Annotated in this window: 117 protein-coding genes, 1 pseudogene, 2 riboswitches and 2 other annotated features (2 of these 122 only partly in view); of the genes and pseudogenes, 86 read left to right on the plus strand and 32 right to left on the minus strand. The window is 39.2% G+C overall.

The features are described from left to right. From PQ578_RS07600 to PQ578_RS07640, 9 genes are all read left to right on the plus strand, one after another. On the plus strand, positions 1 to 85 hold the final stretch of the coding sequence (locus PQ578_RS07600) for a thiamine pyrophosphate-dependent dehydrogenase E1 component subunit alpha (RefSeq protein WP_098444149.1). The gene continues 908 nt to the left of window position 1, outside the view; 85 of the gene's 993 nt are visible here — the last part of the coding sequence; the start codon falls outside the window, past its left edge; the stop codon is at positions 83 to 85. 12 nt (positions 86 to 97) lie between these two features. Beyond that, entirely contained in the window at positions 98 to 1,081 is a 984-nt protein-coding gene (locus PQ578_RS07605) for an alpha-ketoacid dehydrogenase subunit beta (RefSeq protein WP_160918842.1), read from the plus strand. Positions 1,082 to 1,108: 27 nt separating this feature from the next. Further along, a complete protein-coding gene (locus tag PQ578_RS07610) occupies positions 1,109 to 2,407 on the plus strand; it encodes a dihydrolipoamide acetyltransferase family protein (protein ID WP_273832975.1) in 1,299 nt (432 codons plus the stop codon). 125 nt (positions 2,408 to 2,532) lie between these two features. Then, the gene (locus tag PQ578_RS07615) at positions 2,533 to 2,961 is read left to right on the plus strand and encodes a BrxA/BrxB family bacilliredoxin (RefSeq protein WP_159783030.1); all 429 of its coding nucleotides are present in this window, start codon (positions 2,533 to 2,535) and stop codon (positions 2,959 to 2,961) included. A gap of 245 nt (positions 2,962 to 3,206) precedes the next feature. After that, positions 3,207 to 4,004 carry a transporter substrate-binding domain-containing protein gene (locus tag PQ578_RS07620; protein ID WP_273832979.1) on the plus strand — a complete coding sequence of 266 codons (798 nt, stop codon included), beginning with the start codon at positions 3,207 to 3,209 and terminating at the stop codon, positions 4,002 to 4,004. A 26-nt stretch (positions 4,005 to 4,030) separates the two neighbouring features. Next, positions 4,031 to 4,690, plus strand: coding sequence for an amino acid ABC transporter permease (locus PQ578_RS07625; RefSeq protein ID WP_098444144.1), 660 nt, complete (start codon positions 4,031 to 4,033; stop codon positions 4,688 to 4,690). Continuing rightward, on the plus strand, positions 4,683 to 5,405 hold the full coding sequence (locus PQ578_RS07630) for an amino acid ABC transporter ATP-binding protein (protein ID WP_273832983.1): 723 nt from the start codon (positions 4,683 to 4,685) through the stop codon (positions 5,403 to 5,405). The genes PQ578_RS07625 and PQ578_RS07630 overlap by 8 nt, the downstream gene beginning before the upstream one ends. 180 nt (positions 5,406 to 5,585) lie before the next feature. Beyond that, positions 5,586 to 6,554 (plus strand): aromatic acid exporter family protein, encoded by a 969-nt coding sequence (locus PQ578_RS07635; RefSeq protein WP_273832985.1) that lies wholly within the window; start codon positions 5,586 to 5,588, stop codon positions 6,552 to 6,554. 39 nt (positions 6,555 to 6,593) lie between these two features. Further along, entirely contained in the window at positions 6,594 to 7,124 is a 531-nt protein-coding gene (locus PQ578_RS07640) for a L,D-transpeptidase (protein WP_420541537.1), read from the plus strand. A 92-nt stretch (positions 7,125 to 7,216) separates the two neighbouring features. Here PQ578_RS07640 and prli42 read toward each other — a convergent pair whose 3' ends face one another. Further along, entirely contained in the window at positions 7,217 to 7,309 is a 93-nt protein-coding gene (prli42, locus tag PQ578_RS07645) for a stressosome-associated protein Prli42 (protein ID WP_142329569.1), read from the minus strand. Positions 7,310 to 7,518: 209 nt separating this feature from the next. On the opposite strand from prli42, the gene PQ578_RS07650 reads away from it, so the two are divergent. The 9 genes from PQ578_RS07650 to PQ578_RS07690 all read left to right on the plus strand — a co-directional run bounded on the left by PQ578_RS07650 (position 7,519) and on the right by PQ578_RS07690 (position 18,131). Continuing rightward, complete coding sequence (locus PQ578_RS07650; protein WP_273832991.1) at positions 7,519 to 9,177, plus strand: acyl-CoA mutase large subunit family protein; 1,659 nt, start codon at positions 7,519 to 7,521, stop codon at positions 9,175 to 9,177. 22 nt (positions 9,178 to 9,199) lie between these two features. Then, entirely contained in the window at positions 9,200 to 10,036 is an 837-nt protein-coding gene (gene mce, locus PQ578_RS07655; protein WP_273832993.1) for a methylmalonyl-CoA epimerase, read from the plus strand. Beyond that, the gene (locus PQ578_RS07660; RefSeq protein WP_273832995.1) at positions 10,036 to 11,583 is read left to right on the plus strand and encodes an acyl-CoA carboxylase subunit beta; all 1,548 of its coding nucleotides are present in this window, start codon (positions 10,036 to 10,038) and stop codon (positions 11,581 to 11,583) included. The genes mce and PQ578_RS07660 overlap by 1 nt, the downstream gene beginning before the upstream one ends. 26 nt (positions 11,584 to 11,609) lie before the next feature. Beyond that, positions 11,610 to 12,731 carry a M20/M25/M40 family metallo-hydrolase gene (locus PQ578_RS07665; RefSeq protein ID WP_273832997.1) on the plus strand — a complete coding sequence of 374 codons (1,122 nt, stop codon included), beginning with the start codon at positions 11,610 to 11,612 and terminating at the stop codon, positions 12,729 to 12,731. Between the two features lie 134 nt (positions 12,732 to 12,865). Next, positions 12,866 to 13,354: a transcriptional regulator, SarA/Rot family gene (locus tag PQ578_RS07670; RefSeq protein ID WP_273832998.1), complete on the plus strand. Its 489-nt coding sequence runs from the start codon at positions 12,866 to 12,868 to the stop codon at positions 13,352 to 13,354. 83 nt (positions 13,355 to 13,437) lie between these two features. Then, a complete protein-coding gene (locus PQ578_RS07675) occupies positions 13,438 to 14,718 on the plus strand; it encodes a DNA polymerase IV (RefSeq protein ID WP_273833000.1) in 1,281 nt (426 codons plus the stop codon). A 34-nt stretch (positions 14,719 to 14,752) separates the two neighbouring features. Further along, positions 14,753 to 15,706, plus strand: a complete 954-nt coding sequence (locus PQ578_RS07680; protein WP_273833002.1) for an AAA family ATPase — start codon at positions 14,753 to 14,755, stop codon at positions 15,704 to 15,706. Continuing rightward, positions 15,703 to 16,911: a DUF58 domain-containing protein gene (locus PQ578_RS07685; RefSeq protein ID WP_273833004.1), complete on the plus strand. Its 1,209-nt coding sequence runs from the start codon at positions 15,703 to 15,705 to the stop codon at positions 16,909 to 16,911. Before PQ578_RS07680 ends, PQ578_RS07685 begins: the two co-directional genes overlap by 4 nt. Continuing rightward, a complete protein-coding gene (locus PQ578_RS07690; protein WP_273833006.1) occupies positions 16,911 to 18,131 on the plus strand; it encodes a DUF4129 domain-containing protein in 1,221 nt (406 codons plus the stop codon). Before PQ578_RS07685 ends, PQ578_RS07690 begins: the two co-directional genes overlap by 1 nt. Here PQ578_RS07690 and PQ578_RS07695 read toward each other — a convergent pair. After that, positions 18,099 to 18,695 (minus strand): CPBP family intramembrane glutamic endopeptidase, encoded by a 597-nt coding sequence (locus PQ578_RS07695; protein WP_273833007.1) that lies wholly within the window; start codon positions 18,693 to 18,695, stop codon positions 18,099 to 18,101. The two genes, PQ578_RS07690 and PQ578_RS07695, sit on opposite strands and share 33 nt — an antisense overlap. Before the next feature lie 90 nt (positions 18,696 to 18,785). Between PQ578_RS07695 and rnz the strand changes: the two genes are divergently transcribed. Further along, complete coding sequence (gene rnz / locus PQ578_RS07700; protein ID WP_273833009.1) at positions 18,786 to 19,718, plus strand: ribonuclease Z; 933 nt, start codon at positions 18,786 to 18,788, stop codon at positions 19,716 to 19,718. Positions 19,719 to 19,751: 33 nt separating this feature from the next. Here rnz and namA read toward each other — a convergent pair whose 3' ends face one another. Next, positions 19,752 to 20,771 (minus strand): NADPH dehydrogenase NamA, encoded by a 1,020-nt coding sequence (gene namA, locus PQ578_RS07705; RefSeq protein WP_273833011.1) that lies wholly within the window; start codon positions 20,769 to 20,771, stop codon positions 19,752 to 19,754. 74 nt (positions 20,772 to 20,845) lie between these two features. Further along, entirely contained in the window at positions 20,846 to 21,631 is a 786-nt protein-coding gene (locus PQ578_RS07710; RefSeq protein ID WP_273833012.1) for a glycerophosphodiester phosphodiesterase, read from the minus strand. Positions 21,632 to 21,854: 223 nt separating this feature from the next. Here PQ578_RS07710 and PQ578_RS07715 point away from each other — a divergent pair, with 223 nt between their 5' ends. From PQ578_RS07715 to PQ578_RS07725, 3 genes are all read left to right on the plus strand, one after another. Continuing rightward, positions 21,855 to 23,471 (plus strand): M20/M25/M40 family metallo-hydrolase, encoded by a 1,617-nt coding sequence (locus PQ578_RS07715; RefSeq protein ID WP_273833015.1) that lies wholly within the window; start codon positions 21,855 to 21,857, stop codon positions 23,469 to 23,471. A 70-nt stretch (positions 23,472 to 23,541) separates the two neighbouring features. Further along, positions 23,542 to 23,937, plus strand: coding sequence for a DoxX family protein (locus PQ578_RS07720; protein WP_273833017.1), 396 nt, complete (start codon positions 23,542 to 23,544; stop codon positions 23,935 to 23,937). Between the two features lie 103 nt (positions 23,938 to 24,040). After that, positions 24,041 to 24,247 carry a cation transporter gene (locus tag PQ578_RS07725; protein WP_273833019.1) on the plus strand — a complete coding sequence of 69 codons (207 nt, stop codon included), beginning with the start codon at positions 24,041 to 24,043 and terminating at the stop codon, positions 24,245 to 24,247. Between the two features lie 46 nt (positions 24,248 to 24,293). Here the strand turns inward: PQ578_RS07725 and PQ578_RS07730 are convergent, their stop codons facing one another. Next, a complete protein-coding gene (locus tag PQ578_RS07730) occupies positions 24,294 to 24,929 on the minus strand; it encodes an FMN-dependent NADH-azoreductase (protein WP_098444129.1) in 636 nt (211 codons plus the stop codon). A 176-nt stretch (positions 24,930 to 25,105) separates the two neighbouring features. Beyond that, complete coding sequence (locus PQ578_RS07735; RefSeq protein WP_179886240.1) at positions 25,106 to 25,243, minus strand: hypothetical protein; 138 nt, start codon at positions 25,241 to 25,243, stop codon at positions 25,106 to 25,108. A 213-nt stretch (positions 25,244 to 25,456) separates the two neighbouring features. Between PQ578_RS07735 and cls the strand changes: the two genes are divergently transcribed. Continuing rightward, positions 25,457 to 26,902: a cardiolipin synthase gene (cls, locus tag PQ578_RS07740; RefSeq protein WP_273833025.1), complete on the plus strand. Its 1,446-nt coding sequence runs from the start codon at positions 25,457 to 25,459 to the stop codon at positions 26,900 to 26,902. A 223-nt stretch (positions 26,903 to 27,125) separates the two neighbouring features. Further along, positions 27,126 to 29,171: a peptidoglycan D,D-transpeptidase FtsI family protein gene (locus PQ578_RS07745; RefSeq protein ID WP_273833027.1), complete on the plus strand. Its 2,046-nt coding sequence runs from the start codon at positions 27,126 to 27,128 to the stop codon at positions 29,169 to 29,171. A 40-nt stretch (positions 29,172 to 29,211) separates the two neighbouring features. Here the strand turns inward: PQ578_RS07745 and PQ578_RS07750 are convergent, their stop codons facing one another. Both PQ578_RS07750 and PQ578_RS07755 read right to left on the minus strand, forming a co-directional pair. Continuing rightward, positions 29,212 to 30,555, minus strand: coding sequence for a sodium-dependent transporter (locus PQ578_RS07750; RefSeq protein ID WP_273833029.1), 1,344 nt, complete (start codon positions 30,553 to 30,555; stop codon positions 29,212 to 29,214). Between the two features lie 71 nt (positions 30,556 to 30,626). Then, positions 30,627 to 30,829: a binding site (T-box leader), on the minus strand. 83 nt (positions 30,830 to 30,912) lie between these two features. Beyond that, a complete protein-coding gene (locus PQ578_RS07755; RefSeq protein ID WP_273833031.1) occupies positions 30,913 to 32,559 on the minus strand; it encodes a BCCT family transporter in 1,647 nt (548 codons plus the stop codon). A gap of 141 nt (positions 32,560 to 32,700) precedes the next feature. Here PQ578_RS07755 and PQ578_RS07760 point away from each other — a divergent pair, with 141 nt between their 5' ends. Then, positions 32,701 to 33,018, plus strand: a complete 318-nt coding sequence (locus tag PQ578_RS07760) for an MGMT family protein (protein ID WP_273833035.1) — start codon at positions 32,701 to 32,703, stop codon at positions 33,016 to 33,018. A 42-nt stretch (positions 33,019 to 33,060) separates the two neighbouring features. Here PQ578_RS07760 and PQ578_RS07765 read toward each other — a convergent pair whose 3' ends face one another. From PQ578_RS07765 to PQ578_RS07775, 3 genes are all read right to left on the minus strand, one after another. Further along, positions 33,061 to 33,426, minus strand: coding sequence for a DUF2269 family protein (locus tag PQ578_RS07765; RefSeq protein WP_273833311.1), 366 nt, complete (start codon positions 33,424 to 33,426; stop codon positions 33,061 to 33,063). Between the two features lie 212 nt (positions 33,427 to 33,638). Beyond that, positions 33,639 to 34,025 (minus strand): DUF302 domain-containing protein, encoded by a 387-nt coding sequence (locus tag PQ578_RS07770; RefSeq protein ID WP_273833037.1) that lies wholly within the window; start codon positions 34,023 to 34,025, stop codon positions 33,639 to 33,641. Between the two features lie 108 nt (positions 34,026 to 34,133). Continuing rightward, positions 34,134 to 34,442: a MerR family transcriptional regulator gene (locus PQ578_RS07775; RefSeq protein ID WP_098444122.1), complete on the minus strand. Its 309-nt coding sequence runs from the start codon at positions 34,440 to 34,442 to the stop codon at positions 34,134 to 34,136. Between the two features lie 261 nt (positions 34,443 to 34,703). Here PQ578_RS07775 and PQ578_RS07780 point away from each other — a divergent pair, with 261 nt between their 5' ends. Next, on the plus strand, positions 34,704 to 34,967 hold the full coding sequence (locus PQ578_RS07780; protein WP_098444121.1) for an HPr family phosphocarrier protein: 264 nt from the start codon (positions 34,704 to 34,706) through the stop codon (positions 34,965 to 34,967). Positions 34,968 to 35,019: 52 nt separating this feature from the next. On the opposite strand, the gene proC is transcribed toward PQ578_RS07780, so the two are convergent. After that, the gene (proC, locus tag PQ578_RS07785; RefSeq protein WP_273833040.1) at positions 35,020 to 35,853 is read right to left on the minus strand and encodes a pyrroline-5-carboxylate reductase; all 834 of its coding nucleotides are present in this window, start codon (positions 35,851 to 35,853) and stop codon (positions 35,020 to 35,022) included. A gap of 37 nt (positions 35,854 to 35,890) precedes the next feature. Next, positions 35,891 to 36,103 (minus strand) — a binding site (T-box leader). A gap of 158 nt (positions 36,104 to 36,261) precedes the next feature. Here proC and PQ578_RS07790 point away from each other — a divergent pair. From PQ578_RS07790 to PQ578_RS07815, 6 genes are all read left to right on the plus strand, one after another. Then, entirely contained in the window at positions 36,262 to 37,227 is a 966-nt protein-coding gene (locus PQ578_RS07790) for an MBL fold metallo-hydrolase (protein ID WP_273833042.1), read from the plus strand. Positions 37,228 to 37,239: 12 nt separating this feature from the next. Next, on the plus strand, positions 37,240 to 38,031 hold the full coding sequence (locus PQ578_RS07795) for an SDR family NAD(P)-dependent oxidoreductase (RefSeq protein WP_273833045.1): 792 nt from the start codon (positions 37,240 to 37,242) through the stop codon (positions 38,029 to 38,031). A gap of 251 nt (positions 38,032 to 38,282) precedes the next feature. Next, positions 38,283 to 38,921 (plus strand): NUDIX hydrolase, encoded by a 639-nt coding sequence (locus PQ578_RS07800; RefSeq protein ID WP_273833047.1) that lies wholly within the window; start codon positions 38,283 to 38,285, stop codon positions 38,919 to 38,921. Between the two features lie 53 nt (positions 38,922 to 38,974). Next, a complete protein-coding gene (locus PQ578_RS07805) occupies positions 38,975 to 39,511 on the plus strand; it encodes a GNAT family N-acetyltransferase (RefSeq protein WP_273833048.1) in 537 nt (178 codons plus the stop codon). Between the two features lie 108 nt (positions 39,512 to 39,619). Beyond that, the gene (locus PQ578_RS07810) at positions 39,620 to 39,967 is read left to right on the plus strand and encodes a DUF805 domain-containing protein (RefSeq protein ID WP_098444115.1); all 348 of its coding nucleotides are present in this window, start codon (positions 39,620 to 39,622) and stop codon (positions 39,965 to 39,967) included. A gap of 110 nt (positions 39,968 to 40,077) precedes the next feature. Beyond that, a complete protein-coding gene (locus PQ578_RS07815; protein WP_224881023.1) occupies positions 40,078 to 40,638 on the plus strand; it encodes a GNAT family N-acetyltransferase in 561 nt (186 codons plus the stop codon). 85 nt (positions 40,639 to 40,723) lie between these two features. Here PQ578_RS07815 and PQ578_RS07820 read toward each other — a convergent pair whose 3' ends face one another. Together PQ578_RS07820 and PQ578_RS07825 are read right to left on the minus strand one after the other, a co-directional pair. After that, a complete protein-coding gene (locus PQ578_RS07820; protein WP_273833054.1) occupies positions 40,724 to 41,527 on the minus strand; it encodes an SDR family NAD(P)-dependent oxidoreductase in 804 nt (267 codons plus the stop codon). Positions 41,528 to 41,639: 112 nt separating this feature from the next. Continuing rightward, entirely contained in the window at positions 41,640 to 43,292 is a 1,653-nt protein-coding gene (locus PQ578_RS07825) for a M4 family metallopeptidase (protein ID WP_420541521.1), read from the minus strand. A gap of 275 nt (positions 43,293 to 43,567) precedes the next feature. On the opposite strand from PQ578_RS07825, the gene PQ578_RS07830 reads away from it, so the two are divergent. The 4 genes from PQ578_RS07830 to PQ578_RS07845 all read left to right on the plus strand — a co-directional run bounded on the left by PQ578_RS07830 (position 43,568) and on the right by PQ578_RS07845 (position 47,843). Further along, the gene (locus PQ578_RS07830; protein ID WP_420541522.1) at positions 43,568 to 44,857 is read left to right on the plus strand and encodes a Y-family DNA polymerase; all 1,290 of its coding nucleotides are present in this window, start codon (positions 43,568 to 43,570) and stop codon (positions 44,855 to 44,857) included. 12 nt (positions 44,858 to 44,869) lie between these two features. Next, positions 44,870 to 45,199, plus strand: a complete 330-nt coding sequence (locus PQ578_RS07835) for a YolD-like family protein (protein ID WP_273833056.1) — start codon at positions 44,870 to 44,872, stop codon at positions 45,197 to 45,199. 151 nt (positions 45,200 to 45,350) lie between these two features. Continuing rightward, entirely contained in the window at positions 45,351 to 46,190 is an 840-nt protein-coding gene (locus tag PQ578_RS07840) for an alpha/beta fold hydrolase (RefSeq protein WP_098444109.1), read from the plus strand. A 176-nt stretch (positions 46,191 to 46,366) separates the two neighbouring features. Beyond that, positions 46,367 to 46,470, plus strand: a riboswitch (SAM riboswitch). 65 nt (positions 46,471 to 46,535) lie between these two features. Continuing rightward, positions 46,536 to 47,843, plus strand: coding sequence for a Na+/H+ antiporter NhaC family protein (locus PQ578_RS07845; protein WP_273833059.1), 1,308 nt, complete (start codon positions 46,536 to 46,538; stop codon positions 47,841 to 47,843). A 69-nt stretch (positions 47,844 to 47,912) separates the two neighbouring features. On the opposite strand, the gene PQ578_RS07850 is transcribed toward PQ578_RS07845, so the two are convergent. Next, the gene (locus tag PQ578_RS07850; RefSeq protein ID WP_273833061.1) at positions 47,913 to 48,590 is read right to left on the minus strand and encodes a hypothetical protein; all 678 of its coding nucleotides are present in this window, start codon (positions 48,588 to 48,590) and stop codon (positions 47,913 to 47,915) included. Between the two features lie 286 nt (positions 48,591 to 48,876). Here PQ578_RS07850 and PQ578_RS07855 point away from each other — a divergent pair, with 286 nt between their 5' ends. The 3 genes from PQ578_RS07855 to PQ578_RS07865 are packed head-to-tail and all read left to right on the plus strand — an operon-like array spanning position 48,877 to position 52,198. Continuing rightward, the gene (locus PQ578_RS07855) at positions 48,877 to 50,505 is read left to right on the plus strand and encodes an SLC13 family permease (protein ID WP_273833064.1); all 1,629 of its coding nucleotides are present in this window, start codon (positions 48,877 to 48,879) and stop codon (positions 50,503 to 50,505) included. Between the two features lie 29 nt (positions 50,506 to 50,534). Then, positions 50,535 to 51,770 carry an MFS transporter gene (locus PQ578_RS07860; RefSeq protein WP_273833066.1) on the plus strand — a complete coding sequence of 412 codons (1,236 nt, stop codon included), beginning with the start codon at positions 50,535 to 50,537 and terminating at the stop codon, positions 51,768 to 51,770. Then, on the plus strand, positions 51,767 to 52,198 hold the full coding sequence (locus PQ578_RS07865; RefSeq protein WP_273833067.1) for a GNAT family N-acetyltransferase: 432 nt from the start codon (positions 51,767 to 51,769) through the stop codon (positions 52,196 to 52,198). Before PQ578_RS07860 ends, PQ578_RS07865 begins: the two co-directional genes overlap by 4 nt. 40 nt (positions 52,199 to 52,238) lie before the next feature. Here the strand turns inward: PQ578_RS07865 and PQ578_RS07870 are convergent, their stop codons facing one another. Together PQ578_RS07870 and PQ578_RS07875 are read right to left on the minus strand one after the other, a co-directional pair. Then, positions 52,239 to 52,700 (minus strand): hypothetical protein, encoded by a 462-nt coding sequence (locus PQ578_RS07870; protein ID WP_098444103.1) that lies wholly within the window; start codon positions 52,698 to 52,700, stop codon positions 52,239 to 52,241. Between the two features lie 87 nt (positions 52,701 to 52,787). Then, positions 52,788 to 53,324 (minus strand): P-loop NTPase family protein, encoded by a 537-nt coding sequence (locus PQ578_RS07875; RefSeq protein WP_273833070.1) that lies wholly within the window; start codon positions 53,322 to 53,324, stop codon positions 52,788 to 52,790. A gap of 319 nt (positions 53,325 to 53,643) precedes the next feature. Here PQ578_RS07875 and PQ578_RS07880 point away from each other — a divergent pair, with 319 nt between their 5' ends. Further along, a complete protein-coding gene (locus PQ578_RS07880) occupies positions 53,644 to 54,456 on the plus strand; it encodes a helix-turn-helix transcriptional regulator (protein WP_273833072.1) in 813 nt (270 codons plus the stop codon). On the opposite strand, the gene PQ578_RS07885 is transcribed toward PQ578_RS07880, so the two are convergent. After that, on the minus strand, positions 54,391 to 55,629 hold the full coding sequence (locus PQ578_RS07885) for an MFS transporter (protein ID WP_273833074.1): 1,239 nt from the start codon (positions 55,627 to 55,629) through the stop codon (positions 54,391 to 54,393). The genes PQ578_RS07880 and PQ578_RS07885 overlap by 66 nt on opposite strands. A gap of 685 nt (positions 55,630 to 56,314) precedes the next feature. Between PQ578_RS07885 and PQ578_RS07890 the strand changes: the two genes are divergently transcribed. Continuing rightward, positions 56,315 to 57,187 (plus strand): HAD family hydrolase, encoded by an 873-nt coding sequence (locus PQ578_RS07890; protein ID WP_273833076.1) that lies wholly within the window; start codon positions 56,315 to 56,317, stop codon positions 57,185 to 57,187. A gap of 361 nt (positions 57,188 to 57,548) precedes the next feature. Next, positions 57,549 to 58,258 (plus strand): annotated as a pseudogene (locus tag PQ578_RS07895) (nucleotidyltransferase domain-containing protein). A 2-nt stretch (positions 58,259 to 58,260) separates the two neighbouring features. Here the strand turns inward: PQ578_RS07895 and PQ578_RS07900 are convergent. Next, a complete protein-coding gene (locus PQ578_RS07900) occupies positions 58,261 to 58,521 on the minus strand; it encodes a hypothetical protein (RefSeq protein WP_273833078.1) in 261 nt (86 codons plus the stop codon). 235 nt (positions 58,522 to 58,756) lie between these two features. Between PQ578_RS07900 and PQ578_RS07905 the strand changes: the two genes are divergently transcribed. The 4 genes from PQ578_RS07905 to PQ578_RS07920 all read left to right on the plus strand — a co-directional run bounded on the left by PQ578_RS07905 (position 58,757) and on the right by PQ578_RS07920 (position 62,430). Next, positions 58,757 to 59,314 (plus strand): M15 family metallopeptidase, encoded by a 558-nt coding sequence (locus tag PQ578_RS07905; protein ID WP_273833081.1) that lies wholly within the window; start codon positions 58,757 to 58,759, stop codon positions 59,312 to 59,314. A gap of 15 nt (positions 59,315 to 59,329) precedes the next feature. Further along, complete coding sequence (locus PQ578_RS07910) at positions 59,330 to 59,794, plus strand: NUDIX hydrolase (RefSeq protein WP_273833083.1); 465 nt, start codon at positions 59,330 to 59,332, stop codon at positions 59,792 to 59,794. A 317-nt stretch (positions 59,795 to 60,111) separates the two neighbouring features. Beyond that, a complete protein-coding gene (locus PQ578_RS07915; protein WP_273833085.1) occupies positions 60,112 to 61,485 on the plus strand; it encodes a hypothetical protein in 1,374 nt (457 codons plus the stop codon). Positions 61,486 to 61,500: 15 nt separating this feature from the next. Beyond that, the gene (locus tag PQ578_RS07920) at positions 61,501 to 62,430 is read left to right on the plus strand and encodes an aminoglycoside phosphotransferase family protein (RefSeq protein ID WP_273833087.1); all 930 of its coding nucleotides are present in this window, start codon (positions 61,501 to 61,503) and stop codon (positions 62,428 to 62,430) included. Positions 62,431 to 62,490: 60 nt separating this feature from the next. Here PQ578_RS07920 and PQ578_RS07925 read toward each other — a convergent pair whose 3' ends face one another. Continuing rightward, positions 62,491 to 65,136, minus strand: coding sequence for an MMPL family transporter (locus tag PQ578_RS07925; RefSeq protein WP_273833089.1), 2,646 nt, complete (start codon positions 65,134 to 65,136; stop codon positions 62,491 to 62,493). Then, positions 65,133 to 65,585: a MarR family winged helix-turn-helix transcriptional regulator gene (locus PQ578_RS07930; RefSeq protein WP_273833092.1), complete on the minus strand. Its 453-nt coding sequence runs from the start codon at positions 65,583 to 65,585 to the stop codon at positions 65,133 to 65,135. The genes PQ578_RS07925 and PQ578_RS07930 overlap by 4 nt, the downstream gene beginning before the upstream one ends. A 269-nt stretch (positions 65,586 to 65,854) precedes the next feature. Here PQ578_RS07930 and PQ578_RS07935 point away from each other — a divergent pair, with 269 nt between their 5' ends. Continuing rightward, entirely contained in the window at positions 65,855 to 66,160 is a 306-nt protein-coding gene (locus PQ578_RS07935; protein ID WP_098444091.1) for an AbrB/MazE/SpoVT family DNA-binding domain-containing protein, read from the plus strand. 147 nt (positions 66,161 to 66,307) lie between these two features. Here the strand turns inward: PQ578_RS07935 and PQ578_RS07940 are convergent, their stop codons facing one another. Further along, complete coding sequence (locus PQ578_RS07940) at positions 66,308 to 67,066, minus strand: TrmB family transcriptional regulator (protein WP_273833096.1); 759 nt, start codon at positions 67,064 to 67,066, stop codon at positions 66,308 to 66,310. A 152-nt stretch (positions 67,067 to 67,218) separates the two neighbouring features. On the opposite strand from PQ578_RS07940, the gene PQ578_RS07945 reads away from it, so the two are divergent. From PQ578_RS07945 to PQ578_RS07955, 3 genes are all read left to right on the plus strand, one after another. Next, a complete protein-coding gene (locus tag PQ578_RS07945) occupies positions 67,219 to 68,394 on the plus strand; it encodes an MFS transporter (protein WP_273833098.1) in 1,176 nt (391 codons plus the stop codon). Positions 68,395 to 68,455: 61 nt separating this feature from the next. Next, positions 68,456 to 69,100, plus strand: a complete 645-nt coding sequence (locus tag PQ578_RS07950) for an SDR family oxidoreductase (RefSeq protein ID WP_273833100.1) — start codon at positions 68,456 to 68,458, stop codon at positions 69,098 to 69,100. Between the two features lie 143 nt (positions 69,101 to 69,243). Next, a complete protein-coding gene (locus PQ578_RS07955) occupies positions 69,244 to 70,173 on the plus strand; it encodes a manganese-dependent inorganic pyrophosphatase (RefSeq protein ID WP_165996479.1) in 930 nt (309 codons plus the stop codon). A gap of 99 nt (positions 70,174 to 70,272) precedes the next feature. On the opposite strand, the gene PQ578_RS07960 is transcribed toward PQ578_RS07955, so the two are convergent. After that, entirely contained in the window at positions 70,273 to 70,824 is a 552-nt protein-coding gene (locus tag PQ578_RS07960) for a hypothetical protein (protein ID WP_273833103.1), read from the minus strand. A gap of 73 nt (positions 70,825 to 70,897) precedes the next feature. Here PQ578_RS07960 and PQ578_RS07965 point away from each other — a divergent pair, with 73 nt between their 5' ends. Beyond that, positions 70,898 to 71,812, plus strand: a complete 915-nt coding sequence (locus PQ578_RS07965; protein WP_273833318.1) for a phosphatidate cytidylyltransferase — start codon at positions 70,898 to 70,900, stop codon at positions 71,810 to 71,812. Positions 71,813 to 71,893: 81 nt separating this feature from the next. Here the strand turns inward: PQ578_RS07965 and fabL are convergent, their stop codons facing one another. Beyond that, positions 71,894 to 72,649: an enoyl-[acyl-carrier-protein] reductase FabL gene (gene fabL, locus PQ578_RS07970; RefSeq protein WP_098444084.1), complete on the minus strand. Its 756-nt coding sequence runs from the start codon at positions 72,647 to 72,649 to the stop codon at positions 71,894 to 71,896. Between the two features lie 197 nt (positions 72,650 to 72,846). Here fabL and PQ578_RS07975 point away from each other — a divergent pair, with 197 nt between their 5' ends. From PQ578_RS07975 to PQ578_RS07995, 5 genes are all read left to right on the plus strand, one after another. Beyond that, positions 72,847 to 73,092, plus strand: a complete 246-nt coding sequence (locus tag PQ578_RS07975) for an HPr family phosphocarrier protein (protein WP_098444083.1) — start codon at positions 72,847 to 72,849, stop codon at positions 73,090 to 73,092. 190 nt (positions 73,093 to 73,282) lie between these two features. Next, complete coding sequence (locus PQ578_RS07980; protein WP_273833108.1) at positions 73,283 to 73,855, plus strand: RNA polymerase sigma factor; 573 nt, start codon at positions 73,283 to 73,285, stop codon at positions 73,853 to 73,855. Beyond that, positions 73,839 to 74,600: an anti-sigma factor gene (locus tag PQ578_RS07985; RefSeq protein WP_273833110.1), complete on the plus strand. Its 762-nt coding sequence runs from the start codon at positions 73,839 to 73,841 to the stop codon at positions 74,598 to 74,600. The genes PQ578_RS07980 and PQ578_RS07985 overlap by 17 nt, the downstream gene beginning before the upstream one ends. 253 nt (positions 74,601 to 74,853) lie before the next feature. Next, the gene (locus tag PQ578_RS07990) at positions 74,854 to 76,383 is read left to right on the plus strand and encodes a glycine betaine uptake BCCT transporter (protein WP_273833112.1); all 1,530 of its coding nucleotides are present in this window, start codon (positions 74,854 to 74,856) and stop codon (positions 76,381 to 76,383) included. A 199-nt stretch (positions 76,384 to 76,582) separates the two neighbouring features. Next, entirely contained in the window at positions 76,583 to 78,817 is a 2,235-nt protein-coding gene (locus PQ578_RS07995; protein ID WP_273833114.1) for an FUSC family protein, read from the plus strand. Between the two features lie 45 nt (positions 78,818 to 78,862). Here the strand turns inward: PQ578_RS07995 and PQ578_RS08000 are convergent, their stop codons facing one another. Genes PQ578_RS08000 through coxB form a run of 4 tightly spaced genes read right to left on the minus strand, consistent with a single transcriptional unit; the run spans position 78,863 to position 82,397 of the window. Then, positions 78,863 to 79,138: a cytochrome C oxidase subunit IV family protein gene (locus PQ578_RS08000; protein WP_273833116.1), complete on the minus strand. Its 276-nt coding sequence runs from the start codon at positions 79,136 to 79,138 to the stop codon at positions 78,863 to 78,865. 5 nt (positions 79,139 to 79,143) lie between these two features. Then, positions 79,144 to 79,737 carry a cytochrome c oxidase subunit 3 gene (locus PQ578_RS08005; RefSeq protein WP_273833118.1) on the minus strand — a complete coding sequence of 198 codons (594 nt, stop codon included), beginning with the start codon at positions 79,735 to 79,737 and terminating at the stop codon, positions 79,144 to 79,146. After that, on the minus strand, positions 79,737 to 81,686 hold the full coding sequence (locus PQ578_RS08010; protein ID WP_273833120.1) for a cytochrome c oxidase subunit I: 1,950 nt from the start codon (positions 81,684 to 81,686) through the stop codon (positions 79,737 to 79,739). Before PQ578_RS08010 ends, PQ578_RS08005 begins: the two co-directional genes overlap by 1 nt. A gap of 3 nt (positions 81,687 to 81,689) precedes the next feature. Beyond that, positions 81,690 to 82,397, minus strand: a complete 708-nt coding sequence (gene coxB / locus PQ578_RS08015) for a cytochrome c oxidase subunit II (RefSeq protein WP_273833122.1) — start codon at positions 82,395 to 82,397, stop codon at positions 81,690 to 81,692. Between the two features lie 269 nt (positions 82,398 to 82,666). Between coxB and PQ578_RS08020 the strand changes: the two genes are divergently transcribed. Beyond that, entirely contained in the window at positions 82,667 to 83,443 is a 777-nt protein-coding gene (locus PQ578_RS08020) for a 3-hydroxybutyrate dehydrogenase (protein ID WP_160918908.1), read from the plus strand. Positions 83,444 to 83,501: 58 nt separating this feature from the next. Here the strand turns inward: PQ578_RS08020 and PQ578_RS08025 are convergent, their stop codons facing one another. Then, positions 83,502 to 84,125, minus strand: a complete 624-nt coding sequence (locus tag PQ578_RS08025; protein WP_273833124.1) for a LysE family translocator — start codon at positions 84,123 to 84,125, stop codon at positions 83,502 to 83,504. Between the two features lie 539 nt (positions 84,126 to 84,664). Between PQ578_RS08025 and PQ578_RS08030 the strand changes: the two genes are divergently transcribed. The 17 genes from PQ578_RS08030 to PQ578_RS08110 all read left to right on the plus strand — a co-directional run bounded on the left by PQ578_RS08030 (position 84,665) and on the right by PQ578_RS08110 (position 103,187). After that, positions 84,665 to 85,228 (plus strand): GNAT family N-acetyltransferase, encoded by a 564-nt coding sequence (locus PQ578_RS08030; protein WP_273833126.1) that lies wholly within the window; start codon positions 84,665 to 84,667, stop codon positions 85,226 to 85,228. Positions 85,229 to 85,369: 141 nt separating this feature from the next. Further along, positions 85,370 to 85,801 (plus strand): GNAT family N-acetyltransferase, encoded by a 432-nt coding sequence (locus PQ578_RS08035; protein WP_273833129.1) that lies wholly within the window; start codon positions 85,370 to 85,372, stop codon positions 85,799 to 85,801. Between the two features lie 194 nt (positions 85,802 to 85,995). Further along, positions 85,996 to 86,460 (plus strand): GNAT family N-acetyltransferase, encoded by a 465-nt coding sequence (locus PQ578_RS08040; protein ID WP_273833131.1) that lies wholly within the window; start codon positions 85,996 to 85,998, stop codon positions 86,458 to 86,460. An 82-nt stretch (positions 86,461 to 86,542) separates the two neighbouring features. Then, positions 86,543 to 86,641, plus strand: a riboswitch (SAM riboswitch). An 81-nt stretch (positions 86,642 to 86,722) separates the two neighbouring features. Then, entirely contained in the window at positions 86,723 to 87,385 is a 663-nt protein-coding gene (locus tag PQ578_RS08045) for a sulfite oxidase-like oxidoreductase (RefSeq protein ID WP_273833133.1), read from the plus strand. A gap of 261 nt (positions 87,386 to 87,646) precedes the next feature. Continuing rightward, complete coding sequence (locus tag PQ578_RS08050) at positions 87,647 to 88,996, plus strand: copper amine oxidase (RefSeq protein ID WP_273833320.1); 1,350 nt, start codon at positions 87,647 to 87,649, stop codon at positions 88,994 to 88,996. A 276-nt stretch (positions 88,997 to 89,272) separates the two neighbouring features. Further along, on the plus strand, positions 89,273 to 90,511 hold the full coding sequence (locus tag PQ578_RS08055; RefSeq protein ID WP_273833135.1) for an ABC transporter substrate-binding protein: 1,239 nt from the start codon (positions 89,273 to 89,275) through the stop codon (positions 90,509 to 90,511). Beyond that, a complete protein-coding gene (locus tag PQ578_RS08060; protein WP_273833137.1) occupies positions 90,480 to 91,364 on the plus strand; it encodes an ABC transporter permease in 885 nt (294 codons plus the stop codon). Before PQ578_RS08055 ends, PQ578_RS08060 begins: the two co-directional genes overlap by 32 nt. Then, a complete protein-coding gene (locus PQ578_RS08065) occupies positions 91,361 to 92,179 on the plus strand; it encodes an ABC transporter permease (RefSeq protein WP_273833139.1) in 819 nt (272 codons plus the stop codon). Before PQ578_RS08060 ends, PQ578_RS08065 begins: the two co-directional genes overlap by 4 nt. 13 nt (positions 92,180 to 92,192) lie before the next feature. After that, complete coding sequence (locus PQ578_RS08070) at positions 92,193 to 93,185, plus strand: ABC transporter ATP-binding protein (protein WP_273833141.1); 993 nt, start codon at positions 92,193 to 92,195, stop codon at positions 93,183 to 93,185. Further along, complete coding sequence (locus tag PQ578_RS08075) at positions 93,182 to 93,838, plus strand: TVP38/TMEM64 family protein (protein WP_160918915.1); 657 nt, start codon at positions 93,182 to 93,184, stop codon at positions 93,836 to 93,838. Before PQ578_RS08070 ends, PQ578_RS08075 begins: the two co-directional genes overlap by 4 nt. A gap of 13 nt (positions 93,839 to 93,851) precedes the next feature. Next, positions 93,852 to 94,433: a CDP-alcohol phosphatidyltransferase family protein gene (locus PQ578_RS08080; RefSeq protein WP_273833144.1), complete on the plus strand. Its 582-nt coding sequence runs from the start codon at positions 93,852 to 93,854 to the stop codon at positions 94,431 to 94,433. Positions 94,434 to 94,447: 14 nt separating this feature from the next. Beyond that, on the plus strand, positions 94,448 to 95,875 hold the full coding sequence (locus tag PQ578_RS08085) for a dihydrolipoyl dehydrogenase family protein (protein WP_273833146.1): 1,428 nt from the start codon (positions 94,448 to 94,450) through the stop codon (positions 95,873 to 95,875). Between the two features lie 27 nt (positions 95,876 to 95,902). Continuing rightward, positions 95,903 to 96,991, plus strand: coding sequence for an FAD-dependent oxidoreductase (locus tag PQ578_RS08090; RefSeq protein ID WP_273833149.1), 1,089 nt, complete (start codon positions 95,903 to 95,905; stop codon positions 96,989 to 96,991). Positions 96,992 to 97,594: 603 nt separating this feature from the next. Then, a complete protein-coding gene (locus PQ578_RS08095; protein WP_273833151.1) occupies positions 97,595 to 101,881 on the plus strand; it encodes a S8 family peptidase in 4,287 nt (1,428 codons plus the stop codon). 246 nt (positions 101,882 to 102,127) lie between these two features. Next, complete coding sequence (locus PQ578_RS08100; RefSeq protein ID WP_273833153.1) at positions 102,128 to 102,676, plus strand: PadR family transcriptional regulator; 549 nt, start codon at positions 102,128 to 102,130, stop codon at positions 102,674 to 102,676. Between the two features lie 13 nt (positions 102,677 to 102,689). Next, positions 102,690 to 103,004: an iron-sulfur cluster biosynthesis family protein gene (locus tag PQ578_RS08105; RefSeq protein WP_160918920.1), complete on the plus strand. Its 315-nt coding sequence runs from the start codon at positions 102,690 to 102,692 to the stop codon at positions 103,002 to 103,004. Between the two features lie 21 nt (positions 103,005 to 103,025). Beyond that, positions 103,026 to 103,187, plus strand: coding sequence for a hypothetical protein (locus tag PQ578_RS08110; protein WP_273833155.1), 162 nt, complete (start codon positions 103,026 to 103,028; stop codon positions 103,185 to 103,187). Between the two features lie 46 nt (positions 103,188 to 103,233). Here the strand turns inward: PQ578_RS08110 and PQ578_RS08115 are convergent, their stop codons facing one another. Then, positions 103,234 to 104,157: a hydroxymethylglutaryl-CoA lyase gene (locus PQ578_RS08115; protein ID WP_273833157.1), complete on the minus strand. Its 924-nt coding sequence runs from the start codon at positions 104,155 to 104,157 to the stop codon at positions 103,234 to 103,236. 161 nt (positions 104,158 to 104,318) lie between these two features. On the opposite strand from PQ578_RS08115, the gene PQ578_RS08120 reads away from it, so the two are divergent. The 3 genes from PQ578_RS08120 to PQ578_RS08130 are packed head-to-tail and all read left to right on the plus strand — an operon-like array spanning position 104,319 to position 106,890. Beyond that, complete coding sequence (locus PQ578_RS08120) at positions 104,319 to 105,503, plus strand: acetyl-CoA C-acetyltransferase (RefSeq protein ID WP_273833159.1); 1,185 nt, start codon at positions 104,319 to 104,321, stop codon at positions 105,501 to 105,503. A 21-nt stretch (positions 105,504 to 105,524) separates the two neighbouring features. Continuing rightward, a complete protein-coding gene (locus PQ578_RS08125) occupies positions 105,525 to 106,211 on the plus strand; it encodes a CoA transferase subunit A (RefSeq protein WP_273833160.1) in 687 nt (228 codons plus the stop codon). Positions 106,212 to 106,218: 7 nt separating this feature from the next. Beyond that, the gene (locus tag PQ578_RS08130; RefSeq protein ID WP_420541523.1) at positions 106,219 to 106,890 is read left to right on the plus strand and encodes a CoA transferase subunit B; all 672 of its coding nucleotides are present in this window, start codon (positions 106,219 to 106,221) and stop codon (positions 106,888 to 106,890) included. 58 nt (positions 106,891 to 106,948) lie between these two features. Here PQ578_RS08130 and PQ578_RS08135 read toward each other — a convergent pair whose 3' ends face one another. Further along, complete coding sequence (locus tag PQ578_RS08135) at positions 106,949 to 107,860, minus strand: aldo/keto reductase (protein ID WP_273833165.1); 912 nt, start codon at positions 107,858 to 107,860, stop codon at positions 106,949 to 106,951. 139 nt (positions 107,861 to 107,999) lie between these two features. Here PQ578_RS08135 and PQ578_RS08140 point away from each other — a divergent pair, with 139 nt between their 5' ends. Next, positions 108,000 to 108,536, plus strand: coding sequence for a cysteine hydrolase family protein (locus PQ578_RS08140; RefSeq protein ID WP_337958006.1), 537 nt, complete (start codon positions 108,000 to 108,002; stop codon positions 108,534 to 108,536). Positions 108,537 to 108,575: 39 nt separating this feature from the next. Here the strand turns inward: PQ578_RS08140 and mciZ are convergent, their stop codons facing one another. Then, entirely contained in the window at positions 108,576 to 108,734 is a 159-nt protein-coding gene (mciZ, locus tag PQ578_RS08145) for a Z-ring formation inhibitor MciZ (RefSeq protein WP_273833169.1), read from the minus strand. 112 nt (positions 108,735 to 108,846) lie between these two features. Between mciZ and PQ578_RS08150 the strand changes: the two genes are divergently transcribed. The 8 genes from PQ578_RS08150 to PQ578_RS08185 all read left to right on the plus strand — a co-directional run. Next, positions 108,847 to 109,389, plus strand: a complete 543-nt coding sequence (locus PQ578_RS08150) for an NUDIX hydrolase (protein ID WP_098444053.1) — start codon at positions 108,847 to 108,849, stop codon at positions 109,387 to 109,389. After that, positions 109,386 to 110,549 carry an endonuclease Q family protein gene (locus tag PQ578_RS08155; RefSeq protein ID WP_273833171.1) on the plus strand — a complete coding sequence of 388 codons (1,164 nt, stop codon included), beginning with the start codon at positions 109,386 to 109,388 and terminating at the stop codon, positions 110,547 to 110,549. The genes PQ578_RS08150 and PQ578_RS08155 overlap by 4 nt, the downstream gene beginning before the upstream one ends. 72 nt (positions 110,550 to 110,621) lie before the next feature. After that, positions 110,622 to 111,263, plus strand: coding sequence for a stage II sporulation protein M (spoIIM, locus tag PQ578_RS08160; protein WP_160918927.1), 642 nt, complete (start codon positions 110,622 to 110,624; stop codon positions 111,261 to 111,263). 121 nt (positions 111,264 to 111,384) lie between these two features. Then, positions 111,385 to 111,864 (plus strand): ferric iron uptake transcriptional regulator, encoded by a 480-nt coding sequence (fur, locus tag PQ578_RS08165; RefSeq protein WP_098444050.1) that lies wholly within the window; start codon positions 111,385 to 111,387, stop codon positions 111,862 to 111,864. A 95-nt stretch (positions 111,865 to 111,959) separates the two neighbouring features. Next, positions 111,960 to 112,187, plus strand: coding sequence for a YqzK family protein (locus tag PQ578_RS08170; RefSeq protein ID WP_224880903.1), 228 nt, complete (start codon positions 111,960 to 111,962; stop codon positions 112,185 to 112,187). A gap of 13 nt (positions 112,188 to 112,200) precedes the next feature. Further along, positions 112,201 to 113,091, plus strand: a complete 891-nt coding sequence (gene xerD / locus PQ578_RS08175; RefSeq protein WP_160918928.1) for a site-specific tyrosine recombinase XerD — start codon at positions 112,201 to 112,203, stop codon at positions 113,089 to 113,091. 142 nt (positions 113,092 to 113,233) lie between these two features. Beyond that, positions 113,234 to 114,412 carry a phosphopentomutase gene (gene deoB / locus PQ578_RS08180; RefSeq protein ID WP_273833182.1) on the plus strand — a complete coding sequence of 393 codons (1,179 nt, stop codon included), beginning with the start codon at positions 113,234 to 113,236 and terminating at the stop codon, positions 114,410 to 114,412. A 21-nt stretch (positions 114,413 to 114,433) separates the two neighbouring features. Next, positions 114,434 to 115,012 carry the 5' portion of a purine-nucleoside phosphorylase gene (locus tag PQ578_RS08185; protein ID WP_273833184.1) on the plus strand. 246 nt of this gene lie beyond the right edge of the window, so only the first 579 of its 825 coding nucleotides appear in the window; its start codon is at positions 114,434 to 114,436; the stop codon falls past the right edge of the window.

The raw sequence follows: 115,012 nt of genomic DNA on the forward strand, positions 1-115,012 counted from the left end.
AGAAGTAGATGAAGCAACAGAGTACGCAGAAAATGCAGACTATGCACCGGCTGAAGATGCAATGAAGTATGTATACGAAGAGTAAGGAGGAACCACTATGCCAGTTATTTCATATATTCAAGCGATAACCCAGGCTTTAAGAGAAGAAATGCAGCGCGATGAGAAAGTTTTTGTACTAGGCGAGGATGTTGGTGTACGCGGAGGTGTTTTCCGCGCAACGGACGGTCTTTATGACGAGTTTGGTGAACACCGTGTGATTGATACACCACTTGCAGAATCAGCCATTGCTGGTGTTGGAATTGGTGCTGCCATGTACGGAATGAGACCTGTTGCAGAAATGCAGTTTGCGGATTTTATTATGCCTGCTGTTAACCAAATTGTATCTGAAGCAGCGAAGATTCGTTATCGGTCAAACAACGATTGGAATTGTCCTATTACAATACGTGCCCCTTATGGTGGTGGCGTTCACGGTGCACTTTATCATTCACAATCCGTTGAAGCGCTTTTTGCTAACGTCCCTGGACTTAAAATTGTTATGCCTTCTACCCCTTACGATGCAAAAGGGCTGTTAAAAGCTGCCATTCGTGATAACGATCCGGTTCTTTTCTTTGAGCATAAGCGTGCTTATCGGTTAATTAAAGGCCAGGTCCCTGAAGAAGAGTATACGCTTCCGATTGGAAAAGCTGATGTAAAACGTGAAGGTGACGATATTACAGTGATTACATACGGTCTAAGCGTGCACTTTGCTCTTCAAGCAGCAGAGAAGCTTGAAAAAGACGGTATTTCTGCACATGTTCTAGATCTTCGTACAGTTTACCCATTGGACCGTGAGTCCATTGTAGAAGCTGCGAAAAAGACAGGTAAAGTTCTTCTTGTTACGGAAGACAACAAAGAAGGAAGTATCATTGGTGAAGTTTCTGCCATTATTGCAGAAGAGTGTCTTTTTGATCTTGATGCGCCGATTCAACGCTTAGCAGGACCGGATGTGCCGGCTATGCCGTACTCCCCACCAATGGAGAAGTACTTTATGCTGAATCCTGACAAAGTAGAAAAAGCAATGCGCGAACTAGCAGAATACTAAAAGATTGTAAGAAGTGGAGGGTTTATTGTGGCAGTTGAAAAAATACTGATGCCTCAACTTGGAGAAAGTGTCACAGAAGGAACGATTGAAAAATGGCTCGTTGAAGTCGGTGATACTGTAAACAAATATGATCCAATTGCAGAGGTAAATACAGATAAAGTGAATGCGGAAGTACCTTCATCTTATTCAGGAGTTATTAAAGAACTAGTCGCTGGAGAAGGCGATACAATTGAAGTCGGTGAGCTTGTATGTTACATCGATGTTGAAGGTGGAGCAGCTAAAGAAGAAAAGCAGGAAGAGTCAACAGGTCAACAGGCGATTGAAAACATTTCTGAAGAAAAGAAAGAGCAGGATGAGGATCAGCCGATGAAACGTCGCTACTCACCAGCAGTTCTTCGTATGTCTCAAGAGAATAATATCGACCTTGAACAAATTAGCGGTTCTGGTAAAGGTGGTCGTATTACCCGAAAAGATATTCAGAAGGTAATTGACTCAGGTGAAATTCCAGCACCAAAGCAAGAACAAACTCCTGCTGAAAACAAAAAAGAAGAGAAGAGTGAAGCTCCAAAAGCTCCATCAAAATCAGTGCCAGAATCAAAAGCCGCTGATGTTCCTGTTGCAGAGGGCGATATTGAGATTCCAGTGACAGGTGTTCGTCGCGCAATTGCAAACAATATGCTTCGCAGTAAGCATGAAGCTCCACATGCGTGGACAATGGTGGAAGTAGATGTAACAAATCTTGTGGAATACCGTAATGGGATTAAAGATGATTTCAAAAAGAAAGAAGGGTATGGTTTAACGTTCTTTGCTTTCTTTGTTAAAGCTGTCATCGAAGCACTTAAAGAATTCCCTCAAATGAATTCGATGTGGGCTGGAGATAAAATCGTTCAGAAAAAAGATATTAATATTTCGATTGCGGTTGGAACAGATGAATCACTTTTCGTTCCGGTTATTAAGAACGCAGATGAGAAATCAATTAAAGGGATTGCTCGTGAAGTGAAAGAGCTTGCCCAAAAAGCAAAAACAGGTAAGCTTAAAGGTGAAGAAATGCAGGGTGGAACGTTTACAGTAAATAACACTGGCTCATTTGGCTCTGTTCAATCTATGGGCATTATTAATTATCCTCAAGCAGCTATTCTTCAAGTAGAGAGCATTGTGAAACGACCAGTCGTTATGAATAACGGGATGATTGCTGTCCGTGATATGGTAAATCTTTGCCTCTCTCTTGATCACAGAGTACTTGATGGCATGATTTGCGGTAAGTTTCTTGCTCGAGTGAAAGAAAACCTAGAAACAATCTCAAAAGATAACACATCTGTTTACTAAAATGTACAGCCATCTCATTAAGGGATGGCTGTTTTTTTGATAGAATGAAAGCGTTTCTTGGAAAAGTGAAGTGATTCGCGATACAATAAGAAAGAAAGCGATTTGAATTAAGGGAGGAATCTATCATGTCAATGGACTTTAATCTATTTATGAATGATGTTGTCGCGACAGCTCGTGAAGAGATCAAAGCAGCAGGATATAAAGAATTAACTACACCTGAAGAGGTAGAAGAGGTTGTGACAAGTAAAGGAACGACACTTGTGATGGTCAACTCAGTATGTGGTTGTGCAGGAGGCGTTGCGCGTCCTGCTGCAAGGATGGCGATCAATAACGAGAAAACACCAGATAATCTTGTAACGGTTTTTGCCGGTCAGGATAAAGAAGCAACAGCAAAAGCACGTTCTTATTTTACAGGGTTTGCACCGTCTTCTCCTTCATTTGCTATTCTAAAAGACGGAGAAATCATTAACATGGTAGAACGTCATGAAATCGAAGGAAGCGATCCTGAAGAAGTATCCGGAATGTTACAATATTTATTCAATAAATATTGTTAATCGCTTTTAGTGAGCACCAGGCAATTTGCCTGGTGCTTTTTTATGCATAATTTATTCATTTTCGATTTTATAGGAAACGGACTGAAGAAGAATATCATTGTGTTATTAACAGAATATACAGAATAAAATAACTTTAATTTATATAAAAATATATGAATAAATATGTAGAATAAGAACGAGATATCTGATATAGTAATAAATATTCAAGTTAACGAATTATTATACAATTATCAGGGGGAATAAAAATGAAGAAAAATTGGTTAATCGTGATAGTAGGATTATTTATGGTAATGGGACTTGCGGCATGCGGATCATCAAATGAAGATACAAGTCAAGATGAGGGAGGAAATTCAGAAAAAACCCTCGTAATGGGCACTTCTGCTGACTATCCGCCGTTTGAATATATTGATTCTGCGCAAGGAGAAGAGATTATTGGATTTGATGTAGATATCGCAAATTACATTGCTGATGAGTTAGGCTATAACGTTGAGATCAAGGATATGGATTTTAGCGGACTAATTACTGCATTAAGCAGTGAGCGTGTCGATTTTGTTCTTGCAGGGATGACGCCTACAGAAGAGCGTAAGGAGAACGTTGATTTCTCAGATATTTATTATTCAGCTAACCATATGATCGTTTCTTCAACGGATAATGAAATGATAAAACCTGAAGATCTCGGTGGAGCAAAAGTAGGGGTTCAACTTGGCTCAATTCAAGAAGACAAAGCCAAAGAATTAAAAGAAAGTGGAATCGATATGGAAATCATCACGTTAAATCGTATTCCAGAACTCATTCAAGAACTTAAATCAGGACGTTATGATGCCATAATTATTGAAGATACTGTAGCAAAAGGCTACTTAGAAAGTAATTACGATCTAACTGGTGAGAATCTTCCTAATACAGAAGAAGCGGGGTCAGCTGTCGCTTTCCCGAAAGATAGTGAGCTAACGAAAGAATTTAATGAAGTAATTAATGAAATGAAGGATAGTGGCAAGATGGACGAGCTTATCGAAAAGTGGTTTGGACAGGACACCGTAGAATAACATCATAGAAGAAAGGATGAACAGGCATGAATTTGGATTTCGGTCAATTCGTGCCTAATATTCCCTACATCCTGCAAGGAATATTGGTCACGTTAAAGTTTGTTAGTGTTTCAGCTATAGTAGGATTTGTACTCGGCACAATACTTGCTTTATTTAAAATCGGGCGAGTAAAGATGCTTAGTTGGCTAGCTGATGCTTATACATCTGTTTTCAGAGGTACCCCTCTTATCTTACAGTTATTATTATTTTATCATGCAACGCCTCAGTTAACAGGTTATGATATTTCAGCTTTTGAAGCGGGTGTTCTCTCATTTGGTCTCAACTCTGCCGCCTATATATCTGAGATAATACGAGCAGGAATTCGTGCAGTAGACACTGGACAAAATGAAGCTGCCGCCGCCCTGGGTATTCCTTATCGTCCAATGATGAAGGATATTATCTTGCCGCAAGCTATGAAAAACATTTTACCTGCTCTTATGAATGAGTTTATTACATTAACAAAAGAATCTGCGATTGTTTCTGTTATTGGTGTTTTTGATATTATGAGACGAAGTCAGATCGTGGCTGCTGAGAAATTCAAATACTTTGAACCGTTACTAATTGCAGGGATAATTTACTATTTGCTTGTTATGATTTTAACGCTGATAGGAAAAATAGTAGAAAGGAGAATGAGTCGGAGTGATTAAAGTAGAAAACCTTCACAAAAATTTCGGTAACAATGAAGTATTAAGTGGGATTAATACATCGATTAAGAAAGGTGAAGTGGTTGCGATTATAGGACCTTCTGGATCTGGTAAGTCGACTCTTCTTCGGTGTTTAAATCAACTAGAACAAGTTAGTTCTGGTTCAATTTGGGTGGATGATAAGAAACTAACAGACTCATCTACAAATATCATGAACTTACGCCAGACAATTGGGATGGTCTTTCAACATTTCCACCTATTTCCACATAAAACCGTTTTAGAAAACCTTATCTACGCACCAATGAAAGTAAAGGGAATAAAGCGAAATATTGCTGAGGCAAAAGCTCACGAGCTCCTTTTACAAGTAGGTCTATCGATGAAGGCGAATGAGTATCCAAAGCGCTTGTCTGGTGGACAAAAACAGCGTGTTGCGATTGCTAGAGCCCTAGCAATGGAGCCAGAATATATGTTGTTTGATGAACCTACATCTGCTCTTGATCCAGAGATGGTTAAAGAGGTATTAGACGTCATGAAAGATCTTGGGCAATCTGGCATGACGATGGTCATCGTTACCCATGAAATGGCATTTGCAAGAGAAGCGGCAGATAGAATTTTGTTTTTAGATGAAGGAAAACTTGTTGAGGAGAGTGAACCTACTTCATTCTTTAATCACCCTAAAACAGATAGAGCAAAAGTATTCTTAGATAAGGTGTTGTAAAGTGAACATTCGTGTTCACTTTTTTGTTTTATTAAGTGTTTATTATGTATTAAATAAAAAATTGGTTATGAAAGCGTTGTCTATACGAAATTAACTGTTCAATCAAGAGAAAATGGTTTAGACTCTGATAATTGAAGGATATTAAAGAAGTAACTCTTATTGTGGAAGGAAGAATTTTTATTGAAAGTGAAAATTGGCTATCGAACGTTAAAAACAGCAATAGGAACTGGGGTTGCCATCACCATTGCGCAACTTTTCTCACTTGATAACTATGTTTCTGCCGGTATTTTAACGATTCTTTGTATTAAACCAACAACTAAACGATCATTTCGAAGTTCTTGGGAACGGTTTTTAGCTTGTTTACTTGGTATTGTATTTAGTGCAGTATTCTTTGAAGGAATTGGTTATACACCGTTTAGCATATCTTTATTGCTACTCTTCTTTATACCAGTAGTTGTTGCAATAAAAGCAACGGAAGGCGTTATTACAAGTTCAGTTATCATACTTCATATTTATAATTTCAATCATGTAAGTTGGGGAATTGTATGGAATGAAGTAGCGATTATTGTCATAGGAATTGGAGTTGCACTTCTCTTTAATTTGTATATGCCAAGCCTTGAAAAAGATTTGTTGAATATCAGAAAACAAATCGAAGAAAAATTTTCAGTTATCCTTATGGAGTATGCTGTTTATCTTCGTGAAGGGGAAAGTAATTGGGATGGAAAAGAGATCATTGAAGTTGGTGACTTACTTCAGTATGCTAAGAACCTTGCACTCAAAGATATAGAAAATCATATGTTACGTGATGATGATAAGTATTATGTTTATTTTAAAATGCGCGAAAAACAATTTACGATCTTGGAGAGAGTGTTACCAATTATTTCATCTCTTGATCAAACTTATATTCATGGTCGTACAATGGCTGATTTTATGGAGAAGCTCAGTAGCTCAGTAAAGCCCCAAAATACAGCAAATGTTTTTCTAGAAGAATTAGAAACGATGCGTGAGGAATTTCGGAATTCTCCACTGCCTGCAGATCGCGAAGAGTTTGAAACGCGCTCAGCCCTTCTGTATTTTCTAAATGAAGTCGAACAATATTTATTACTAAAGCGTTACTTTAAACCAGGCGCTTTTTCAAAAGCTGAATGAATCCTATAAATGGTTGCATGATAGAGAATAAAAGGAGTGATACATTTGTTCTCTATCATGTTATCACTGTATTTATCGGTATCCATTCTCTTTCCATTCGGTACTCAGCCAAATGCAGGTGACCCATTTCTTATTGTAAATAAGAAGGTGAACGAATTAGCTTATATTGATGGAAATGAAGTTCAGCGTGTTTTATCGGTAGCGACTGGTAAAAGTATAGATCAGACTCCTGAAGGACTATTTACAATAATTGTGAAGGCGGAAAATCCTTATTACAGAAAGAAAAATATTGAAGGTGGAGTGAAAGAGAATCCGCTTGGTACAAGGTGGATTGGTTTTGATGCAAAAGGAACAAACGGTAGAATTTATGGCGTCCATGGAACAAATCGTCCAGATTCAATTGGGAAATATACAACTGCTGGATGTATTCGACTTTTAAATGAGGAAGTTGAACTGCTTTATAATGACATACCAATTGGAACTAAAATTCTAATTACTTCAAGCGATCAAACTTTTCATGAACTGGCAAGTAAAGCTGGAGCGATAGGAGAAAATATCGAATTAAAGTGATCATAAAAGAAGAAGCTGTCTAATGGCAGCTTCTTCTTTTCTATGCTTTGTTTCCTATATTTATAAAATGGCTAGTTGAAAATGTGATGTCATTAAAACAACATCGCTGTTGCTCCAGCAAATAAACTAAGAAGCATCGAAATTATCATAATATAAACAACGATCTTTGTAGCTTTACGAGGCATGAGAGTCCCTCCCAAAATAAGCATTCTATCGTTATTTTACAATGATTTGTTGGGATGGACAAGACTATCCTTGATGAAATTAGAAAGTGCTTCGACAAATTTTACGAATCTTAGAGGAAAACGCTTACTTTATCCAGAATTAAATATAAGTTAGACATCTAAATTTCTAATCGATTCAATTAGAGGAAGACAACCAGGGAGGAATGGGGATGGAGACAGAAAAGAAAGATTTTCAAAGTCAATTTGAGGAATGGAAAGCACTAACTGAAAAATTAATCGAGAAATTTCCGGAGAAAAAAGAAGCGTTTAAGACGAGCTCTGGAATTGACATAGACCGTCTTGGATATCCGGCTCACTTAGGTCAGCATTACATGGAGAAACTGGGTTTACCCGGACAATATCCATACACACGAGGGATTCAACCAACCATGTATCGTGGTAGAACATGGACAATGAGACAATATGCGGGGTTTGGCTCAGCTGAGGAAACCAATCGTCGTTTTCGCTATTTACTCGATCAAGGTCAAACTGGCTTATCCGTTGCCTTCGATCTTCCAACGCAGATTGGATATGATTCGGACGATATGATGGCAAAAGGAGAAGTTGGTAAGGTAGGGGTAGCGATTGATTCACTCGATGATATGGAAGCGCTTTTACGAGATATCCCCCTTGATAAAGTGAGTACGTCCATGACGATTAATGCGCCGGCATCGGTATTACTAGCGATGTACATCGTCGTAGCAGAAAAACAGGGAGTATCACAAGAACAAATTTCTGGAACGATCCAGAATGACATTTTAAAAGAATATATAGCAAGGGGAACGTATATTTTTCCTCCAAAACCATCTATGCGATTGATTACAGACATTTTTGCCTATTGCGCAGAGTATGTACCGCGATGGAATACGATTAGTATATCTGGCTACCACATTCGAGAAGCGGGTTCGACGGCTGCTCAGGAACTAGCTTTTACCATTGCGAATGGCATTGCTTATGTCGATGCAGCAATTGAAACGGGGTTAAAAGTCGACGATTTTGCGCCAAGGCTTGCTTTCTTTTTTAATGGGCACAATCAATTCCTTGAAGAAGTTGCGAAATTTAGAGCAGCGCGAAGAATCTGGGCTAAAATTATGAAAGAACGGTACGGTGCAAAAAAGCCGAAAAGTCTGCAGCTCCGCTTTCATACTCAAGTTGCTGGATCAACGTTAACAGCCCAACAGCCGGACAACAATATCGTCCGGGTGACCATTCAAGCACTTGCGGCTGTTCTAGGAGGGACACAGAGCCTTCATACAAATGCGAAAGATGAAGCGTTAGCCTTACCAACGGAAGATTCCGCACGGATTGCTCTTAGAACCCAGCAGATTATTGCAAACGAAAGCGGCGTAACCGATACGGTTGATCCCCTTGGTGGCTCTTATTTTATAGAGAATTTGACTGATCAGCTTGAAGCTTATGTTTTTGATTATATTCGTAAGATCGATGATATGGGCGGAGCAGTATCCGCTGTTGAACAGGGCTATATGCAGCGCGAAATTCACCAGGCTGCTTATGAAACGCAAAAGAAAATCGAGAGTGGTGAAGAAGTCGTCGTGGGCATGAATCAATACAAGTTAAAAGACGAACCCAAACCAGAATTACATCGTATTGATCCAGAGCTTCAACGGAAACAAATTGAAAAGCTTGAAACTCTAAGGACTACAAGGGATCAACATCGAGTGAGCGCTCGGTTGGAGGAATTAAGGTCGGGAGCTAAAGGCACAAGTAATTTGATGCCGCTTATTATTAATTGTGTTCGAGATTATTGTACAGTCGGTGAAATATGCGGCATACTCCGAGAAGAATTTGGCGAATACACTGGAATTTAAACAAACGGGGAGTGGAAAAGAGATGAAGAAGATACGCGTTTTAATTGCGAAGCCAGGTCTTGATGGTCATGATAGAGGCGCTCTTGTAATCGCTCAGGCCCTTCGTGATTATGGAATGGAAGTAATTTATACGGGTTTAAGGCAAACGCCACAACAAATCGTCACAGCAGCAATACAAGAAGATGTGGATGCGATTGGCTTATCATGCTTATCAGGTGCACATAATGAACTATTCCCTGAAATTGTTTCACTGCTAGAACAGCGCAATGCGGGGGATATTATCGTTGTGGGAGGTGGAGTTATTCCCTGGGAAGACATTCCGTTCTTAGAATCAAAAGGAATTCAAAAGGTATTTACGCCAGGTACGCCAACTAAAGATACAGCTGTTTTTATCGAAAAAGCAGTGTACGAGCGAGACGGAATCGATCAATCGATTAAAGAACCTCCTAAAAAAATTGATCACATCGGAATTGCAGTATCTTCTCTAGAAGAGGCACTCCCTTTTTATGTGAACCAGCTTCATTTGAAACTAGAGGCAATCGAAGAAGTTGTTTCAGAAGGGGTGAAAGTGGCTTTTATGAAAATCGGTGAGTCTAGAATAGAACTTCTAGAGCCTATTGGAGAATCAAGTCCGATTGCTTCATTTATTAATAAAAGAGGCGAGGGAATTCATCACATCGCACTTGCAGACGATCGAATTGAAGACAGGCTACGTGAACTTTCTGAAAACGGAGTGAAACTTATTCATGAAACGCCTGTTCAAGGTGCTGGTGGAGCGAATATTGCATTTCTGCATCCTAAATCAGCAGGAGGGGTCCTGTACGAACTTTGTGATAAACCTTCGAAGGAGGCAGAATAATGGATATGTATGATAAAATCAATGAATTATACGATCGACGGAGAGAAGTAGAGCTTGGAGGTGGGGATGAACGAATTAACAAACAGCATGAGAAAGGAAAGTTAACGGCTCGAGAACGAATTGATTTACTCGTTGATCCGGGTACGTTTGTTGAACTTAATTCGTTTATTGAACATCGATCTCAAGATTTTGGAATGGGAGATGTAAAAGCGCCGGGTGAAGGTGTGGTCACTGGTTATGGAAAGGTGAATGGCCGTCCTATTTATCTATTTGCGCAAGATTTTACCGTTTTTGGCGGAGCGCTAGGTGAAATGCATGCCAAAAAAGTAGCACACGTTATGGATCTTGCAGCGCGTAATGGTGCGCCAATTATCGGTTTGAACGACTCTGGAGGTGCGAGGATTCAAGAAGGTGTGGTATCATTGGATGGGTATGGACACATCTTTTATCGAAACTCCATCTATTCTGGTGTGATTCCACAAATTTCGGTGATTATGGGGCCTTGCGCAGGTGGAGCTGTTTATTCCCCTGCAATTACAGATTTTGTTTTTATGGTAGAAGATACGAGTCAGATGTTTATAACTGGACCAAAAGTCATTGAAACGGTTACACGTGAGAAGATTACAGCAGAAGACCTTGGTGGTGCGAAAGTCCATCGTTCTAAAAGTGGTAATGCTCATTTTACAGGTAAAACAGAAGAAGAGGTTCTCGCAAGCGTTCGTGATTTGATTCGTTATTTACCATCAAATAATGAAGAAAAGAGTCCTATCATTAAAAGTGAAGAACGTGACGATTTCTGTGCAGATCTTGCTGACATTGTGCCATTTGATGCGACCAGGCCATATGACGTTAGAACGGTGATTGATGCAGTAGTAGATAAAGACTCATTTCTTGAAGTACAAAAATATTTTGCGAAAAACATTGTGATAGGTTTTGCACGAATAAAAGGTGAGACAGTAGGAATGGTTTGCAATCAGCCAAAAGTAATGGCTGGTGGACTCGATATTGATTCATCTGACAAGCTTTCACGCTTTATTCGGTTCTGTGACTCTTTTAATATTCCATTGATAACGTTTGAAGATGTAACGGGATTTTTCCCAGGTATTAAACAGGAGCATGGAGGTATTATCCGCCATGGAGCTAAAATTCTTTATTCCTATTCAGAAGCGACCGTACCAAAAATTACGGTTATCCTAAGGAAAGCATACGGTGGCGCTTATGTCGCTTTAAATTCCAAATCCATTGGAGCCGATCTCGTGTATGCATGGCCAAATGCTGAAATTGCCGTAATGGGTCCGGAAGGTGCAGCAAATGTGATTTTTGCAAGAGAAATTAATGAGAGTGAAGATCCGGAAGCAACGCGAGCTGCAAAGATTGAAGAATATCGTGAGAAGTTCGCGAACCCATACATAGCTGCTTCACGTGGGATGGTTGATGACGTCATCGATCCAAGAGAAACAAGGAAGAAACTGATTGAAGCGCTCGAAATGATGCGAAATAAGCACGAAGAACGCCCTAAGAAGAAACACGGCAATATCCCGCTTTAAACCGATTTCTAGGAGGCACAAACAACATGATTAATGAACAAAGACTAGTAGACGAATTTTTAGAGTTGGTTCAAATTGATTCTGAGACGAAACACGAGAAGAAAATTGCTGCCATTTTAAAGGAGAAATTCACATCGCTTGGTGTGGAAGTAGAAGAAGATGATGCTGCAGATAAGACAGATCATGAGGCAGGGAACTTAATCTGCACGCTTAAAGGGAACGTTGACAAAGCAGATCCGATTTACTTTACTTCTCATATGGATACAGTTGTGCCAGGTAAAGGCGTTAAGCCATCCATCAAAGATGGGTATGTGGTGACCGATGGAACAACGATCCTTGGAGCCGATGATAAAACAGGTTTAGCGGCTATGTTTGAAGCCATTCGGGTATTAAAAGAACAAAACATTGAGCATGGAACGATTCAGTTTATTATTACGGTTGGAGAAGAATCAGGACTTCAAGGTGCAAAAGTTCTTGATCCTGAAAAGCTAATCGCCAAATTTGGTTATGCGCTTGATAGTGATGGTGAAGTCGGAAAAATCATTACCGCTGCTCCTACGCAAGCGAAAATAAAAGCAACCATTTATGGGAAAACAGCTCATGCTGGTGTTGCACCAGAAAAAGGCGTTTCAGCGATCACAATGGCAGCCAAATCAATCGCGAAAATGCCGCTTGGTCGACTTGACGATGAAACAACAGCGAATATCGGTCGGTTTGAAGGTGGTTCTCAAACAAACATTGTTTGTGATCATGTAGAAGTACTAGCTGAAGCGCGGTCTCTAGTTCCAGAAAAGATGGAAGCGCAAGTCGAAAAAATGAAACAAGCATTTGAAAAAACGGCTTCTGAAATGGGCGGTTCTGTAGAACTTGATATTAAAGTTATGTACCCTGGCTTTAAGTTCAGTGAAGGCGACTATGTTGTTGAAGTAGCCAAGAAAGCGATGGAAAAGATTGGACGTCGCCCAGAACTATTAACAAGTGGCGGTGGAAGTGATGCCAATGTGATTGCTGGGCATGGTATCCCTACAGTCAATCTTGCAGTTGGTTACGAAGAAATTCATACGACGAATGAAAGGATGCCAGTAAAAGAGTTAGTAAAGGTATCTGAAGCAGTTATCTCAATTATTAAAGAAGTTGCCAATGCGTAGAAGCATTGTTTAGAACATTGTCGATTTTCGGCAATGTTCTCTTTTTTGTTACATCCACCTTTGTGGCACTGCTTCTATATTATGTTAAAATAGAACGGTATGATTATAATTATTGAAGTGGAAGCGGTGTTAAAATGGACTCTATTCAAACTCATAAACTGATGAATTATATGCGAGGAACTTATAAAGTACTGGAAAATGAATGGCAAAAAAATGCGAGAGAAATTGGATTAACTCAAGCCGAACAGCATGTGATGTGGATTGTTTATTTGGAAGAAGAAGTTACCATTACAAGAGTTTCAGAAATTGGGCTTTGGGACGTATCAACAGTTATGCAGGTGTTAAAACGTTTGAAAAACAAATTGTACGTCAAACTTGATAAGAAAGCGAACGACCGGCGCGTATCATACGTGACCTTGACGGAAGAAGGTCATCATAAAGTGGAAGCTAGTACGCAGTATTCCTATGCGGTAATGAATTACTTAGATGAGTATCGCTCAAGATCAGCTGAAAATGCTGAATTGCTAGATGCTATGTACGAATTTCAAATGGAATTCAACCAGCATTTTCACGGTAGTGAATTTGTGAAATGGGTAGAACGAAAGCAAGCACTCACCACGTGAGACAGGAGACCTCTCCTGTCTTTTTAACATGAGTGGCGGGAAACGCAAACGGTTTCGATAGAGGGCTTAAGGAGATGGATGGAATGGATCTTAGTACAAAGGGAAGAGGAAGAATTATTTTTCATGTGGATATGAACAGTTTTTACGCGTCTGTCGAAGTCGCTCATAACCCAAAACTTCGAGGAAAACCTCTTGCTATTGCGGGGAATGTAGAGGAAAGGCGAGGTATTGTTGTAACGAGTAGCTATGAAGCGAGAAAGAAAGGCGTCAAGACAACAATGCCGGTTTGGGAAGCCAAAAAGCACTGTCCTGAACTTCTCATTATGCCGCCTAATTTTCCACTTTACCGACAAACCTCTCTCCAAATTTTTGAACTATTAGAAACCTACACGCCACTCGTTCAGCCAGTTTCTATTGATGAAGGGTATTTAGATATAACAGAAGATTGTGGAGATCGAAATCCTATTGAAATAGCGGAGGAAATTCAAAATCGCATTCATGCTGAAATTGGCATCCCTTGTAGTATTGGAGTTGCACCAAATAAATTTTTAGCAAAGATGGCTTCTGATATGAAAAAGCCTTTAGGGATTACCATTCTTCGTAAACGAGAGTTAGATCAATTGCTCTGGCCACTTGATGTTGGGGAAATGCATGGGGTAGGAAAGAAAACAAAAGAAAAATTACTTGAGCTAGAAATTAAAACCATCCACGATCTAGCTCATGCGAATCCTCTACAACTTGAAATGAAGCTAGGCATTAATGGAAAAAGATTACATGAGCGTGCCAACGGACGAGACAACCGCCCTGTTGATCCAGATGCGATAGATGAATTTAAAAGTGTTGGCAATTCCACTACGTTTCCGGAAGATCTTATTGATCATCACCGCATTCATACCGCACTCACAAATTTATCTGATTCCGTAGCTAAGCGGATGGCCAAAAAGAACGTTCTTAGTTTTAATATTCAGCTAACGATACGTTACAGTGATCGAACTACCGTTACTAGAAGTAGAAAACTTCAAAATCCAATTTCTCAGTCTGCGGACATTCTTGAAGCTGCTCAAGCTCTATTTGAGAAGAATTGGTCAGGGCAGCCGATTCGCTTACTTGGCGTAACAGGACAGCAGCTAGTTGATCGAAACGAGGCCACTGTTCAGCTTGATTTATTTTCTTTTGAAGCGGATTCAAAACGACACAATCTCCAGAATACGATTGGTTCAATCCGATCCAAATACGGCGAGGGAGCTCTTCTTAAAGGAAATCAACTCAGTAAGGATGGAAGTCATAAGTTAAGAGATGAGAAAAGGCGTGGCACAAGTTTAGATCGTGACTTCCTCTGGAAGTATAAGCAAGATAAGGATTAATCGATATCTCTCCATCTAAAAAGGGGCTGCTAATATGACTATTGTTGAAAAGATGAAGCTTGTTCAACATGAGATGCAAAAAGTTCTAATCGGAAAGAAAAAAACGATTGAGCTGGTGATGATTTCTTTATTAAATAATGGTAATGTGTTGCTGGAAGATGTTCCTGGTACTGGAAAAACCCTTCTAGCTAAATCAATGGCTGTTTTATTAGGTGGACAATTTAAAAGAATTCAATTTACTCCAGATGTTTTACCAGGTGATGTCACAGGTATTCAATTTTTCAATCCAAAAAAGCAAGATTTTGAATTGCGTCCAGGACCAGTTGTGACGAACGTATTGCTAGCTGATGAAATCAACCGAGCAACGCCTAGAACGCAGTCGAGTTTACTAGAAGTAATGGAAGAAAAGCAGGTAACCATTGAAGGAACAACGCTCAAACTTCCAACGCCTTTTATCGTAATCGCAACGCAAAATCCCCTTGAATCACAGGGAACTTTTTCATTACCTGAAGCCCAAATGGATCGTTTCTTTATGCAGATGCAAAGCGGATATCCAACACCGATAGAAGAAAAACGAATGATTCAAATGATGAGGCTTCAAAATCCATTCGATGATTTGAAAGCGATTTTTGAAAGTGGAGAAATTGAATTATTTCAAAAACAAGTGAAGCGGGTGGAGCTTTCTGAAGTGATTGAGGATTATCTTTTAAGTATCGTCCAAGCGACGAGAAGCGGAGGGTACATAAGTGTTGGCGTAAGCCCGCGAGGAACGATTGCCTTTATGAAAGCAGCACAAGGAAAAGCATTCATCGAAGGAAGATCATTTGTTACTCCTGAAGATATTCAGTTCGTGGCGCCTTATGTTCTTAGTCATCGTTTAGTCTTAACGATGGAAGGAGCGATGCGTAAGACGAAACAAGCTGTGTTTAAAGAGATTCTTACTCAAGTCGAGGTACCGGTGGAAGTGAGGGGAAGGGCAACAACATGAGCTGGGAGTCGAAAACCACACTCTCTCTATTCCTTTCTTCTTTTCTAGGACTAAGCTGGGTTCTGATTATTATTTCTTTTTATTTACAATCTGTCGAGCTATTCATAGTTACTATGGCATTAATGCTACTTAGCTATGGAACCCGTATCTACTTAAAGAAAGCAGCTACATCTGTTCAGGTAGAAAATAAGCGACATACGATTAGGCTTTTCAAAGGTGAACATGAAACGCTTTCCTTTTCGATACAAAATCAAGGAAAGTTGCCGATTTGGAACGGCGAGCTGCGCTTTGCTGTTGAGTCTGTGATTCACCTCTCCCAACTTGAAATTGTTCAAAACACGAAAAACCTTCACTATTATGATGTTCCTTTTTTTATGAGACGAAATGAACGTAAGAACATTTCCTTTTCCATCCATGCTTATGAAAGAGGAGCTACGCGAATAAGGAACCTTCAATTTATAATAAAGGATCTCTTTGGTTTAGGAAGACGTTTATCTAGTTTTCAAGGCTTCTCACAAACAGAAATATTGATTTACCCTGAGTTGAGGGAGGTGCAAGGCGTAGAACAACTTTCGACTTATGAAATGGGGAGTCACGCTTATGAACATTCCCTCTATGAAAACTTGTGTGCTCCTGCAGGTGCACGAGAATATGCGAACTCTGATCCATTTAATCGTATTCATTGGAAAGCTACGGCAAGAACTTCAGAATTAAAAACGAAAGTGTACGAGCGTTCGATCGAGATGAGGTGGGTTTTTATTCTTGATTTGTCTGTTAAAAGAAAGAATAGTCCAGGGCAAGTCTCCAATAACATCGAAGCATATATTAGCCAACTGGCCTTTCTTTGTTCAGTCGCTACGAAACGAGGAATAGCGTTTGAAATCCATATTAATCTTGATCCTGAAGGACCTGCTTCTTCTATGGTACTTGAAGTGGGAGAGGGGAATGCTCAGTTAAGTAAGGCACTAGAGTTATTGGCTCGAATTGATGACACAAGGCCGCTGATATCTTTTGAACGGATGAGTTCATTGCTCAAAAAGCGAATATCAGAGCGCTCTGTTTTGATTCGATTAGGTGAGCCGATTCAATCAAAGGAAGAAGAAACATTTTATCAGTTTATGAAGAGTATAGGTCATATGTGCTATGACGTGAAAATGTCGGATGGTTATGCATATCTTAGTAAGATAGAAAGGGTTCGGAATTAATGAAAGTACGTAGAGAACTTCCTCATTTTCTCTATTATATTTATGATATGGTTTTCGTGTATTTTCTTTTAGCGTTTTTTTATTTATATGAACAAACCTTCCCGCCTATTTTCCCTTTTCTTGTGCTTGTTCTTGGTTGCGGAAGTTGCTACTTTCTTCTTTATTTTAGAAATCGTGAACAAATCACCTTGTCGAGGTTATTTCTGCTTGGCATCCTAACCGTTGTTGTTGGATTAATGTTAGGAGTACCGTTTTTTTATTCCATTCTCCTTTCGATTACGATCGCATGGCGTAGCTATGTCAACATTAGAGAGTTAACTCGTCATGATGATACAATCGTTTTTTTCTTGAGTTTGGTTGGTTCCTTTCTATTCTTCCTTTTCAGTAATTCTTCAGAGTTAAGACAGGTCGTATTTCTATTTCCTCTTGTGCAATTTCTTTTGCTTCTCATATGTAGAGCGGCTGTGGAAATAAGAAAAGCAGGGGGAATGAAGCAGGCCAGATGGGTCATGAGTTCTATCCTTCTTTTGTTAGCTGTTTCCAGCGGCATGTTTAGCATTATTATCTGGATGAAAGACCCTCTTATTAAATTGATTTCTTATACAATAAGTGGAATTGGTTATGTTATTGGTTTACCAATTTACTGGCTAACCTCAAATCTTCCGACGCGCTCTGCAGAAGATTCTCTTTTTTTAGAGGGGAATTCGTCAATGAAAAACCAACAAATGAATAAGGAACAAACGATAAATGGACAAAGTATAGACTTGCCACTTGAGCTTATTTTCTACACCTGCCTTATCATTGTATTAATCGTTACTTTCTTCATCATTTATAAAAAAAGGCTTGTACTTTCTCGACTTGAAGTAAGTAGCTTTGCTACTATAACGAGTGAAATGTTGAATACAAGGGAAGATAAGAAAGAAAGCCAATTAAAACCACCTATGAATCAGGTAAGAAAGCAAATTTTTAATTTAGAAATAAAGGCGCTGAAGTATGGGGTTGGACGTCAAGCAGGAGAGACTTTAAGTCAATGGTTACGAAGGATTCCTGGTCATAGTGAACATAAGGATTACATTATAGCCATTTATGAGAAGGTTCGATACGGGACAGAAAGTCCTGATCGAGAGGAAGTTCTTCTCTACATGCAGCATATGAAGAGCCTCCTTAGGGAGTTAAAGAGGCATGCTTTACAGAAGCGGAAAGAAAACAAGAAGAAATAAATCAAATACAAGGTGTGAAAGAAGCGGAACGACCATATTTCGAGTTCGGTCATACAAATATCCCCATACAGCTCCAGCTAACACAGCAGCGACAAGCAGAAGGAAAGCACCTGCATAAAAGTGTGCGCTCATATAGAGAAGCGCTGCTAGCAAAATCGGGTATTTGATTTGAAGTTTTTTAAGCTCTGTTTGGACAAGTCCTCTCCAGAAAAGTTCTTCTCCTGGAATAACAATTAAAATAAGGCTAACATAGTGCCAAGCTTTATCTGGTGCGACAAGGGTGTAGAGTTCATTAACCTGTGTCATAAATTGAGGGAAAAGAACAAGCATAATTGTTTTCCCCAGAAAGAAAAGAATATAAAGGGAAACGCCACTTAAAATTCCGATAAAAAGGTGAGAAAGTGACGGCTTTTTCCATTTAACTTGACGAATTGACACTCCTCCAAGGAGAAGAAGAGAAACAGTAAAAAGCGGCCAAAAGAAGTCACTAAATAAATAGAAAGATAGAAATAATAGAAGATGTGAGAGAAATAGTGCAAGGAATAATCTTTTTTTTAACAGCATGATAAACAGCTCCTGTATGAAATTCATACTTACAGTGTAGCCGATCATCAAGATCTTTGCGATGCAGAACTGATGATAAGGAGGTTTGATATGCAATTAACATTTCTAGGAACAGGTGCTGGTGTTCCTTCAACAAAACGTAACGTTAGTTCGACAGCTCTTCGTCTTGATTCTGGAGAAGTTTGGATGTTTGATTGTGGGGAAGCGACACAACATCAGATTCTTTCTTCTACTATTACACTTAGTAGGCTGACCAAAATTTTCATCACTCACTTACACGGTGATCACATTTTTGGACTGCCTGGCCTTCTTGGAAGTCGTTCTTTTCAAGGGGGAGAATCAGAACTGAAGGTATACGGACCAAAAGGGCTTGCTCATTTTATTGATACGGCCGTAAAAATTAGCGGTACACACCTACGCTATCCACTCCAAATTGTAGAAATAGAAGACGACTTTCAAGTGCAAGAGCAGGGTTTTACAATAAAGGTAGCTTTGTTAGAACATGGAATTGATAGTTTTGCTTATCGAATAGAAGAAGCAGATAAGACAGGTGCATTAAATGTTGAAAAATTAAAGTCATTAGGTGTACAACCCGGTCCGATCTATCAAAAATTGAAAAATGGAGACTCTATTACCCTTGACAATGGAAAAGTGGTGCATGCAGGTGAAGTAGTAGGTCCTCAGATAAAAGGAAGACATCTTGTGTATTGTGGGGATTCTCGGTTTAATGAGAAGACGATTGATTTTGCTTTAAATGCCGATCTTCTTATCCATGAAGCTACATTTTCCGCTCAGATGGCGTCGTTAGCATATGAGTATTATCATTCCACTACGGAGGAAGCTGCTCGAATTGCTAAAACTGCGAACGTAAAGAAACTTCTGTTAAATCATATTAGTTCACGTTACCAAGAAGCAGATATGGTTGATCTAATTAGGGAAGCAAGAGCCGTATTTGCAAATACGGACATAGTAAAAGATCAAATGACAGTCCATATACCTATAACAAAACCGAGCTCATTTTGAGCTCGGTTTTGTTATAGTCAACTTACTGATTATTTAATTCCAACCACGTTCATACTGTTTCGGTGCCTCTAAGTCTGCGCCAAGTTCAGCTGCGGCGGTTCTCGCCCAGTAAGGATTTCTTAATAGTTCTCTTGCAAGCAAGACAAGGTCTGCGCGGTTGTTATGAATTATTTCCTCTGCTTGAAGGGGGTGCGTAATCAATCCAACTGCGCCAGTTGAAATTTTAGCTTCATTACGAATTTGTTCAGCGTGTTTCACTTGATATCCAGGAAAGGCATCGATGCTCGCTGGTACAACCCCGCCTGTACTACAATCAATTAGATCAACGCCTTGTTTCTTCATTTCACTTGAAAAATATACGAAGTCTTCCATTGTATTTCCTTCTTCGTGGTATTCTTCTGCAGAAATACGTACAAAGAGTGGACCATCCCAAACATCGTTCACTTCTGAGATTATTTCTTTAAGAAAACGATAGCGGTTTTGTGTTGAACCACCATATTCATCTTCACGATTATTCGTTAATGGAGATAGAAACTCATTGATTAAATAACCGTGTGCGCCATGAAGTTCGATAACATCAAAGCCGGCTTTCTTTGCTCTCCTTGCGCCTTCTTTAAAGGAAACAATCGTTTCTTTTATTTGTTCTAGCGTCATTTCTTCAGGGGTTTTCATTTTATCACTAAAAGGAATTGCTGATGGCGCAATAATTGGACCATCTAATACGGCTTTTCGACCGGCATGAGCAAGTTGAATACCTACTTTTGCTCCTTGCTCTTGAGAAAGTTGTACAATCTTCTGCAATCCTTCTATATGGTCATCACTCCAAATGCCAAGGTCCTGTGGAGAGATGCGGCCCTGTTCGGTAACAGCTGCTGCTTCCGTAATAATGAGACCCGTTCGTCCTACTGCTCTAGAAGTATAGTGTGTGAAATGGAAATTGGTTGCTTTCCCGTCCATTGCTTCACATGAATACATGCACATAGGACTCATCACAATACGGTTAGGAAATGTAACGTTTTTTATAGTATAGGGTGTAAATAATGCTGATGACATGCAATCTCTCCTTTATTTCTTCTTTCCTGACCCTGAGTATAGCATGTGCAAAAAAAGAAGTCGCAAATCGTGCTTTACTTTGTGAACATGCTCCAAATGTTTTTCCACCAGGATTTTTTTTGTTGTGAAATTTGTTTGTTATGGATGATATTTAACGCAAGATCAGGCACATCCGTCATAAGTCCGTCTACTTCCCACTCAATAAATTGTCTCAGCCACTTTTCCTCATTAATCGTATAAGGCCGTACGTTTATGCCGTGAGCTTGAACGGTTTTGATAAGTGATGCATGGATGGATTTGAAGTGAGGGTGGATCGCTTTTGCTTTTAGTTTTTTTGCATAGTGCCAGGGTTCATGTAAGTTCCCTTTGTAAAGAGGTGCGGTTTCTACCTTAGACCACAATTTATGTACCTCAAGCAATCGTTCGTGTTCAAAGCTAGAAATCAGCGTATTTTTCTCAGAGCGAAATTTTTTAATCATTGGAATGGCTGTTTTGGCGAGTTGATCATCATTTTCTCGATAATATTTTAATTCAATATTCAGCCAGAGATCGGGATAATCTGAAGCAAAGGTCAACACTTCCTCTAAGGAAGGGATACTTTCTTGCTGAAACTTTGGAGAAAACCAGCTCCCGGCATCCAGCTTTTTAAGGTCTGCATAATTTGTTTCGGTTACAATTCCCTTTCCAGACGTAGTACGCTTTAAGGTACGGTCGTGAATGACAACTGGAATGCCATCTTTTGAAAGTTGGACATCAATTTCAATTCCTCCAGCTCCAAGCTTTACTGCACGTTCGTAAGCACTTATTGTATTTTCTGGACATTGTTTACTTGCACCTCTATGAGCAAATATGATTGTCATGACTTTCCCCATTTCTACTGGTCTTTTCAGGTTTTGTATGTATAAAATATGATAAAGTGAAACTTCCATTCGAACCTTTAGGGGAAGTTGAGCCCTACCTACACGGATTGAAAGGGTACATGGCTTAGTAGGGAGACGGTGAACAGGTCAAAAATGCCGTCTATTCTCATTAAACCTACCAAAAACAGGTGAATTTTGCAAAAAACAGACAGGGGGTTATGAGGTGGAGAAATGGCAAACAAAAGAAACGCTTATGTATTTGTTATCAAGACTTGTTGAACATCAGAGTATAACGGGATCCTATCCAGAAGTAGCGCTTGCAGAATACATTCATCTTCAGCTTCAGGACTTAGATTATTTTAAAGATAACCCTCAAATGCTTGCTCTTCATCCAACAAGTGATGGACGTTCTTTTGTAACAGGTTTGATCAAGAACGGAACAGCAAAAAAAACGGTTATATTAATAAGTCATTTCGATGTGGTCGATGTAGAAGATTACGGCCAGTTTAAAAACCTGGCCTTTAGCCCATATGATCTGACAGAAGAAGTATATAAGAATCTGGATAAGATGCCACTAGAAGTTCAGAATGATCTGGAAAATGGAGAATGGGTATTTGGTCGAGGCGTGATGGATATGAAAGCAGGGATTGCCTTACAGATGAGCATGCTTGAAAAAGCAAGTTCTGGTGAATTTGAGGGGAATATTTTATTCCTTACGGTTCCTGATGAAGAAGCCAATTCATTGGGAATGATCGAGGCCGTTCCTGTTCTCGTTGAAATGGCAAAACAACATAACCTTATGTATACCGCTTGTTTAAATTCTGAGCCTGTTTTTACAAATTATCCTGGTGATCAAAACCTCTATCTTTATTCAGGATCAATTGGCAAGTTACTTCCTGGTTTTTTCTGTTATGGTCAAGAAACTCACGTTGGGGAACCCTTTTCTGGCTTGAATGCGAATTACATGGCAGCAGAAGTAACGAAAGAGTTAGAATTAAATGCTGACTTTTGTGAGGTTGTTGATGGAGAAGTAACCCCTCCGCCTACAAATTTAATGCAAAAGGATTTAAAAGAAGGATATTCAGTTCAAATTCCACATGTAGGCGTCACGCTTTTTAATGTGCTTGGGATGGAAAGTAGCATTCAACAAATTACAGATAAATTGATGAAGGCTGTAAAAACTGCTGCCAGGCGTATTGAACACCACTACTTAGAAAAAGCCACTGCTTTCTCGATGCTTCAAAGCTATGTTCCGGAGCCATTTAAAGTTAACGTGTTAACCTATGAACAGTTGCACCAAAGGGCGGTTACATTGTTTGGCGAAGCGGAAATTAAACGTCGCCAGGATTACATCTCAGCAAATTTTAAAGATCTTGGAGATCGAGATCTTTCCACAAGAATGGTCTTTGATCTTGCAGCGCTTTGTAAAGATGATGGCCCAATGATTATTCTTTTTTATAATCCACCTTTTTATCCGGCCGTATCCTCTCGTCATGATCCATTTATTCAGGAAACGATTCAACGTGTGATGACATACAGTGACGAGAAGCATAACGTAAAGTTAAAGCCACAGCATTATTTTCCGGGCCTTTCAGATTTAAGTTTTGTTGGGTTAGAACGTACGAAAGAAACCATTCAACCATTAATGAGCAACATGCCTTTATATGGGCAGTCTTATACGCTACCTCTCGAGGCGTTAGAACAGTTAAAGGTTCCCGTTATGAATCTTGGACCGATGGGGAGAGATGCGCATAAATGGACAGAGCGACTTGAATTAACGTATTCCTTTGAAACACTGCATGAAATGCTTCCTTATACGATTAAACAATTGCTTCGGTAAAGCGTTTTTCTTCTAAAAAAGAAGAATAGTTTGCTATCATGGAAGAATCCAATTGAAAAGGAGATTCTTTATGATAAAAACAATTCGTCGAATTGCGCTTGTGTTATTTGCTTTTTTCTTTATTTTTGCAGGCATTGCTCATTTTATTCAAGGGGAAGGTTTTGCATCAATGATTCCCGAATGGGTGCCGTTCAGGCTTGGGATGATTTATGTAACAGGGATTATGGAAATTGTATTAGCCATTTTACTCCTCATTCCTTCTACACGTAAACAGGCAAGGTTTTGGACGGCAGTGTATTTAGTCGTTATTTTTCCTGCCAACATTTATGCAGCGATTGCTGGAATTCCAGCTCCTGGACAGGAGGAAGCAAATGAGTTACTGCTATGGATCAGGTTACTCTTTCAACCGCTCTTAATTTGGTGGGTGCTCTGGGCAGCAAAACAAAAGAATGATTCGGCAATTTAAATTAGCTGTGACCGCTCATTAATATAAGCTGTTTTGTTCGTCATAGTATTTTGATGAACGGGAAGGATAATAGCAAAACAAGTTCGTGAGGGGAGACAAAAAAGTGGAACAAGTAACCTTGAAAATTAACGGGATGACTGGTGATCACTGTGTATCGGTAATTCGTAGCGCCTTACTAGAATCAAGTGGTGTATCGGCTGTTGAAATTCATTTTAAAGAAGGAAATGCAGATGTTACTTTCGATTCAAACAAGGTTTCTCTAACAGCTTTACAAGAAATAGTGAAAAATCAGGGATACGTTGTCTCATAAAAAAACCAGCTGGCTAGTCAGCTGGTTTTTTGTTGAGTGAATAGTATTAGAATGTAAGTGCGGTATCTTTTGCACGCGCAATAGCATTTTGCTTAATGTCTTCGGCTTTATCTGGCATTGCGTTATGACCTTCTACAAAAAGTCCATCGTAGCTTGGCACGCCATAGAATTGCATCATTGTTGTAAAGTAGCGATGACCCATTTCCATTTCTGCCGCAGGCCCTTCTGAATAAACGCCACCGCGAGCCTGGATGTGGATCGCTTTTTTATCGGTTAAAAGACCAACAGGTCCGTTTTCAGTATATTTAAAGGCTTTACCAGCCACGGATACTGAGTCAAAATAAGCTTTCATAACTGGAGGAAAAGAGAAATTCCAGAGTGGTGTTACGAACACATATTTATCAGCCTCAATAAATTCTTCACTTAATTCATTAAGGCGCTGTACTTTTTCTTTTTCACTTGCAGATAGTTCTTCGAAACCTTTTCCGGATTGTAATTTGCCCCAGCCGCTAAAAACGTCAGCATCAATTTGGGGAATATGCTCACGATACAGATCGAGATGAACGACTTCATCGTTCTCATTCGCTTCTTTGTAAGTGTCGATAAAAGCTTTTCCTACTGCCATGCTGTAAGATTGTGTATCATCGTGTGGATGAGCCGTGATGTATAATACTTTTGCCATTTCAACATTCATTCCTTTCTTGATGCGCAATTTATCTCGAATTAAATTATTTTTAATTCAAGGCAAATTATAAAGGAGGTGAGGAACGAATTCAACTATTTTGCTTCTGTTTGTAACGTGTGAAAAAAATGGGGACATAATAAAAGCCTTGCACTTTAGGCAAGGCCAGGTTTGACTTAACTTTTAGGTAGCTGATAAGGGTTGCCGCTGAGGTTTTTTCTTACTTCATCTGTTAGTTTGAAAGGCAGCTTTTTTTCACTAGGGGCTGAAGAGATGCTAGAGCTTCCATCGAAATGAATTGGTTTACCAATCATTTGAACTCCTCCTTGTCTTTCGTTACGTTTAGTTTACTTTGTGTTTCAAATAAATGGAAGAGGTTCTATGATTTCAGGTAAGAAATGGTTCGATTAAAAAGAAAATGTGATATCTTTAGATTATTAATCATCTTAATAACGAGCTGAAAATGATGTAAACTTAAGTGAAAAACGATTAACCTGAGATTGTGTACGCTAAAGGAGCTATTATTTATGCACATTATTTCGATTTTATTAGGAATTTTATTTGTACTTAATCTTGTTTTTGCAGCTCTTGTTATTTTCCTCGAACGCAAAGATGCGGGTGCAACATGGGCTTGGCTTATGGTCTTGCTTTTTATCCCTCTTCTTGGTTTTGTGATGTATTTAGTATTCGGGCAAAACTTAAGCAGAAGAAGGTTATTTGACTGGGATAACATAAAGAAAGTTGGAATCGAGGATTTAATTGAGGAGCAGGTTAGTGAAATTAAAAGCGGGGTTTATCCTTTCAGGCATGAAGAAATTGCGCGACATAAGGACCTGATTTATATGCATCTTGTAAATGACGATGCGGTACTAACGCAGGATAATGCCATACGTATTTTTTCAGACGGTGAGGAAAAGTTCAATGCCCTCATTCAGGATATCGGCCGCGCGAAAGATCATATTCACTTCCAATACTATATTTTCCAAAAAGATGAGCTAGGTAAGAGGATTGTGGAAAAGCTCGCTGAAAAAGCACGCGAAGGGCTAAAGGTTCGCGTTCTTTATGATGAAATGGGATCAAGAAAAACAAGGAAGCGTTTTTTCAGAGAGTTGATCGAAGCAGGTGGAGAAGTGGAAGTCTTTTTCCCTTCACGCATCCCCTATGTGAATACACGACTGAATTATCGAAATCACCGAAAACTGGTGATTATTGACGGCGTACTTGGCTATGTCGGGGGATTCAATGTTGGTGATGAGTACCTTGGATTAAATCCAAAGTTTGGTTATTGGCGGGATACACACCTTCGGATTGAAGGTAGCGCAACGCTCGCTATGCAGACGAGGTTCTTGTTAGATTGGAATCACGCTGCACGGAACAAGGTAGGTTATGAATCGTGCTATTTCCCTATCATTGAGCCGATTGGAAAAGCCGGTGTGCAAGTTGTGAGTAGTGGACCTGATTCTGAATGGGAACAAATTAAAAATGGGTACATAAAGCTCATTACCTCAGCAAAACGAACGATCTTTATTCAAACCCCTTACTTTATACCCGATGCAAGCCTGTTAGATGCCCTTCGTATTGCTGCACTTAGTGGTGTAGATGTTAGATTAATGATTCCCGATAAGCCAGATCATCCTTTTGTTTATTGGGCGACCTATTCCTACGTTGGCGAATTACTAAAAGCGGGGGCGAGAATCTACATTTATCAAAATGGTTTTATTCATGCAAAAACCATCACAGTCGATCGTGAAATTTCTTCAGTGGGTACCGCTAACATTGATGTGAGGAGTTTCCGATTAAACTTTGAAGTGAATGCATTTATTTATGACGAAGAAATATCAACAGAGTTGGCAAACATTTTTATGAGAGATATGGAGAAAAGTGTGGAATTAACGGGAGAAGGCTACTTGGAAAGATCACTCTGGATTCGATTTAAAGAGTCAATTTCGAGACTTTTGTCTCCTATTTTATAAATGATTCACATTCCTGAAGCGTGCTATAAAAGCATGCTTCTTTTTATGTGAGCTGGGTTGTGCGTTTATGGCACCTCGTTAAAACTTATTTAGTAATATTTACAGAATGAAATCGTTCTAATAACGGAAATTGTTTTGAATTTATTTTCTAATAAGGAAAAAAGTCCTAATATTCCTATGTTATGATAGTTGGGAAGATAAGGAAAAGCACGGGGGGAAGTCAATGATTAAGGAAAAAATGAAGAAAACACATGTGCCGTTACGGCTAAATATTTTGTTTCTATTTGTTTTTCTATTGTTTTCTATTCTTATCCTTAGACTTGGGATGATTCAAATTGTACAAGGGGAAGATTTCGAACGAATATCAGAGCAAACCGAGAATGTAACAGCGAAATCATCGGCACCTAGAGGGAAAATGTATGATCGGTACGGAAGAGTTATTGTCGATAATGAGCCAACGTTTACGTTAACCTATATTCGAAATCAAAATACGAAACAAGAGGAAAGACTTGAGGTTGCTCGTAAATTAGCTTCATTTATTGAGATGGATACAGATAAGGTGACAGAGCGCGATTTGAAAGATTTCTGGATTATGACTAGACCAGAGAAAGCCAAGGCCAAATTATCAGAAGAAGAATGGGAAGAACTTGAGTCTAAAAAGGCTTATAGCCTACAAATCGATCGCATCAACGAAGAAGATCTTAAGGAAATTACAAGTGATAAGAATGAATTAAAAATTGCGGCAATCAAACGCCAGATGGACTCGGGGTATGCACTCTCTTCTCAATCTATTAAGAAGGGGTTATCACGTGAAGAAATTGCGCAAGTTAGTGAAAACCTTGAAGATTTACCGGGAGTCGACATATCCCCAGATGCTGAGCGGATTTATCCTTATGATGAAACGATGGAAACAATGTTCGGGAACTTAGGTCAAATTCCAAAAGAATCGTTGGATGCTTATACAATGAAAGGCTACGATAATAACGATCTTGTCGGCATCAGCTATCTTGAGAAGCAGTATGAAGATTTATTAAGAGGGCAGAAGTCCATGAAGAAATATGTTACGGACAAATCAGGAAAGCCAATCGGGGAACCTGAAGTGATTCCAGGTAAAAGAGGGAATGATCTGGTTTTAACAGTCGATATTGATTTGCAACAGGAGCTTGAAACGATTCTTGAGGAAGAATTAAGAAAAGCAAGAGCGCGCGGGAACCCTTATGCAGATCGTGCTTATGCGATTGGAATGGATCCTGATACTGGTGAGATACTAGCATTTGGTGGGACAAAATACAGCTCTAAGGACAATGACTATATTGAATATTCGTATGGAACCTTGTCAGAAGCATATGAAATGGGTTCAGCAGTAAAAGGGGCATCTGTGTTAACAGGCTATGAAACAGGAGTGATTAGTCACGGCACGACCTTATTTGATACCCCGATTTCTATACCTGCTACCAATGAGAAGGCGTCATATGCAAACCTAGGCTGGGTGAATGATGTTGAAGCGTTAGAAAGATCATCCAACGTCTATATGTTTCGGATTGCCATGATGATGGCAGGGTATGATTATGTTCCAAACACAAGTGGTATACCGTGGGATCCAAAGGCATATAATGAGGTTCGCTATCATTTTAATCAATTTGGTCTTGGAAACAAGACAGGAATTGATATGCCAATTGAAACGACAGGAATCAATGGTGGTATTGAGCAAATTGGTAACCTGATGGACTTAATGATTGGCCAATTTGATACGTACACACCTCTTCAGATGGCTCAATACATTTCAACGATTGCAAACGACGGAAAAAGAATTCAGCCTCATTTCTTAAAAGAAGTTCACGAGGCTTCCAATGTCGATGGCTTATCTAATATTATTGTGGATCAGTTTGATACAAACGTGATGAATCGCATTCAAATGAGTCAAAGCGATATTAGCAGAGTCCAAAATGGATTATGGAGAGTGACAAATGCTAGTAACGGAACAGCAACGAAATATTTTAAGGGAACAGATTTTACTCATGCCGGTAAAACGGGTACGGCTGAAGTAAAGTTTGGTCCAAATAATAGCGTAGAAGGATTTAATTTAACCTTTGTAGGCTATGCTCCTTATGAAGATCCAGAAATTGCGTTAGCGGTCGTGGTTCCGGGTTTGAGCAGTGATCGCAATGAATCAGTCAACAAAGATATTGCAAGGCGACTATTTAAAGCTTATTTCGATCTGAAAGATGAACCAAAACCTTCTGCACCTATCGAAGCAAAAGAAGAATAAAGTAAAAAGCCTCACCGCCGTAAGGTGAGGCTTTTCCTGTTTACCAGATTCCAAGAACATCTAACATAACGAAAAGAATAAGAAGCGGTGCGACAAAACGGATAAGAAAATACCATGTTTCGAACAAGCCTTTCTTTAACCCACTTCCACGTTTCAATTCTTCAAATAGGGCAGATTTCTTCATTTTTAAAGGAACAAAAATGGATATTAACAAAGCTCCAATCGGTAGAAGTACATTACTCACCGCGTAATCGGCTAAATCAAAAATCGTTTTATTGAATAAGGTGACATCGCTCAAAACACCGTATGAGAGAGCTGATGGAATACCAACAGCGAAAATGGCAAGCCCAATGATCCATGCCCATTTTTTTCGTTTCTTAAGATCACCTTTCGAAATAACCGATACAATGATCTCAAGCATTGAAAAAGCAGAAGTTAATGCTGCAAACAAGAACAGAACCAAAAAGGCAATGAAAAAGAGCATTCCGAATGGCAGCTGACCAAATACTGTCGGAAGAACATTAAACAAGAGAACGGGGCCAGCTCCAGCTTCAAGGTCGAAAGCGAAAACTGCTGGGAAGATTGCTAGACCAGCAAGAAGAACGATGAAAATGTTCATGATCACAATCGACAGAGCGGAGCGTGGTAAACTTTGTGTTTTTGGTAAGTATGAACTATACGTCACCATAACTGATACTCCAACACTCAGTGTGAAGAATGATTGTCCCATTGCTTCTAAGATTGTTTGAGAGGTTACTTTTGTGAAGTCAGGTTGAAGCAAGAACAAAATGCCTTCCATTGAACCTTCTAGCGTAACAGCCCGAATGACTAAAATAATGAAGAGAAGAAATAAAGCCGGCATCATTACTTTACTTGCCTGTTCAATCCCTTTCTCTACACCTCTAGCTACAACAAGAATAGTGAGAATAATAAAAATAAATTGCGCGAAAATACTAATAAACGAATTTGATATTGTCGTACCGAATACTTGTGCGTACTCATCGGAGGAGAGGCCTGTTAACTCTCCTGTAACAGCTTTATACAAGTAGGCGATAATCCATCCTCCAATGACACTATAAAAGGATAACAAGATGAAAGAAGTGATCATTCCCATAATACCAACCCGATACCATTTTGATTCTGGAGATATTGTCTTATAAGAATCTACCGCGTTGCTTTGAGCGGTACGTCCAATTGAAAATTCTGCAAGTAGAAGTGGAAGACCAAGTATCAATGTGAATAGAATAAAGATCAGAAAGAAAGCCCCACCTCCATTTTGACCTGCTGTGTACGGGAATTTCCATATGGCCCCTAAACCAATCGCTGAACCTGCTGCAGCTAGGATAAAACCAAGTCTTGAAGACCATTGTTCATTTTGACTCATACTGTTGCTCCTTTCGTTTATTATTGAATGCTGATTCCGTTATTCCACAAAAAAAACGCCCCTACGTTATCCGTAGGGACGATTGTTATCGCGGTACCACCCTGGTTGTGAGAAAACTCACCTCTTCATTGTGTAACGATCTTCACCGTCTTTTGCAAGTACAAAAGAAGCTCCAGAAATGAAATTCACGTCCTTTTATATACCGATTCTCACCAACCATCGGCTCTCTTCAATAGGGAAAAGGTGGCTACTTGTTTTCCTTCAAAGCAGTTCAATATTTATAGAGTTATTCAATTTTTATCATGCCCAACTGAAAGTGTCAATATAATTTTCGATATGGAAAAATTATCAGCTATGCTATTCGTCTTTCTTATCCTCTTCAAAATGAGCATCGACAGGTCCTTTTTGTTTCTTCGTTTTCTTGCGCTTGATTGATTGTAAAATCTTTTTGTAATTTAATGAAAAGGTTTTAGGGTCATAATGTTCAGAAGCTTTGATATCAGCTGTAGAAGCTCGCATAAATGACCAACCAAGCATAATCATAATAAAGAGAAGGGGAAATCCACCTACGATACTCGCTGTTTGAAGTGTTCCAAGTCCCCCGACAAACATGAGGACTAACGGCATAAGGCAGAGCGCGAATGCCCAAAACAGTCTGTTCCAGCGTAGAGGTTCATCTTTGACTTCTTTTTGAACAACGGAGGCTAAAATATAAGAGCTTGAGTCAAACGTCGTCGCAAGAAAAATGATTGCTAACACGACAAAAATGAAGATCATAAACCATGAAAATGGAAGTTGACCAATGGTTTCGATGATGGCTCTAGGTGCTCCCTCATCATTAAGTACCCCAATGACATCAAACTCACCTGTTAATTGCATATGAAGTCCATAATTTCCGAGAATACCAAAGAACAATAAACTTCCAAAAGTTCCATAACTAATGGTTCCAAGAATCATTTGCTTTATGGATCTTCCTCTTGAAATTTTGGCAACAAACAATCCAACAAAAGGGGCGTATACGATCCACCAGGCCCAGTAAAACACGGTCCAACTTTCCGGAAAGCCTGTTTTATCATATGGACCAAGAGCATTAAATGGCTCTGTCCAAGTGCTCATATGAAAGAAGTTATCCAACAACAAACCGACGCTGTTTGTGGCTGTTTCAACGAGAAAACGGGTTGGTCCAAAGATTAATACAAATAGAAGCAGAAAAATTGAGAGAACTAAGTTAATATCAGATAATATTTTAATTCCTTTTTTTAATCCTGAATAAGCACTGATGGCGAAAATGGCTGTTACAAGAACGAGAATCAACGTTTTTAGTACCATTGTTACGCCAATACCTGTGAGAGCATCAATTCCTTCTGCGATCATTGGAGTACCAAGTGCTAGCGTTGTACCTGCCCCGCCAAGAAGTCCAAACATGAAAAGCACATCGATAATCGTTCCAATTGGGCCATCTACAAGTTTTCCAATTAATGGTCTTGTTGCTTCACTTATTTTTAGTACGGGTTTTTTACGGACATAGTAGAAATAGGCCATCGGTAAAGCAGGTAGCGTATAGATGGCCCATGCGATCGGACCCCAGTGGAAGATGCCGTATGTACTTGCCCATAGGATTGCTTCTTCCGTTCCAGGTTCTAGACCAAATGGTGGACCTTGATAGTAATACGCCCATTCAATGGTGCCCCAGTATAAAATACTTGATCCAATTCCAGCGCAGAAAAGCATTCCTGCCCATGAAAAGTTGTTAAATTCAGGACGCTCGTCTTCTTCCCCTAAGCGCACTCTACCATTATCACTAAAGGCGACATAAATCAAAAAGAAAAAAATCCCGAGACCTACAAGTAAATAAAGAACCCCAAATTGTGTGGTGACGAACTCATTTGCTTTGTTGACAATTTCCTTTCCCTTTTCAGGAAAAAGGACAAGCGGAACAGTTACAAGCAGTAATAAACTCAAAGCACCTAAAAATGTAGGCCAATCAATTAAACGCTTATCCATGACCTTTTAAGCTCCTTTGCAATAGCTAATTATGCATAGTTTCTAGCATGTCTCTATTTTTATACAAAGTTTTTATTATTTGAGAACTTGTAGGAACTGATATAATAACTGAATAAACTACTGCTTTAGAGGGTGAGGAATGTGGAAGAGTTTACTGAAAATGTTGTTACGATTATTAAAAAAATTCCACCAGGTAAAGTGATGACTTATGGACAAATTGCAAAGTGTGCAGGAAGTCCACGTGGTGCAAGGCAAGTTGTTCGAGTTCTACACACTATGAGCCGAAAACATGAACTTCCGTGGCATCGAGTGATAAATGCTAAAGGTGAGATCGGGTTAAAGTCGGAAGATGGTTACATTGATCAGAAAATGATGTTGGAAGGGGAAGGGATCGTCTTTCTCCCGAATTCAAAAGTAGATTTAACGATCTATCGCTATGATCCGCCCCCAATGAAATAAAAAAATAAGGCCGCTAAGATGGCCTTATTTTATGATCAATTCTTAAAAGGGTTTTAATGTCATTAAAATAATGAGAATAATAGCAAATGCATTCATTACACTCGGCGCCATCTGTTTTCCAATCCGTTTGTACCTCTCCGGAAGGATCCCAGCTACAATAGGTTGGACAAGTATGTAAATAACTAGTGAAGCGATAAACCAAATTTGTGTAAATAAAAATGGGTGAAGCGCCCCTAATCCAAGACCAGTAACAAGTAGCGTTAAACTACCTATTTTTGCAATTTTTTCAATTCCTGTTGATACTGGCTTGGCGAATCTTGCCTGGCTTACTGTTTTGGGTAATCCCATTAACACTGGCAGAGCAAATGTTGCTCCAAGCCCACATGCCGCTGCGATAATGTGAATCACTAACAATCAATCCCCCGTAAAAACTCAAAATATTTCCCCCTATGTATGCTCTTTTGAAGAATTCTTATTGCACAATAATTTTAGGAATAAAGTAACGGTTTTTGTTCATTTAGTGGAAAAAAAGTGATATTAAGGAACCTTTGGGTAGTGTAAGTAAGAGAAAAGACCCTCTTCTCTTAAAGGAAAGAGGAGGGTCTAGTGAGGGAGTCACGTTATTTGCTTTTCTCAATGCAGGAAATCAGGCGTTTCTCGATATCATATCCAATTTCACCTAGTTCGTTTTTGCCTGTTAAGTTTAACAATGTGGTTGGCTTCGGCATACCAATCTTCGTTTGACCGTCATCATCAAAAACAACGATTTTACAAGGAAGAAAATAACCAACTAACTTATCTTCATTGAGGACACGCTCGGCCTCTTTTGGATTACAAACCTCGAGAACCCGATAAGGAGTTTCGAAGTTCATTCCTTTTTCTTGCAACTTGGCCGACAGATCAAAATCCCATAATACGCCGAATTTTTCTGTTTTCAGTTCATTACTTAAGTCAGAAACTGCCTGATCGACAGTTTTAGAGGTTTCCACTGTATAATGAAAACTCATAAAGCAAAACTCCTTTCATTACCATTCTGTTTTTATTTATACCCTGCATCGTATATTCTAAACGAAGAAACTCTAAAAGAAGCAAGCGAATATCGCTTGCTTCTTTCTCTATTTTGTCATTTTAAATGCTGCATTTAACTGTCCACGAATCATTTCATCTCTAATTTTATCTTTATCTTTTTGCTTTTCTTTTTTATAAAGCTTTTTAATTTCAAATGTTTGCATGCCATCTTCAATTTGATTTGCAATGTCCATTAGTTTTTCTACATCTGTAAACGAGAATTTTCTTGTACCTCCACCAGATCGATCAGGTAGAATAAGGCCTCTTTCCTCGTAGTAGCGGATCTTTCTCAGAGATAGCCCGGTTAATTCACTGACTGATCCGATGGGCAGAACTTTTTTATCTTTATATGACATCTCCAGTCACTCCCTATGCTCATATTCATAATGTGGCTATACATACATATACTATTGAAGTCTTCTAAACTGGCAATCTGCTATCATTATATCATAGCTATTCATTAATCACGGGTGGATTGTTAGAATATCTAACATAACATATGAAACGGTTGTAAAGTTTGTGTTAGGAAAGGTGCCATAGTTCTTGCGCTTAGGGAGCTAGGGTGTCAAAATAGAAATGTGCAAACGGTTGTATTAGATACTGAGGAGGATGCAAGGATGGTATATAAAGAAACCGTTTTGATCACGAGTAAAGTTACAATGGCCTTCTTGATGGACTTTGTAAAGGATGCCAATCTTTTTAGTAGTTACATTATTGTAGAAGTTGAAGGGAAACGATTAAATGCTAAGAGTATTTTAAGTATGGGGAGACTGACAACTCACTTTGGACCGATGACTATTATTGCGACTGGATTAGATAGTGAAGAAGCTTTAAACCACTTAAAAAAAATGTGTAGTGTTGTCCAGAAGAAGAGTGTGTAAAATATATTGGTGTTTTTTGTGCCCGGACATTGTAGAAAATGACCGGGCGCAATTAGTTTTGTTTTTGGAAAAGCTCACCTAGCTGTTGAGATCGATTCGTTGCATCTGTAATACATGCTAAAAGAGCTTCTTCATAATCATACTCTTTAAGAGTGGCGATTCCAGCTTGTGTCGTTCCTCCTGGACTCGTAATTTTTTTTCTTAAAAGTTCTGCTGGTTGTTTCGTTTGACGAAGCATCATGGCAGCTCCATGAATGGTTTGCAAGATGAGTTCACGTGCTGTTTCCTCGTCAAGTCCATTTTGTATAGCGGCTTTTTCCATACATTCTACCATATAATAGAAATAAGCTGGACCGCTGCCAGATAACCCTGTTACGGCATTCATTTTATCTTCCGGAACGGACACGACGCTTCCAATCGTTTGAAACAGACGCTTTGTAAACAACAAGTCATTTTTATCCGCGTACGCTCCACCTGAAATAGCAGTTGCAGATAAGCCTATTGTAGCTGATGTATTTGGCATTGCACGAACAATAGGGGTGCGTGTGTGGATCTTTTCTTCGATATAAGTAGTTGTAATGCCTGCTAAAACAGAAATAATCAGATGGTTTTTATGAATATATGGCTGAATCATGCCTAAAGCATCGGGCGCGTCTGTTGGCTTCATAGCTAGAATGATCACTCTATTTTGTTGCAAAAGTTTCTGAATATCTTGAGTAACATGAACGCTGTATGTTGTTTTTAATTCCTCAAGTCGCTGTGAATTCGAGCGATTTAATAACATAATTTGGTTAGAGTCAACAAACTTTTCAGAAATCATTCCTTCGACAATTGCTTCTGTGATTGATCCGGCACCAATGAAACCGATGTTCGTTCTTGTCATCATCCTCATCCTTTCAAAATAAAACGCCCACTCATCCTTATGAAAGGACGAATGGGCGTTATCCGTGGTACCACCTTATTTTTGATATCAACATTGATATCCTCTAGTTCCTTATAACGTAGGAAGCGGCTGTATTTCTACAGCTGGCTCGAGGGTAGGTTCGAAATGAGTAAGATGAAGGGACTTTTCAGCCGATGAATCCCTCTCTCTGGCACATACTAGAATTTCTACTATTCCCTTTCAAAGCCAATACGTTCATTCTAATTTTACATAGTATGCTATGAAAATAAAAAAATGTCAACCTCTAATATCGGAAAATTCAAAATAAACTATCTCGATATAATGACAAAAAGGACGAACAGCGATAGAATAGAGGTAGTTAATGTAACGAAAAGTAGAGGTGGCGGTAATTTGAATTTAACGAAAGAAAAGGTACTGTCAATGACAGTTCCAACTCCGTTTGCTGTTGGTCCGGTAAATTGTTTTTTATTAAAAGGAGATGCGCTGACTCTAGTTGATACCGGCCCACGTACACCCGAAGCGCAACAAGAACTTGAGAAGCAGCTGCATAGTTATGGTGTCGCTTTCGAAGATATTGATCAGGTAGTACTCACTCATCACCACCCTGATCATATTGGTCTTGTTGGGAGAATGATGAAAAATGGTGTTAACGTTCTAGGGCATTGGAAGAATGACCGATGGTTACAGATGAGCGATTCTTTTTTGAAAGAAAATGAAGCGTTTATGACGGGGATTTACCGTGAAGCTGGGGTTCCTGAACAATATTTTGATCATGTAAGTGATACGCGAGGCTATCTTGCGTATACAGACCGTGCAAAATGCGACCGTCATCTCTCTGAAGGAGATGACGTACCAGGCTGTAGCGGATGGACTGTGATGGAAACACCTGGTCACGCCCAAAGTCATATCTCTTTATGGCATAAGGAGACTGGAATGATGATTGCAGGCGATCATCTTATTAAGAAGATTTCTTCAAACCCTTTACTTGAGCCGCCCTATGTGAAAGGGACGGAGAGACCTAAACCGCTTCTTCAGCAGAGGAATTCTTATCGTAAAACGTTAGATGCCCATCTTCAGTACGTCTATACCGGTCATGGGGAGCCGATTTTAAATCCGGACGAGTTAATCAAGGTACGATTACAAAAACAAGAGGAACGTTCAGAGAAGGTTGCATCATTTTTAAATAGTCCAATGACCGCCTTTGAAGTTTGTCAGCAATTATTTCCAGGAGTTTATAAAAAGCAAACAGGTCTTACTCTCTCCGAAACAATCGGGCATCTTGATTATCTTGAATCGGAGAATGTGATAGTTAAAATAAAAGAAAAGGAAAAAACGGTTTATCGATCTAGATCGTAAAAGGTGAAGCACATGAAAAATTTAAAGAATAAAGTTGTTCTTATTACAGGAGCATCAAGCGGAATAGGACGACAGTTGGCAATCGATTTAGCTAAAAAAGGGGCTAAACTAATCCTTGTAGCTCGTTCAGAAGAAAAGTTAATGGAAGTGAAAGGGTTAATTGAACGAAGCGGGGCTTATGCGCCAGCCGTATGGACGATTGATGTCGGGGATGGAGAGCGAGTGGAGCATGTTCTTCCGATGCTATTAGAAGAGATGCCCCCGATTGATGTTTTGATTAATAATGCTGGGTTTGGAAAATTTGACGCGTTTGTGGATGCCGATATGAAAGATATTGAAGCAATGTTTGATGTGAACGTCATTGGACTCATGCGATTTACTTCACATGTGCTACCAGGGATGATAGATGCAGGATCGGGTCATGTGGTCAACATTGCTTCTCAGGCAGGAAAGCTTGCTACGCCAAAATCTTCGGGGTATTCAGCTTCAAAACACGCAGTTCTTGGATTTTCAAACAGTTTGCGTATGGAGATGAAGGAACACCACATTCAAGTAACAACGGTAAATCCAGGACCAATCAAAACAAATTTTTTTGAAACGGCAGATAGTAGTGGCACTTATACGAAAAACGTTGAAAAGATGATGCTCTCAGCAGAAAAGGTATCGCGAGAAATTATTTCTGCTATTGAAAAGGGCACGCGCGAAGTGAACCTTCCAGGATGGATGAACGCTGGAGCCAAACTTTATCACACGGCTCCAAGCCTAGTGGAAAAAATAGCTGGAAAGTTTTTTGACCAAAAATAAATTTGTCTTAAGAGCATCACTTAGGTGCTCTTTTTTTAGGTTCTTTGTTGGAAATTTTACCATCATTCTTTTTTTGGGAAATGGAGTTGTTTTGGAAGACTAGAGAGGTTTACGCTAAATTAAGATACGTCCTGTGAAGCAAAGAGACGAGCTGGGGTGAAAAGGAAACCAATCTATGTTGAATTTCCAATTGAAAAAGAAAACGAAAGCCGAATGAAGAGATGAGTTGAGAGAAAAAGTGAGGTTACAAGATGATAGATGAGAGCGTAAGGATATTTGATGAAAATAGAATCCCGATAGGAGTGGCTTCACGAGATGAGGCACATCGAGTAGGGCACTGGCATGAGGTTTTTCAATGCTGGTTCGTTCGGAAAGAAGAAGGGGTTAAACAAGTGTATTTGCAGCTTCGAAGTTCTTTGAAAAAAGATTTTGCGGGTCTTTATGACATTACTGCAGCTGGTCACTTAATGGCAGACGAATCAGTGAAGGATGGAGTGCGAGAAATAGAGGAAGAACTTGGAGTTCCTGTTTCTTATGAAGAATTGCACCCCTTGCTTGTAATGAATGCATCAATCAAGCAAGATAGTTTCCTTGATAATGAAATCGCAAATATCTTTCTTTTTGAATACAATCAATCTTTCGATACATTTGATCTTCAAAAAGAAGAGGTCGCAGGAATTGTTCAGGCTGATTTTGAAGCATTCTATGATTTCTGGATGGGAAAACAAACCGACCTTCATGTGGAAGGGTTTTGGTTTAATCATAACGGAGAACGAAAGAACTTGAATCAAAAAATAGGCAAACGTCACTTTGTTCCACATGAATCCTCTTATTATGAAACCATTGTTAAAGAAATGATGAAATACTTCAATCAAATAGAGGATCGTTAATAGGGATCAGGTATAAGTAGGGAAGAAAAAGATGGAAGGTAGGAGAGCTAAACGTGAAAGGAAGGCTGTTGCCAGTTGTGACCATTAGAGAACTTTCTCTTTCTGATACAGAAGACCGCTATCAGTGGTGTCTCGATACTGAAGTGACAAAGCATCTGAATATGCCAGAAAAATATCCACCGTTTACCCGAGAAGAAACGAGTAGCTGGATTCAATTATGTATTAGTCGAAAAAACGGGTATGAGCAGCGAGCGATTGTAACTGAGGAAGGGAAACATATAGGGTGGGTGGACCTGAAAAATATCGATCGGCTCAATGGCCATGCCGAACTAGGGATTGCGATTGGAGATAAACGTTATTGGGGACAAGGATATGGCTTAAGTGCTATGAAAGCGATGCTTAGATGGGGCTTTACTGAATTGGAATTAAATAAGATTTGGCTCAGAGTGGAAATGGATAATGAGAAGGCTATCAAGTCTTACAAGCAAAGCGGTTTTGTGGAAGAAGGTATATTGCGAGAAGATCGCTACCGAGAAGGGCATTACGTTGATCGACTTAGAATGAGTCTCTTAAGGAGAGAGTTTATCTAACCAATTACTGAGGTTTTTGCCTATTATTGTCATGTTTTGTGCTATACTATCATGTGAATCATGATATTATTCTACTAAACTTAATCTAACCGCTAAAGGAGAAGTTGTATGAATTGGTATTTGAAAGTGTTGAAGAACTATGTGAACTTTCAAGGGAGAGCAAGGCGTAAAGAATATTGGATGTTTACTCTTTTTAACATCATTTTCTCAGTTGTCCTAACTCTAATCGAATCGCTTGCTGATATTACTCCATTTCTAACAGGGATTTATTCTTTATTCATCCTTTTACCGGGCCTTGCTGTAACGGTTCGCAGATTGCATGATACAGGCCGAAGCGGCTGGTGGGTATTGATTGGACTCATTCCTTTTATTGGTAGTATAGTTATTCTTGTTTTCACCTGTCTTGAAAGTGAGCGAGAAGAAAATCGCTTCGGCCCCAATCCTAAAGCCGTTTAATTTGTCGGAATGTGAAGGTGTTTTCATGTAAACCGCTAATCCACCTGATTAGCGGTTTATCTTCTAGTTAGATTTGGTCCTTAATTATTCAACACATTGGAGAGATGATCGTGAATCCGATATTAATGGAAATTGAAACGTCCCTTGAAACAGAACGATTGCTGCTAAGAATGCCTCAGCCTGGTGATGGGAAAATAGTAAATGAAGCGATTCAAACGTCTATTGAGGAACTAAGGCCGTGGCTAGGCTTTGCGCGGGTAACACCTACTCCCGAGGAAACGGAAATTAATATAAGAGAAGCGCACATCAAGTTCCTAAAGCGTGAAAGTTTGCGGTTTCTTGTTTTTTTGAAAGAAACAAATGAGTTTGTAGGATCAACAGGTTTTCATAACATTCATTGGGATGTTCCGAAGCTTGAAATTGGGTATTGGATGGCGACAGGGCATAGTGGACATGGTTATATGACGGAGGCTGTTCAAAAGCTGACTCAATATGCTCATCAAAGACTGGATTGTAGAAGAGTTGAAATTCAGTGTGATCGAGAGAATGCGCGGAGTCGAGCGATTCCTGAACGCTTGGGTTATCTTCTTGAAGGAACGCTCAAAAATGACGACTTGGCCATTGATGGGACGAAAATAACGGATACATGTATCTACTCAAGTATCATTTGAATTTATCGCTAATAGAAAAACTCATGGCTGCTTGATCTTAATGGATCGAATGGCCATGAGTTTTTTTGCAATGAATGAAGGAAGCTTAACGCATTACACTTCCGCCTGAAATCTTTAAAGATTCTCCAATAATGTTCTCAGATGCGTTTGATAGAAGGTAAATGATACTGTTCGCTACTTCTTCGGGTTGTGTGATTCTACCTGAAGGCATTGCTTCTTCTACTGCTTTTAATTCTTCTTCAAAGCTTTTGTTTTCTCTTTTTCCTTTTGACTCAATGCTATTTCTTCCCATTTCTGTGTCAACGAAGCCTGGACAGACGGCGTTCACTCTAATTCCATCACGAATCGCTTCATGTGCAAATGACTGTGTAAATCCAGTAATGGCAAACTTTGAAGCGCTATAGGCGGTATTTCCAAAAGTTCCTCGAAGCCCCGACAGAGAAGAGAGGTTCACAATGGAACCTTTTTTCTTATCATCACGCATTTTACTGTAAACGAGCTGTGTGAGTAAAACCGTTGAGAAATAATTAAGTTCCATCACCTTACGAAGGTCTTCTTCTTGTAACTGATCGAGCGTATCGCCGCCACCAATTCCCGCTGAATTAACTAACCCTGTAATCGTTCCTCTTTCTTTTATCGCATTTTCGATTAAGGTAGCACGATCTTGCTCATTGTTTAAGTCTGCCGGAAGCACGGTAATTCTAGCATCCGAAACTAGCTTTTCGCACTCGTTCTTTAACGTCTCTAATTTCTCTTTATTTCTTCCTGTAATCGTAATGGTAGCCCCGGCTTGAACAGCGGCTTTTGCCGTTTCAAATCCAATACCACCAGTCGCTCCAGTGATCAACACGTGCTCTTGCTTTAGAGCGTCTTCTTTAAAAATCGCCATGATTTTTTTCCTCCTTTTTTGTTCTAGCCATTTCTTTCCCGTTTGAAGACTTATAAAACCTTCAACAAATGAAAAGACAGGTAGCCGCTGGCTACCTGTCTTAACTACCTTCTTATTGAACGCCAACGGCATTAAATGCTTGTTTTACTGACTGTACTTCCGAGCTGCCACTTCCATAGAGATCAGTTGCAGCTTGAACGGCTGCTGCTCTCATTTGACTAAAGTTCGAAGACGCGGTTAGATATTGCGTTAGCGTACGATAGTAAATGGCGCCAAGCTTGTCTTTCCCGATTCCAGATACGCTTACTCCGTAGAATGTACCACCTTCACTTAAAAGATAAGCGGCTTTATTCATGATTCCGCTATTAATATGAACACCACCGTTATCCTGTGTACCAGTATAGCGCACAGAATAATGATCAGGATCGCCAAACTTCGCAGGGTCAGACATCGAACGAAGAGCGTCTCCAGAAGTTCCTGGTGTATAAATATCTTCGCCAATTAACCAGTCAGGATTATTATTATCATGATATTCCACAAGTGTTCCGAACACGTCGGACATTGATTCGTTCAACGCTCCTGATTCATTTTGATAAATAAGATCCGCTGTCGTATCTGTAACAGCGTGTGTTAATTCATGTGCTACAACATCTTCACCGCCAGAAAGAGATACGAACGTGGAGCCGTCTCCATCACCATAGACCATTTGGCTACCGTTCCAGAACGCATTATTGTAGTTACGACCATAATGTACAGTAGATTCTAGTGGTGCCCCATTTCCGTCATAACTATCGCGGTTGAATACATCTTTATAATAATCATATGTTGCGCCTGCATAGTAGTGAGCATCGACAGCTGCCGCGTCATAGCTTGCGTTGAAGGTGTTATCCGCATCAGCCCATAATGAACCCGGTAGCTTCGTCCGATTAGCTGCGTCATACGTGAAAATACCGCCGCCTCTCGTTGTATCTTTCAAATAATAAGTTGAGGAAGAAAGAAGTGTGTTGAACGTCTTTTGGTCACCAAGGACGCCGGTTCCACTCGCTGTTTGAATTGTTCCGGTGATCGCGCCACCGCCCGGCTTACCAACACCTTCTTTTTTAGCTTCGTGAAGCGCGTTAAAGCTTGTTAGCACTTCACCACTTGTTGCGTCAATTATGTACTGCCAGTTCCCTGGTTCAGGTGAAAGGAAGTTTAATGTGACGTGATAAGCATATGTCGGAGATTCTCCCTCTGCATAAACGACAAGGTTTGATTCGGGTTTCTGTTCGTAAGTTGGAGAGAAGCCTAGATCTTTTTCTGCTTTGTTAATAGCATCCTGTTTCTTGAATTTCGTTGCTTTTTTAAGCTCTTTCTTCGATCCAAGGTCCGGAATAACTGTACCGGATACAGCAGTTAAGACGCCGCTTTCATCAACGTGTACGGTTTGAGTGGAGCCGTAAACCGGTGTTCCTTCATGAAGCTGCTGTAAACGAAAGACCGTGAAGCCGAGGTCGTCTTTTTCTTTGGAGATTATTTCAAAAGCGTCCTGTGCTGATGACCCGCTAAATTTGTACATGCTTTTCTGGTCATTTAAGTAGTTGAATAACACTTCGTTAGGATTTTGAGAGGTTGCTTTTGTTAACTTCCCGGAAACAAAAGAAGGTGTCCCTGTTTCTTTATTCATATTTGTATCCGCTGCTGCGAATGTTGAGGATGGAGCAAACATGGTGCTAACAAGCCCCACTGATAAACCAATTGAAAGCAAATTCTTTTTCTTTCCCATTTCATTTCCCCCTCGTGATTAAGATGTGCTTACTTTATCACGAAAGTTTTAATATTCAAACTATTTTAATAATTATTGATATTAATGACCTATTCTTTCGGGTGTATTAACAGGACTAATTACCTGGAAGATCATGACTGTATAGTTCATTAGGCTGGATCTTTTTTATCATAAAATCAATAGTTTAAAGTCGTCACTTTTTTGATTGGAAGAAAGTACTTATTGTAAAGAGAACGTATATTCGAGTAAAATACGGGTATAGATAAAGAGAACAAATGTTCCGTTTGATAAAAAGGAGGGGGATACAAGTGGATTATTCACAATTTCCAAAGAAAACAATTCTATGTATTGATATGAAAAGCTTCTATGCTAGCTGCTCAGCGGTAGAGATGGGGCTTGATCCGCTGACGTGTTATCTTGCGGTGGTAGGAGACGTGGAACGGCAGGGGAGTGTTGTGCTAGCGGCTTCTCCAGCCCTAAAAAAAGAATTTGGGATTCGTACAGGGAGCAGGTTATTTGAAATTCCAAATGACAAAAGAATTCATATTGTTAACGCAAGAATGTCTTCTTATTTAAAACAATCAATGGAAATAACGAGGCTTTTTCATCGTTATGTACCATCAGAATGTATCCATACGTATAGCGTTGACGAATCATTTTTGCAGGTTGATGGGACAGAACGACTATGGGGAGATAAATTTGAAGTGGCTCATAAGATTAAAAATGAAATAAGTGAGACATTCGGCTTGCCAAGCGCGATTGGAATTGGACCAAATCTTCTGATGGCAAAGCTTTGCCTGGATCTTGAGGCAAAAGAAAAAGGGATAGCAGAGTGGACCTATGACGATATTCCTAGAAAACTGTGGCCGCTTTCCCCACTTAGTCAAATGTGGGGAATTGGCGCACGAGTGGAACGTACGTTAAATCGAATGGGGATTCGAAATGTCAAGCAGCTGGCTCACTATCCGCTTCATTTATTAGAAGAGAAATTTGGTGTCATGGGGAATCAACTTTATCATCATGCGTGGGGAGTCGACCTTTCTGAAATGGGTGCTCCCATTATGCAGGGACAGATTAGTTTTGGGAAAAGTCAGATCTTGTTAAGGGATTATCATGATCAAAAAGAAATTCAACACGTTATTCTTGAAATGAGTGAAGAAGTGGCGAGACGTGCTAGAAGAGCCGGGAAAGCAGGTCGTACGATTAGTCTGGGGATTAGTTATAGCAAAGAAGAAGGCGGCGGGGGCTTTCATCGCTCAAGAAGTGTGAATGGACCAACAGCGATTACGCTTGAAGTCTACCGCGTTTGTCTTCAGCTATTTGAGGAATTTTATGAAAGAAAAACGGTTCGGAAAATTTCCATCACTCTTTCAAATATTTGTAATGATGAAGAAGTGCAGCTGGATTTATTTAACACTGCTCGACCGAAGCAGCGAGACCTTGGCTATGTGATGGATTCCATTAGAGAGAAATATGGATCGGATGCTCTGCTACGCGCTGTTTCATACACAAAAGCTGGTACAGCCTTACACAGAAGTAAACTTGTAGGTGGGCATAAAGCGTAAGGGGGGATAAATGTGATTCGTGATCGCGGAAATATAAAGTGGACGTCAATGATGTTACCTGAGCATGTGAAAGAGCTACGTGATTGGAAAGAAGAAGAGAAAAGAAATCAGATGCCGGTACTGGATGAGCAAAAAATAGAGGAAATGAATGAAGTGATATGCCAGGCTATGGAATTCCATTGGCCGCTGCGCTTTCACTATTTTAAAAACGGTGAAACGAACGTCCTCACGGGCTACGTCCATTATGTCGATCCATTGACGAAAGAGCTACGAGTAATTGATCATCAGGAGCAAAAGAGAAACGTTAAATTGCTGGACCTTATCCATGTTGAAGTAGAATGAAAAAAATGGTTGTACACTCCGGGTGCCAAAAAAGTTTTTCATTTCCTAATTGGGGTAAAATACGTATAACGCAAACTTTGCCAAGACATTTTTGACTGGAAAACCACTATCATCAGAACAAGCAAAATCAAAATCCGGAGTGAGATGACAGATGTTATTAGCTCAAAATTTAAAAGAAAATACGGAGAAAATTAAAGGGATTGACATTCATTATGAGTATTACAGAAATGAAGAAGCTGTTGATCGCCCAGTTATAACCCTGCTTCACGGCTTTTTGTCTTCAAGCTTCAGCTTTAGAAGACTAATTCCATTATTAACAAAGGCCTACACCGTTGTTGCAATCGACCTCCCGCCGTTTGGGAAAAGCGAGAAGTCTCATCACTTTGTTCACTCTTACCAAAATTATGCAGAGGTCGTTGTTGAGCTATTGGAAAGACTTTCGATTGAAAACACGGTCATGATCGGGCATTCCATGGGCGGACAGGTAGCTATGAGAGCATCAGCGTTAAAAGAAGATTTTGTAAGTAAAAATATTTTGCTATGTAGCTCAGGATATCTCGAGAAAGCCAAACAGAGTCTCGTCTATACATCCTACTTACCTTTCTTTTCTGTCTACTTAAAACGCTGGCTTTACCGAAAAGGAGTTAGGGGGAATTTGCTCAATTGTGTTTATGATCCAGCGCTTATCGATGAAGAAATGATGGATGGTTATATTCAACCCTTCTTTAACGAAGGGATTTTTAGATCGTTGGTTCGTATGATCCGTGATCGGGAAGGTGACCTGTCCGAAGCGGAGCTAAAACAAATTCATACACCGAGCCTCTTAATATGGGGAGAAAATGACAGGGTTGTGCCATTGAAAATTGGGAAACGTTTAAGCAGCGACTTACCAAATGCTGAGCTGATTGTCTATAAGAAAACTGGTCATCTTCTTCCTGAGGAGCGACCAGCATCGATTATGAAAGACATAGAACAGTTTTTAACTCGTTAAATTAAGGCGGGTAATGGTAGAGAATTCTCTGAATAAACTCCTTTAAGCAAGGAGTTTATTTTCATGCAGTGGTAGAAAGAGTTGACTCAGCAGAATCATGCGTGATAAAGTAAAGCTCGTTCGATTGTGAATTCAAATCAAATAAAATTTGAGCTTATGCTCTAATAATTGCATATTTCTTATTAAGAGAAGTGGAGGGATCTGGCCCGAAGAAGCTTCAGCAACCTCTGATATTCAGAAAGGTGCTGCTTCCAGCAAGAGAAATCTTGAGAGATAAGAGCAAAAGCCCTCTTCTCTTGAAGTGGGTTTTTTTATGCTGTAGAAAAGTAGAAGGAGATAGAGAGAATGGAAAAAGAAATTAAAGGAAATGGCCTGGCGTTACTTCCTCTTGGCATTTTTATTGTGCTCTTTATTGGCACAGCGATTGTGACAAAGGATTTTTATAGCATGCCGGTTATACTTGCTTCATTAATTGCAGCTGGTGTAGCTCTTTCAATGAATCGAAAAGAAAACTTTATGAAGAAAGTGGAAGTGTTCTGCCGAGGAGCAGGAAATACTAATATTATATTAATGATTCTTGTCTTCTTATTGGCAGGAGCTTTTGCTGGAACCGCTGAAAAAATTGGCGCGGTTGATTCGATTGTGAATCTTGGAATATCCATTCTTCCAGCGAATTTGTTAATCGTTGGATTATTTTTGATTGCATGTTTTATTTCTATTTCAATGGGAACGTCAATGGGAACCATCGTAGCCCTTGCACCAATTGGGATTGGAATCGCAGAACAAACGGGAATTGCTCCAGCACTTACCTTGTCTGCAGTTATTGGTGGAGCGATGTTCGGTGATAATCTTTCCATGATTTCAGATACAACCATTGCAGCAGTTCGAACACAAAATACGCAAATGAAAGACAAATTCAAAGTAAACTTCTTTATTGTATTGCCTGCTGCTATTGTCACTGCCGTTATATATGGCGTGTTAACGATCGGAGAACAGGCAACAGTTGGTGGAGAACGTGCTTTTGACTTGATCACGATTCTTCCATATTTAGGTGTTCTAATCGCAGCGATCGCTGGGGTTAATGTTCTTGTTGTACTTGTGAGCGGAACGCTATTTGCTGGAATAGTCGGTCTATTTAACGGTTCATTTGGAATGAGTGGACTTATTTCCACCGTTACAGAAGGGATTAAAGGAATGGAAGACCTTGCGATGATTGCCCTCGTAATCGGTGGTATGATCGAAGTGATCAAGCATAATGGCGGTATTCAGTACGTGCTAGATAAGATTTTAAGTAGAGTAAACTCACGTCGAGGAGCGGAATTTGGTATAGCTGGCTTGGCTAGTGTGCTTGATTTATCGACAGCGAATAATACGATTTCAATCATCATGGGTGGGCCGCTGGCGAAGAATATTTCTGAAAAGTATGGCGTGGATCCACGGAAATCAGCTAGTATTCTAGACATTTTCTCAGGCAGTGTTCAAGGGATGCTCCCATATGGTGCTCAGGTTCTAGCGGTTGCAGGACTTGCATCGATCTCGCCACTTGCCCTCTTGCCATATTCGATTTATCCTATTCTTATTGCGGTTGCTGGAGTGATTGCGATTTTCATTAACTATCCCTCTCTTCAAAAGAAAGAGGAAGCAAACGGTTAGAAGTAACTTTTAAATGAAACGAGATAAAGAAAAACAGGTAGCTCATGATGAGCTACCTGTTTTTCTTTATTATCCTTCAATTTGTTTTTGAAGATGAACAATTCGCTGAGGAAGAATATATAAGTATTCTATTAATGAATCAAGTAGATCAATAATAAGATTTGCGGTTTCTTCACTTGTCGCTTTTTCAAGGCAAAGGAGATCGTTTAAATTACTTCCTTTTCCAAGGAGCTGACCTAACTTTACAATCGGTTCTTCTAAATCAATTTGTTTTGCCAGCGTTTCGAGCTGTTTGGATAGCGGCTGTCCTAATTCATTCTCGGCTAGAAAACTGCCGGTAATGCTTTCGAGGACGCGATTAGCCATTACAGCTGTTGCCGTCCAGTCTTTCATATTATGTACATTTACGGCAGAGCGGTAAACACGTTCAAGGTCATCAGGCAGTCGAGCAGAACTCGTTAGTCTACCGAGTGGTTCACGTGTAAAGGACGTTTGATGAACAAAAAGTTCGACTTCCTCACCTCGATCACCGTGAGAAGTTTTAATTAGAATGAAGAGCACCGCTTCTTTACAAATGGAACAGCGAGAAAGCGTTGAGAACACGGCCTGGTTAATTTGATAATCAAATTTCAATTGAAATGCGGCATCATTTCCACATTCAGGACATTCTGTATTCGCTGATTTTGGAAGCTTCGTTTGTCCATATTTTACAACCGAATTAATGGTCGTCTGCTGTATCTTTCTCATCATATACCCCCTGGATCGATTTTGAGCAACTTGTTGTTAATCGAATTGAAACGCTAATTCCTGTAATATATTGTTTGAATTATTAAAAATCACACCATCAACTTATAATGTTCGCCCTTATTGGAAATATAAGGGGGTTTGGAAGCGTTAATGTGATTGATAAACCAATAATCGAGCAAAAGTCCTTTTCTGAAAAGAGTAATATATACCCAAAATTGTGAAAATATTGACAGGTGTACCTGACGAATCCTACACTAGAGTGAAATGAACGATAGGAGGTATCACTATGGAACAAGCCCGTCTATTTTGGAGTTATTTTTGGAAAGAACATCATCGTGCAAAGAATCTCTTAACATTCGCTTCTTCACACACGCCTGAAATCCCTTCCCAAAGTTCACAAAAAAATCCTACGCTTACATCAGGGCCTGGGCCAGCCTACGACAAAAGAAAGATCACTGGATTAGTTTTAGGGCCGGCTTTATTTCTTTGTCTTATGCTCTTTTTTCATCCGCACGGTCTTTCGGAAGCTGGTTTGGCCGTATTAGCAAGTACCGCATGGATTGCAACGTGGTGGATAACAGAAGCTATCCCTATCCCTGCAACATCTCTCTTGCCACTCATCCTATTTCCGCTAACGGGCGCACTTGAAGGTGATTTAACAGCATCTGCCTATGGCGACAATACGATATTTCTTTTTATGGGTGGTTTTTTGATTGCGCTTTCAATGCAGAAATGGAATTTACATAAACGCATTGCTCTTTTTATTATATCAGCAATCGGAACGAGTACGGAGAAAATTGTACTTGGCTTTATGGCGGCGACAGGTTTTTTATCGATGTGGATTTCGAATACCGCAACCGCTATGATGATGGTACCAATTGGACTTGCGGTGATTTATCAGGTGTCAGAACAGCTTGATCTGGATACGGAAGAGGGAGCTCCGAGATTTAATTTCGGAAAAGCAATTATGTTAGGTATTGCTTATAGCGCTTCGATTGGGGGTCTTGCGACATTAATTGGAACGCCACCTAATACCATTTTTGCAGCAGTTGTGAATGAACTTTATGGCATTGAAATTTCATTTGCTCGCTGGATGATGTTTGGTGTACCGTTAACCGTTTTACTTTTAATTGGATGTTGGTATTACCTTGTGAAAATGGCTTTTCCAATGAACATAAAAGAATTACCAGGTGGAAAAGAAGTTATCAATAAGGAAAAGACTGATCTAGGAAAAATGTCGGTTGAAGAAAAAGTTATTTTATTGATTTTTTCATTAACAGCACTTGCGTGGATTAGTCGTTCATTTGTTCTAAGTGAGCTTAATCCAAACATCAATGATACGATTATTGCGATGACAGCAGCGATTTTGTTGTTTCTTATTCCTGCACCTTCGAACAAAGGATCGTTTTTGTTGGACTGGAATACCGCGAAAGGGTTGCCGTGGGGGATTCTCTTACTCTTCGGGGCCGGACTTGCAATTGCTTCTGGATTTCAAGAATCAGGACTAGCGAAGTGGATTGGTGAGCAGCTAACTGTTCTTGAAGGTATCCATTTATTTGTTATTTTACTTCTTGTTACGTCGCTCGTTATTTTCTTAACAGAAATTACATCGAACACGGCGACAGCAACAATGATGTTTCCAATAATGGCATCTTTGTCAGCAGCGATTGGTGTACATCCGTATGCTTTAATGATTGGGGCAGGCATTGCATCAAGTTGCGCATTCATGCTTCCAGTTGCTACGCCACCAAACGCAGTTGTGTTTGGGTCGGGGTATTTAAAGATTCCTGACATGGCACGAGCAGGGTTCTGGCTTAACGCAACATCTGTGGTGATCATCACGCTAGCGATCTATTTTTATATGCCAATCGTGTGGGGCATCGATCTAACGCAAATTCCTACTAAATTTAAATAAACAGATCAAAGGATAAAGGTGATGATACAGTGGTCGATCAAGTAAATAGGGAGCAGCGTTATACATCAAAAGATGCAGGGTTTTGGAAAGCGGCAGCTAGTCTTGGTTGTGGGGCATTGCTGGTTTTTTCTTCCTTATATGCTTTCCAACCGCTTCTTCCTATATTTGTGAAAGAATTTCAAATAACGCCTACAACATCAAGTCTACTGATGTCATTGCCGGTCATTACAATGATTCCTGGTCTTCTTATTCTAGGGTTTGTATCAGATCGCTACGGACGAACAATGGTGATGAAAGTATCGTTGCTTTTTGTTCTAGGATTACTACTTCTCATGCCATTGATGAATTCGTTTCTACTTCTTTTAATTCTTCGATGTGTCCAGGGGTTTTTTCTTGCAGGTATACCAGCATCAGCAATGGGCTATTTAGCAGATGAAGTTGAGCCTTACAACATCGGCCTAGCCACAAGTATTTACATTGCTAGTAATGCAATGGGAGGCCTTAGCGGCCGCGTTACAACAGGTTATTTGACGGATGTATATAGCTGGAAAATAAGTTTGCTCTCTCTTGCGGCTTTTGGACTTGTCGTAACAGTGTGTTTTTACTTGCTTTTGCCTGCTTCTCGTTTTTTTAACGGGGGGAGTAGAAGTATGATTCATGATATGAAAGGAATGTTCGTCCATCTTAAAGACAGGCGATTGTTGTCTCTCTTTACACTTGGTTTTCTCATTCAAGTGATCTTTACAGGTGTTTGGACCTATTTGCCCTTCTACTTGGAAGCAGAACCTTTTACACTTTCGTTGAAATGGATATCGTTTACTTATTCTGCGTATATCCTTGGGGTGGTTTCTCCTCCCATGGCTGGAAGAATTTCTTCAAGTATCGGTCTTCGACGAACGATGATCATCGGGCTATTCACACTACTAGTAGGAGTGGTCCTAACCATTCATCAATCAATAACGCTTGTCATGATTGGGCTTTGCATCATTTGTGCTGGGTTTTTTATCGCGCATTCAATGGCATCTGCTTCCGTAGCTAAGACAGCCGAACATCACAAAAGTGGAGCCTCAAGCTTTTATTTAATTAGCTATTATGCAGGTGTCGCTGCAGGCAGTTCAGGTGTTGGTGTATTGTGGGACCGTTTTGGGTGGGGTGGAGTAGTAAGTTTGCTTGTGCTCGTCGTACCGCTCCTTGCAATGTTTTCACAAAAACAAGTTTCAAAACGATATCGAAATAATGATTTCCGAGAGGAGAAGGCAAGATGAACGTGAGGAAGGCGAGGAGGGGTGATGAGCTGGGAATCACTCTTTTACTTTCAGATATGGGCTATGAAACATCTGTACATGAAGTGCAAGAACGACTGATACCGATTATGAATGACGATCTGTATGTCACCCTTGTAGTCGAAGAAAAAAAGGAACTACTAGGGATGCTTGGCATGCATTATGAACGTTCGTATGTCGCTAATATTCTTATCGCAAGAATTATTACGATGGTAACAGCAGAAAAATATCGTCAGCAAGGAATCGGAAGGAAGTTAATTCGTGAAGCTGAGAAGTTGGCTAATGAGAAAGGGGCTTCCACAGTTGTGTTAAACAGCGGGAACCGCGAAGAACGAAGAGCTGCACATCAATTCTATGAAGCGTGTGGTTATTTGGGAAAATCAACAGGGTTTTATAAGTCGCTTGGATAAATAAAAAAGCCCTCCGCGTCTAAACGGAAGGCTAATAACATTATCTTCTAGTAAATCCTTCTTCATCAAGGTATTGAACCGCTTCATTTCGAGAAGGGAATGTGCCATCAAGAATATCGCCAGCGTAGACATTCCATAGCTCGAGTTCAGGCTCGTACATTAATTCAAGCGTTTGATCTTCATCGTTTACCCAAGTTTGGATTTCGATATCTGACCCAGGAAGGACAGAAAGGGACTGGATGGACTCACCTATGATTTTTCGAAGCTCATTGCTTGAGAAATCACGAATGTTAACCATACCTCTTTCATCTAATGGATATCCTTCAATAAGGTCACCAAATACATAGCCGTTCCCATTCGGGTGAAGATGATAAACAACATTTTTCTTATCGATAACCGCTTCTTCATAGTGAAAGTTCACACGTCCAAGCGAAACGTCTTTTCGGGTCAGTTCAGGAAAGGATGATTCAATAATCTCTAGTTTTTCTTCAAAAGTTAGCATAATGCCTCCATGTGCTTCAGTAGTATTTCTAGTTTAAACAGGAAAATTAGGATTCAAACGTACTGCACTTTATCTTATCATGGGTTCTCACAAATTTGTATGGTTTGTCTGAAGTTCATGAAGAAAATTCGCTATTTCTGATTTGTTTTGTAAAAGAATAATCTTTTTTTCGGGAGAAGTTTGTTGAATCTCTTCAAATCTCTTTTTCATCTTTTCCTTACGAGGATAGTAGGTTGTCCAAATAAATGTTAAAAAAGACCATTCCATTTTTTCGTTACAGCCTTTTCCCATATCTGATCGTGTCTTCCCGAGATGAGTGATCCAGCGTTTTAAAACCCGATAAAGACAAAGGAGTCGCGGGGCATGTATGTAAATAATCGTATCAGCTTGCGCCACTCGGATATCATAGGAGTTGCTATAATTTCCTTCGATAATCCATCTAGAAGTTAAAGCAATCTTCTCCTGGGAAGTGCGAAACTCATCAAGACTCGCTTCAATCCAACCCGGTTTCCAAAACAGAGCGTCGAGGTGGTAAACCTTATAGTCTAGAATTTGACCGAGTTTCTTTGCAAATGTCGATTTACCTGCTCCTGCTGAAGCACCCATTACCATAATCCGCTTCACATTCGTGCCTCCCTTAAGGTATTCCGTTCCTTCAAAAGTTTACCAAAAAATGAATGGATAAGTAAGAATTGCTTTGTGAGATTAGGAGATAACGTCCTTTTGTTTTAAACGTTAGTTCTAGCATCAGCTTTCAATAAGCTGATTCCGGATTTTGAAACAAAACAGATTCCGTAAAATGTTAAAATTAGAATTAAGTATTGATAAGTGAATCAGATGTAGAAGGGGTTTCTAAAGTATGTTCCCAAGGTCTCATAATTAATTGAATGGTTTATTGTCATAAACGAATGAAAAACTCATTATTGTACTAGGAGCTTAACTAATGATACTAGATAACGAGAACGGACTATTACTTATCCGTAATGACCAATTAGGTGAGCGGATTTGGAGAAGTGATGAATGTTATAAATTAATCTTTTCTCCATTCGGGAGAGGATCTTATCAAACAAATCATGGTGACATCTCCATTGATAAAGGAGAGTTTCTAATATTTAACCCATATGAAGATCATAAACAACTTATGGCTACAAATGAGAAATTCCTCGTGGAGATAAAGCCGTCTTTGCTGCAAGAGACAGCTGATCGATTGGGCATTACAGCAGCATCCCCTGAATTTACTTTGCTTTCTTATAAACATCCTCAAATAAGACAATGGATGCTTTTTGTTAGAGATTTCTTATCGCTAAATGAAGAAGTTGGATCAGTTACCAATCAGTTTTTTCTAGATAACAGCTTGACGCAGCTTTCCATTATGATGCTTCAATATGGTGCAGGGTCTCATCAAATTGACTTTCCAAGTATCAGTAATAAAGCGGTAATTAATGATGTTACAAATGCCCTTAAAGAAAGCTATAGCGAGGACTGGACACTGGACGAGATGGCTCAGGTTGCAAGATTGAATAAATATCAATTTGCTCACCTTTTTAAAGAGGAGCTAGGTCTCTCTCCTTATTCTTGGTTGCAACTTTATCGTCTATTACGAAGTCAATACTCCTTATTACATTCCAATGACTCAATTCTTTCGATCGCTCTTAATCATGGGTTTAAAAGTGTCTCTTCCTATAACCAGTTATTTAAAAAAATGTATCGGAAGGCGCCAACAGAATTTCGCCGGATTCACGGTTTTAATAAGTAAAGCTCCAATACTTAGAATGAGTATGAGTAACCCACTACCAATCATTAAGTGTTGAATTGAAATGAACATGACTAAGAATCCGTACACTCCTAAGGAAATGGTGTTCGAAAAATATAATAAGACAGCATTGGAACTAAAGGCGCGTCCCATTTTCTCTTCTGGCACAAGTGTCTGAAGAAGATAAACGCGAGCGAGGCCAGCAATAGGCAGCCCTATACCTACGATAGCGCAACCAATAAAGAAATGCTTAATATCATATAAGAGTCCGTAGTATGTAATGCCTGTACCCCAAATCAACACTCCAATTAAGTAGAGGCGAAGAGTCATTCTTTTAATCAAATATGGCAAAACGATATTTGTGAAAATAACAACGCCACCAAATACTCCTTGTAAAATGCTATATAACTCTTCACTTTGTTCACTTATTTCTGATAATGCAAGCAAAAGTCCTACTTCCCACACCCAGGTGTTGAAAAAAACCGTAACAAAGGTAAAAATAAATAGTTGTCTGACAGTAGAGTGCGCCTTCGCCCAAGAGGTAAACTCAAGAATTGAGCGAGACACACCTCTAATCGTTTTATTAACAAGTGGTTTAGGGTCCTTCAAGTGTATTTTAAAGATGAAAAAGGCGCTAACAGCATAGGTTATTGCGTCTAAGGTGAAAAAGTGTATAGCACCAAAGGTGTTTAATAACCATAGAGTGATAAATGGACTTAAAACCGTTACTCCTCGAGTTAATGTATCATATAAACTGTTTGCATTCGTTCGTTCCTCTTCCGTCGTTATAGAAGGTAGTACAGATCGATGGGTCGGGTTAAAGAAACATCCTATACTCTGTATCAGAAAGCTCACGATTAATAGATATGTGTAAGTAAGTGTATCCATATAATGCAAAAATACAATAGAAAGAATGAATGGGATGCGAGCTAGGTCCAGATAGACTAATAATTTTTTCTTAGGTAACCAATCAGCCATAACCCCACCTATTAATCCAAAAAGAAGGTATGGTAGGGTCTCAGCCATAGCCATTCCTGTAGTGTGAAGATTGGAACCAGTTAAATCGTACGCTAAAAATAAAAAAGCCATTCCGGAAAGAACATCGCCAAGTCGAGAGATTCCTCCAGCAAGTAAGTAATACCGTATATTTTTGTTTCGCCATAATCTTTTGTACATCTTTATCACCTCATCTCTTATTTTAAGAAGAAATGAAGTGAACTTCTGTCTGATTATTGCTATAAATAGAGACAATATTTATATGAAGAAGCAAAGTCTAAATAAAGTTCCATTAATAAGAGAGGGATTGCAGTAAAGTGTAATCGCTTTTTAAAGTTCTGTAGGGTGTTAAAGATGATGCAATTATAGGGAAAATATGGAGTGGTTAGTTTTAGAGCTATTTTGCGAAATGGTGTACGTGTAAATAAAGATATTGTTCTATGTTCGGCTATTTAAGAACAACTCTGGTAGGCGTTGAGGTGGAGGATATGGTATGTAATAAGAATTATGAATGTAAATGAATAACATACAGAAAAAAAGCGATTAATTTTCCGTACTCCATAATGTTGGAGCTTATCTGCTATCAGATAGGCTCTTTTAAATTGAAATAACGAATCAAAACTTTGATGCCAATTTATGAAAATTGATATCAAAAACTTGAACAGGTTAATTGAAGAGGAGTAACATGTTATTTGTTGATAAACACCAATTGCAATTTGCTTCGATTTGTAACAATAATTATACTGGTTACTACTAGTTTCATAGATGGAGAAACTAAGTTATGGAAGATCGCTAAAAGTGAAGTGAGATATAAGGTATGAAAAAATTTAAAAATAGAGAATTTATTACAGTAGGGGGAGTCACTATGGTAACAAAGCCAAAGGCTATTTTTTTAGATATGGACGGTACGATATTAAATCACAACAACAAGGTAAGTGGATTTACGAAACAAATTATTGATGAGTTACGAGATAATGGACTTTATGTTTTTATCGCGACAGGCAGAGCTGCAGATGAAATAAGCGAGCTTGTACCGGATGGATTCCAAGTGGATGGGATCATCTCTTCAAATGGGATGGCGGGGTATGTTGAGGGCAAGGCCATATTTGAACATTCACTCCCTCTTGAATTAGTAGAAAAGGTTATCGAAAAAGCGAGAGAACATAAAGTTTATTATGAACTTTTCCCATATGGAGCGGACCGTATCGCTTTACAACAAGATCGTATAGTTATGGAAGATGAAGTCAAAGACCCAAAGCCAGAAAGTGTTGGGCTTAATGAATGGCTTTCACGTCAAGAAGCGATCAAAGAAGCTATCGACTGGAAAAGTCAGATCGAAGGAAATAAGTTTTCTAAATTCTATTTCTTCGCTAGAACGAAAGAGAATATCAATCGATGGAAAGATGAGTTAGAAAAAATAAAGCAAGACATCGATTTTACAACCTCAATCTCTTCTGCTCATAATGTTGAAGTAATGGTAGCAAATGTGAACAAAGCCACTGGTATTAAGGAAATGTTACACTATTTTGATTTGTCGGATGTAGAAACGTTGGCAGTAGGGGATAGTAACAACGATTTACCGATGTTCCAGTTTGTTGACTATGCAGTAGCAATGAAAAATGCATCGGACCAAATAAAAGAAATTGTCGACGATGTAACGGAATTTACATGTGATGATGATGGGGTCTATCATTATTTAAAGTCTTTAATCGTACCATCGTCAATAAAAAGCACATGAAGCAAGACTGAGTTAAAAGCAAAAAAAGCTATATTTCTCTCTTCTAAAAAAGGAGCTTACCTTAAATAAGGTAAGCTCCTTTTTAAGTGAAAAAAGATTGAGATATCTCTACTGTTTTGAAATAATTGGTAGGGAAGCACTAGAAATTTTTGCGAGATACGTTAACAAAGATTCTAATTAAAGTTAGTTGCATTTTGAGAGTGTAGGATTGTGTCTTTTGACTATAAAAGAAAAACTAGCAGGGGTACTTTCTGGCTTGGTTTAGATATCTATTAGTTAATTGGATAATAAAGCTATCGTTTTTACCTAAGCGGGCTTACTATTTCTTCAAAATATAAAAAAACGAAATGGAGGTTGGAAAATGAACTCATTACAACTCATCGTACCTAAAGCTAAGGAGCTAGTACAAAAAAGATCACCCGAATGTGAGGCTGCTTTTCTAGCTGGAAGCGTTGTTCGAGGGGAAGCGACAGCTACATCTGATCTTGATATAGTCGTCTTTGATTCGTCGGTAACTGTTTCGTATCGGGAGAGCTTTTTCTATGAGGGTGGCCGATCGAATGGTATGTTCATAATTTAGAAAGCTATTATGCCTATTATGAAAGTGACTGCGCCCGTGCAAAACCATCACTTCCGAAAATGGTGTCTGAAGGCGTCATCCTTAATGACAAGGGGAAGGCAAAAGTACTGCAGGATGAAGCGAGAATGATCCTGAAGAAGGGGCCGTCTCCATGGGAAGAAGACGAGATGACGCTAAAACGCTATTTTCTTACAGATGTACTAGAAGATTTTATTGGCGCTACCGATCGAGGGGAAGAAATGTGCTGTGCAGCTACTCTTGCAGAGCAAGTTCATGAATTTATTCTTCGTACGAATAAACAGTGGATCGGCTCATCTAAATGGATTGTCCGTGCATTAAGAAATTATGATCAAACACTGGCGGATAGGTTTGTACAAGTGTTTGATCATTATTATGAAACACGTGAAAAGGAAAGCGTCATTATGTTCGTTGATGACGCTTTACAACCATATGGTGGTCGCTTGTTTGAAGGATTTTCATTAGGGAAATAGTCTTACCGCTTCTTGGAAATCAAAGGAGAAATCGTTAGGACGCATGAGATTAATATAAGAAGGTAGATTGGACTTAACCAAATTGAGTAGATGGAGCCGGCGTTACCGGTAACGAAACCAGTATCGATGGTAAGCGTAGTTAATGTCAATTTAACAGGATTTTCTGCTTCAATAGAGAATGCAGGCAGATATAACGTTGGTTTCGTAATACGATAAATAAGAGAGATTATAAGAAGGGAATTTGTAATTATTAATCTTTTCATAAGCGTCTCCTTTTGCTAGGGGTTGGATAAAAAACGGTTATGTTCTCTTTATCATACTAGGGTTGGGCCATTAGCGGGATGCAGAGTGACGAAACGAAAAGATTGATTTCTTAAGTAGAATAATGTAAACCACTGTGGAGAAGCTTACAAATTCTAGGAAGACTCCATTTCGAACGATTTACCTCCACCTATGTTATGATCAAAATAGTAGATTAATAAGGTGGGAGGTTTCTGTTTGAAAGGATTCAATCTTATAACCTTCCTTTTCATAATAGGAATTGGTCTTATCTTCATCAACTTCAAGGAAGATCTAGAGGGAATGTTTATTCAAAAGGATGTTCCTTTGCCAACGGAGCTGCATCCAACGGTAAGTGAAGCGAAAGATGCGTTGATCAATCGAGCTGCCGCAAAAGGAGTTGAGATTGTGATTACAGCTGCACACCGAACGAAAGAAGAACAGGATGCTCTTTATGAAAAAGGACGGTCAACGGAAGGACAAGTCGTTACAAATGTTGCCGGCGGCGGTTCTTATCACAATTATGGTCTAGCCATCGATTTTGCTTTAAAGTTAGATAATGGTGATGTTGTATGGGATATGGAGCGAGACGATAACGAGAATGGAAAATCAGATTGGATGGAAGTAGTCGCTATTGCGAAAGATCTTGGTTTTGATTGGGGAGGAGACTGGAGTAGTTTTAAAGACTATCCTCACTTACAAATGGATTTTGGTTTAACGATGCGCCAATTGCAGAATGGTCAAAGACCTGGTGAAAGTGAGTATGCGACAAACTAGCGAGAGGATAGTGTTATGAAAACTAGGAAGGCTGTTGGGGCAATTGTTACGCACAAAAACCGGTTTCTCATCGTTCGCAAAGTCACGATAAACACCAGAATGGGGAAAGAGCTTCAAAATGGAACATGGGATTTCGTTAAAGGTCGCGTTGAAGACGAGGATGAAACAGCCGAAGCTTCAATGAGAAGAGAGTTATTAGAAGAAACGGGATCCGTCGCCTACACGTTAAAGAAGCGATTTAATGAAACGATCTCATTTGGATTTCCAGAAAAAATTCAAACGAAAATTGGTTATCATAACCAAATAACGACAATGTTTCATTTCGAATATGTTGGCGACGGTAAGGACCTTGAAGCGAATGACAAAGAAATTAATAAAATTTGTTTTGTTCATGAACAAGCGTTATTAAGCCTTTTAGAACACGAGGAATCAAAAGAGTTTTTCACTAGAAACAGGAGTCAAATCATAAGCAAGAAATAAATGAAAAGATTTTTAGAAAAAAAGGTTTAGGTATTTCAAAAGGGGGTAAATTTAAACTAACATAATTTTCCCCCTTTTGTACCGTCCGTTAAATCGGGCGGTACTTTTTTTGTTTACGTTTAAACAAAGTAAAGACAAAGAATGCTCAGTTTTTGAGATCATCAGTTAGCTTAAAAAGAGTTTTTAGCAGTGTAAGAATTTTGCATTCTTGAAAGTTTGAGAGGTTATCGATAGGATAAGGGAAGCAAACTAACAACGGGAAAGTAGACGAACTGATCACATTCTCTCAACGTTCGCCTATAGGATAGGAGAATAACATGTGGAATACTAGACTGTTTCAACATATTTACGTTTTTTATTTATTCGTTTTTCTATTGGATGTGATCTACCTCTTTTGGTCACACGCTTCTCTTTATACAACAATTGGACTATTAGCAATAGTGATGATCGTCATTAATTTCAAAGAAGCGGATCGTGTTTTTAAAATACTTGGCATGATTCTTTTAAGTGCAGGGGGCTTTTTTTATTTTTCAAGCGATATTAGTATCGTTCAGATTCCATCCTTTTTTGCAGGGAATATAGGATTGTTGTTTCTTTTATCCATGCTTCCATGGATGAATAGCGTTGTAAAAGCCGGGAGATATAATAAGCTATTGCAAACATTACTCGGGGGCAATGTGAAGAAAATGGGAGATTTATATGTGCGAGGAGAAGCGACCATGGTTTCTCTAGCTGCCTTTTTGAATTTATCGTCCGCAACCATTTCTCAAGATCTGTTAAAAAATCAATTAAAAAAATCCAACGCAAACGTCAGAAACCGTTTTATCGCCATGTCGACTTTAAGGGGATATTCTCTAGCGTTACTTTGGAGTCCATTGGAAATTTTACTCGCTACATCAATCTTTATTACAAATGCTAATTACTTAGAAGTGTTACCTTGGATGTTGCTTGTTGCTTTATTAGGCTTTGCGTTTGATTCTATTATTGGAAAAATCACCTTTCGCAACGAAGTGGTAGAAGAGGTTGGTACGCCTACAAAGTTAGGAGCAAGTAGTAAGAAGAAGTTAATGGAATTTATCGTGGCGCTGGTTCTGTTCTTAATGGTTGTCGTTTTTCTAACCAATGTTATTCAGTTCAACTTTTTGTTTGCCGTTACGATCGCCCTTTTTCCCTTTGCGTACATTTGGGCATTATTGTTGAAACGAAAAAGAAGTTTCTTTCAAATTGGCTGGCCCAATTGGAAAAGGCAAACAAACCATTTACATAATTTCATTGTTTTACTGCTAACGCTATCTTTTTTCACAGAAACGTTAAACGCGTCTCCATACCTACGATATTTACAGGACCCCCTTGTGGCACTTGAGGGGCATCAAGTTTACATTATGCTTTTCATCCAGGCTACTTTTTTAATAATGACATTATTAGGCGTTCATCCCATTGCAACAATGGGGATCTTTGGCGGCGTAAGTGAGTTGTTGTTAAGTGCTTTTCCTTCTGTTACGTTAACGATTCTGCTCGCCAGTAGCGCGATCGCAACCGTTCCATCAGCTCCTTATGGCCTTATCGTTACACTAACTTCCGTAGGATTGAAAATGAATCCATATAAAATTGTCTTGGAAAACATCTCGTATAGTTTGATGTGTGGTTTTATCGGCGTTTTGATCGCATACTGTACTTTATTCCTTTATTAGAAGGGGAGGTGTAGAATGAAGTTTCAAGAGCAGTTTGTACAATCCGTTTGTTTTTATTTTAAGGAAGAAGGAAAAGTATGGCTAAAGAAAATACCGGAAATCATCCGCTATTGTGAACAAAAATGGTCTATGAAAATGGAGGATCCTTATCATCTCTCGATCAACTATGTTGCTCCAGCTAAGCTGGAGAGTGGAAAAGAAGTTGTAGTGAAACTAAGTATACCTGGAGCAGACTTTCTTGATGAACTGGAATCTTTGCGCTTGTTTAATCATCAAGGGATGGTTAAAGTTAATGCCTTTGATAAAGAAAAAGGCATTATCATTTTAGAAAAATTATCTCCTGGTCACACGCTTGCGACAGTAGAAAACGATGAGCTAGCCTGTCGCGAGGCTGGATTAGTGATGAAAAAGTTATCAATATCGGCTCCAAGTCATACTCGGCTACAAACAACAGCCGTTAGAGAGAAGTTGCTTCGAGATACTGTAATGCAGAATGTGGATGGATATGGACCACTTTCTTCGCATGTCCTTAGGACTTCCCTAAGCCTTTTTACGAAACTGAATCAATCAATCGCTCAGTACAAGTTACTACACGGAGATTTTCATCATTACAATGTGCTTGCTTCAGAGGACACTGACTGGGTTGCGATTGACCCAAAAGGATTATTGGGGGAAACTGAGTATGATTTAATTCAATTTCTTTTAAATAAGCTACCGGAAAAAGACGTCTATGAAGTGACCCAAAAACGAGTAGACATCTTCACTAAGGATCTTAATCTAGATAAAGAGCGGTTGCTACTTTGGGGCTATTGTCATACCGTACTGGCGACCTCATGGACAGTAGAAGGCGATAACTATGATAAGCGTTTTTATCAAATGATTGAGATTTTTGAGAAGTTGTATTTAAAAACGTATGGAAGAGAAATAGGCCAGTATGCGAGATGAAGTGGTAAATAGATTTAATAAGCTCAGAGCGGTTTGCTCTGAGCTTTTGTATGGTGAAACTTATCGCTTTTTAGGTTTAAAAGGCCACCAAATGCCATTCCCAAATGATACCACAACAGCAGGAATGAGAAGAGGTAGAACGATTAGACCGTAAAGTAACAATCCAGTAATAACAATTGTAGCAATTTGCATTAAGCTTAGTACACCAGAAGGCATCATTGCACCAAATGTACCTGCTAATATAATTGCAGCAGTGATGACAACCGTACCCATTTTAGCCATGGATCGATGCATGGCTTCCATAATGCCAATCGAAGCTTCTTCATTAAATCGGTCAAGTAGGAAAATGGAATAGTCGACTCCAAGCGCTATGAGCATAACAAAACCAAAGAATGGAACGGCCCACGTTATCCCGTCATAGCCTAGTAGATTAATAAAGATTAATTCAGAAATCGCCATTGATGTAAAGTACGTAAGTAGAAGTGATCCAATCATCACAATCGGCATAATCATGGAGCGGAAAAGGACAGTTAGGATAATAAATAAACCAACAAGCATGATGATAACCGTTCTTGTAAAATCACTCGTTGAAATGTCTGACAAGTCGCTATTAATACTTGAAACCCCGCTATAAGCAACAGTAGCATCTTCAAGTGGTGTTCCGTCGATTGATCGTGAGACGGTCTCTTTTATTTCACGAACGGTTTGAATGGCCTCAGTTGAATAAGGATCTTCTTTTAAGATCACTTCAAGCGTAACAGCCTTTTGTTCATCGAACGCATACCGTTCAATGGCTGGTTCAAACTCTTCATTATCAAGCGTACCTTTTGGAATGAAAACACCCGTGTCTCGAAGTGCGTCCGAATTCCCCATATTGGTTACTAAATCTGCTGCGTCCTGTAAGCCGTTCTTTATTTCATTCAGTCCATCAATTGATGACCCAACACCTTTTGATAGATCCGAAATGCCCCCGCTTAGTTCAGAAACCTGACCTGACTGACCTTGCAGATCGGAAGAGGCACCAGCAAGCCCCTGTTGAATTTGTCCAAGTTGCTGTTGAACCTGACCGAGCTGCTCTGAAGCTGCAGCTACATTTTGTGATTGTTGAAGCCCCTGTGATATGGCACCAAGCTGGTCATTCACTTGCCCTAATCCGTTTACTGCCTCTTCAAGTCCTCCAGCGTTGTTACCAGAAGGGATTTGACCGTTAATTTGGTCCAATCCGTTTTGTACTTCTGTTAATCCGCTTTGAACTTCATTTAGTCCACTAGTTGCTTCATTTAGACCATCGCCAACCTGGGAAAGTTGTGAATCGACATAGAAATCATCAATAACCTCTCCGGTGGGTCTTGTAATTGACCTAACAGAATCCACGTCTTCATTTTTCTCAATGTCATTGCTGATTGTTTCGATATAAGGAAGCAGTTCTTCAGTTACAATCGCGTCATCTTGCTGAAGGATCACCTTTACAGGAAGCGAATCTCCTTTACCAAAGCCTTCCTCAATCGCATCAAGGCCTTTCACAGATTCATAGTTACTACCAATCTCATTTACAGTATTAAACGATAGCTGATCGTCGTATGTGAAAAGGAGTGGAACCATAATAACGGCAACAACGAGCATCGACCAAATCGGTTTATTTATAGAGAAACGACCGAACTTAGTCCAGAGTTTACTATCTTTATGAGACGCTGATTGTTTAGATGGCCAAAACAGTTTATCTTTTAGCAATGCCATAAAGAATGGAACAATTGTAAATAAAACGAGCATTAAGACAGCAATTCCGACAGCAACCCCAACAGCAGATTTAAAGATAGGGAAGTCAGCAAAGCCGATCGCAGCAAAACCAATGAAAACGGCTAATCCACTAATTAATAAAGTACGTCCAGCAGTCTTGTACGTATTTACAATCGCATCTTCAACAGAATGCCCCTCAGCTAATTCTTCTTTATATCTACTTAACAAGAGGATACAGTAGTCTGTGCCAATCCCGAATAAGACGGCAACTAGAAAAATTTGCGTATAATTGGATACAGGAAAACCAATCCAATCGATAAGAAACGCAACAATCGATTGACTAAGGAGATACGTAATACCAACTGCAACTAATGGGATAAAGGGAGTTGTAATGGAACGAAAAACAGCAAGTAATAAAACGAAAATTAAAGCCACAGTTATTATTTCAGTACGCTCAAGACCTTTCTGGGCGCTTTCGTTCACATCGTGATTAATAATCGCTTCTCCAGTGACATATGCCGTTGTATCATCTGGAATCATGTCTTCCTGAATCCGATTTGCTAGATCATTCACTTCTTCATCTGTGCCGTCCACCGTAATAGGCAATAGAACCGTTTGTTTATTTTCAGAAACGAGTTGTTCTGTTAATTCTTCACTTTCAAAAGGATCGAGCACATTTTTAATGAGGGATCCTTCTCCTTCGAGTTCTTCTGCAATAGAAGAAACCGTCTGTTGCGCTTTATCTTCGACGGGTTGATCATAAGTAAACACAACAGAAATCGTTTCATCTCCCGCACCAGCTTCCTCTAGTAAGTCTGCTGCAATTTTAGAATCAGCGTTTTCTGGTAGTTGAAACGTTCCGGCTTCTTCAGCTTGTTTTGTGAGGTTGGGGGATAAAATAAATAAAACGGCGGTTAGCGCAATAAGCGCAATAGCAATTGGCCATTTAAATTTTAAAATTTGTCTCATTTTGCATCTCCTTCTGTTTTTAAAATTGAACTTAACTTGCGAAAGATACGCAAGAATTCATTTATTTCTTCTTCGTGAAAATCATTTAATACGATGTTTTCCACATGCTCATAGATAACTTCATTAAATAAAGCAACAACATCATTCCCTTTTTGCGTAAGCGTGATCGCTTTTCCTCTTAAATCCTTTTCTGAATCGACTGTCGTTAAAAGTCCTTTCACTTCAAGTTTTTTGTAACGGTTGGAAATCGCGCTTTTATGTACACCTTGTAAGGCTGCGAGTTTTCCAGGTGAAATACGACCAGATTTCGAGATGATTTGAAGCATCTGGAGCTGTTCAGAAGAGTATTCTTCAAATAATTGATGTTCGAAAGATCGTATAATGCGCTCAGTTCCATACATAATGACTTCTTCAAAAAGCTCAACGGCTTCACATAATTTTTTATCCATTTCGTTACCTCCACTAGTTTACCGTCTAAACATTATTAGTTTACCCCCTAAACGAAGATGGTTGCAACTATTAAAGGTTATGTAGAAAAGATAGTGAACTTCAACCAAATATTTTGAAGGAGCAGGATTAAAAGGAAAGTCCTGTGAAATAGTAAGAAATAATGAAAATTTACAGAATTTTGGCACAATAAACGTTGCATTAAAATGTTATCAATATTATGATAAAAGAAATAGAGAGACGTTCGCTAAAACGAAAGGGAGGAATGAGGATGAAGAGCACTGGTGTGGTAAGGAAAATTGATGAACTAGGCCGAATTGTCATTCCAAAAGAACTGCGACGTACGTTAGATATTAATGTGAAAGATCCTATTGAAATTTTCACAAGTGAAAACAAGGTCATATTACAGAAGTATCAAGCAGACATGGCCTGTATGATTACAGGTGAAATTCTAGACGATAACCAAACTTTCGGAAATGGTAACATTGTGCTCAGTCAAGAAGGGATGGCTTTACTACAAGAAGAGTTGGAAATGAAATTAGGTAAGAAAAGAGAAGAAATGCTAAATGCAGAATAAGCGATCGTTACATCCCCTCCATAATCATGGAAGGGGATTTTTTTGAAGTTAGAAGGTGTAGAAGTGAAAGAAGTCTTTAAGGGCATGTGCGTCATGTTTTCCATAAGAAGCGTTGTTAATTTTACTTGATAAGATAGTGGTACACCGTTAATAACGTAATTTCAACAGTACATCTCGAATGTGGGGATCTTCCATCATTGTGGACCCAAACTTTCGAGTAATTTCTGTTAGCGCAATATCATGATAGAAAAATTCAGTGAAGAAAGTAACGAGTGGTTTTGATTTCGTATGGATCGCTTGCCAATTCGATTCTTCAATTCCAGCAAACAAAATTTCATGATGATCAATGACGACAATTCGACTTCGCTCCAGTTTTTGGTGATCTGTGTCTGGTATTAGTGTAGTAACATTTTTAAGGTTAGAATGTATCTTTCCTATTGTATGAATTTCCACAGATATCCCCTCAGCTTCTTTTTCCTCCAGTATAGAAAGGTGTTGCTCAATATCATCCGACCAACCAGAAAAGATAATCGAAGAAGATGATAAATGAAGGAGTTCTGAGACGAGGGAGTGAATGGACTGTTCTTCCTTAAGTGTCCACACACGATCATCAGCTTTTTTTTCACGAGATTGAATGGTTTTTAATTGGGTTATATTTTCGTTAAAGTCACGCTGAAGTTTCTTAATTGCTGATTCAAGTGGAAGAGGAGCATAGAGCCGTTTTTTTTCTGTTGTTGATTCCAATACCATTCCTTTTTCACTCATACGCCGCAGAACATCATACACTTTAGATCGTGGAACACCTGAACGTTTGACAATGGCAGTGGCGTCGAGAGCCTCATCGATTGTAATAAGTGCTTCATAGACCTGGCTTTCGTATTGCGTAAATCCAAACTGCTGTAGCATGTCACTATTCTCCTTGCTTCTACTGGTCATTTCTTTTAATGATAGCACAACCGTTTAAGTGGGTAAAAGTAACCTTCATTTTCCTATTGCTTAATCACTTCAAAAGAGTTACCCTTTTAGTGGTAACTTTCAAATGAGGGGTGCGAGGAATAATGAATAAACGCGTGTACTTACTTACCATCGTTTCGTTTGTAGTTGGTATGGTTGAACTAATTATTGGAGGCATTCTTGACCTAGTAGCAGATGATCTAAAGATTAGTCTAGGAAAAACAGGGCTGTTAATTAGCGTTTTCTCCATTGTGTTTGCGGTGATGGGGCCAGTCCTATTATCGATGACCGCAAAAATAGAACGAAAAAAACTGACGCTCTTATCGCTTGTTATTTTTCTTGTAGGTAATTTCATCGCTGTATTAAGTACAACATTTTCGGTGTTAATGGCAGCAAGGATCATTTCTGCAGCAAGTGGGTCTCTTTTAGTTGTTTTGTGCGTTACGATGGCATCAAACATCGTCAAACAGGAATATCGCGCACGAGCAATCGGTGTTGTTTTTATGGGAATCAGTGCATCACTCGTTTTAGGTGTCCCGATTGGCTTAATGCTAGGAAATGCTTTTGGATGGAAGGCACCATTTATTCTGATTATTGGTCTTACAGTATTAGCAATGGCTGGGGTTGCTTTGTTTATGGAAAAAATCCAGCCAAAACCAGCCATTCCAATTCGTAAGCAAATCAAAACACTCAAGGATAAGCGTATTTTAACTGCTCAATTAACATCTTTTCTGTTTCTAACCGGTCATTTAACACTTTATGGCTACCTCACCCCGTTTTTAAAAACAACGCTTGGATTATCGGGAAATTGGGTAAGTATTGTTTATCTAATCTTTGGAGTAGCAGCTGTTGCTGGAGGAGGATTAGGCGGAGTTGCTTCCGATCGCTTTGGTACAAGGCCAACCATACTAATATCAATTATGGTTTTTGCAGTGGCGATGTTTGTCATCCCTTATACCACGTTCTCTTTCCCACTTTTTCTTATTATTATGGTGATTTGGAGTATGCTAAGCTGGGGGATCACACCGGCTCAACAAAGCTATTTAATCGAATTGGCACCTGAATCATCTGATATTCAACAAAGTTTAAATAATTCGTCTCTTCATCTTGGTATTGCCCTCGGCTCTTCTGTTGGTGCCTATGCTATTGAACAATACACAGTGGAAATGAACGCAACAGTTGGAGGAATGTTTATACTACTAGCACTAGCGTCAGCGGTATTTTCTATGACAAGAGATCGTCGGACCGTGTCATCCTTGTTGAAGAAGCAAGCTGGTTAGTTGCGATAGTAAAAAGGGTTTGAAATAATGGGCATAGATTGTTCGAAAGGAGCTTTTTAGGATGAATGTACTCGTTATTGGAGCAAACGGCCAGGTTGGCCAAAACATTGTTAATCTTCTTCATAGCAACAAGGACCATTCCTTAAAAGCAATGGTTCGAAAACAAGAGCAGGCAGATGAATTAGCTAATAGGGGAATTAAATCTGTAGTGGTAAGTCTTGAAGACTCGGTTGAAGTTATTTCTGAAGCTATGAAAGGGAGTGACGCGGTAATTTTCGCCGCAGGTTCAGGTGGGAGTACGGGATCAGATAAAACGCTATTAGTGGATTTAGATGGAGCTGTAAAAACGATAGAAGCTGCTGAAAAGATAGGTGTTAAACGGTATGTTATGATTAGTGCCCTTCAGGCGCACAATCGAGAAAATTGGCATGAGTCACTCCTGCCGTACTATGCAGCCAAACATTACGCAGACAAATTGTTAGAAGTGAGTAAATTAGACTATACAATTGTTCGTCCAGGTGGACTATTAAATGAACCCGGAAGAGGGAAGGTATCAATTGCTGAAAACCTCGGTAGCGGGTCAATCTCGCGTGAAGATGTAGCTCAAGTGGTGGTTTCTTCACTAACAAAAGAGAATACGATTCGTCGCTCGTTTGACCTCATTTCAGGAGATGATGAGATTAGTAAAGCGATTGATTCTTTATGAGATAAGAACGGATTCTCCTATGTGGGGATCCGTTTCCTTACTTTTCTTGTTAGAATAATATGAAATAATATTGAGTTTATAGGAAGAGATCTTTACAATATGTATTGAGTACATAAATCTTTTCATTCAAAAGGAGTCGAACAATGGAAAAAGTATTGATTTTTGGACATAAAAATCCTGACACAGATACGATCACTTCTGCACTTGTTTATGCAGACTTAAAAAGTAAACTAGGTATGGATGTAGAGCCTGTCCGTCTTGGTGCAGTTAATGGTGAAACACAGTATGCATTAGATCAATTCAATGTTGAAGCTCCTCGTATGGTTCAAACGGTTTCTAACGAAGCGAGTACGGTTATTCTTGTTGACCATAATGAACGTCAACAAAGTGCTGAAGACATCGAAAGAGTACGAATTTTAGAAGTAATTGATCATCACCGAATCGCAAACTTTGAGACAGCTGATCCTGTTTATTATCGCGCAGAACCGGTTGGTTGTACGGCGACAATCCTTAACAAGCTATATAAAGAAAACAACATTCAGATTGATAAAAATATAGCGGGTCTTATGCTTTCTGCGATTATCTCTGACTCTCTTCTTTTTAAATCACCAACATGTACGGAGGAGGATATCGCTGCAGCTCGTGAGCTGGCAGGAATTGCAGGCGTTGATGCAGAAACTTACGGTCTTGAAATGCTTAAGGCTGGGGCAGATATGAGCAGCAAAACGCCAGCAGAACTCATTTCACTCGATGCAAAAGAATTTGGAATGGGACCTGCTAAGGTTGAAGTAGCTCAGGTAAACGTTGTTGATACTCTCGATGTACTTGCACGTCAGGACGTGGTGGAAGAAGAGATGAGAAGAACGATTGAAGCAAAAGAGCTCGATCTATTCCTTCTTGTCGTAACAGACATTTTGACAAACAACTCCACAGTTCTTGCATTAGGAAAGCAAGCTGGACAAGTAGAAAAGGCGTTTAACGTAACGTTAATCGAAAATCTGGCAGTACTTGAAGGTGTTGTTTCTCGTAAAAAACAAATTGTACCTGTTTTAACAGAAACGTTTACATCGTAATATACGCTCCAAGCGAGGACAGATTCTATCGGAATCTGTCCTTATTAATAAATAAATGTGTAAAAATTACCCATATAAGGCAACTGATAAAGAGTGAGATTACTTCAATAATTGCTTTTTAATAGGTTCATAATCAAATAGTTTTCCTTCGTAAATGAGGGAGAGCCGTTCGCATTTTCGAAAATCGTCAGGCGTAACAAGGGCTGGGAGCTTATCCCAAAGTTCAATGCCTGATCGATGAAGGACTTCAGCTACGAACTGCGAACAAAAGTAAGAATTACTAAACTCAATAGGTTCATTCATTGAGACACCGAGAACACCAAGAATGTTGTAAAGAAACCGTTGTTTATTTTTAATGAAGATTGTTAGTAACCGCTTCATTTTAATCACATCACGTTCGGTGACATTTAATTCGTAAATCACACATGTTGTGTTTGGATATCGGCGGTATGTTCCTGTTAGGACATTTTCCTTTACAAACCCGCCTTTTAGAGGGTTATTCGGTTTTTTTCTTCCAAAGCTATACATATCATGCAATTGATCATCGAATGCAAGAGAGGCATGATTATATGGAGCTCTGGTATATTTTTTGATCGATTTTGTAAAGAGAGTTCCTGTATCAGAAAGTAAAATGTATACTTTTTGAGTCATAATCGACTCCTTTTTGTTTTGACGTTTTCTTACATTATACCTAACATTTCAATCATGGTAAGGAGGTGCCTTTCTGGAAAGTACAGTATGGACACTGACCGTTATCTTCTTTTCATTACTATCTGCACAAACGATTTTTATTATGGTGAGGAAAAAGCAACCTAATAAGGATTTTACGGGTCTTACAATAAAAGTGAAAACATGGTGGGGGATGTATGGCGTCTTTTGTTTGGCCACATTATTTAATCCAATCGTTTCTCTGTTTTCGTTAATGGTCCTAAGTTTCTTTGCGCTGAAAGAATACTTCTCCATGATGAAAACTAGAAAAGCTGATCGAAGAATTTTTTTATGGTCATATGTGGCGGTGCCTATTCAATTTTACTGGATATTCACTGATTGGTATGGTATGTTCATCGTTTTTATTCCTGTATACGTTTTCTTATTACTTCCACTGCCTCGGATAGTTGGGAAGGGTACACTCGGATTTCTGAGATCAGTAAGTTCGACGCAATGGGGCTTAATGCTGATGGTTTTTGGTTTAAGTCATCTAGCTTATTTTCAAATTGCTTCCCCTGTATATGGAGCAAATCTCGTTTTGTTCCTGGTTCTTTTAACTCAAGTAAATGATGTGGTTCATTATGTGGTATCGCTATATGCAGGAAAGAGAAAAGTTGTACCTTCTTCAAATCCTTACATCACGTTAGAAGGTTTTTTCTGTTCGTTAATAGCAACAACTGCGTTTGCTTATACACTATTTCCATATTTAACACCATTTGATTCATTGTTCGGCGTTTTCTGTGGGATTTTAATTAGCATTGCTGGTTTTCTTGGAAGTTTAACCATCTCAGTTTTGAAACGCGACCTGCTACTAGGAGATAGCAAAAAGCCGAAAGCTTTAGAAGAAAGTTATTTGAGTAGGGTAGACAGCCTTGCCTATACTTCGCCTGTTTTCTTTCATGTGATTCGTTACTTTTTCGATTTTATGTAACTGTACTCGTGCAAATGAAGCTTTAGAGCGAATGTACACAATAGTAAAAAGACAGCGGAACGACCGCTGTCTTTCACATAATTATTCACCAAGTAAAGATAGTCCACCATCCACAATAATGGTTTGGCCACGAATCATACTTGCTTCTGGAGTTGTTAAGAAGTAAGTAGTATTGGCCATGTCTGTTGGTTCGACAAGGCGTCCTGCTGGATTTCTTTTCTTCGCAGAATCTAGTAATTCTTCTCGATTCGGGAAGTGTTTCAGTGCGTCTGTATCAACAGCTCCGCCCGACACAGCATTTACGACAATCCCTTTTGGTGATAGCTCAACCGCTAAGTATCGTGTGATTGCTTCCACGGATGCCTTTGATACACCAACGGCCACATAGTTTGGAAGTGCTCGAATGGATCCTAGACTTGAAAGGGCTACAATCGCTCCTCCACCATTCTTCTCCATTATTTTAGCTGCTTCTTGTGCAGCAAATAAATAAGCCTTTGCATTGATGTTTTGTGTCCAGTCCCAATGGCTTTCTTCAATCTCCATAAGCGGTCTTAATACACCTGATGCGGCATTATTAACGAAAACATCTAGTCGGCCAAACGTTTCTTCTGTTTCATGAAAGAGAGCAGTAATTTGCTTCACTTCACCAACATTTGCTTTAACAATATGTACAGTAATGCCGTATTCTTGTTCTAATTCCTGTTTCGTTTGTTCAGCATCTTTTTTCTTTCTCATAAAGTTAAGTACAAGGTTGTATCCTTCAGAAGCAAATTTTCGAGCAATTGCTTTACCAATGCCACGTGTGCCTCCTGTTATGAGTGCTACCTTATTAGCCATCTTACGTCACCTCTTTTTTATCTAATCATTCCTATCATACAGGAACATGCATCAAGTGAAAAGTTTCGTAAATGAAAAAGCAGGTAGATTGATCACGAAATAGCACTCTAAAACACCTTTAAAGATTATGGACACGGACAGTTATGTTATAATTCGAATTAGATAAAGAATTACGAGTAAGTGGGAGGAGAGCGGAGATGAAGTTAAAAGTGTTAAAACCAGTTTTTGCTGAAACTGCCAGTCAACTTGTGAACACTGCAAGCCGTTTTGAGGAAACGATCTTATTGAAAAAAGAACATTGGGTAGTCGATGCTAAAAGTCTTCTAGGTGTCCTAGCGCTTTCTTTACAACCTGATCAGACGCTCGAATTGGATGTTAAAGGTGGTCATTCATCAGCCGTTAAGGATGCATTCCTTTCACTTGGGTTATTTGAAGAAGCGTAAGCCTTCCATTGGAAGGCTTTTTTAAAGGGGACAGTCTAATCGTTCTTTTGTTAATTTAATAAACGGTTGCATGCGGTTCTAAGAAATTTTTTCAAAAAAACACATCTAAAGTAGACTGAGTAACGTTAGCTATACATAAGCTTTTCTGCCTCTTCAGGCTAGCGTCAGTTTCAATGAAAAGGAGAATGATATGAGAGAACTTAACGATGCCGAGCTGTATGATAAGGTTCAGGCAAAGGATAAAAGAGCTCTCTCGTCTCTTTACGATCGATATGAAAAACTTTTATATTCTTTCTCATACCGAATTGTAAAAGATGGAGGACTTGCTGAAGAAGTGATGCAAGAAGTATTTATTAAGCTATGGAAAGGAAAGGCTCAGTATAGTGAAGAGAAAGGAAAGTTTTCTTCATGGCTACTTACCATGACGAGACATACAGCTATTGATCTCTTACGTAAGCAGTCGAAAGAGCCGGACTTTGAATTAAACGAACGAGACGCATTGCACAGTGATGAAGCATCAGTGGAGGACCAGGTTGAGTGGAAAGAAAGAGGTCAGATACTTCGCACAGCCGTATCAAAACTAAAAGGTGATCAAAAGAAAATAATTGAGATGTTTTATTTTAAAGGCATGACCCATAAAAAAATTTCGGAAGAGTTCGACCTCCCGCTGGGTACCGTGAAAGGCCGAATTCGGCTAGCGTTAAAACATTTAAAAACCAGTCTCGGTGAGAAAGGAGGGGTCTCAGATGAAAGCAAATTGTGAACAACTGCTCGATTATTTTAATGGAACCTTATCAAACGAAGAAAGAGAGCAGTTCGAAGCTCATCTCTTATCATGTGAAGAGTGCAGAGAGGAGTTAAAGGAGCTGGAAGAATTGACAGGTGACCTTCCTTATCTCTCCATCCCGGAAGAGCCGCCTGCCGGAATGAAAGAACGCGTTCTGGCAAGTGTTTTTGAAAGTGATATGGTTGAATCAAATGATACTGCAAATGAAAGTCTTTCGGTTGAACAAAAAAATAACGTAACCGATCTCCAAACAGAGAGAAAGTCAAAACAAAAAAAGTGGGTAGCCCCTGCTTTAGCAGCGGCTCTATTTCTTTCTCTAGCAGGAAATGTTTATACATTCGTAAATGAAGGTGAAGATGAGACTACACAGCCAGAAGAAATCTCCTCTTTGATCAAAGCGGTTCAATTACAGCCTTCTGAAGCAGAAGCATCGGCAGGATCTGCTGCTCTAATGAATGAAGATGGAAAAATGAATTTAGTGGTTGAGGTTAACGACGTGGCAGAAACAGAAGGTGATCAAGTATACCAGGTTTGGTTGCTTGAAGATGACAAGCCTTATCGAGCCGGTTTCTTTACCCCAAATCAAGAAGGTAAAGGCGAAGTTGCCTACCAGGTTGAATATGAGGGAGATCACAACTGGGATGCTGTAGCAATCACACTCGAGCCAGATAGTAAAAGTGAAACACCTAAAGGAAAAATAGTATTAAGTTCAGGTTTATAATTTCCAAAAAGCAGAGGCGGTCGCCTCTGCTTTTTTATTGAGAAAAATAGTGAAGGTGTTAATTGATATTCGTAAGAGAATACAACATATGTGGAAACACACAATTGTTTGTAGTAAACACGAACGGGGTATATTATACTAAATTCTTATAAAAATTTGAAAATATTCTCGTTTATGCTTATGATAAAAAACATGTGGTTATTATTTCGAAATATTTTTTAGATCCACATAAACATTAATAGGAGTGGACAGAATGAACAAAGTTACAAAAGTTTTTTGGATTGGAATTGCAATTGCAATGGCTTTTGTCAGTTGGGGTGTGATCTCTCCAGGCAATCTAGACCAGGTTATGACGGTATCTCAAAATTTCTTTTTGAATCAGTTTGGATGGTTTTATCAGCTTGCTGCAACATTCTTTTTAGTATTTGCCATTTATTTAATTTTTAGCAGGTTCGGGCATATCAAGTTAGGAAAAGATACAGATAAGCCTGAATACAGTAGACTTACCTGGTTTGCCATGCTCTTTAGCGCCGGGATGGGAATAGGGCTATTGTTCTTTGGAGTATCAGAACCGATGTCCCACTTTTCTACCCCGCCATATGGTGAAGGAGGAACGGTTGAATCCGCACACCTGGCCCTTCGCTATACATATTTACATTGGGGATTCCATGCATGGGCCATTTACGCTACGATTGCTTTAGCGTTAGCGTATTACAAATTTCGTAAGGGGGCGCCTGGATTAATGAGTGCCACTCTTTATCCACTTATAGGCGATAAAGTGAAAGGCCCGATCGGGATTACGGTTGATGTCGTAGCCGTTTTTGCAACAATATTTGGTGTAGCTGCTTCGTTAGGACTTGGTGCTCAGCAAATCAATGGAGGGTTGAGCTATTTAACTAATATCCCGAATAACTTTACAATACAATTGATTATTATCGCTATTATTACGGTTCTATTTACAATTTCAGCTGGGACAGGTATTAAAAAAGGAATCAAATATTTAAGTAATGCCAATATGGCTCTTGCTGTCGTACTTCTTATTCTTTTCGTCATTCTAGGTCCAACAAAATTTGTATTAGATCTTTTTGTGACCACGTTTGGTGAATATGTACAAAACATATTTGCAATGGGAATGAGATTAGCACCGATGAACGCGGACAATGAATCATGGATTCAGAACTGGACGATCTTTTATTGGGCATGGTGGATTGCCTGGTCACCGTTTGTAGGAACGTTTATCGCCAGGGTTTCAAAAGGACGGACGATTAGAGAGTTTATGGTCGCTGTTACGGTTGTACCTACGGTTGTTTGTGCATTTTGGTTTGGTATTTTCGGTGGCTCTGGCATATTCTTTGATTTTACACAGGGAACGGATATAGCAGGTCAAAGTCTTGAAACTGGTTTGTTTTATTTATATGAGCAACTTCCTTTGGGCAGTATTTTAACCGTTGTAACGTTATTGTTAATCTCTACCTTCTTTATCACATCAGCTGATTCCGCAACGTTTGTTTTAGGTATGCAAACGACGAATGGAAGCTTAAATCCTCCAAATTTCGTGAAATTCAGCTGGGGTTTCATCTTATCTGCCTCTGCAATGGTTTTAATGGTGACAGGTGGCCTTGAGAGCATGCAAACGGCGATTATTGTCAGTGCCTTTCCACTAACCATCATACTTCTATTTACGTGTTGGGGAATGCTTAAATCCTTTAATGAAGAAGTTCCTAGAAAGCAGAAGACTACGGATAAGAAAGTAAAAGCGAAGAAAGATTTAAAAACAGTTTAACGAAAAACCTTTGAAGAATTTTCTTCAAAGGTTTTTCTATTGCAAAGTAGCAACAAAAACATAGCCTCCTTAATGATCAAAAAGGTGGCATAACAAGTCGTCAAGGCGATAAGACCAAATAGCTAAAAGAAGAAAAAAAATAAAGATTCGATACACATAGTTGGCAGAACGAAAGTATTTTCGATATGATTAACTTATGTTGACTAAAAATAAAAAATCGATCATAAAAAGCTGGTGGGCCCGTTTAGCTGCTGCAGACCCCGGCAGGACAAGGTTACATCAAGCAGCGAGAATTACAATTAGTGTTTTTTCATCTGTTATGTTCATGCTATGGTTGACGGCACTACTCGAAATGTCGTTTACACCGGCTATTCTTGCAGGTGTCGTGAGTCTTTTGTCATTACTGCTTGTGAATGATGACACAGATAAAAAGAAAAAAATCACTGCGCTTTTGTTAGTTATTTCAAGTATGATCTGGCTAACTGTGCGAACTTATCTTAGTTCGATCCCCTTTATGACAGATGGATTGTTTTTGCTAGTGATCTTTTTTGCTTACTATTTACAGCATTATGGTTTTCGATATTTTGGTATCTTTATGATCGCCTTTTTATCGATTTATTTTTCAACCCTTTTAAATCTTCAGCCATCTGATTTGCCTGGATTTATTATCGGGATACTGGTAGGTGGCGGGTTTTCTTATCTGTATCAATTTATCCTTTTCAAAAACAAACCGAAAAGACAACTAAGTCGAAGTATGAACTCTTTCCATATCCAAACAAACCTTACGCTTGATCTTGTTCTTGATGCAATTGCAGATCCTACTCCAAATCGCTATAGGGCACTTCTATTAAAACGTGATGTCAAAAAGTTAAATGAATATGCACAGGTCATATCCAGCCAATTAACAACGACAGACCCAGGAGAAGTATGGCCAGGTATAGACGCAGAGCAATTAAGAATGTACGTATTCGATGCTGAGATGTTAATTGAAACTCTTTATCCAGCAGTTAAAAGAATGAAAGAACTTCACGCGCTAGAGCATAATGAAGTTAGAAAGCTGCTGTATCAGCTGGTAGAATCGGTTCGAGATGCGGAAGTGTTGCGAAGTCATGACATTGTCGGAAACTTAAAGCAAACAGAGAACGTGATAGAAGAGCTTAAAAATCAGTTAATTGAACTGAGAGTTTCCGATCATCAAAATAAAGATTGGCTGTGGCTAATTAGAAGGATTGAGTCAATTGCCAATCACCTAGTTGATAGTTCAATCGAACTCGGAGAAAGACGGATAGCAAACATTGAGGAGAAAGAGCGGCTCGAAGACGCTGAAGAAATAAAGAAAGAGAACGTAAACATAGAAGAAAAGGCGAAACAGCCGAGAGCTGCAACAATAAAAGCTTTACAGGCTATAGTAGCAGGAGCAGTAGCGATTTTTCTAGGATATTTTCTATCGCCCGCTCATCAATACTGGGTTCTTCTCTCTGCTTTTGTTGTTTTGTTAGGTACGGATACCGTAGGAATGACCCTCCAGAAAGCATTTCAAAGATCTCTTGGGACAATTTTTGGTGCCATTGCTGGTTTTGGACTGGCACATCTTCTTGCGGGTCAGGTTATTTTAGAGTTAATTGCGTTGTTTTGCTGCATCTTTATGGCATTTTATTTATTATCCATTTCCTATGCTATGATGATGTTTTGGATGACGATGCTGATCGCGATTATGTACGATTTTATATTGAGTGGTATTACTGAGCAGATACTAATGGCTCGAGTATTTGATACACTTGCAGGAGCCTTTATCGGGTTTCTTGCAGCTGCAATTATTTATCCGAAAAGCACTCGTGATAAGGTTGCAAATACCGCTGAAGATTTTTTAACCAAATTAAGTACGTACGTGACAGATTATCTTGAATCTTTTACAGATGGTAAGAAACACTATGATTTTACCAACCAAGCGTTTGGTATTGACGAACAGATGAGGAAAATAGCAGAAGATGCAAGGCCACTTCGTAACAGACCTGCTATTCTAGCTCGCTCAGGAATTGAGCGTTGGTTGACCGTACTAACCGCGATTAATTATTTTGCTAAGCATTTACTTGCTTCTACGAATCGTAACAGTCGTTCAACTATTGTCAAAGGATCTGAAAAAACGCTTCAGCTAGTAAAGGAAGTAATAAAACACAATATTCTTACCTTACTGAAACTTCTAAAAGGTGAGACTGGATTAATCATGTACAATTTAAATAAGGAAAGGGAATATATTGAAGGTCTCTCAGAAAACATTCCCCAAGAAGATCAAGAAGTAAAAAAATTTGTGAATGACTTGTACTATATCTGGAGAATTAACCAATCGCTTTTAATATTAGGGAAAGAGTTGGGTGTTTCCAAGAAAAGAGAAGCAGCAAGCTATGATTTCTACAAGAATACTCCGGAGAGCTAAGCCCTCCGGAGTATTCTTATATGTGAAAAATCATAAAACTACCTTTTAAAGAAGCATTAAAAAAACGATCGTCAGGAGAGCAACAAAACTTCCACCTATCAGAGATGTTAAACGATATTCACCTTCCTTTTCCCGTATATCCATAAATCGATCCAGCTGGATCAAGATTTGAATGAGAGCAAAGACGGTGATAAGAACGATTAAAAAAGGTGGTGAAATGAGTTGATAAAGAACAAGGAAGAAAGCTAAAGCTGTTAATAAAATCATTAGGATGAACGAAATAAAGAGTTTATGAATCTCTTTATTAGTATGCTTGTTCAATCGTTTCACACCTTTCCTATTAAATAAACAATAGTAAAAATCATCACCCAAATCACATCGATAAAGTGCCAGTAAAGACTCGCGATAAATAACTTTGGAGCTGTTTCTTGATTTATTCCTTTTAGCCAAAGTTGTACTAATAATAAAGAAATCCAGATGACACCAAATAAGACGTGAAAGCCATGAGTGCCAAGAAGCAGATAGAATGCACCAAGAAAAGCACTAGTAGAAATCTTAGCGCCTTCTTCTACATAAAGAGTGAATTCTCTTATTTCCAATCCAATGAAAGCTAAGCCAAGTAAAATCGTGATAAGAAAGAATAGAAGCGTCGATAACTTCTTAGAAAGATTTAGAAAATAAACCGCAATTGCGCAAGTAAAACTACTAGTTAGTAAAACAACAGTTGAAAGCATTATTTCATTTAATTTAAATAATTCATCTGGGGTTGGCCCCTGACCTGTTAAGGATTTAACAGCGAGGTAAATGCCGAATAAACAACCAAACACCACAATCTCGGCACCGATAAGGAACCAAAAAGCAAGGATATTCATTTGTGCTTGCTTATGGTTCAAGTGCTTTTGAGCGGACATTGTTTCCATTAATCTTCACCCCTCATGTCTTGTACCCTTACCTTCTCCTTAGGAAGATGAATACCGTTTTTCTGTTGAAACGATCGAATACTCATCATAAGAAAAACGATCAACATTCCCGAAAGAGCGACTGGCCATATCTCGAATACGAAACCAAAAGAAGCAATCAGAAAGCCAATTCCGATAAAGAATGGAAGAGAAGTGGAGTTAGGAAGATGAATATCTTCGTATTCACCTATAAAGTCGATATTCTTATTTCCATTTTCATAAGCATCCCACAGCGGCTCGCGACTCTTTACCTCAGGTAGACGTGCGAAGTTATAGGCTGGAGGTGGAGACGGGATTGTCCATTCGAGCGTTCGTCCTCTAGAGAACCAGGGGTCATTTAATACGCGTTTGTTGGTATAACGCGTCGTTATGTAGATATTTATCATGAAAAATAATACACCAATCCCCATCATAAAAGCACCGCACGTACTAATAAAATTAAGAAAGCCTAATCCATCCCCTTCCGGATACGTGAAAACACGTCGTGGCATTCCCATTAATCCCATAACGTGCATGGGGAAGAAGGTAATATGAAATCCAATGCCAAAAGTCCAAAAGTTCCATTTACCAAGGGTTTCATTCAGTTTTTTTCCAAACATTTTTGGCCACCAATAATAAACACCAGAGAACACTCCGAAAATAGTGGCGCCAATGATCACGTAATGAAGGTGAGCAACGACAAAGTAGCTATCGTGGTATTGATAATCCGCTGGAACGGTTCCAAGCATAACACCAGTAACGCCACCGATAACAAAAGTGAAGATAAATCCTAATGCATAGAGCATAGGTGTATCAAAGCGAATCCTACCTCCTCGCATCGTAAATAGCCAGTTAAATATCTTAATTCCAGTAGGGACAGCGATTAGCATCGTTGTAAGAGCAAAAAAAATAGTAATATTCGTATTTAACCCTACTGTGAACATATGATGAACCCACACCATGAAACCGAGAAATCCAATTAGTATAATGGCGAAAACCATAGAAGGATAACCAAAGAGTTTTCGCTTTGAAAAAACACTAATGACGTCGGAAAATATCCCGAAAGCAGGTAGGGCGATGATATAAACTTCAGGGTGACCAAATATCCAGAAAAGGTGCTGCCAAATTAATGGATTACCTTCCGATGCTGATAAGATAACCGTTCCAAAAAGTCGCTCAAATGTCAGCAATAGTAGAGCAACGGCAAGAGCTGAGAATGCATATACGATGAGGATAGACGTAATGAACATCGACCATGTTGATAAGGGCATTCTCATAAATCGCATACCGGGCGCTCTCATTTTTATAATCGTAACGATAAAATTGATCCCGCCCATAATTGTTCCGAGTCCAGCAACTTGAAGTCCTATCGGGTAATAACTATTCCCAGGTCCAGGCGTAAACTCTTTCAATGCTAGAGGAGCATACGTTGTCCACCCAGCATTAGGTGAGCCTCCTGCTACAAAACTTGCATTAATCAAAATGCCACCTGAAATGAATAACCACAAACTTAAAGAATTCATAAAAGGAAATGCAACATCCCTCGCACCAATTTGGAGAGGAACAATCACATTCATCAAACCGATTAGTAGAGGGGTAGCGACGAGAAAAATCATGACCGTTCCGTGAGTACTAGTCAATTGGTTAAATCGTTCGCCTTGAAATACCCAAAATTCATTATTAGGGAAAGCAAGCTGCATTCGTATAAGCAAGGCTTCAATTCCAGCACGAATAAAAAAGAGAAACGATACAAATAAATACATAATCCCAATTTTTTTATGATCTGTAGAAGTAATCCAACTCCACAGCCATTTCCATTTTGCATACTTCGTTAAGAAATAAACACTGGCAATCAGCATAATAGTAAATGAAATATCTGCAAAAATAATATCTGAAGGTAGTGATAAGAGGTAGTCTGAAATCGCATTCATAATTTAATCCTCCTGTAAATCAGCAACACGTGCCCACTGATTAAATGCTTCTTGTTCGATAACGGTAGTATCAAATGTCATGAGGGCGTGATTTGCTCCACAAAGCTCAGCGCACTTTCCGTCATAGACTCCAGTTTCAAGCGGTGTTAGTGTTAACATGTTTTCTTGGTTGGGTAGAACATCTTTTTTCCCACCTAGTTGTGGTATCCAGAAAGAATGAATCACGTCTTTCGAATGAAGCGTAAAGACTACCGGACGATCAACAGGTAGCTTTACTTCATTTTCGAGCGTTATGTCGTGTTGTGGATAATAAAATTTCCACTTGTATTGCTGGCCAGTAACGTTGATTTCTAAAGGTTCACGAACGATCTCTGGCTTGTTATCAAGTTGATATGTAGTAGCAAATGTAGGAACTGCCAAGATTATTAAAATTACTATCGGTATAATTACCCAGGTGATTTCGAGTTTTTTATTCCCATTAACTTGAGTAGGAAAGTCGTTTTCTTGTCCAGGACGCTCGCGATATTTCATTAAAAATCGGGTAAATAAAGTAAAAACAACCAGTAAGACAATGCTCATTAAGGCTAAGCTAAGGTAAAGTAAGTTAAGCTCTGACTGTGCTTCAGAGCCTTTAGGATTTAAAACAGCTATGTTAGAACATCCAGAAGCTGAAATGATAACGATTACAAAAAGGGCGTGGCGAAACGTCATTCTTTTTATCTCCTTCCATTTTTGGATCATTCTGTCTATTCTCAGTACCCAAAATGCAGTTCGATCAAACAGTAGATCTTCTCGTTCGTAAAGCCTTAAGAACCTTTATACAATGGTAGATATTTGCGGTGAATTAATTGAAAATAACGAAAAGCGTGAAGTTAAAAAATGAGATGGAATTTGTTTATAAATCGTTGTAAAGGGTAAATGGAGGTGTGTGAGAATGAAAATAAATTTAAATTTAGGATTTACACTAGGAGGAACGATTCATGGTTAACAACAAGACTGTATTTATTACAGGAGCAGCTAGAGGAATTGGATTTGAAATTGGTGAGACATTTGCAGCAAACGGTGCAAAAGTTGTTCTTTCTGATATAAATGAAGAGGGTACAAAGGAAGCTGCCCAAAAACTTCGAGATAAAGGCTATGAAGTTATCGGGATTAAAGCAGACGTTACAAGTGAAGATGAAATCAAACAAGCGATTGATCGTACTGTTGAAGAATACGGTCGCGTAGATGTACTTATTAATAATGCGGGGCTTCAACATGTTGCGGCATTAGAAGATTTTCCAACTGAGAAATTCAGAATGATGCAAGATATTATGCTAACAGCTCCATTTATTGCTACGAAACATGTTTTTCCAATTATGAAGGAACAAGGATTTGGTCGAATTATAAACATGGCATCAATCAATGGAGTAATTGGTTTTGCTGGTAAAGCCGCATATAACAGCGCGAAACATGGTGTGATCGGTCTTACGAAAGTATCTGCACTAGAAGGTGCTGAGCACGGTATTACAGTAAATGCTATGGCACCTGGCTATGTGGATACACCGCTTGTAAGAGGACAAATGGAAGATTTAGCGAAAGAACGTGGAGTAGAGCTTGAGAAGGTATTGGAAGAAGTTATTTACCCTCTTGTTCCACAAAAACGACTACTTGAAGTGAAAGAGATTGCCGACTACTCAATGTTTATCGCAAGCGATGCAGCGAAGAGTATTACTGGCCAAGCTCTTCTTATTGATGGTGGGTATACAGCTCAATAACGTTCATTAGTAGATCGAAAATGTTAAGCAGCGCCTCTCTTTTTGGAGGCGCTGCTTTTTAGTTTTTACTGAAGGCAATTTGGATACCAATAAAAGCGAGCAGCACTGCTTTCGTGAGATTAAATCTTCTTAACAACGTTAAATTCCCAGTAATATAGCTTGCTAGTTTTCCAGAATAAACACTAATCAGACTAAAAATAATAAGTGCTTGAACAATGAACACCAAACCTAATAAAAACATCTGAAAAGTGGGAGAGCCAGCTTGATGGTCAATAAACTGTGGTAGGAGAGCAAGGAAGAACAAAGAAACTTTTGGATTTAAAACATTCATTACAATGCCTTTCTTATATAGAGAAAAATAAGTTCGAGATGGTTGATTCTGAAGCATTGACGATTCGTTTCGCTCTTTAAAAGCTTCACAAGCCATGTACAGTAAATAAGCAGCCCCGATTAATTTCACGATAGTAAAGGCAAATGAAGATTGATAAAGAATCGCGGATATTCCGACAGCTGCAGCTGAAATATGCACGAGAAGCCCTGAACAAAGCCCTAGGGAGGTAGCGATACCTGCTTTTTTATTTTGAGTGATACTTTGAGCTAACACAAATAAATTATCAGGACCTGGCATGATTGTTAAGAGAACGGCAGCTCCTAAAAATGATAAAATGAGTGGAACATCCAACACAAATTCTCCTTTCAACGGCATCTAATTATTAGTATATAGGAGGTGGGAAAATGTATAAAGACTCGTTTGAAAGAGCAGCCACCTAATATTCGAAATTTAGACCACTCTATCTGAAGGGAGAAAACTCTAGAAGATTGGCAAATTTCTTTCCGAGACGTTGTTACTTCATGATATGGAAAAAAGAGACATGCCGGAACTTCTACATATGATCACCCCTTGCGAAGCCACAAGGAGGTGATCCGACATTCGCGCTTTCAATCAGAATCGTATAAATGACACCCTGCGATGTATAAATAGAGTCTATCATCGGACATCATTACTCCTTATCCTATGGTCTTAAATAATTCCTGCAAGGACATTCTCATAAGTATAGAGCGGAGGAAAGACAAACATTAGCTAAAATCAGTACTTCAGGAGAATTTCTAGATCGACGAAAAACAAAGATAAAGATTAGAAGAAAAGGGTATCTTTCTTGACAGATTTCTCATTAATGGTATAATTCTGACATCTTTTAGAGTTTTTGGAGGACTTTTTTCATGCAGCCGATTCTACTTGATTTTCCTAATGAATTTTACACGGATCGTTTACATATACGTTATCCGTTGCCAGGTGATGGCAAAGCAGTGCATAAGTCGATTGATGCCTCGTTAAGCGAACTTAAGCCATATATGCCGTTTGCGCATAATGGTCAGTCAGAAGCCGATGTTGAAGCGAATATTCGAGAATCTCACGCAGCTTTCTTAAAAAGAGAAGACTTACGGCTGCTGCTCTTCCATAAACAATCTGGTATGTTCATTGGCTCTTCTGGTTTGCATCGCATTGACTGGAATGTTCGTAAGTTTGAAATCGGTTACTGGATTGATTCCAACTATAGTGGAGAGGGATATATGACGGAGGCTGTTCAGGGAATTGTTAGATTTGCGATTCGAGAACTTCGTGCGAAAAGAATTGAAATCCGTTGCAATGCGGAAAATTGGAAAAGTCGAAAGGTAGCAGAACGATGTTTCTTTCAGCTTGAGGCAATTTTAAAAAATAATAGTCAATCAGTAGATAGGAGTCAGTTAATCGATACCTATGTTTATGCCATAACGACCGAGTAGAATTTCACCTATGCTAGAGCTAGTGGTGTAATGATGATTTGATCGTTTGGATAATAAAGGAATCAATTAATAAGAAGGAACTAGATTCTGTTATCAAGAAGTAACGATTAACGAGAGATTTTGGCGATGGAGGGGAATAGTGTGATCGAACGAGCGACAATCGAAGAAAGAGATTTTATTTTGTCGAATTCCATTCAATCTGTTAACGAAGGAACGACAAATCCAGGGATCGTAAAAGAAGAGAAAGCACTTGAAATTGTATCTTCCATACTTGATCGAGGTGGTTACCACCTCATTTATCGTGATAAAGGGGAAATTGCTGGTTGGGTACTACTTGGAGAAAACACGGATTACTTTACAGAAAGCAAACATGGTTTCATTTACGATGTATTTGTTTTTCCGAAGTTTCGTGGAAAGGGGTACTCTAAGCGGCTTGTGCAAGCGAGTATTGAAAATTTCAAAGAACAGGGATATGAGGAGATTCGTTTGAATGTGTATTCCTCTAACTTCGCAAAATACATTTATAAAGACATTGGTTTTCGAGAACTTCAAACGATCATGGTTTATAAATAGTTGGCCACGTTCTTTTCATTTATTAAAAGAATGTGAAAAACAACTCATAATCAATCAGCATTCCCCTGGGACTTGCTACACTGTTTTTACAGGAACTTCCCCGGTTCCTGTCCCCCTTAAAATATAAAGTGTGAGCCCCATGCATTTCCCGGCATGGGGCTTTTCCTATGAGTACAAAGAAGGAGAGGGAAAGAATGAACTATATTTTTAAACAAATGAGTGACCAAGATGTAGCGAGAGTCATTTCGTGGGAATACACCGGTGATTACTCATTTTATAATATGGATGAGGATCCTGAAGATTTGTATGAGTTTCGAGAAGAGGCAGCTAATAATCCACATTACTGGAGCGTTTATCGCCAGGACCAGCTTATAGGTTTTTTTAGTTACGTTCTTAAATCAGATAACCAAGTTGAAATCGGACTTGGGATGAGTCCAGGTTTGGTAGGGAATGGTCATGGATATGAGTATTTAAAAGCTGGCATAGAAAAAGCGATTGAATTGTATAGACCATCATCACTCGTTATGTCTGTTGCAGATTTCAATGAGAGGGCAATTAAAGTCTATCAAAGAGCAGGGTTTCAAAAAATTGATTCTTTTGAACAACATACAAATGGAGGGGTTTACCCTTTTATTAAGATGCAGAAAGAACTAGATTAGCAGATGGGAGATCACCCCCTCTAGAAAAGAATTGCAATTTATGGAGGATACCGATAGAATGAATCACAATTACATGTTTTTTTCCTTATCGAGAGAGGCGGAGGGACTGGCCCTTTGATGCCCGGCAACCTGATAAACAAGGTGCTAATTCCAGCAGAGCTTTAGCTCTGGAAGATGAGGGAGAGCTCTGTTAAAGACTGAACTCTTCCTATATTGGAAGAGTTTTTTTGTTACATATGAAAAAATGGAAGGTGTGAAGTCTATGAAGAAAGCGGATCGTATTCGGAAAATGAAAGTACCTAAAGCAAACGAAAAGTATGGAGATCGTCTCCCTCCAGGACAGGTATTAACGGAAAGATTCCCTATTCTCCATGAAGGGGATGTACCAACTTATGATATGACAACGTGGGACTTAAAGGTGTTTGGAAACGTAGCGAGTGAATTCTCTCTTTCCTATGATGAACTGCTTGCATTACCACAGAAAAAGGTGACATGTGACATACACTGTGTTACCCGATGGTCTCGCTTTGATAATACGTTTGAAGGCGTGTTGATGAAGGATTTTATAAAAGAACTCGATATTAAGCCTGAGTCGAATCATGTCATGCTTCATGGAGACCATAATTACACGACAAATATTCACCTTACCGATTTATTAGATGATCATGTTATGCTTGCTCACTCGATCGACGGAGAGCAGTTAACAGCGAAACACGGATGGCCGTTACGTCTAGTCGTTCCACACCTTTATTTTTGGAAAAGTATTAAGTGGATAAGAGGGATTGAATTTATTGAGGCGGACTCACCTGGTTTTTGGGAACAAAATGGTTTTCATAATCATGCTGATCCATTTAAAGAAGAACGTTTTTCAGGTGAGGATTTAGGTATACCTGAAGACGAATGGGAGAAAAAGGATTTCGACTAAATTATTAAAAACCAATGAATACTAGATAATGAGCTTTGCTGTATTTCTACTTTTTTAAAAAATATAATAAACTAAAAAAACAGCAAACCCCGGTGTAAAGGGGGTTTGCTGTTTTTTTTACATCGAATAAAATAGAAATCACAAAAAATATAAAAAAAGAATGATCCAAACTGATCTTCTCTCCGTTAGCTAAGTGTAAATCAAAAATTAAGGGGAGTGGATTTGAAAATGAATACGAACAAGAATATGAAAAAGAAAGTGATTGACTGGAAAAAAGGGCTTCTAATTGTTCCACTTAGTTTTTCGCTTCTAATACCAACTGCAGGAGCATTCGCTGCTGATCACGAGAAGCAAATGGACAAGCCAACAGTTGAAACCCCAGGAGCTGATCTTCGTGCGGATCTTGGTCATTTACTTAGTGAGCATGCTTATCTTGCAGTTGAAACAATGAGGAAAGGTGCTGAAGGATCTGCCGATTTTGAAGCTTCAGCCGGAGCCTTAAGTGAAAATACAGAAGATCTTACAGCTGCGATTACATCTGTTTACGGTGAAGAAGCTGGTGCTGAATTTAATGAAATCTGGAGTAATCATATCGGATTCTTTGTTGATTACGTGAAAGCAACAGGGAATGAAGATGAAGATGCAAAACAAAAAGCACTAGATAGCTTAGATGGCTATAAAGAAGATTTCTCCATGTTCCTTGAAAATGCAACTGGTGAACGTCTAGAAGCCGATACGTTATCCGAAGGACTTCAGGCCCACATTAATCAATTAATAGGCGCATTCGATAGCTATGTAGCTGGAGATTATGAAATGGCTTATGAGAAAGAACGTGAGGCTATTGCACACATGCAAATGGTTGCTAAAGGATTCTCTGGAGCTATTACTGACCAGTTTCCGGATAAATTCGAAAATACAAAAGCCGTAACGCCAGCATCGGATCTTCGTGCAACACTAGGTCACCTTTTATCTGAGCATGCTGGGCTTGCTATGATGACGATGCAAAACGGTATTGACGGATCTGAAGACTTCGATGCTTCTGCTGCTGCATTAAGTGAGAATACGGATGATCTCGCAGCTGCTATTACTTCCGTCTATGGTGAGGAAGCAGGAAATCAATTTAAAGAAATGTGGTCTGGACATATCGGTAACTTTGTTGAGTACGTTCAAGCAACAGGAGCTGAAGATGAAGAAGCAAAAGAAGCAGCGATGAAAGCATTAGAAAACTATCGAGCTGATTTCTCAAGCTTCCTTGAAACAGCTACTGAAGGAAGACTAGAAGCGGGTGCATTATCTGAAGGACTTCAAATGCACGTTACCCAGCTAATTTCTGCTTTTGATAACTATACGATGGAAGATTATGATGCTGCTTATGATTCTGTTCGTGAAGCTTACGCACATATGTATATGCCGGCAAAAGGTTTATCAGGAGCTTTTGTAGATCAATTCCCGGATAAATTCTCTATGGAAGCAATGCCTACAGACATGCCGAAAACAGGTATGGGTGGAACTGCTGAACAGCAAATGCCAATCGAATGGATTGTTGCAGCGATTCTTGCAACAATGGCAGCAACCGGTCTGATTGTTCGTAGAAAGATGCAAAATAGTTAAGGTAAATAAATGATCGGGTAGCCTAACATACCCACTAGAAAAGCAATAGCCATTTGGCTATTGCTTTTCTTCTTGGATCGTAAGATAAACCTAGAAATCTTATTTTAAATGAAGTGGTATTACTAATGTTTAAGGTGTAAGGAGCGTTACAGCATCATGTTTTTGAAAAGGGTATAATAATAGGGGAAAATAGATGATTGATGCGTATATAGCACAATCAAGTTCGTCAAATGTGTCTTTCAGTTGCTAGGATAGTTTATACAAGGGGGAAACGAGATGAAGCGAAAGGTTACATTCATCATTGCAACGCTACTTTTTATTGTTGCATGTGGGAATAGTGAAACCAATGAAACGGGTAACAAAGAGGTATTGTCAAAGGAGTGGGATGAAATCGTTACCTCCTCTAAGGGAACAGAGGTTAATCTCTTTATGTGGGGAGGAGATGAAGGGATTAATCAATACATTGATAAATGGGCTGTCCCACGAATAAAAGAAGAACACAATATTACTCTTAACCGTCAACCGATGAATACTGAAGAATTTATGCAAAAGCTTTTGACAGAGAAAAAAGCGAACAAAAATGAGGGTACGATTGATGTCATATGGATTAATGGCTCAAACTTTAAAAATGCTAAGAATGCAGATTTATTACTAGGTTCTTTCTCAAAGAAATTGCCCCATTTTCAAGAATATATTGGAGCGCAGGACCAAAATGCTAACTATGACCAGGGAACGGAGATTGATGGTTTAGAGGCCCCGTGGGGAAATGTTCAGTTTGTTTTTCATTACGATTCAAATAAAGTCGACATACCTCCTAGTACACTTGGTGAATTAAAACAGTGGATTCACGATAATCCTAGGATGTTTACGTATCCTAACGTTTCTGATTTTACGGGCAATACATTTGTGAAGCACCTTCTCATGAAGGGTGCAGGTGAAGATTCAAGTCTTCTATCTAAGGGGTTTGACAAAAAGGTTATTCAAGATTCTGAGGAGTACGTCTGGAACTACCTTAATGATATTAAGTCTGATCTTTGGCGTAATGGTGAAACATACCCTGAATCATTAACCAAACTTGATACACTTTATAGTCAAGGCGAAATTTTAATGACGATGGGATTTAATGAAGCAAGAGCTGAAAGTTTAATTGAGAATGGAACGTTTCCTGATAGCACGAAATCATTTGTTTTAAAAGATCCTGGCTCGATTTCAAATACACATTATCTCAGTATTCCATTTAATAGCCCAAATCCTGAGGGAGCTATGACGGTTATTAATTTTTTGGAGTCGCCAGAAGCTCAAATAGCTAAAATGGATCCTAAGATGTGGGGAGAAGGAACGGTTTTAAATTTCGATAAATTGAGTGAAGAGGATCAGCAAATGATTGAAAATCTTAATCGAGGAGAAAGTGTTCTTTCAACAGAAGTCTTAAACGAATATAAGCTACCAGACATAGATACAGGTTACACGGAGTGGATTAATAATGAATGGGCGAATCGGATTATTGAGCAATAACTGGAAAATAAGTTTATATTTATTACCTGCGATTGCGGTCACATTGTTACTGGTAGGGTATGGAACGTGGTCAGCGGTAGCTCAAAGTTTTCAAACAATAGACGGAGAGTGGACGATCTCAGCATACGCGGAACTTTTTAGTAGTCATGCTTTTTTCCATTCTCTTAAATTAACATTTCGAGTTGCTATTCTGTCAACCTTACTATCGTTAGTGATAGGATTAGTAATGACAAGAATGTTATATGAATTATTTAAAGATTCAACGTGGAAGCTACTTGTATGGATACCGATGTTAATCCCGCATTTTGTTACAGGTTATTTAGTGTTCCTGTTCCTTTCGCAAAGTGGACTGCTTTCTTCTCTGCTTTATCAAATAGGCGCATTAGAAAATCGAGCAAACTTTCCAGTTCTTGTTCAAGAGGAGTTTGGAATCGGGATCATTTTAACCTATGTTTGGAAGGAAGTTCCTTTTGTGATTCTCATGCTTTTGCCTGTGTACTATGAGATCGATCACCGCTATTCTGAAGTTGTTCGTACGCTGGGTGGAAGTAATTGGGATGCTTTTAGAACAGTTGAATTACCATGGTTACTCCCCGTACTCATTGAAACTTCAGTAATATTAGTTGCATTTGTCGCTTCTGCGTTTGAAATTCCATTCTTATTAGGAGTCACACGACCAGAAATGCTTCCGGTCAGAGCGTATGAATGGTTCTATAATGGGGATTGGAGCAAGCGGCCACTTGCTTTTTCAGCTATGATTCTTCCGGGTGTGATGGCCCTTCTTCTTGCGACCCTTTCCATCGGAGCTGTGCAAAAACATAGGCTAAGAATGATAAAGGGGAGAAGCAGATGAGGTTATTTTTGAAGGGTTTAGGGAAAAGGGAGTTAGCAACTAGTTTCATGCTTATTTTGTTTATCATATTATTCATCCTCCCCTTTGTAACAATAGGGTTGAAAAGCATTTCTGTAGGATGGAGATGGCCAGCGTTATTACCAAACGGACTAAGTTTAGATGCATGGCGGAGTATTGTGAAAGACCCTAAATTAATCGAATCACTTGTTACAACGTTCAAGGTTGCGTTTTTAGTTGTATTATTAAATATACTTCTTGCTATACCAGCGGCAAGGGCTCTCTCTCACTATACGTTCAAAGGGAAATCAATTATTGAAGGACTGTTGCTATCTCCTATTTTAATCCCTGGCATTTTACTTGCAATGGGACTTCAATTTACAATGATACAATTTGGTATAGCTGATAAGATGATAGGCGTTGTCTTTGTGCATTTGATTCCTACACTACCTTATGCGATTCGTGTCATGAGGGCAGGGTATGAGAGGATGGGAAGTAGTCTATATGAGCAAGCATCTGTATTAGGAGCCGGTCTATTAACGCGTTTTTTTACAATTGCACTACCTTTATTACTACCAAGTATTAGAAGCTTAATGCTTTTAACTTTTGTTATATCGTTAGGACAATATGCGCTAACAGCTATTATTGGTGGAGGTACTGTGATTACCCTCCCAATGTTATATTACCCCTATTTTTCGAGTTCGAATGATGCAGTTATTGCAGGATTTTCAATTCTTTTTGCTTTGCTTCCCCTCCTATTTATTGGTTTTGTGGAAGTTATGATGAGGCTGGTTATTCGAGCTGTTAATCGCGTTTGAAAGGAAGATTGTTTTGAACCAGCTATTGCAATGCAGAAATATTTATAAGAAATTTTCTAATACATCCATTTTGCAAAACCTTTCGTTTCATCTTGAAGAAGGTGAGCATTTTACAGTTGTTGGGCCTTCAGGATGTGGCAAGAGTACACTCCTCAGGTGTCTTGCTGGTTTAGAAAATCTGGATGAAGGAGACATTTATTTAAGAGAAAAGTCAATAGTGAGACTGAGACCAGAAAATCGATCTGTTGTTTTGATGTTTCAGGATTCGTTATTATTTCCTCATTTAACTGTATTAGAAAACGTGACTTATGGTTTGAAAAGAAAAAGAGTATCAAAAACTGAGCGTGTGAGGCAAGCTGAACGAATGTTAAAAAAAGTGAAGCTGTTTAAATGGAAAGATGCCTTTCCACATGAGTTATCAGGTGGTCAAAAACAGAGAGTGTCACTTGCGAGAGCACTAGTGCTGAAACCAGATCTACTTTTATTAGATGAGCCCTTTAGCTCACTTGACGCTACACTACGAGAATCACTTCGTGGTGAGGTGAAAGATTTATTAAGAGAGGAAGGGATCACTTCACTGTTTATCACTCATGACCGTGACGAAGCGATTGAAATGGGCGATAGACTTGCGGTTATGTTTGAGGGTAGATTCATCCAAATTGGTCATCCTTATGATGTTGTCACAAACCCTTCATCTATGGAGAGTGCTAAAATTATTGGAGAAGGTTTGGCTCTAGAAGAAGGGTTTATTCCGATTAGTAAGTTAAGAGCTATTCCTGTTCAAAATAAACCTAGTACCCAGGATTTTACCTTTGTTTCTGGGAAGGTAAGCGCGATTACAGTGAAAAATAACATAGAATGCTATCGTATCTCATGGGAACAGGGAAGTGTTCTTTCCGTGTCAGATAGTCGTTTAGTAGTTGGCCAAGAAGTGTTGTTATGTGCTAAGAGGGAAGAAATGAAAAAGTATTCTACTCAGAAAGATCAGTGGGGACTTGCCCAATGACTAGTAAAACAATTTTAAAAGGATTAGCATTAACGGCACTGATCATTGTTATTTATTTACTAAATCAATATGTATTTGATTTTAGACCTTCTCACATTCGTGGCTGGATTTCCTCATTCGGCTTTTATGCCCCATTAATTTTCCTGCTTATTTGTATTGGTCGTCCCTTTGTTCTCTTTCCCACATCGATCATTTCAATCAGTGGTGGATTAGTATTTGGACCCCTGCTTGGTACAGTTCTTGCTGTGGTAGGTGGTTCCATAGGAGCTCTTCTTTTCTTTTCGTTAGCAAGAAAGTTAGGGATGAACATTCTACCAAAATCTTGGAAGCGGAGGGGAGAAAACCTGGAGAAACGATTATCGGAAAAGGGTTTTCTTTATGTCCTGTTGTTGCGTCTCGTCCCTTTTCTCCATTTTGATTTAGTTAGCTATGTTTGTGGGGTTTCTAATGTGAATCGAAGGAAATACTATTTAGCAACACTGCTTGGGATGCTACCAGGCGCCATTGCGTTGAATTTTCTTGGCGCAAGTTTTTTATCAAATAATATTTCATCGGTCATTATTGCTGCTGCAGTATTGCTTCTATTACTACTCGTCAGTCTATATATTCGCAGAAAAGCATTCGGACCTTCTGTTGAAGAAGAACTGAAATAAGGACGGTGCTATCATGCTTGACACTCATGCAAGAAAATATGTTCAGCCTCTAATGGATCGCACTTCAGATTCGCTACTTCGTATAGGTTTATCGGCTAATCAAGTAACGGTCATTTCATTCATTGTTGGTATTTCATCTGGTATATTTATTTACCTTGATTATTATGTTTGGGCGGTTATCGTTTTATGGGCTTCAGGTTTTCTTGATGCTGTGGACGGAACAATGGCTCGGAAAACAAAGCCATCTGCTTTTGGCACCGTATTGGATGTAAGTTTTGATCGAGTAGTTGAAATTAGTGTCATATTAGGTCTTGCTTTTCGATTTCCTGAAGCAATGTGGGCGCTGTTATTATTAAGTACTTCCATCATTTTTGCCATGACGATCTTCCTTACAGTAGGGGCTGTGTCAGAGAAAAAAGGGATCAAATCATTCTATTATCAAGCTGGGGCTGCGGAGAGGACAGAAGGTTTTATTCTATTTACAGCAATGATTTTGTTTCACAACTTTTTAGTTATTTTAACACTAGCGTTTGTAGCAATTGAATTATTTACTGCTTTTCAAAGACTAGCAGAAGCAAAAAGGATATTAGGATAGAGGAGATGGAACAAATGAAAGAATACGATCTAATTGTAATAGGCGGAGGCTCTGGTGGACTTACTGCTGCATCTGGTGCTGCTAATATGGGAGCAAATGTGGCTTTAATCGATGATCAACCAGGCTTAGGTGGAGATTGTCTTCATTTTGGATGTGTTCCCTCAAAGGCCTTTATTACAGCAGCTAAAGAAGTTCATGCTATCTATAAAGGCGCAAAAGAGTTTGGACTTACAGTCAGTGGTGAAGTGCTTTTTAGTCGTGCGATCGATCGTGTGAAAGAAGCGATTCATGAAATTCAAGAAATTGATAGTGATGAGCGCTTTGAGAAATTAGGGGTAGACATTTACCGAGGCAAAGGTGCATTTAAAGATAGTCATACTGTTCTTATTGATGGTGAGAACCCTATCAAAGGGAAGCGAATCGTGATTTCCACAGGATCAAGCCCGAAAGTCCCTCCAATTGACGGAGTGGAACATGTTTCTTATCTTACGAATGAATCTATTTTCAATTTAGATCACTTACCTGAAAGTATCGTTTTTATAGGTGGGGGTCCTGTAGGACTTGAACTTGCTCAATCTCTCTCAAGATTTGGCTCCAATGTAACAATACTTGAAACTTCTGAGACCATTCTGAAAAAAGAAGATCATGATATTATTCCAATTGCTACGAAGGAATTGGAAAAAGAGCTTTCATTTGTATTTAAAGCAGAAGTAAAAGGAATTAAAGAGGAAAATGGGTATAAAGTTGTGACGTATGTTGAAAATGGCGAAGAGAAGATTATCCAAACAGAAATGATTATGATGTCAACGGGTAGAAAGCCAAATACAGATAGATTAAATTTAAAAGCAGCTTCAGTAGATGAGGACAATGGATTTATTACAGTTAACGCGTCATTACAATCGAGCCAATCTCATATCTATGCAATCGGAGATGTGAATGGGGCCTTTCCTTTTACACATGGAGCCGGTATGGAAGGAAAGCTCATTGTACAAAACGCAGTGTTTGGATTAAAGAGAAAAGTAAGCTATGAGAACGTTCCATGGGTTACTTATATTGATCCTGAGGTGTTCCATCTTGGTATGACTGAAAAGGAAGCGAAAGAGAAACATGGCGATCAAATTCGTGTTTTCAAGGTTGGTACAGATGATGTGGATCGTTTTATAGCTGAGCGCAAAAAAAATGGGCTTCTAAAAGTAATAACAGACATGAAGGGGCATATTCTAGGTGCTCATGCTGTTGGGGAAGATGCTGGAAGCTGGATGCAGGAAATTGTGTTTGCAAAAGAACATGGTCATAAAATCGGAGACATTTCTACAGTTATTCATCCATATCCAACGAAAGGTGCTATCCTAAATCAAGCCGCTGATTTATTTTGGAGAGAAAAATTATTTGATGGTTGGCTACCTAAGGTGTCAGAAAAATACATTAAATGGGTTCGATAAGGAATCAGAGGACAGAGGAGGAGAAGTTTGAAAAAACTGTTGTTAATTGGAGCAGGACATGCTCATCTTTACATCATGAAGAAGCTTGAAGAAGAAAAAGGAGAGTTTGATGTGACAATCATTTCTCCTTCTGAGTATCAATATTATTCAGGAATGTTCTCAGGCTATCTCGAGGGTCTGTATAACAAAGAAGACATGCGTATACATATTCCAACACTAGCAAAAGCAGCAGGCATTCATTTTACAGAGGGTGCAGCATTATCGATTGATGCTAAAGCGAAAGTTGTGTTAACCGAAAAAGGTGATATTCTCTCTTATGATGTTCTTTCCGTTGATATCGGATCATTAACAGCCGGAATTGATGTCCCTGGAGCTAGAAAGCATGCTCTTCGCGTAAAACCTAACTATCGTATAGAAGAAGTAGCGAGGGCAATGCAGGAGGCAAAAAATGCCGTCGTTGTAGGAGGGGGTGCTGCGGGAGTTGAAATGGCTTTAGCTCTATCTGCAAGACGAAAACTTGAGGATAAGAAACCCGTTTCGATCATTTCTCATTCACCGTTGTTAGAAAATACTTCTGCTAAAGCACAGGAAAAAATTAAGCAAATAATGCAAGATAAAAATTTGCCAATTTATTTGAAAGAAAAAGTGGCAAATGTCACGTCTAGTCAGATTATCACCTCAACTGGTAGCCAAATTGCTTATGATGAAGTATTATGGTTAACTGGCCCAAAAGCTCCCGGTTTATTTCAAACTTCTCAATTACCTGTTGATCAAGCGGGTTACTTACTTGTAGAAGATACACTACAAGTAAAGGAGTATCCTGCCATTTTTGCAGCGGGAGATTGTGCTTCTATCCGACAGTATCCGGGTCTTCCTAAAGCGGGTGTAGTAGCCGTGCGACAATCAGAGATCCTTTGGGAGAATATTAAGGGGTTCATGAAAGAAGCGAATGGTCGGCGTTTCCAACCTAAAAATACTTACTTATCGATTCTTTCTACTGGTCAGAAACAGGGATTACTGATATATGGGAGAATCGTGCTTCATCATCCTCTCTCATGGAAATTAAAAAATCGAATTGATCAAAAGTTTATGAACACATACAAAACGAATGGTTAAGAAATACCGTTAACCTTTTTTCCTCACAATGAAAAAGACTGTCAAAACCCTCTTTCTTAAAGAAAGAGGGTTTTTATATGGAAATATCATGATTGATCTTTGCATCAATTCATACAAAAAGACCGCGACTTTATAAGTGGGGTTGAGAAAACACTGTCGGATTTTAGTGTTGAAAAGAAAGGGGTTGACGAAACGATTACTAGCGAAAGATGACAAATGAGAATCGTTTTTCAATCTTTATGGCATGTCGATTACGCGTTATTTGAGAAAAGTCCTTCTTTGTACTGGTATCATAATGGAATAAAAAGAAGGTTTAGGGAATTCGTCATGGTCGTGTTACTAAAGTAATAATCGCTGCTTCCATAGTCCTTAGACGCTAAAGGCTATATAAAAACGATATCGCCCATCAAAATACTACACACAGCCAGGACAATCGTCATTTTTTTATATTAAAAGTACTTTGAGAGAATCGGATTATTTTCTGAAAATTATGTTATTTTTGATTTGAATGTGACAAATCCTGGTATAGCATGTTAAGTGAACCTAGAAATTCAAAAGGAGGGCAGAGAGTAAACACAAAACGAATGATAGGGAGGAAATATTTTGAGAAAACGAAGCAAACTTAAAATCGTAGCTCTTTTTGCTTGTTTTATTCTCCTCATCACGAGCTTCATACAACCAGCGATGCAAGCGAACGCGAAAAGTGATTCTTCTGTATCCATGAATGATGAAGTAAAACGAATTGATCAGAAGGTATCGAAAGCATTCGAAAAGAAAGAAAAAGTAACCTTCTTGATTAAATTTGCAGAACAAGCTGATACGACAAAAGTTGCGAAAGAAGCTGAAGAAAAGGCTAAGAAAAACAACTTAACTTCCTTTCAAGCTGAAATCACTAAGCGATCAGCTGTTGTTAATGCGTTAAGAGCTACGTCTATTGAAACACAACAATCCGTGTCCACATACTTAGAACAACAAGTGAAAAAAGGCAATGCAGAAGACATAAAATCATTTTACATCGTAAACGGTATGGCAGTAACAGCAACAAAAAAAGTGATGAACCAGCTAGCATCATTTCCTGAAGTGGATAAAATACTTCCTAACGAGATCAGGCAGATTCAGCCAATGCCAGATAAAACGAAAACTAAGGCTAAAACGACTGCAGATACGAACTCGATTGAGTGGAATATTGATCGAGTAGGTGCTCCTGAAGTCTGGGATATGGGAATTGATGGGGCAGGGACTGTGATCGCTAACATTGATACCGGTGTTCAATGGGACCATCCAGCTCTTATGGAACAGTATCGAGGCTATAGTTCTGAAGAGGTGGATCATGAATTTAACTGGTTTGATTCTGTAAGCGGAGAAGCCGCCCCATATGATGATCTCGCACATGGGACTCATACAATGGGAACAATGGTTGGCGCTGAACCGGATGGTTCGAACGAGATTGGCGTCGCTCCTGGGGCAAAATGGATAGCGGTAAAAGCTTTTAGCGAAGATGGTGGAACGGATATCGATCTTCTTGAAGCAGGAGAATGGATTATTGCTCCAAAGGATGCTGAAGGCAATCCACACCCTGAGAAGGCTCCTGATGTCGTGAACAATTCTTGGGGAGGCGGACCTGGGCTTGACGAATGGTATCGCCCAATGGTTCAAAACTGGCGAAATGCAGATATATTCCCAGAATTTTCTGCTGGTAATACAACACTATTTAATCCCGGAGGTCCAGAGTCAATCGCAACACCAGCAAATTATCCTGAGTCATTTGCTACGGGAGCTACAGATATCAATGATGCTCTTGGGAGTTTCTCTCTACAGGGACCATCCCCATATGATGAAATAAAACCTGACGTTTCAGCTCCTGGAGTTAATATCCGTTCTGCGGTACCAGGGAGTAGCTATGAAGGAGGGTGGAATGGTACGTCGATGGCTGGTCCCCACGTATCAGCGATCGCGGCTCTCCTTCGTCAAGCAGATCCATCATTGACGGTTGATGAAATAGAAGACATCTTTTTAAACACCGTCACACCACTTACAGACGATGAATTCCCAGATTCTCCGAATAATGGTTACGGTTATGGATTAGTGAATGCATTTGACGCCGTTTCTTCTGTTATGAGTGGGCTCGGTACATTAGAAGGTGATGTGATGAAAGAAGGAAGCGATGAAGAAGAGCCCACGTATCAACACGATGCTCCTTCAGATGCCTATGCTCAGATGGACCTTCCTCTTACCATCACAGCAACTGATAATGTGAGCGTAACGAGTGTAGAGCTTGAATATGCTCATAACGGAGAGTGGACGTCAACTGAAGCAACAAGAGTTGATGGGAACTATCTTTCTGGATCCTATCAAGCTATTATTCCGGGTGACGCCGTCAGTGAACCTTCCGTTAGTTATAGGTTTAAAATCGAAGACTATGGCGGACATGTTGTCACAACGGACGAATATCAGGTAGAAATTATCCCTGGTATCTCAACAGGTTACGAAACAGACTTTGAATCAGAGCCAGCTGGATGGATGAGCTGGGGAGAAAATAATTCATGGGAGTGGGGGACGCCAACGGTTGGTCCTGAAGCTTACTCTGGTGAAAAGGTTTATGGAACCAACCTTGATGGAGCATATGACAACAGTGCTAACATGACGCTGATGATGCCTCCGATCGATTTACCAGAAGGTGAAGCTTATCTTCAATTCAATCAATGGTATGAACTTGAAAGAAACTATGATTATGGACATCTCTTCGTTTCAACCGATCAGGAAAATTGGGAAGCTCTTGCGGAGTATAATAATCTTTCTGATGAATGGGTGAGTGAAGAGGTTGATCTATCAGCCTATGAAAATCAGCGAATTTATTTAGCTTTTCACGTGGAGACGGATGGTAGTGTGATGAAGCAGGGCTGGTATATTGACGATGTAAGTTTATCAGCAGAGCCGATGGAAGTCGCCGCTAAGAAAAAGAGCTCGAAAGTTTCTATTCAGCCTGATGAAAAATCTGCTAGTGTCAAAGCGAAAGAAAAAGTCAATCCAGACAAGTTAAAACCTTCAAAGCTTGTTATAAATCCAGTTCAAGAGAAACCATCACCTACACCTCAAGCTCTGCCGCTTCAAGCAGAAGTGTCTATTCTTGAGACAGGGCGCTCGGCAACAACGAACTTGGAAGATGGAAGCTATTCCATGACTCATGCAGCAGGGGACTACACAGCTATTGCAGAAGCATATGGCTACCAGTCAGAGACTCAGGAAGTGACGATCGTAGATGATGAAGTGACAGAAGCTGACTTCACATTAGAAGCGATACCAGAGGGAGAAATCAAAGGAACAGTCACGAATAGTGAAACAGGAGAGCCGATCCAAGATGCAACTGTTTTATTAGTAGAAGATGCTGCTATAGCACCTGTGCAAACGGATGAAGAAGGACATTATTCAGTAACAGGTTATGAAGGGGAGTATACGTTAAAAGTTCTTGCGGCCGGTTACTATAGCGAAACATTTAACGTCACTGTGGAAGCGAGCGAGACAGTTGTACAGAATGCTGCTCTTTCCCCATTCATCGGATATGCAGGGGAAATCGGGTATGACGATGGTACTGCTGAGAACGCAAGAGCGTTCTATGATGCTGGGAACGGTTGGGCTGTGAAAATGTCGCTTGCAGAAGGTCAGGAACGCGCTCTTGTAACTGGAGGGTTATTTAGATTCTGGAATACGGAATGGCCAAATCCAGGCGGCACAAATTTTAAAGTAGAAATTCATGATGCATCAGGTCCGGATGGAGCACCAGGTAAGAAACTCGCTGGTCCAATTGACGCGACTGCACTCCGAAATGGCGAATGGACGATGGTTGATCTGTCTGATCAAGGAGTGATCGTAGAAGGTGATTTTTATATCACTTATATTCAAGCGGATGCTAATCCAAATGCTCCTGGTCTTGCAACAGATGAAGACGGAGAATATGTCGACCGAAGCTGGCAATATGTTAGCGGCGCATGGTCGAAGGCTCCTGAAGAAGAAGGGAACTATATGATCCGTGCAATCGTTGATTATGAACTAACAGCACCAATGATTACATCTCCAAAAGACGGATCGTATACAAACAAGAATAGCATTGAAGTTGACGGTGAAACCGCACCAATGACAGACGTTCATATTATGAAAAATGGCGAAGAAGAAGCTGTCACAACTTCTAATGAAGAAGGTCATTTCACAACAGAAATCCAATTGAGCGATGGTGAAAATCAGTTAACAGCTCGCGCATCAACTGATCGTGGGATGACGGAAGAATCTGATGCTGTAATGGTTACTTTAGATCAAACGAAACCGGAATTAACGATCACATCTCCTAAAGATGACTGGAAAACAAATAAAGGATCCGTAACAGTTAAAGGTGACGTTCATGATGAAAATCTTGCTTGGGTAAAGGTTAACGGAACGAAAGCGAAAGTAGAAGATGGTACATTTTCACATCGGATGCTGCTCGATCAAGGTGAGAACATTATAAAAGTAGTGGCGAAAGACAAAGCAGGAAATAAAACGAAAAAGTCGATCAACGTTTATTCCCAGCAAGAAGAATTGGTCATTAATCAATTAAAACCAGATCAAAATAAAGATCTTCAAGCGGGAGAATCAGTCAAAATTGAATTCGATAGCGCTCCAGGAATAAAGGCTACTTTCTCAATTCGTATGCCGCTAGTGAATCCAACGATGATGCCTTCAAGTATGACTGAATTTCCAATGATGGAAGTATCAGAAGGGCATTATGTCGGTTACTGGACAGCTACTTCGAATGTGGTGGCTGAAGGTGCTGAGATCGAAGTGAAAGTGAAAGATTCTTTTGGCAACGAGACACGTAAAACAGCGGAAGGATTACTAAATATCAATACGAAAGAATAGTTTAAACCATCGAAAAAGCAGGTAGTCGAAATTAGACAGCCTGCTTTTTTGATTTGTCCAGGACTTTATCAAATTTCATCTTAGCAATGTATGAGCATATTATCCAGGGGGCGTTCTCTTATCATTTCTGATAAAATGAAATTCGAAATAATTGTCAAATGTGGATTTGCAACCTCAAATGTGCAAAGATATTGTAAAGATGTTTATAATGGAGAAGAAGCAAATTGCTGAAAAGGAAATGATGTTATGGCATTACGATATGCTCTTCTTGGTTTGCTTACAAAGAAACCATCCACTGGGTATGAATTAACCCAACAATTTAAAGAGACTATGATTCATTTCTGGTCTGCTCATCACACTCAAATTTATCGTGAACTTGGTAAAATGGAAAAAGAAAACTTAGTAAGCTTTGAAATTGTTCCACAAGTTGATCTACCAGATAAAAAAATTTATTCTATTGAAGAAAAAGGATACCGCCTTCTTATTGAGTGGCTTGCTCACCACACGGTGGATCCACCGAAAATGAAAAATGAACAACTCATGCGTGTTTCATTATTTCATCTCATTCCTAAAGGTGAAGCCATTCAATTTCTTAAAGAAAGTAAAGACCATCATCAAATGGTACTTGATCACATGAATCAATGGAAAGAAGAAAATACAGTTGATAAACAAATTAAAAAAGAACGTCTAGGGGAATATTTAACTCTTGAGTACGGTAGGCGTCAGATGAAAACCTGGATTGAGTGGTGTGACTGGGCTATTGAGTTTATAGACGTTATTATAGAAGATAGTTGAGAGGAGAGATAACATGAGAGTGACATTCACAGATCAAGCGATCGAGAAATTAGAACATGATTCTGAGGGTTATATGAAGTTACATTATGACATCGAAGATTGCGGGTGTGTAGTGAACGGCGTTACGCAATTAGTAAATGATTCCGCTCAGGGTGATTTTAATATGACGCTTGAGTCAAATTTCAGACCTGTATTGATTCAGAAACAATATAAAGTGTTTTTTGATAAAGAAATGAAAATTGATTTCCTACCGAAGCACCAGTGTTTTATGCTTAAAAGTGATAGTGAAATCATTAACCCGAGAATGCGATATATTAACAAAGGATAACGATTAGGGGGATTTACTAGAGTGACGTTTTTGATGTATTTTATTATTTTTTTCGTAGTATTTATGGTCGTAAAGGGAGTTCTAAATTTATTTAAAGGTCAAAAGATGGATCGAATTACGGTTATTGGTGGACTAGTACTAGCTTTAATCTATAGTATTATTTTAACTATTGTAAAAGGATGAAATAAGCACACTAATGTGTGCTTATTTTATTAGTTTACCATAATATTTATATGTCTACCTTAGAAGTTTCTTTTTCTTTTTTATATAACGTTCGATAAGGTGTTAGGATAGGTCTTGATAGGTGAGGCTCAATCTCATCTATTGCTCCCATTAGTTTTTCTAGATTAATACCTGTTTCGATCCCCATTCGCTCCAACATATAAACCACACTTTCTGTGGCCACGTTGCCTGTCGCTCCTTTGGCGAAAGGGCAGCCGCCTAGTCCACCAGCTGATGTATCAAATCTTGAAATTCCAGCTTGGAGGCATGCATAGATGTTAGCAAGGGCCATTCCACGAGTATCATGGAAATGCGCTGTTAACAATGTAGTTGGAAACTCCTTTACAAGTTGGCTAAAAAGGTTGTGCGCTTCCTCTGGAGTGGCCATTCCAATAGTATCTGCTACGCTTAATTCATCTACACCTGCATTAACGAATTGATGACAAACGTCAATTGTATCATTACCGTCTATTTTCCCTTCATATGGGCAATAGAAAGCAGTGGAAATACAGGCTCGAACGAAGTAACCATCCGCTTTTAATTCTTCGACTAAAGGTAGGAGCTCATGAAGAAGCTCCTTTGTCCCTTTATTGCTATTCTTTTGATTAAAGGAGTTACTAACACCAGCAAAAAGTGCTATGGCTTTCACGTTCGTTTCTTTAATTCTCTCTATCCCTTTACGGTTAGGAGCTAAGACAAAGTTCCGAGTATCATCAAGGCACGTTTTAACTATTTCACTGGCATCTTTCATTTGGGGAACCCATTTGGGTGAGACAAATGAAGTAATCTCTATTTCTTTCATTCCTGCCACTTTTAGAGCTTTAATAAAACGGATTTTATCATTTGTTTTGATCTGGTTCTGTTCATTTTGAAGCCCATCTCTTGGACCTACTTCTATGATTGTAGCGTGTTGTGGTAGCAAAACATTCATCACCCTTCTTTGTAAGCGCTATCTTTAATTAAAACAAAGGAAATAGAGTCTGGCAAGAGAATCGTTTGAATAATGGAAATTCTTACTTGGAGGAAGGATTTTTTTGAATAAAGTAAGAATTATGTAGAAGAGAGTCATAGATACATAAGGAGGAAATCGAAATGAGTCGAGATGTTGTAATTGTAAGCGCTATCAGAACGCCGGTAGGTTCATTTAATGGTTCACTAAAATCTATATCGGCTACAGAACTTGGGGCCGCGGTCATTAAGGGAGCGATTAAAAAAGCTGGCTTATCGATAGATCAGGTGGAAGAAGTCATTATGGGAAACGTTCTTCAAGCGGGTCTCGGACAAAATCCTGCTCGTCAGGCTGCGATTAAAGCGGGAATCCCAGTATCAACTCCTGCGATGACAATCAATAAAGTATGTGGTTCAGGATTGAAAACCGTTCATCTAGGAGCTCAATCTATTATGCTTGGCGATCAAGATATTGTTGTCGCCGGTGGGATGGAGAACATGAGTCAGGCGCCTTATTTATTAAACGGAGCCCGAGAAGGCTTACGAATGGGTGACCAAAAGATGGTGGATAGCATGATTCAAGATGGATTGTGGTGCGCATTTAACGATTATCATATGGGTGTTACTGCTGAGAATCTTTGTGATCATTATCATCTAACAAGAGAAGAGATGGATGAATTTGCTGCCTGGAGTCAACAAAAAGCACAGGCTGCTATTGAAGAGGGACGATTTAAGGAAGAGATTCTACCTGTTTCTATTCCGCAACGAAAAGGTGAACCTCTATTATTTGATACTGATGAATACGTTAAACCAGGAACGACGGCTGATAAACTTGCAAAGTTACGCCCAGCTTTTAAGAAAGACGGTGGGGTTACGGCAGGAAACGCTTCTGGAATTAACGACGGCGCAGCCGCTGTTGTTTTAATGAGTAAAGAGAAGGCAGAGGAACTTGGAATAGAATACCTTGCTGTTATTCGCTCGAATGCAAGCGGTGGAGTAGATCCGAGCGTTATGGGGCTAGGTCCAGTTCCTGCTACGAAGAAAGCACTTGAACGTGCGGGGCTTTCAATGAAACAAATGAATCTTGTAGAAGCAAATGAGGCTTTTGCTGCACAGTCTCTTGCCGTTGGAAGAGATCTTGATTTTAATAAAGAAATCTTAAACGTAAACGGTGGGGCTATTGCACTTGGTCATCCGATTGGCGCAAGTGGCACTCGAATTCTAGTAACTCTACTACATGAAATGAAACGTAGAAATGAGCGCTATGGTCTAGCTACGCTTTGTATTGGTGGAGGACAGGGAGTAGCAACAATTGTTGAACGAACTTAAAATGGCAGGAGGTAAAAGTAAATGAAACCAATACTTGATACATTTCAAGAAGCAGTTCAAGATGTTCAGGACGGGGCAACGATTCTTGTTGGCGGGTTTGGCTTAGTAGGTATTCCAGAGAATTTAATTCTTGCATTAAAAGAGAGAGGAACGAAGGACTTAACAGTCATATCAAACAACTGTGGAGTTGATGACTGGGGTCTCGGGTTGCTTCTTAAAAATAAACAGATAAAAAAAATGATTGGATCTTACGTTGGTGAAAACAAAGAGTTTGAAAGACAGGTGCTTTCAGGAGAATTAGAAGTGGAGCTCATTCCACAAGGAACACTGGCAGAACGAATTAGAGCTGGGGGGGCAGGAATTCCGGCCTTCTATACTCCAGCCGGAGTCGGAACGCCAATTGCTGAAGGAAAGGAAGTAAAAACATTTAATGGAAAAGAATACTTACTTGAAGAAGCGATACAAGCTGATTTTTCCTTTGTTCGAGCACTCAAAGGAGATGTAATGGGGAATTTAGTCTACAACAAAACGGCACGCAACTTTAACCCAATGGTTGCAGCCGCAGGAAAAGTAACGGTTGCAGAAGTAGAAGAATTAGTGGGGATTGGAGAGTTAAATCCAGATTCTATTCATACTCCGAGCATTTATGTACAGAAGGTTATTGTTGGTGAGCAGCAAAAGAAGATTGAGCGATTAACGACGCGATAGGAGGCTAATGATGGTTAAAGTAGATAAAGCAGCAGTTCGTGAAAAGATTGCAAGACGTGCTGAAAAAGAAATCCTGGACGGCTCTTACGTAAATCTGGGAATTGGAATGCCGACAATGGTAGCTAATTACATTCCAGATGGTAAAAAGATCGTTCTTCAATCGGAAAATGGCCTTCTAGGTATTGGACCTTATCCAAGTGAAGGCGAGGTTGATCCTGACTTAATTAATGCAGGAAAAGAAACGGTTACAGCAATGCAAGGAGCCGCTTATTTTGATAGTGCTGAGTCATTTGCAATGATTCGAGGAGGACATATTGACGTGGCCATTTTAGGTGGAATGGAAGTTTCGAAGAATGGCGATCTTGCGAATTGGATGATACCTGGAAAGATGATTAAAGGAATGGGAGGAGCAATGGATCTCGTTCATGGAGCAAAACGGATTGTGGTGATCATGGACCACGTTAACAAAAATGGAGAACCTAAAATTCTAAACTCATGTAGCCTCCCTCTAACAGGGAAAGGTGTTGTCAATCGCATTATTACGGAGCGAGCTGTTCTTGATATTACAGTTGAAGGACTTGTATTAAAAGAAGTGGCAGCTGGCTATAGTATTGAGCAAATTCAAGAGTCAACAGAATCAGAACTAATCATAAATAATCCCATATTAGACGCCTTTTAGATTTTAATTTTGAGTCGAAAAGGAAATAGCGCAGTCAAATGACTGCGCTATATTAAATTTAACGGTGCTTATCATATACATTTTTTTTCGAAACGTCACGAATCTTTTGTACTTCATCGGGTGTTAAGTCTGGAGCATTCTGTGCGGTAATGTTTGCAAGAAGTTGTTCACTTCGACTAGCTCCGGGAATAACGGTGGCTACAGCGGGGTGAGCAAGTGCATATTTAAGTGCCGTCTGAGTCATATTGCGCTTGTCCCCTTTTATCTCATTCAGCTGTTTAACCGTTTCATGAACATCAAATTTAGAATAGTCGAGAAAACCATCTTCTTTAATTTTTTCATCGTATCGATCTGTTAACATTCCTTTAGCGAGAGGACCTCTAGCAATGACACTAATGTTATTGTTATGCAATAAATCTAGCATTTCTTCTTCAGGCCGACGATCAAGTATACTATATTGCATCATGACTGAAGCGATAGAAGATTTCTTTATAAATTCACGAATCACATTTGGTCGAATGCTAGAAATCCCATATTCAATAATGAGGCCTTCAGATTTTAATTCCTCGAAAGCCTCGATCGTTTCATCAATCGGATCTTCAATCGTACCACCATGTAGTTGGAAAAGGTCAATATGATCTGTTTTCAAACGTCTCAAACTGTCTTTTAAGGCTCCCTTAATATGCTTTTTAGAAGGGTCCCAGTACCATCCCTCTTTCCCTTCTTCGAAATGATTCCCTGCCTTGGTTGCAAGAACAACTGAATCTCTTCGATCACGCAATGCCTCTCCAACGATTTCTTCATTTAAACCGAAGTCATACAAATCTGCTGTATCAATAAATGTAACGCCGTTATCGATCGCCTCATGAATGAGTGAGACAGCTTTCGCTCGATCGGTTCCTAGTGACATGGTTCCTAGTCCGATTTCACTAACATGCAGCTTTGAATTGCCAATTTGATTGGTTTTCATAACGAAGCATACCTCCCAATATTAATTCTATTTTAAGTGTACCGTTATAAGCGATTTCACGCCAATGATATGCTGGTTATTGGTGTCTTGTCACATGGAAAAACACCTGCTATAGTAAAGGCACTAGGAGGGGAGAATGATGAAAGAAGCGTTATTAATTATTGATATGAGCAATGACTTTATTCACGATCAAGGTGGACTTACTTCAGGAAAAGTAGGACAGCAGATTGTTCCAAATATTATCACGCTCGCAAACGAGTTTCTTGAAGAAGAAAAAGAAATTGTCATATGTATGGATGCCCATCAAGAAAATGATGAGCACTTTAAGATTTGGCCCGTACATAATGTTATCGGATCCTGGGGCCAAGACTTATATGGGGAATTGAAAACTTGGTTTGAAGCGAATCAAAATCTTGCACAAGTAACCTATCTACCTAAACCAGAATATGACGCTTTTTATAACACAAACCTGGAAGAAATATTGAAGAGTAAAAACATAGACACCGTTCATCTCTCAGGCGTATGTACTGATATATGTGATTTTTTAACCGCGTATGGTGCCTATGCAAGAGGGTTTCATACCGTTGCTCAAAGTAATTGTATGGCTACATTCTCTGAACACCATGATGTTTTTTTACAGCAAATGAAAAACATCTTCAAAACCGAAATTCGTTAAAGCAGAAACGCTGCCACAATATCTGGCAGCGTTTCTTGTTTATTGAATTAATCTCAAGTGCGATTTTGTACGAACTGCAGGGGCGTTGATCCATTCTTCAATTGTTTCATAATGATTCATATAGTGTCTGATCATTAATTGAATTTGCTTTGGTTTTCCAACCATCGTAATTCCATTCGGCTGAATATAAACTTTCATAATCAAGACCTCCTAAATAGTTCGATACGGTGCTATCTTTCCCTATTATTTGTCTCATGTGATAGACTTTATGTATCGATTATAATTTTTAGAACCAGGAGATGATGAAGCAATGGACCATTTATATGAAAAGACCTTGCATTCAGAAACGATTTATGAAGGTCGTATTATTGACGTTAGAGTAGAGGATGTGCAGTTACCGAATGGTAAACAAAGCAAGCGAGAATTAATTGATCATCCCGGTGCAGTTGCGATTATTGCTCAAACACCTGATGATAAAATACTCGCGGTTAGGCAATATCGTAAAGCGCTTGGCAAAGCGATTGTAGAAATACCAGCAGGTAAACTTGAGCAAGGTGAAGAACCTGAATTAACTGCTGTGCGTGAACTAGAAGAAGAAACCGGTTATACGTGTGAAAAACTTGAAAAAGTGATTTCGTTCTATACATCTCCGGGCTTTGCTAATGAGCTTGTCCATTTATATGTTGCCAAAGGATTAACGAAAAAGGGAGAACAGTCCGCTGATGAAGATGAATTTCTTGATCTGCTTCATTTATCAATAGAAGAAATGGAAGAAATGCTAGATAGCCAGGAGATTCATGACGCAAAAACGGCATATGCGATCATGTATTTAAAAATGAAGCTGATGAAATGAAGTCATGTTATGCAGACTTCCATATTCATATTGGGAGGACAAGGACCAATAAAGCAGTGAAAATAACAGGAGCAAAGTCTTTAACCCTATCTGCAATCTTAAAAGAAGCGAGATCGAGAAAAGGTCTTGATATGATTGGTGTCATTGATTGTCATGTTCCTGAAGTAATGGCAGAGTTGGAAGAATACATTTTTAGAGGTCAAGGGTATGAATTAAAAGATGGTGGCATTCGCTTCGGGTCACTTACGCTCATTTTAGGAACCGAGATTGAAATCTATGATGAAAACTGCCACGGTCCCATTCACGTATTAGTGTATTTGCCGAATTTATCAAAAATGAAACATTTTTCAGAGTGGCTTAATTCTCGCATGAAAAACGTCTCGCTTAGCTCACAGCGGATCTATGAAAAGGCTGAAGTTATTCAAGAGAAAACAAGGGAACTTGCTGGTTTATTCATACCTGCTCATGTATTTACGCCATTTAAAAGTCTTTATGGTAAAGGGGTTAATCGGTCAATAAGTGAAGTGCTGGATCTTAATAAAATAGACGGAATTGAACTAGGACTTTCGTCAGATACGCAAATGGCAGACCAGATCCAGGAGCTTCATACTTTCCCTTATTTAACTAATTCCGATGCGCACTCCATACAAAAAATGGCTAGGGAATATCAACTGTTATCTGTAAGAGAGGCTTCATTTACAGAATGGTCGAAGGCTTTAAAAGGGGTTGAAGGCCGGGGGATTAAAGCGAATTTCGGCTTAAGCCCAAAGTTAGGTAAATATTATAGAACTAGTTGTGCTCAATGTCACACCCCTGTACTTCAAACGCATTGCGAAGTTTGTGGTAGTCATAAAATAGTGAAAGGAGTATTGAATCGAATTCAAGAATTAAGTTCAGCTTCCACTCATCCTATACGCCCGCCTTATATTCACCATGTTCCCTTAGATTTTCTTCCAGGACTTGGTCCGAAAACATTCGAACGGCTTTTAGCTGTTTTTGGAACCGAAATGAACATTCTCCACGCCGTTAGCGAAAGTGATTTGGCTAATGTAGTAGGTGAATCACTCGCTCATCTAATTGCCCTTTCACGAAGTGGAGAACTTGCATTAAAACAAGGCGGTGGTGGGACATACGGAAAGGTCATCAAGCAGAAGAGATAATCTATCGATTAGTCATACGTTTCACTCCCTTTTCATAGACTTTACCAAAGGTGGTATGAAGGGGGAAGACGTATGAATCGTAGTAGACGTCTAAAGCAAATGATATCCGCTCATCTATCAGATCAGTTATCTCTCTACACATTTATTGCGGTTTTGTTTCTGATGGGAATTGTATTTGGAGCTGTTATCGTAAATAGTTTAAGTTTTACTCAAAAAGAAGATCTTGCGGTTTATTTAAGTCGTTTTTTTGGACAGGTATCCGATGGCCAATTTGCATCATCTTCTGAAATGTTTCAGCAAAGTTTAACACACTATGCGAAGTATATCGGTTTGATGTGGCTTCTTGGTCTTACAATTATCGGTCTCCCTATTGTGTTAGTGATGCTTTTTCTAAAAGGAATTGTAGTAGGGTTTACTGTAGGGTTTCTAGTTAACCAAATGAGTTGGAAAGGCTTTTTGTTGGCATTCGTTTCTGTATTTCCACAAAACATCCTAGCCGTTCCGGTAATGATTGTGGTAGCTACCGCTTCTTTAACATTTTCACTTAGGCTAATGAAACAATTAGTTATGAAAAGAAGGTCAGAACCAATCTTCCCACCATTCATGAGGTTTTCGGCTCTTATTTTGTGTGCTTTGGTGATCTTATGTGTTGCAGCGTGGTTTGAAGCCTATTTGTCACCTGGATTAATAAAAGCAGTTGTAGATATAAAATAATATTGAAATAAATATCAGATGATAATAATTACAATTTCGGGTTGATAATGATTTTAATTTGACACCGTTTTGCCTACTGCTTATAATGAAAATGGCATCGATCGAGGGAGGGAAATGGGACATGGAAAGCAGAATCGATCGAATTAAGAAACATCTTCATTCTCAAAGCTATAAGCTAACACCTCAACGGGAAGCAACCGTACGGGTCCTTCTTGAGAACGAAGAAGACCATTTAAGTGCTGAAGATGTGTATTTACTCGTTAAAGAGAAATCTCCTGAAATTGGCCTAGCAACGGTTTATCGTACACTTGAGCTACTAGCTGAATTGAAAATCGTTGATAAAATCAATTTTGGCGATGGTGTGTCAAGGTTTGATCTAAGACAAGAGGGTGCTGCCCATTTTCATCATCACCTGGTTTGTATTGAGTGTGGTGCAGTAGATGAAATTCAGGAAGATTTGCTTGGAGATGTAGAAAAAGTAGTTGAAAACGATTGGAACTTTAAAATCAAAGATCATCGTCTAACGTTTCATGGAATCTGTTATCGCTGTCAAAAGCAGGAAGATAAAGAACAGTCAGAACAAGCTGTTAATCATAGTTAATAGTTAAAACAATTTTTGTGACCCTACAATTCCTAACGATGTATAAAAAACTCCATCTCTGGCATACCTTTTACTAGAGATGGAGGTGCGTTAGATTGAAACAGGGTCTATTGGTTGTTTTAGATACAATGAAAGTTTTCTTGCTTTTTACTGGATGTACTTTACTATTTTACTTTGGCATTCTCTGGGTAAATCAAGAATACCAGAATTACCATCGCTATGATGTGCCACAAGGAAAAGCGGTGAAAGTCGTTCAAATGGAATCGGATACTCAGCTCACTTTCCTTGAAAGGCTCAATTTGTTTTACCAGACAGGTGAATAAGGGAGCGTTTGCAATGAAAGATCAGGTACAGGATTTTTTGCATTATTTAATCGTTGAGCGAAGCCTGTCCAAAAATACGCTCGATGCATACAGGCGAGATCTCGCTCAATATTTAAAACATTTAAATGAATATGAGAATATATCTTCATTGAATGATGTTCGGCGCATGCATATTGTAAACTATCTCTATGCTCTTAGAGACAGTGGGAAAGCATCCACTACAATAGCTCGTAATATTGCATCCATACGAGCATTTCATCAGTTTTTACTTCGTGAGAAGGCTGCTGAACAGGATCCTTCTGTACATATCGAAACTCCCAAAACAGAGCGGAAGCTACCTAAAATCCTATCAACAGCAGAAGTTGAGCAATTATTGGAAGCCCCAGATTATTCTACCCCCTTTGGTAAACGTGATCGCGCCATGCTAGAGGTGTTATATGCGACGGGTTTACGCGTTAGTGAATTAATTGAATTGAAAATGGAAGATATCCATTTAACGATGGGATTTATTCGAACAATAGGTAAGGGAAATAAAGAAAGAATCGTTCCGCTAGGTAAAATGGCAAGAGATGCTCTCACGACCTATCTTGATGAAGGTAGGGGGCAATTAATGAAAAAGAATCGAACGGATATGCTGTTTTTGAACCATCGTGGTGAAAGCTTATCAAGACAAGGGTTCTGGAAAATTCTTAAGAAGCTTGCAGTAAAAGCAAACATTCTTAAGCCTCTTACGCCACATACGTTAAGACATTCATTTGCAACCCATTTATTAGAAAATGGCGCTGATTTGAGAGCGGTACAGGAGCTTCTTGGACATGCCGATATTTCTACAACACAGATTTATACACATGTGACTAAAGCGAGGCTAAAGGATATTTATTCCACTTATCATCCTAGAGCCTAATAAAGGCACTCTTCAGAAAGAGGTCTGGTCTTTGGCCAGATTTTTTCTTTTATCTGCTTCCGTAAACGCATTCACATATGTGTTTTTTGTTTTTTTCAAGGGAATAATAATTTTGAATGGATAATGAACGAGGAGGACAAACATGACTAAACGTTTTAAAAGAGTATTTTTAGTTGTAATGGATTCAGTAGGAATCGGTGAAGCGCCGGATGCTGAACAATATGATGATTTAGGTGCAGATACATTGGGGCATATTGCCGACCATATGAATGGCCTCAAGATGCCGAATATGGAAAAGTTAGGTCTTGGTAATATTCGTGAACTTAATGGCGTCTCGAGCGTTGAGAAGCCTATGGCACATTATACTAAAATGATGGAGGCCTCGAACGGTAAAGATACGATGACTGGACACTGGGAGATCATGGGCCTCCATATTGAGCAGCCGTTTCGAACGTTCCCAGACGGTTTTCCTGATAAGCTCATATCGGAACTTGAAAATAGGACTGGAAGAAAGGTTATTGGAAATAAACCTGCTTCCGGTACTGAAATTCTAGTCGAACTTGGTGAAGAGCATGTTAAAACAGGCGCCCTTATTGTTTATACTTCAGCAGATTCTGTTTTGCAAATTGCTGCACACGAAGAAGTTGTACCACTTGATGAACTTTATCACATTTGTGAGATTGCAAGAGAAATGACGAAAGCAGAAGAATATATGGTAGGAAGAGTCATTGCACGGCCCTTCATCGGTGAAGCAGGCGATTTTAAACGGACGTCCAATCGCCATGACTATGCACTAAAACCTTTTGGACATACAGTAATGAATGAGCTAGAGGACAATGGGAAAGATGTCATTGCAATCGGAAAAATTTCTGATATTTATGATGAAGAAGGTGTTACGAAGTCGCTTCGTACAAAGTCTAATATGGATGGCATGGATAAACTTATTGAAACACAACAAATGGAATTTGAAGGAATTAGTTTCCTTAACCTTGTTGACTTTGATGCACTATTCGGACACAGAAGAGATCCACAGGGTTATGGTGAAGCGCTAGAAGAGTATGACGAGAGACTGACAGAAGTTCTTGAACGTATGGAAGATGATGATTTGCTACTAATTACGGCAGATCATGGGAATGACCCAATCCATCATGGAACAGACCACACTCGTGAATATGTCCCATTACTGGCTTATCATAAAGGGATTAAAGAAGCAGTTGATCTTGGTATCCGTCAAACGTTCGCAGATGTTGGAGCAACGATTGCGGATAATTTTGAGGTAACGTTACCAGAACACGGGACTAGCTTTCTTGAGAAGCTTTGAGAATCAAGAGGAGGAACAAAAATGACGATTAAACAAGAAATACAAGATGCATCATCATATATACAAGATCAAGTAGGGGAATTTCATCCAGAAATCGGTCTTATCTTAGGCTCTGGATTAGGTGTCCTTGCTGAAGAAATTGAAAATCCTGTCCAAATTTCATATAGTGATATTCCGAATTTCCCTGTTTCAACAGTAGAAGGGCATGCGGGACAATTTGTATTTGGTACATTAAATGGTAAAACAGTGGCAGCTATGCAGGGGCGTTTTCATTTCTACGAAGGATATTCAATGGACAAAGTAACATTTCCTGTTCGAGTGATGAAAGAACTTGGGATTCATCATATGATTGTAACGAATGCAGCAGGTGGAATAAATGAAGAGTTCCAACCTGGTGATTTAATGGTGATCGCTGATCATATTAACAATTTTGGGACGAATCCGTTAATTGGACCAAATAGCAACGAATTTGGCCCTCGTTTTCCGGATATGTCTACAGCATATTCGCTAGAGCTGCAACATTTAGCGCAAGATACAGCGAAAGAGCTTGGGATGAAGCTTCAATCTGGCGTTTATGTCGGAAATACCGGACCAACTTAT

This window comes from Guptibacillus sedimenti (genome assembly GCF_028610665.1).
Taxonomy (GTDB): Bacteria; Bacillota; Bacilli; order Bacillales; family Guptibacillaceae; genus Guptibacillus; species Guptibacillus sedimenti.

What these genes read in the sequence shown, in the direction of transcription:
- PQ578_RS07605 (WP_160918842.1), top strand. Translation starts at nt 98, where the DNA reads ATGCCAGTTATTTCATATATTCAAGCGATAACCCAGGCTTTAAGAGAA.
- PQ578_RS07615 (WP_159783030.1), top strand. Translation starts at nt 2,533, where the DNA reads ATGTCAATGGACTTTAATCTATTTATGAATGATGTTGTCGCGACAGCT.
- PQ578_RS07620 (WP_273832979.1), top strand. Translation starts at nt 3,207, where the DNA reads ATGAAGAAAAATTGGTTAATCGTGATAGTAGGATTATTTATGGTAATG.
- PQ578_RS07625 (WP_098444144.1), top strand. Translation starts at nt 4,031, where the DNA reads ATGAATTTGGATTTCGGTCAATTCGTGCCTAATATTCCCTACATCCTG.
- prli42 (WP_142329569.1), bottom strand. Translation starts at nt 7,309, where the DNA reads ATGCCTCGTAAAGCTACAAAGATCGTTGTTTATATTATGATAATTTCG.
- PQ578_RS07650 (WP_273832991.1), top strand. Translation starts at nt 7,519, where the DNA reads ATGGAGACAGAAAAGAAAGATTTTCAAAGTCAATTTGAGGAATGGAAA.
- mce (WP_273832993.1), top strand. Translation starts at nt 9,200, where the DNA reads ATGAAGAAGATACGCGTTTTAATTGCGAAGCCAGGTCTTGATGGTCAT.
- PQ578_RS07660 (WP_273832995.1), top strand. Translation starts at nt 10,036, where the DNA reads ATGGATATGTATGATAAAATCAATGAATTATACGATCGACGGAGAGAA.
- PQ578_RS07665 (WP_273832997.1), top strand. Translation starts at nt 11,610, where the DNA reads ATGATTAATGAACAAAGACTAGTAGACGAATTTTTAGAGTTGGTTCAA.
- PQ578_RS07670 (WP_273832998.1), top strand. Translation starts at nt 12,866, where the DNA reads ATGGACTCTATTCAAACTCATAAACTGATGAATTATATGCGAGGAACT.
- PQ578_RS07675 (WP_273833000.1), top strand. Translation starts at nt 13,438, where the DNA reads ATGGATCTTAGTACAAAGGGAAGAGGAAGAATTATTTTTCATGTGGAT.
- PQ578_RS07680 (WP_273833002.1), top strand. Translation starts at nt 14,753, where the DNA reads ATGACTATTGTTGAAAAGATGAAGCTTGTTCAACATGAGATGCAAAAA.
- PQ578_RS07685 (WP_273833004.1), top strand. Translation starts at nt 15,703, where the DNA reads ATGAGCTGGGAGTCGAAAACCACACTCTCTCTATTCCTTTCTTCTTTT.
- PQ578_RS07690 (WP_273833006.1), top strand. Translation starts at nt 16,911, where the DNA reads ATGAAAGTACGTAGAGAACTTCCTCATTTTCTCTATTATATTTATGAT.
- PQ578_RS07695 (WP_273833007.1), bottom strand. Translation starts at nt 18,695, where the DNA reads ATGCTGTTAAAAAAAAGATTATTCCTTGCACTATTTCTCTCACATCTT.
- rnz (WP_273833009.1), top strand. Translation starts at nt 18,786, where the DNA reads ATGCAATTAACATTTCTAGGAACAGGTGCTGGTGTTCCTTCAACAAAA.
- namA (WP_273833011.1), bottom strand. Translation starts at nt 20,771, where the DNA reads ATGTCATCAGCATTATTTACACCCTATACTATAAAAAACGTTACATTT.
- PQ578_RS07710 (WP_273833012.1), bottom strand. Translation starts at nt 21,631, where the DNA reads ATGACAATCATATTTGCTCATAGAGGTGCAAGTAAACAATGTCCAGAA.
- PQ578_RS07720 (WP_273833017.1), top strand. Translation starts at nt 23,542, where the DNA reads ATGATAAAAACAATTCGTCGAATTGCGCTTGTGTTATTTGCTTTTTTC.
- PQ578_RS07730 (WP_098444129.1), bottom strand. Translation starts at nt 24,929, where the DNA reads ATGGCAAAAGTATTATACATCACGGCTCATCCACACGATGATACACAA.
- PQ578_RS07735 (WP_179886240.1), bottom strand. Translation starts at nt 25,243, where the DNA reads ATGATTGGTAAACCAATTCATTTCGATGGAAGCTCTAGCATCTCTTCA.
- cls (WP_273833025.1), top strand. Translation starts at nt 25,457, where the DNA reads ATGCACATTATTTCGATTTTATTAGGAATTTTATTTGTACTTAATCTT.
- PQ578_RS07745 (WP_273833027.1), top strand. Translation starts at nt 27,126, where the DNA reads ATGATTAAGGAAAAAATGAAGAAAACACATGTGCCGTTACGGCTAAAT.
- PQ578_RS07750 (WP_273833029.1), bottom strand. Translation starts at nt 30,555, where the DNA reads ATGAGTCAAAATGAACAATGGTCTTCAAGACTTGGTTTTATCCTAGCT.
- PQ578_RS07755 (WP_273833031.1), bottom strand. Translation starts at nt 32,559, where the DNA reads ATGGATAAGCGTTTAATTGATTGGCCTACATTTTTAGGTGCTTTGAGT.
- PQ578_RS07770 (WP_273833037.1), bottom strand. Translation starts at nt 34,025, where the DNA reads ATGAGTTTTCATTATACAGTGGAAACCTCTAAAACTGTCGATCAGGCA.
- PQ578_RS07775 (WP_098444122.1), bottom strand. Translation starts at nt 34,442, where the DNA reads ATGTCATATAAAGATAAAAAAGTTCTGCCCATCGGATCAGTCAGTGAA.
- PQ578_RS07780 (WP_098444121.1), top strand. Translation starts at nt 34,704, where the DNA reads ATGGTATATAAAGAAACCGTTTTGATCACGAGTAAAGTTACAATGGCC.
- proC (WP_273833040.1), bottom strand. Translation starts at nt 35,853, where the DNA reads ATGATGACAAGAACGAACATCGGTTTCATTGGTGCCGGATCAATCACA.
- PQ578_RS07795 (WP_273833045.1), top strand. Translation starts at nt 37,240, where the DNA reads ATGAAAAATTTAAAGAATAAAGTTGTTCTTATTACAGGAGCATCAAGC.
- PQ578_RS07800 (WP_273833047.1), top strand. Translation starts at nt 38,283, where the DNA reads ATGATAGATGAGAGCGTAAGGATATTTGATGAAAATAGAATCCCGATA.
- PQ578_RS07810 (WP_098444115.1), top strand. Translation starts at nt 39,620, where the DNA reads ATGAATTGGTATTTGAAAGTGTTGAAGAACTATGTGAACTTTCAAGGG.
- PQ578_RS07820 (WP_273833054.1), bottom strand. Translation starts at nt 41,527, where the DNA reads ATGGCGATTTTTAAAGAAGACGCTCTAAAGCAAGAGCACGTGTTGATC.
- PQ578_RS07825 (WP_420541521.1), bottom strand. Translation starts at nt 43,292, where the DNA reads ATGGGAAAGAAAAAGAATTTGCTTTCAATTGGTTTATCAGTGGGGCTT.
- PQ578_RS07830 (WP_420541522.1), top strand. Translation starts at nt 43,568, where the DNA reads ATGTTCCGTTTGATAAAAAGGAGGGGGATACAAGTGGATTATTCACAA.
- PQ578_RS07840 (WP_098444109.1), top strand. Translation starts at nt 45,351, where the DNA reads ATGTTATTAGCTCAAAATTTAAAAGAAAATACGGAGAAAATTAAAGGG.
- PQ578_RS07845 (WP_273833059.1), top strand. Translation starts at nt 46,536, where the DNA reads ATGGAAAAAGAAATTAAAGGAAATGGCCTGGCGTTACTTCCTCTTGGC.
- PQ578_RS07850 (WP_273833061.1), bottom strand. Translation starts at nt 48,590, where the DNA reads ATGAGAAAGATACAGCAGACGACCATTAATTCGGTTGTAAAATATGGA.
- PQ578_RS07855 (WP_273833064.1), top strand. Translation starts at nt 48,877, where the DNA reads ATGGAACAAGCCCGTCTATTTTGGAGTTATTTTTGGAAAGAACATCAT.
- PQ578_RS07865 (WP_273833067.1), top strand. Translation starts at nt 51,767, where the DNA reads ATGAACGTGAGGAAGGCGAGGAGGGGTGATGAGCTGGGAATCACTCTT.
- PQ578_RS07870 (WP_098444103.1), bottom strand. Translation starts at nt 52,700, where the DNA reads ATGCTAACTTTTGAAGAAAAACTAGAGATTATTGAATCATCCTTTCCT.
- PQ578_RS07880 (WP_273833072.1), top strand. Translation starts at nt 53,644, where the DNA reads ATGATACTAGATAACGAGAACGGACTATTACTTATCCGTAATGACCAA.
- PQ578_RS07885 (WP_273833074.1), bottom strand. Translation starts at nt 55,629, where the DNA reads ATGTACAAAAGATTATGGCGAAACAAAAATATACGGTATTACTTACTT.
- PQ578_RS07890 (WP_273833076.1), top strand. Translation starts at nt 56,315, where the DNA reads ATGGTAACAAAGCCAAAGGCTATTTTTTTAGATATGGACGGTACGATA.
- PQ578_RS07900 (WP_273833078.1), bottom strand. Translation starts at nt 58,521, where the DNA reads ATGAAAAGATTAATAATTACAAATTCCCTTCTTATAATCTCTCTTATT.
- PQ578_RS07910 (WP_273833083.1), top strand. Translation starts at nt 59,330, where the DNA reads ATGAAAACTAGGAAGGCTGTTGGGGCAATTGTTACGCACAAAAACCGG.
- PQ578_RS07915 (WP_273833085.1), top strand. Translation starts at nt 60,112, where the DNA reads ATGTGGAATACTAGACTGTTTCAACATATTTACGTTTTTTATTTATTC.
- PQ578_RS07920 (WP_273833087.1), top strand. Translation starts at nt 61,501, where the DNA reads ATGAAGTTTCAAGAGCAGTTTGTACAATCCGTTTGTTTTTATTTTAAG.
- PQ578_RS07925 (WP_273833089.1), bottom strand. Translation starts at nt 65,136, where the DNA reads ATGAGACAAATTTTAAAATTTAAATGGCCAATTGCTATTGCGCTTATT.
- PQ578_RS07930 (WP_273833092.1), bottom strand. Translation starts at nt 65,585, where the DNA reads ATGGATAAAAAATTATGTGAAGCCGTTGAGCTTTTTGAAGAAGTCATT.
- PQ578_RS07935 (WP_098444091.1), top strand. Translation starts at nt 65,855, where the DNA reads ATGAAGAGCACTGGTGTGGTAAGGAAAATTGATGAACTAGGCCGAATT.
- PQ578_RS07940 (WP_273833096.1), bottom strand. Translation starts at nt 67,066, where the DNA reads ATGCTACAGCAGTTTGGATTTACGCAATACGAAAGCCAGGTCTATGAA.
- PQ578_RS07945 (WP_273833098.1), top strand. Translation starts at nt 67,219, where the DNA reads ATGAATAAACGCGTGTACTTACTTACCATCGTTTCGTTTGTAGTTGGT.
- PQ578_RS07950 (WP_273833100.1), top strand. Translation starts at nt 68,456, where the DNA reads ATGAATGTACTCGTTATTGGAGCAAACGGCCAGGTTGGCCAAAACATT.
- PQ578_RS07955 (WP_165996479.1), top strand. Translation starts at nt 69,244, where the DNA reads ATGGAAAAAGTATTGATTTTTGGACATAAAAATCCTGACACAGATACG.
- PQ578_RS07960 (WP_273833103.1), bottom strand. Translation starts at nt 70,824, where the DNA reads ATGACTCAAAAAGTATACATTTTACTTTCTGATACAGGAACTCTCTTT.
- fabL (WP_098444084.1), bottom strand. Translation starts at nt 72,649, where the DNA reads ATGGCTAATAAGGTAGCACTCATAACAGGAGGCACACGTGGCATTGGT.
- PQ578_RS07975 (WP_098444083.1), top strand. Translation starts at nt 72,847, where the DNA reads ATGAAGTTAAAAGTGTTAAAACCAGTTTTTGCTGAAACTGCCAGTCAA.
- PQ578_RS07980 (WP_273833108.1), top strand. Translation starts at nt 73,283, where the DNA reads ATGAGAGAACTTAACGATGCCGAGCTGTATGATAAGGTTCAGGCAAAG.
- PQ578_RS07985 (WP_273833110.1), top strand. Translation starts at nt 73,839, where the DNA reads ATGAAAGCAAATTGTGAACAACTGCTCGATTATTTTAATGGAACCTTA.
- PQ578_RS07990 (WP_273833112.1), top strand. Translation starts at nt 74,854, where the DNA reads ATGAACAAAGTTACAAAAGTTTTTTGGATTGGAATTGCAATTGCAATG.
- PQ578_RS08005 (WP_273833118.1), bottom strand. Translation starts at nt 79,737, where the DNA reads ATGGAAACAATGTCCGCTCAAAAGCACTTGAACCATAAGCAAGCACAA.
- PQ578_RS08010 (WP_273833120.1), bottom strand. Translation starts at nt 81,686, where the DNA reads ATGAATGCGATTTCAGACTACCTCTTATCACTACCTTCAGATATTATT.
- coxB (WP_273833122.1), bottom strand. Translation starts at nt 82,397, where the DNA reads ATGACGTTTCGCCACGCCCTTTTTGTAATCGTTATCATTTCAGCTTCT.
- PQ578_RS08020 (WP_160918908.1), top strand. Translation starts at nt 82,667, where the DNA reads ATGGTTAACAACAAGACTGTATTTATTACAGGAGCAGCTAGAGGAATT.
- PQ578_RS08030 (WP_273833126.1), top strand. Translation starts at nt 84,665, where the DNA reads ATGCAGCCGATTCTACTTGATTTTCCTAATGAATTTTACACGGATCGT.
- PQ578_RS08040 (WP_273833131.1), top strand. Translation starts at nt 85,996, where the DNA reads ATGAACTATATTTTTAAACAAATGAGTGACCAAGATGTAGCGAGAGTC.
- PQ578_RS08045 (WP_273833133.1), top strand. Translation starts at nt 86,723, where the DNA reads ATGAAGAAAGCGGATCGTATTCGGAAAATGAAAGTACCTAAAGCAAAC.
- PQ578_RS08055 (WP_273833135.1), top strand. Translation starts at nt 89,273, where the DNA reads ATGAAGCGAAAGGTTACATTCATCATTGCAACGCTACTTTTTATTGTT.
- PQ578_RS08060 (WP_273833137.1), top strand. Translation starts at nt 90,480, where the DNA reads ATGAATGGGCGAATCGGATTATTGAGCAATAACTGGAAAATAAGTTTA.
- PQ578_RS08065 (WP_273833139.1), top strand. Translation starts at nt 91,361, where the DNA reads ATGAGGTTATTTTTGAAGGGTTTAGGGAAAAGGGAGTTAGCAACTAGT.
- PQ578_RS08075 (WP_160918915.1), top strand. Translation starts at nt 93,182, where the DNA reads ATGACTAGTAAAACAATTTTAAAAGGATTAGCATTAACGGCACTGATC.
- PQ578_RS08080 (WP_273833144.1), top strand. Translation starts at nt 93,852, where the DNA reads ATGCTTGACACTCATGCAAGAAAATATGTTCAGCCTCTAATGGATCGC.
- PQ578_RS08085 (WP_273833146.1), top strand. Translation starts at nt 94,448, where the DNA reads ATGAAAGAATACGATCTAATTGTAATAGGCGGAGGCTCTGGTGGACTT.
- PQ578_RS08100 (WP_273833153.1), top strand. Translation starts at nt 102,128, where the DNA reads ATGGCATTACGATATGCTCTTCTTGGTTTGCTTACAAAGAAACCATCC.
- PQ578_RS08105 (WP_160918920.1), top strand. Translation starts at nt 102,690, where the DNA reads ATGAGAGTGACATTCACAGATCAAGCGATCGAGAAATTAGAACATGAT.
- PQ578_RS08115 (WP_273833157.1), bottom strand. Translation starts at nt 104,157, where the DNA reads ATGAATGTTTTGCTACCACAACACGCTACAATCATAGAAGTAGGTCCA.
- PQ578_RS08120 (WP_273833159.1), top strand. Translation starts at nt 104,319, where the DNA reads ATGAGTCGAGATGTTGTAATTGTAAGCGCTATCAGAACGCCGGTAGGT.
- PQ578_RS08125 (WP_273833160.1), top strand. Translation starts at nt 105,525, where the DNA reads ATGAAACCAATACTTGATACATTTCAAGAAGCAGTTCAAGATGTTCAG.
- PQ578_RS08130 (WP_420541523.1), top strand. Translation starts at nt 106,219, where the DNA reads ATGATGGTTAAAGTAGATAAAGCAGCAGTTCGTGAAAAGATTGCAAGA.
- PQ578_RS08135 (WP_273833165.1), bottom strand. Translation starts at nt 107,860, where the DNA reads ATGAAAACCAATCAAATTGGCAATTCAAAGCTGCATGTTAGTGAAATC.
- PQ578_RS08140 (WP_337958006.1), top strand. Translation starts at nt 108,000, where the DNA reads ATGAAAGAAGCGTTATTAATTATTGATATGAGCAATGACTTTATTCAC.
- mciZ (WP_273833169.1), bottom strand. Translation starts at nt 108,734, where the DNA reads ATGAAAGTTTATATTCAGCCGAATGGAATTACGATGGTTGGAAAACCA.
- PQ578_RS08150 (WP_098444053.1), top strand. Translation starts at nt 108,847, where the DNA reads ATGGACCATTTATATGAAAAGACCTTGCATTCAGAAACGATTTATGAA.
- PQ578_RS08155 (WP_273833171.1), top strand. Translation starts at nt 109,386, where the DNA reads ATGAAGTCATGTTATGCAGACTTCCATATTCATATTGGGAGGACAAGG.
- spoIIM (WP_160918927.1), top strand. Translation starts at nt 110,622, where the DNA reads ATGAATCGTAGTAGACGTCTAAAGCAAATGATATCCGCTCATCTATCA.
- fur (WP_098444050.1), top strand. Translation starts at nt 111,385, where the DNA reads ATGGAAAGCAGAATCGATCGAATTAAGAAACATCTTCATTCTCAAAGC.
- xerD (WP_160918928.1), top strand. Translation starts at nt 112,201, where the DNA reads ATGAAAGATCAGGTACAGGATTTTTTGCATTATTTAATCGTTGAGCGA.
- deoB (WP_273833182.1), top strand. Translation starts at nt 113,234, where the DNA reads ATGACTAAACGTTTTAAAAGAGTATTTTTAGTTGTAATGGATTCAGTA.